The organism is Streptomyces sp. AC1-42W, assembly GCF_003248355.1.
Taxonomy (GTDB): domain Bacteria; phylum Actinomycetota; class Actinomycetes; order Streptomycetales; family Streptomycetaceae; genus Streptomyces.
The window spans coordinates 1,095,700-1,211,042 of record NZ_QKWY01000001.1 but is presented as its reverse complement, the minus strand read 5'-3'; the positions used below and the strand labels follow the sequence as shown (position 1 = coordinate 1,211,042).

The following is a 115,343-nucleotide window of genomic DNA, read 5'->3' as shown; positions in this document are numbered from 1 at the left end:
TTCATGCCGTTGACGTAGCAGATCTCGTCGCCGTAGTAGGTGGGGACGGGGATCTCCTTGATCCGCATGCCCGCGTTCAGCAGCTGGACGATGATCTGGGTGTCGAAGTCGAAGGCGTCGGTGTTCCGGTCGATCGGCAGCCGCTTCAGGGCGGCGACGCTGTAGGCGCGGTAGCCGGAGTGGAATTCGGTGAGGTCCGAGCCGAGGAGCCCGTTCTCCAGCCGGGTCAGGATGCGGTTGCCGAGCCACTTGTAGACGGGCATGCCGCCCTTGAGGGCGCTGCCGGACGTCATCATCCGTGACCCGAACACGGCTTCGCACTCGCCGCGTTCGATGGGCGCGACCATCTCGGGGAGCAGTTCGGGGGCGTACTGCCCGTCGCCGTGCAGCAGCACGATAATGTCGAGGCCGTGTTCGGCGGCGAGCGCGTAGCCGGCCTTCTGGTTGCCGCCGTAGCCGAGGTTCTTGGTGTGCCGCATGACCACGGTGCGCGGCATGCCCTCGGCCTGCGACCAGCGGCAGCCCGCCGTGAAGGTGGCGTCGTGGCTCGCGTCGTCGAGGATCAGGATCTCGTCGATCCGGGCCCGGAAGTCCTCCGGAATCCGGTCGAGGGTCTTCTCCAGCGTTGTCTCCGCGTTGTACGCGACCACCAGGATGCCGATCCTGGGGCTCGGGCTTTCCTTCACGGGGCGTTCTCCAGTTGCGCTCGGGGTGCGGTGCCGGGGTGGGGGACGGGGGGCGGGGACGTGGCGAGGAGGCGGCGCAGTCCGGTGGCGAGGCCGGCCGCGAGGACGAACCAGGCGGCGGCGCCCAGGTACAGCACGAACTCGTTCCAGCGGACGGCGGAGCGCCCGCTGTAGCCGAGTACGGCGACGAGTCCGGCGACCGCGCTGTACGCGCATCCCTCGACCGGGCCGAGGACGAACATGCCGGCGGCCGCCCAGGTCAGGTACTGGAGGCCGGAGGCGGTGGACAGCAGGAGCAGCAGCCCCAGGGTGAGGGCGACGACGCCGGGGACCCGGTCGGGCCGCAGCCACGCGAGCCACGTTCCGGCGGCCACGCAGGCCAGCACGAACAGGAAGTGGCCGCCGCCCTGCATGAAGGCGATGGCGGGTTCGGGCAGGCCCAGGACGTCCGCGAACCGGACCAGGCCCCACAGCCGGTAGCCGCCGCCCGCGTACTCCAGGACGTTGCGCTCCAGGTCCAGGGGCACGGTGAGCAGGGCGGGCCCCCAGATGAGGGCGGTGAGGCCGGTGAAGCCGGCGGCGAAGCGGACGAGGACCGGCCGGCCGCCGCGGAACGCGGCGACGAACAGGGCCGGGACGACCACGACCGGGATGAACTTGACGCTGATGGAGAGCGCCGCGGCCGTGCCCGCCGCGAGCGGCGCCCTGCGGTCGGCCAGCAGGTGGGCGGCGGCCAGGGCGAACGCGACGGCGACGGCGTCGGTGTTGCCGTGGTAGCCGGAGGTCGCGATGAGGACCGGGCTGACGGCGACGCCGATGCCGCACAGCATCGCGGTGCGCGGGGTGGCGCGGCGGCGGACGATCTCGAACACCAGGAGCGCGCAGGCGAAGTCGGCGGCCGACGCGGGGAAGCGGATCAGGGTGGCGAAGGAGAACCCGAGTCCGGTGAGGTGGTCCAGGCCCAGCAGCATCCAGCCGGCCAGCGGCGGGTGGTTGTAGACGGGCAGGCCGGGCAGCGGCTGGGCGTAGATGTGGACGGGGCCGTACCCGGTGATGGCCTTGGCGAATCCCTCGAAGATCCGTACGTCGGCGGGGCCGGGTGAGTTGGCCGCGATGATCATACGGGTGAGGAGGCCCGCGATCGCCGCGCCGAGCACGGCCACCCTGGCCCGCCGTACGTCCGGTTCGCCCCACATTCGGATACCCATGAATCCAGAACGTAGCAACTTGACGACGCTATGCGACGTACCGAATCGTCACCGTGGCGTAAACCCTGGACCGGGTCGGGCCCCGGAAACGCCGATGCCCGGCCGGTGCGGGCACCGGCCGGGCAGGGGGGCTCCCGCGTGGGCGGGGGTGTCGGCTACAGCATGCGGTCGACCACGCGGGCGGTGGCCCGGCCGTCGTCGAGGTCGCAGAAGTCGTGCCGGAACTGCTCGTACGCCTTGGCGTGTCCGGCGATGGCCTTCTCCGGGTCGCGCAGCGCGGCGATCAGGTCGTCCGATGCCGGGATCAGCGGCCCGGGGGCCCGCGACTCGAAGTCGAAGCTGAAGCCGCGCAGGGTGTCGCGGTAGTGCTCCAGGTCGTAGGTGTGGAAGAGCATCGGCCGCCCGGTCTGGGCGAAGTCGAACATCAGCGAGGAGTAGTCGGTGACCAGGGCGTCGCTGATGAGCATGAGTTCGCCGACGTCCGGGTAGCGCGAGACGTCCCTGACGAAGCCGGTGCCGCTGTCCGGCAGCCGGTCGGTGACCATGTAGTGACGGCGTACCAGGAGCACGGTGTCCTCGCCGAGTTCGCGCTCGGCGGCGGCCAGGTCGAGCTGGAGGCCCAGCGAGTAGCGCCCGCCGCCCAGGCGCTGGTCCTCGCGCCAGGTCGGCGCGTACAGGACGACGCGCTTGCCGGCCGGGATGCCCAGCTTCTCGCGTACGGCGGCGGCCACCTTGGCCCGGTCCGGGGCGTGGAAGATGTCGTTGCGCGGGTAGCCGCACTCCAGCACCTCGCCCTCGAAGCCGAAGGAGCGGCGCAGGACGGGCGTGGAGTACGTGTTCGGCGAGACCAGGAAGTTCCACTGCTTGGCCCGGTCGGCGAGGGTCGCGATGTACGCGGCGTTCGCCTGGGCGGTGCCCGCGAGTTCCAGGCCGATGCGCTTGAGCGGGGTGCCGTGCCAGGTCTGGACGACCGTCTGGTCCTCGCGGCGCGCGAACCACTCGGGCAGCTGGGTGTTGGTGACGATGTAGCGGCTGCGGGCCAGCGCCTCGTGCCAGGCGACCGAGCCGTGCTCGACGACGGTCGCGCCCTCGGGGATGATCGCCTGCTGGTCGCGGACGACCCAGATGTGCTCCACCTCGGTGCCCCGGCGCACCAGCTCCTCGTAGACCGCGCGCGGCGAGTCGGAGTACTGGCGGCCGTCGAAGGTGCTGTACAGCGCGGCGGCGCGCAGCGGCTCGGAGCGCTGGGCGGCGTACGCCTCGCTCAGCAGGCGCTTGGCGCGCGGGCCGCGCTCGGCGGCGGTGAGCACGGAGCCGGAGACGACGAGGAGCTGGTCGCCGAAGCGGCGCTCCAGGGTGTAGTCGCGGTCGCGCAGCCGGCGGGTGGCGGGCAGGGTGTGGAAGGCGGAGGCGGGGATGCGCAGCGCGCGGTCGCCGCTCTCGTCGGCGGCGCCCTTGTCCCGGAAGAAGAAGTACCAGTTGCCCTCGCCGAGCGGCAGCGCGCCGCCCGGGCCCTCGACGGCGTCGGGCCGCAGCTCGGCGCGGAAGCGGCGGGCGCCCTCGGGGCCGGTGAACTCGACCGGGAAGACCTGCTCCTCGCGGTGTCCGCTGTTCTGCGCGACCAGCTCGACCGGGTGCTCCGGGTCCTCGGGGTAGTTGCCCTCCAGGAACAGCCGGCCGTCCTCGGTCCAGCTGGCCAGCTCGACGGCGGGCTGCACGGGCCGGTCGCCGATCACCAGGTTGCCGCGCGAGCTGGTGACGAGGGCCAGTTCGCGGCGGGCGCCGTCCGGTCCGTCGGCGAGCGGGTAGCGGCCGGGGTGCACCGAACCGGGCACGTCGAGCGGGGCCTTGAGGCCCTTGCCGACGAGGTGGATGCTGTACGAGACGCTCTTGGGGGCGTCCTCGCCGGCGGGGCGGTTCTCCTCGACGGCGGCGAGCGGCAGTTCGGCGGTGAAGCGGCTCCAGCCGGCTCCGGCGCCGGAGCCCACGGTGGCGGGCACCTCGAAGGTGGTCTTGGTGCCGCCGTGCGTCAGACGCAGCGTCAGTTCGCCCTTGACCAGGCGGGTGCGGACGACGCCGGAGACGGTGACGGTGCCGGGCTTGTCGCCCGCGTGCGTCTCGAACCGGGCGTCCACGCGCTCGGCGTGCAGCACCAGCTTGTCGCCGTCGAAGGCGGGGACGATGCGGTGGTCGCCGTCGGGGCGGTGGACGGGCGGGGCGACGGAGGCTTCGCGGACCGAGGGGAAGGCACGGCGCAGCAGGCCGTTGCGGGCGATGCCGACCTCGAACTGCCAGGTGAGCTGCTTGGGTCCGCTGTCGGCCTGGATGCGGAGCTTGGCGGCGTCCACGGAGGTCTCGAAGCCGGAGCGGTGGTAGTCGTGCAGGCTCTGGCGGGAGCGGGCGGTGGCCTCGGGCTCGTCGACGCGGCGCAGCCGGAGCGGGACGACGTTGCGCCGGCCGGCCCGGAGCCAGCCCAGGCGGAACTCGCTGGGCCCGGAGGTGACCGGGAGGTTGCGCACGTACGCGTAGCCCTTGAGGAACAGCTTGCCGTCGCGCCACTGGGCGTCGCGCAGCCGGGCGGCGAGCGGCAGGTCGCGGTCGGCGACGCGCAGCACCGGGGCGGGCACGGGCCGGGTGAGCACCGGGTAGTGGGCCTGGCGTCGGCGCACGCCGCTGACCTCGAAGGCGCCGGGCTCGCTCTTCTCCCTGAGCAGCAGCGCCAGCAGCTCGTCCATGCGGTGCTCGCGGACCAGGTACCACATCACGCGCAGGCGCAGCGGCAGCCCGTCGAGGACCGCGGGGTCGACCTGGTCGATGAACTTGTTGGTGTACGTGAGGAAGGCGTCCCGGTACTCCTGGTCGCCGTCCGGCAGGACCTCCATGAAGTACCAGAGGTCGTTGGCCAGCGCGTGGGCCTCGTAGTGGTTCTTGTCGGCGGCGGTGCGCTTCGCGGCCAGGAACTCGGAGACGCCCTGGACGTGGGCGACGCGGTCGTGGATGCCGCGGACGACGGCCCGGCTGGTGGTGATGGAGCCGGGGCGGTCGCGCCAGTAGTAGACGGGGTCCTTGACGATGTCGACGGCGTCGGCCAGGAAGTGGGCGGGCAGCACGACGGGGATGTCCTCGTACAGCGCGCCGACCGGGAAGGCGAACTCGTTCCTGTCCCAGAAGGAGCGGCGGAAGACCTTGTTGCAGGCGATGCGGTCGCCGAGGAGGTCCAGGTCGCGCGAGACGTGGGTGCGCTTGCGGGTGGTGGCCATGGGCTTGCGGAACATCGGCGACTGCACGAGCTTTCCGCCGGCCCGCAGCCGCAGCACGTTGCCGGAGGCCAGGTCCGAGCCGGTCTCCTCCAGCGACTCGACGAGCAGCTCGTAGGCGTTCGGCGGGATGATGTCGTCGCTGTCGCAGAAGGCCAGGTAGCGGCTCTCGGGGTGGGAGTTGCGGAAACCGGTGTTACGGGCGTGCCCCAGCCCGCCGTTCTTCTGCCGGACCAGCTTGAAGCGGTCGTCGCCCGCGGCGAACTCCTCGGCCAGCGCGGCGCTGCCGTCGGTGGACCCGTCGTCGACCATCACCACCTCAAGGTCGGTCATGGTCTGCTCCGCGAGGGACTTCAGGCAGTCCGTCAGGAAGAGTTCCACGTTGTAGACGGGGACAACGACACTGAGCCGTGGCGGCATGTTGAGCACGTCCGTTCATCAAGGGCCTGGCTATCCATGGGGCTCAACCGCGAAGGCGGTCGCGGGTCACCGGTTACGGTCCCGAACGAGTGACTACGCCTGCACCGTGCTCGCCCCGCGCCCACACCCCGGAAGGCCCGGTGGGCGGCCCGCCCACCAGATTAACCGATCGACGGGTGCCCCCTAAAACACGCTTGCACACCCGTTCGGGCCTTCACTCGCCGGGGGTCGGGCCATGGGTGAGCGCCGTCACGGCGGAGGCGGCGAGGTCGTCCAGGTACCCCGGCGGCAGCTCGCCGCGGACCACCGCGAGCCGCCAGTAGAGCGGCCCGACGATCAGGTCCAGGGCCCGGTCGGGGTCGCTGCCGGGCGGCAGCTCGCCCCGGTCGACGGCGTCCCGGACGACCACGGCGGCGATGCCCTCCCGCGGGTCGAGCAGGGCCGCCTTGATGGCGTCGGAGATCTCCGGGTTGCGGGCCGCCTCGACCAGCAGGTCCGGGATGACCTGGGAGGCGAGCGGGTGGCGCAGGGCGTACGCGGCCAGTTCGAGCACGGCGCGCACGTCCCCGTGCAGCGAGCCGGTCGCGGGGGCGGGCAGACCCTGCGCGGCGACGGCCGAGACCAGGTCCAGCACCAGGTGCAGCTTGGACTTCCAGCGCCGGTAGACGGCCGTCTTGCCGACGCCGGCCCGGCGCGCGATGCCCTCGATGGACATCCGCGCGAAGCCGACCGCCGCCAGCTCCGCGAACACCGCGCTGCGGATGGCGTCGGTCACGTCCTCGCGCAGGACGGCGGCTCCCGCCGGGGCTCGGCGGCGGCTTCCGGGGTCGGTGGTCATGGCCGAATCATAGTCCGCGACGACGAAACGGTTGCGTTCCGACGTCGTGACGTCCTAACCTCTGCGTTGCGACGAAACGGTCCCGTCCCGTCGCTGGGCGGCACTCCCCCGCCTATACGCCGCGCCCCCGCCTGCCCGCCTCCCGTCGAAAGCGATCGTGGTGAGCCAGACAACAGCCCCGGCCCCGGTGGACACCCCGCCGCCGACCGCCCCGCCCGTGTACGGCCCCGGCGAGCTGGCCGAACTCGCCGCGCGCCACGGCCTGACCGTGAGCGGTGCGCGCCCCTCCCTGCCGGCGTACGTACGACAGCTGTGGGGGCGCCGGCACTTCATCACGGCGTTCGCCACGGCCAAGCTCACCGCCCAGTACAGCCAGGCGAAGCTCGGCCAGATCTGGCAGATCATGACCCCGCTGCTCAACGCGACGGTCTACTACTTCATCTTCGGCATCCTGATGAAGACGAAGCACGGCGTACCGGACTTCGTGCCCTTCCTGGTCACCGGCGTGTTCATCTGGACGTTCACCAGCTCCTCGATCACCGCCGGCACCCGCGCCGTCAGCGGCAACATCGGGCTCGTCCGGGCGCTCCACTTCCCGCGCGCCTCGCTGCCCATCGCGCTCGCCCTGCAACAGCTGCAGCAACTGCTCTTCTCGCTGGGCGCGCTGGTCCTGATCCTGCTGGCGTTCGGCCAGTTCCCGCAGCCGGCCTGGCTGCTCGCGGTGCCGGCGCTGGCCCTGCAGGCCGTCTTCAACACCGGCGTCTCGATGGTCATGGCCCGGCTCGCCGCCCGCACCCCGGACATCGCCCAGCTCACCCCGTTCGTCCTGCGCACCTGGATGTACGCCTCGGGCGTGATGTGGAGCATGGACACGATGCTGAGCGGGGACCGGGTCCCGCACTGGGTGAAGCTCGCCCTGGAGCTCAATCCGGCGGCCGTCTACATCGACCTGGTGCGCTTCGCGCTGATCGACAGCTTCGGCGGGAACCAGCTGCCCCCGCACGTCTGGGCCGTCGCGGCCGGCTGGGCGCTGCTGTGCGGCGCGGGCGGGTTCCTGTACTTCTGGAAGGCCGAGGAGAGTTACGGACGTGGCTGAGCGCATGGATTCCGCGGTGCCGACGGTCGTCGTGGACGACGTCCACATCACGTACCGGGTCAACGGCGCCCGCACCGGCCGGGGCAGCGCCACCTCCGCGCTGAGCCGGATCGCCTCGCGCCGGAAGGCTCCGGGCGTGCGCGAGGTGCACGCCGTCAAGGGCGTCAGCTTCGCCGCGTACAAGGGGGAGGCGATCGGGCTGATCGGCTCCAACGGCTCGGGCAAGTCCACCCTGCTCAAGGCCATCGCCGGGCTGCTGCCCGCCTCCAGGGGCCGCGTCCACACCCACGGCCAGCCCTCGCTGCTCGGCGTCAACGCGGCGCTGATGAGCGATCTGACCGGCGAGCGCAACGTCGTGCTCGGCGGCCTGGCGATGGGCATGACCCGCGCGGAGATCCGCGAGCGCTACGACGGGATCGTCGACTTCTCCGGCATCAACGACAAGGGCGACTTCATCACGCTGCCCATGCGCACGTACTCCTCCGGCATGGCGGCCCGCCTCCGCTTCTCCATCGCCGCCGCCAAGAACCACGACGTGCTGCTCATCGACGAGGCCCTGTCCACCGGCGACGCCCGCTTCCAGCAGCGCAGCAAGGACCGCATCCGGGAACTGCGCGAGCAGGCCGGCACGGTGTTCCTGGTGAGCCACCACAACAAGTCGATCACCGAGACCTGCGACCGGGCGATCTGGCTGGAGGCCGGCGTCCTGCGCATGGACGGCCCGGCCAAGGAGGTCATGCGGGAGTACGAGAAGGCCACCGCCAAACGCTGAGGTCTACCACGGTAAACGCCGGGGGCGGTCGCGGGAATGTTCCCGCGACCGCCCCTTTCGGCTTTCGGCCGTTCCCGACTAGACGTGCGTACGCAGCAGCGTCCGCATCGTCCGCATCGCCACCGACAGGTTGGCGAGGTCGAACGCGTCCGACCCCTGGATCTCCTCCAGCGTGGACCGCGACCGCGCCAGGATCGCCGCGTTCTTCTCCTCCCACGCGTCGAACCGCTCCTGCGGCGAGGACGCCCCGTTGCCCACGCTCAACACGTCGGCGGTGAGCGCCGCGTGCGCCGCGTACAGGTCCTCGCGGATGGACGCACGGGCCATGGACTGCCACCGGTCCGCGCGCGGCAGCTCGATGATCCGGTCCATCAGCTGGGTGATCCCCAGCCGGTCCGCGAGGTCGTAGTACACCTCGGCGACGGCCAGCGGCTCCTTGCCGGTGCGGTCCGCGATCGCCACGATGTCGAGCGCGGGGAAGGCCGAGGAGAACCCGGCGACGCGCTGCGCCAGCTCGTCCGGGACCCCGGCGGCGGTGAGCTCGTCCAGGATGCCCTGGTACCACTCCTGGTCGGCGCCCCTGAGCATCTTGGGCAGCGCGGCCCAGACCTGCTCGACGCCGTCGCGGAAGAAGTCGACCGTCCCGGCGATGGCCAGCGGCTGCGGCCGGTTGCCCAGCAGCCAGCGCGAACCGCGCTCGACGAGCCGCCGCGAGTGCAGCCGGATACGGGTCTGCACATCGGCGGCGACCTCGTTGTCGAGGGCCTCGACGGCGTCCCACACCTCACCGAGGCCGAAGATCTCGCGGGCCGCGACCTGCGCCCGCACGATCTCCTCGATGGAGGCGCCGGTCTCCTCCCGCAGCCGGTGCAGGAACGTCGAACCGCCGCTGTTGACGGTGTCGTTGACCAGCACCGTGGTGATGATCTCGCGCCGCAGGGCGTGCCCGTCGACCGCCTCCGGGAAGCGGGCGGTGAGCTGCTCCGGGAAGTAGGCGTGCAGCAGCTTCTGCAGGTGCGGGTCGTCCGGCAGGCTGGTCCCGATCAGCTCCTGCGCGGCGGTGATCTTCGTGTACGCGAGCAGCACGGCCAGCTCCGGCTGGGTGAGCCCCTTGCCGGCGCTCAGCAGCTCGCGGATCTGCCGGTCGCTGGGCAGGAACTCCAGCGCCCGGTCGAGGTGCCCGTCCCGGCCGAGACGGCGCATGAAGCGCTGCTGGGCGTGGAGCAGGGACGGCGCCTGGGAGATCGAGTTGGCGAGGGCGGTGTTCTGCGCGTAGTTGTTGCGCAGCACCAGGCGGCCGATCTCGTCGGTCATCTCGGCGAGCAGCGCGTTGCGCTGCTTGACGGTCATGTCACCGTCCCGCACGAGCCCGTTGAGCAGGATCTTGATGTTCACCTCGTGGTCGGAGGTGTCCACACCGGCGCTGTTGTCGATCGCGTCGGTGTTGATCCGGCCGCCGTCGCGGGCGAACTCGATGCGGCCGAGCTGGGTGCAGCCCAGGTTGCCGCCCTCGCCGACGACCTTGGCGCGCAGGTCGGCGCCGTTGACGCGGATCGGGTCGTTGGCCTTGTCGCCGACGTCCGCGTTCGACTCGGCGCCGGCCTTGATGTACGTGCCGATGCCGCCGTTCCACACGAGGTCGACGGGGGCCTTGAGGACGGCCTGCATCAGTTCGGCGGGGGTCAGCTTGCTCACGCCGGCCTCGATGCCGAGCGCCTCGCGCATATGGGCGTTGACCGGGATGGACTTGGCGCTGCGCGGGTGGACGCCGCCGCCCGCGGAGATCAGCTCCTTGTCGTAGTCGGCCCAGGAGCTGCGCGGCAGGTCGAAGAGGCGGCGCCGCTCGGCGTAGGAGGTCGCGGCGTCCGGGTTGGGGTCGATGAAGATGTGCCGGTGGTCGAAGGCGGCGACGAGCCGGATGTGCTCGGAGAGCAGCATGCCGTTGCCGAAGACGTCACCGGACATGTCACCGACGCCGACGACGGTGAAGTCCTCGGTCTGGGTGTCGTGGCCCAGCTCGCGGAAGTGCCGCTTGACGGACTCCCAGGCGCCGCGGGCGGTGATGCCCATGCCCTTGTGGTCGTACCCGGCGGAGCCGCCGGAGGCGAAGGCGTCCCCGAGCCAGAAGCCGTACGCGACGGCGACCTCGTTGGCGATGTCGGAGAACTTCGCGGTGCCCTTGTCGGCCGCGACGACGAGGTAGGTGTCGTCCTCGTCGTGCCGGACGACGTCCTTGGGCGGCACGACCTCGCCGGCCACCATGTTGTCCGTGATGTCGAGCAGCGCCGAGATGAAGGTGCGGTACGCGGCGACGCCCTCGGCCAGCCACGCGTCCCGGTCCACCGAGGGGTCGGGCAGCTGCTTGGCGACGAAGCCGCCCTTGGCGCCGACCGGCACGATGACGGTGTTCTTCACCATCTGCGCCTTGACCAGGCCGAGGATCTCGGTACGGAAGTCCTCGCGCCGGTCCGACCAGCGCAGACCGCCTCGGGCGACCTTGCCGAAGCGGAGGTGGACGCCCTCCACGCGCGGCGAGTAGACCCAGATCTCGAACGCCGGGCGGGGCGCGGGCAGGTCCGGGATGGACTGCGGGTCGAACTTCATCGACACGTACGCGTGCGGCTCGCCGCTGTCGGCGCTCTGGCCCCGTTTGTCGCTTCCCTCGCTCGCGCTCTGGAAGAAGTTGGTGCGCAGGGTCGCCTTGATGACGGTGAGGAAGGAGCGCAGGATGCGGTCCTCGTCAAGCGAGGCGACCTGGTCGAGCGCCCCGTCGAGCTCTTCGAGGAGCCCGTCGGTCAGCTCGGTGCCGGCGGCCTGGCGGCCGGGCGACATGCGGGCCTCGAAGAGCGAGACGAGCAGCCGGGTGGTGTGGACGTTGTTCTGGAGGGTGGACTCCATGTAGTCCTGGCTGAACGTGGAACCGGCCTGGCGCAAGTACTTCGCGTAGGCGCGCAGCACCACGGCCTGCCGCCAGTCGAGCCCGGCGCTCAGCACCAGCGCGTTGAAGCCGTCGTTCTCCGCCTCGCCGGTCCATACGGCGGCGAAGGCGTCCTGGAAGCGCTCGCGGGCGCCGTCCGCCAGATAGCCGTCGTTGGAGGCGGCCTGCGGCATCCGCAGCCCGAAGTCGTAGATCCAGGCGTGCGTACGGTCGGCGCAGCGCAGCTCGTACGGGCGCTCGTCGACGACCTCGACGCCGAGCCGCTGGAGGGCGGGCAGCACGGCGGACAGGGAGACCTGCTCACCGGTGCGGTAGATCTTGAAGCGGCGTTCGCCGGGGGCGGCGCCGACCGGCTCGTAGAGGCTGAGCGAGAAGTCGCGGCTGTGCTGCTTGAGCGCTTCGAGATGGATGATGTCGGCCACCGCGGCGCGCGCCGAGTGGTCGGCCTTGTAGCCCTCGGGGAAGGAGTGCCCGTACTGGCGGAGCAGTTCGGCGGCGCGCTCCTCGCCGCACTCGGCGGTCAGCGCCTCCTGGAAGCCGTCCGCCCAGGAGCGGGCGGCCTCGACGAGCCGGGCCTCGATGCGTTCGGCCTCGCCGTCCGTGAGGCCGAGCAGCTCGCTGCCGGGGGCGACGCGGACGACGAAGTGCAGCCGGGAGAGGATCGATTCGGTGTTCCAGGCGGTGAAGTCGACGCTGGTGCCGTTCAGTTCCTCCTTGAGGATGTCGATCAGCCGCAGCCGGACACCGGTGGTGTAGCGGTCGCGCGGCAGGTAGACGATCGCGGAGTAGTAGCGGCCGTACTCGTCCTGGCGCAGGTAGAGCCGCAGCCGGCGGCGCTCCTGGAGGTAGAGGACCGAGGTGACGACCGAACGCAGCTGGTCGACGGGGGTCTGGAACAGCTCGTCGCGCGGGTAGGTCTCCAGGATCTGGAGCAGGTCGCGGCCGTCGTGGCTGTTGGGGGTGAACCCGGCGCCCTCCAGGACCTCGGCGACCTTGCGGCGGATGACGGGGACCCGGCGCACGGACTCGGTGTACGCGGCGGACGAGAAGAGGCCGAGGAAGCGGCGCTCGCCGACGACGTTGCCCTCGGCGTCGAACTTCTTCACGCCGACGTAGTCGAGGTAGCTGGGGCGGTGCACGGTGGCCCGGCTGTTGGCCTTGGTCAGGACGAGGAGCTTGTGCTCGCGGGCCTTGGCGCGGGCGTCGGCGGGCAGCCGGTCGAAGGAGGGGCTGACCGGATGGGCCTCGTCCTCGGTGTGGTGCGGGTCGGAGCGCAGGATGCCGAGGCCGGTGCCGGGGACGGCGGCCAGCGCGTCGGTGTCCGTCAGCTCGTACTCGCGGTAGCCGAGGAAGGTGAAGTGGTCGGCGGCGAGCCAGCGCAGCAGCTCCCGCGCCTCGTTGACCTCGTCGTCGGCCAGGTCGTCGAGCGGTTCGCCGGGCAGGTCGTCGGCGATGCGCAGCGCCGCGTCCCGCATCTTCTCCCAGTCCTCGACGGTCTCCCGTACGTCGGACAGGACGCGCAGCAGGTCGTTCTGGATCTGCTTGAGGTCGGCGCGGTCGGTCTCGCGGTCGATCTCGACGTGGATCCAGGACTCCACGAGGGCGTCGTGCGGCAGTCCTGTCTTGTCCTTGGCGCCCTTGCCGCCGTCGCGGCCGGTGCCCTCGGTGAGGACCTCGACCAGCTTGCCGGTGACGTCGCGGCGGACGACGACCTGCGGGTGGATCACGACGTGGATGCCGCGGCCCTGGCGGGACAGCTCGTTGGTGACGGAGTCGACCAGGAAGGGCATGTCGTCGGTGACGACCTCGACGACGGAGTGGCTGCAGGTCCAGCCGTTCTCCTCGACGGTCGGGGTGTGCACCCGGACGTTCGCCTTGCCCTGCGGGCGCTCCTCGGCCAGCCGGTAGTGCGAGGAGGCGGCGCCGAACACGTCGATCGGGTCGCGGCCCACGATGTCCTCGGGGGCGGTGTGCAGGTAGTAGCGCTGGAGATAGGAGAGCAGGACGTCCTGGGGGGAGCGATCCTGTCCGGCCCCCGCGGAGCCTTCGGCGACGTGGACGCGGGGGGCCCCGCCCGGCCCGCCGACACCACCGCCCGAACTGTTGTCAGCTACCTTGGCAGCCCGTGCGAGCAGCTCGGCCTTGGCTTCGTCCAGCTTGGTCTGCATGTCCTCTGGCTCCTGTCGCGCGCCGTTGCGTGACGTAGGTGAAAAGGTCGGCGTAACGCCGCGACGCGGGGTTTCCGGTCTGGGTCGACGCTATGCCGCGGTGAGAGATCCCCGTGACCTGATCGCCCATTTTCAGCGGTCGGTCCGGGTGGGAGGGATCAGTCGAGGCAGCCCGGACGCTGTGGCGCTCCGGGCGCGGGCCGGGGGCTTCGCTGCCCCCGAGGCGTATCGCGCTGATCACGAGGTCCAGGCTATCTCGCCCGCGCCCGTGACCGTCACGATCCGGATGTGTACAAAAGAACGACGCGAAGTTTGACACTCTGGACAGGGCGGGCACGCGGGCACGACGAACCGGCCGACGGGCGGGGCAGACCGGCCGACAGGGGTGGGGCGAGCGGTCCCGATGCGGCTAGCGGGTCAGCTGTTCGGCGAGCGCGGTGGCCTCGACCAGGGTGTCCACGACGGGCACACCGGCCTTCTCCAGGCTGGCCCGGCTGTGCGAGCCGCCCGTGTACAGCACGGCCCGGGCACCGACGTGGGCGGCGGCCACGGCGTCGTCCACCGCGTCGCCTATGACGACCGTGTGCCGGGGGGATATTCCCTCCAGGGCCGCGAGATGCCGCGCCATGTACTGCGCCTTGCTGCCGCCGGACGGGCCGGTACGTCCGTCCACCCGTACGAAATGGCGCTCTATGCCGAACCCGCGGACGACGGGGAGCAGCTCGTCGTGCCGGTACATGCTCATGATCGACTGGCTGCGGCCGGTGAGCTGCCACTGGGCGAGCAGGTCGGCGGCCCCGGCGGTCAGCCCGCAGGCCCCGCGCTGCTGCGTGTAGGAGCGGTGGAAGACCCCGTCCATCCGCTCCCACTCGGCGTCGGTGGGGAGCCGGCCCATGAGGCGCTCGTAGAAGCGGGGTATCGGGATGCAGTACATCTCCCGGTACTGCTCCACCGTGATCGGGGCGAGGCCGACCTCGCCGAAGGCGGCGTTGGTCGCGCCGACGACGGCGGTGTTGTCGTCGAGCAGCGTGCCGTTCCAGTCCCAGACCAGATGTGTGCGGTGGTCCCCCGGTGCGATCCCCATGCGGAGAAAACTACTCGCCCCCACTGACAACGCGCCCGCCTACCCGATCAGGCCGGGGATCTCCTGCACCCCGAACCACAGCAGCTCATGGTCCTCGGCGCCGTCCACGGTGAACTGCGCGTCGTCGTCCCCGAGGTCGGCGGCGCCCAGCGCGGCCGCGGCGGCCGTCACGTCCTCGTCCGCCTCGTCGGAGTCGACGTGCACCGCGGCGGCCTTGGCCAGCGGGACGGCGGAGGCGATGGTGACCTCACCGAGCGAGGAGGCGTCCAGGATGCTGTCCGGGTCGGCGACCGCGGCCCCGTCCGGCACGTCCACGGCGACGACGACCCGGCGCCTGGCCGCCTCCGGGTCCCCGGCGATCAGCCGCAGCGAGGCGGAGGCGGCCCGGTTGAGCGCCGCGTACTCCAGCTCCTCGATGTCGTCCGAGACGTACCACTCGCGCAGCGCCGGGGTGACGGCGTAGGCGGTGAGCGGGCCGGGGCCCAGTTCACCGGCCCGGTGCGCGGCGGCGAGACCGGTGAGGGTCAGGGGTACGTACACGCGCATGGGCTCCGCCGCTTTCCTAGTCGGGAACGCCCTTCAGGATACGTGCGGCGTCCCCCTTTGGGGTTACGCGCACGGCCCCGCCCCCGTCCACCGCGCGCCGCCCGGTCACCCTGCGCGCCCGGCCCCCGCCGCGCTCCCCCGGCGGCCGGTCACCCGGACAGGTGAATCCGGCATCTCCCGGTGGACGGCCTCCGACACTTGCGACAATTCCGGCTCCCCCGTAGAAGATCACCAGCAGAAGTTACCGCCCGGTACGCCGGGCCTCTGGAGCACGGGGGCGACAGATGAACACGAACAGGACCAGGCCCGCCGGCCGGCACGACGCCCGCAGGCCCGAGACCGTACCGGGGCAGCGCCGCCGGGTCCCGCGGCGCATGCGGCCCCACCACTGGTTCGCGGAACGCCTCCTGGCGGTCCTCAGCGGCCAGCGCCCGGTGCACTGGATGCTCGGTCACACGATCGGCGACGCCTACGACCAGCTGGCCGCGCTGGCCCCGACCACCCCGCTCCGCACCCGGGGCACCCGCCCGGTCATCCGCATGTGCCGGGGCGCCCAGCCGGCTCCGGGGGTGGTGGAGGCGTGCGCGAGCATCGCGGCGGGCGAACAGGTCCGGGCAATGGCGTTCCGCCTGGAACAGGGCCCGGACCTGCGCTGGCGCTGCGCAGCGGTGGAACTGGGCAACACGCCCACACGATGAGGCGGGAAGAGAACCCCACACGAGCCCCACCAGGCGGCCGGGGAGGCCCTGGAGGGCTGCAACCCACCCAGGCGGCTGTAAGCCCGCCCGGGGACCCTCGGGCGGGCTTACAGCCGCCTCCCAGCCCCTCCGGGCCCCCTTCTACCTCCCCCGGCCTCCCGCGGCCTCCCCAGGCCCCCTCCAGCCCCGCCGACCCCCTCCCGCCCCTCCAGCTCCCCCGGCCTCCTCCCAGCCCCTGGCAGCCCTCCCCCGGCCCCCTTCAGCCCCGCCGGCGTTTGAGGCGCGGGGTCCGGGGCAGCGCCCCGGTTTCGGGAAGGGGCGGGGCGGGGAGCAAAAAAGACCGGCCGACCCGGGCACCCGAAGGCACCCGGCCCGACCGGCCGACAAACCCGCGAACGGCTACTTCTTGCGCCGCCGCCCACCCCCGGACTTCTGCGCCTTGCGCCGCTCCGCCCGAGTGAGCCCGTCCGACCCGGACGACTCACCGGCACCGGCGTCCCCGTTCGCGAAGTCGCCCTCGACGACCCCGCCCTCGCCGTCGACCGTGGGAGCGGAGAAGTGCAGCCGGTCCGGCCGCTGCGGAGCGTCCAGCCCCTTGGCCCGGATCTCCGGCCGCGCGGCCGGCACCGCGTCCTCCTTGGACAGCGACGTCGCCGCGCCCGCATCCTGCACCGGAACCTCCTCGACCTGCTGCTCCACCTGGACCTCCAGGTTGAACAGGTAGCCGACGGACTCCTCCTTGATGCCCTCCATCATGGCGTTGAACATGTCGAAGCCCTCGCGCTGGTACTCGACCAGCGGGTCCTTCTGGGCCATGGCCCGCAGGCCGATGCCCTCCTGGAGGTAGTCCATCTCGTAGAGGTGCTCGCGCCACTTGCGGTCCAGCACGGACAGCACCACGCGCCGCTCCAGCTCACGCATGATCTCGGAGCCGAGCGTCTTCTCGCGCTCGTCGTACTGGTCGTGGATGTCCTGCTTGACGGACTCGGCGATGAACTCCGCGGTGACCCCGGCGAGGTCCCCCGCAGCCTCCTCCAGCTCGGCGACCGTGACCTTCACCGGGTAGAGCTGCTTGAACGCGCTCCACAGCCGGTCGAGGTCCCACTCCTCGGCGAAGCCCTCCGCCGTCTCCTGGCGGATGTAGTCGTCGATGGTGTCGTCCATGAAGTGGCGGATCTGCTCCTGGAGGTCCTCGCCCTCCAGGACCCGGCGCCGCTCGCCGTAGATGACCTCACGCTGCCGGCTGAGCACCTCGTCGTACTTCAGGACGTTCTTGCGCGTCTCGAAGTTCTGCTGCTCGACCTGCGACTGCGCCGAGGCGATCGCGCGCGTGACCATCTTGTTCTCGATCGGCACGTCGTCCGGCACGTTGGCCATCGACATGACGCGCTCGACCATCTGCGCCTTGAACAGCCGCATCAGGTCGTCGCCGAGGGAGAGGTAGAAGCGGGACTCGCCGGGGTCGCCCTGACGGCCGGAACGACCGCGCAGCTGGTTGTCGATGCGGCGCGACTCGTGCCGCTCGGTGCCCAGCACGTACAGCCCGCCGAGCTCCTTGACCTCCTCGAACTCCGCGCGCACGACCTCCTCGGCCTTCTCCAGCGCGGCGGGAAGGGCGGCCGCCCACTCCTCGACGTGATCGACGGGGTCCAGACCGCGCTGGCGCAGCTCCGCCTCGGCGAGGTCGTCCGGGTTGCCGCCGAGCTTGATGTCGGTGCCTCGTCCGGCCATGTTCGTCGCGACGGTCACCGCGCCCTTGCGGCCGGCCTGGGCGACGATCGTCGCCTCCCGGTCGTGCTGCTTGGCGTTGAGGACCTCGTGCTGCACACCGCGCTTGGAGAGCTGCTGCGAGAGGTACTCCGACTTCTCGACGGAGGTCGTACCGACCAGGATCGGCTGGCCCTTCTCGTGCTTCTCGGCGATGTCGTCGACGACGGCGGCGAACTTGGCGACCTCGGTACGGTAGATGAGGTCCGACTGGTCCACGCGCTGCATCGGCCGGTTCGTCGGGATCGGCACGACGCCCAGCTTGTAGATCTGGTGGAACTCGGCGGCCTCGGTCATCGCCGTACCGGTCATGCCGGAGAGCTTGCTGTAGAGGCGGAAGAAGTTCTGCAGGGTGATCGTGGCGAGCGTCTGGTTCTCGTCCTTGATGTCCACCCCTTCCTTCGCCTCGATCGCCTGGTGCATGCCCTCGTTGTAGCGGCGGCCGGCGAGGATACGGCCGGTGTGCTCGTCGACGATCATGACTTCGCCGTCGATGACGACGTAGTCCTTGTCCTTCTTGAAGAGTTCCTTCGCCTTGATGGCGTTGTTGAGGTAACCGACGAGCGGGGTGTTCACCGACTCGTACAGGTTGTCGATGCCGAGCCAGTCCTCGACCTTGGCGACACCGGGCTCGTGGATGCCGACGGTCCGTTTCTTCTCGTCGACCTCGTAGTCGCCGGTCTCCTCGATGCCCTTGAGCGGGTTGCCCGCCTCGCCCTTGGTGAGGCGCGTGACCAGCTTGGCGAAGTCGCCGTACCACTTGGTGGCCTGGTCGGCCGGACCGGAGATGATCAGCGGCGTACGGGCCTCGTCGACGAGGATCGAGTCGACCTCGTCCACGATGGCGAAGTTGTGGCCGCGCTGGACCAGCTCGTCCTTCGACCACGCCATGTTGTCGCGGAGGTAGTCGAAGCCGAACTCGTTGTTCGTTCCGTAGGTGATGTCGCAGGCGTACTGCTCGCGCCGCTCGGCGGGCGTCATGTTCGCGATGATGCAGCCGATGGTCAGGCCGAGGAACTTGTGCACCCGGCCCATCAGCTCGGAGTCGCGCGAGGCGAGGTAGTCGTTCACCGTGATCAGGTGCACACCGTCGCCGGACAGGGCGTTGAGATACGCGGGCAGCGTACCGACGAGGGTCTTGCCCTCACCGGTCTTCATCTCCGCGACGTAGCCGAGGTGCAGCGCGGCGCCACCCATGATCTGGACGTCGTAGTGGCGCTGGCCGAGGACGCGCTTGGCCGCCTCGCGGACGGTCGCGAAGGCCTCGGGGAGCAGGTCGTCCAGGCTCTCGCCGTCCGCGTACCGTTCCTTGTACTCGTCGGTGAGCGCCCGCAGCTCGGCGTCGGAGAGGTTGACGAAGTCCTCTTCGATGGAGCTGACCTGGTCCGCGATGCGGTGCAGTTTGCGCAGGATCTTGCCTTCGCCTGCACGCATGAGCTTGTTGAAGACGGACACTGAGGCTGGTCTCCTTGCCGGTCGGGCCTGGGCACTGGGTCGTGTGATGGACTCGGGCACGGGCACGGCAGGTGGGCCCCACCGCAACGGTCATCGTAAGCGAGGACCCCGCCGCGCCGGGAGGGCTGCCACCGCGTTGTCCCCGCGGCACCCGTCCGAGTCAACGGACGAAGGGCGCCGAAGGTGCCGGTGCGGCACGAAAAGTACTCGCCCCGCTTCCCGCCCCTGAGCAGAATCCCTTCATGGAAGCGACCACTCTCACCACCGACCGACTGCGGCTGCGCCCCTTCGGCCCCGAGGACACCGAGGCCGTGTACGAGGCGTGCCAGGACCCGGACATCCTGCGCTGGGTCACCGTCCCCTCGCCGTACACGCGCTCCGACGCGGAGTTCTTCACCGAGCGGCTGTGCCCCGAGGGCTGGCGGGACGGCTCCATGTACAACTTCGCCGTGCTCGGCGAGGACGGCGCCCTCACCGGCGCGCTCGGCATCACCCGCCGCACCCTCGCCGGCACCTACGAGATCGGCTACTGGACGGTGAAGGAGCGGCGCGGCCGCGGCTACATGACCGAGGCCGTCCTGTGCGGCGCCCGCTGGGCCTTCACCTCGCTCGGCTGCGACCGGCTGGAATGGCGCGCCGAGGTCGGCAACGTGCCGTCGCGGGCCGTCGCCCTGCGCGCGGGCTTCCATATGGAGGGCGAGCAGCGCTCCGGCCTGCTGAACAAGGGCGTGCGCCGCGACACATGGGTGGGCGCGCTGCTCCCCTCCGACCTGGGCCTGCCGGGCACCGAGGTGTACGTGCCGGCGGGGGCCGCCCGGTGACGCCGCCGAGCGGTCCCGGCCGGGTTCGGGCGACCGGCCTCCGCTGTCAGTGCCGCCGCCTAGAGTGCGGAGCATGACGTCCGTGCAGCCACCCGCAGTCGAACTCTCCGCCGACCAGGCCCGCAGGATCGCGCTGCGCGCCCAGGGCTTCCTCGGCGCACCGGACCGCCGGGCGGGAGCGCCGGGCGTGCTGCGGCACCTCGGCGCCGTACAGCTGGACACGATCTCGGTGCTGGCCCGTTCGCACGAGCTGATTCCGTACGCGCGCCTGGGCGCGATCGGCCGGCGCACGGTCGAGGAGGCGTACTGGTCGGGCGGCCGCGCCTTCGAGTACTGGTCGCACGCGGCGTGCATCCTGCCCGTCGAGGAGTGGCCGCACTTCGCGTTCCGCCGCCGCGCCTACCGGAGCAGGCCGCAGTGGTCGCACGACCTGCCGGGCGGCGCGTACGAGACGGTTCTCAAGCAGCTGACCGCCGAGGGCCCGCTGACGGCGACGGAGCTGGGCGGCGCGAAGAACGGCGGGGAGTGGTGGGACTGGTCGGCCTCCAAGGTCGCCGTGGAACGGGCCCTGATGTACGGCGAGGTCGTGTGCACCGAGCGGCGCGGCTGGAAGCGGGTCTACGACCTCGCGGAGCGCGCCCTGCCCGCGGCCGTGTTCCACGACGACCTGGACGACGCGGAGTGCCTGCGCCGCCTGGTCCGGCTCGCCGGCCAGTCGCTGGGCGTGGGCACCCGTTCGGACATCGCGGACTACCACCGGCTCAGGGGCGAGCAGTTCGACGCCGTCGTGGCCGACTCCGGGCTGGTGCCGGTGACGGTGCGGGGCTGGGCGAAGCCGGCCTGGGCGGACCCGGCGGCGCTGGCCTCCGAACCGCGCGGACGCCACCGTACGACGCTGCTCTCGCCGTTCGACTCACTGGTCTGGGAACGGGCGCGCACCGAGCGGATCTTCGGCTTCACCCACCGGCTGGAGGCGTATGTGCCCAAGCAGAAGCGGATTCACGGCTACTTCGCGATGCCGCTGCTGGCCGGCGGAAGGCTCCAGGGCCGGGTGGACCCGGCCCGCGAGGGGACGACGCTGATCGCCCGGCAGGTGTCCCTGGCGGGTGCCAAGGCCGTGGAGCCGATGGCCCGAGCCCTGGTGGAGGCGGCTTCCTGGGTCGGCTGCACGGACGTCCGGCTCGAACGGGTGGAGGCGCCGGAACTGCGCGGGCCGCTCACGACGGAAATCGGCCGCCTGCTGGCCTGAGCGCGTTCGTTCCGGCGCTCCCCGCGCCGGTCAGCGGAGCCGGTCAACGGATCTCAAGGATCTTCTCCCGCATGGCATAGACGACCGCTTCCATGCGGGAGTGCAGCTGGAGCTTCTCCAGAATGTTGCGGACGTGGTTCTTCACGGTGTTCTCGGAAATGAACAGCTGCTTCGCGATATCGCGATTGTTCATGCCGGTGGCAACGAGTTTGAGGACTTCCAGTTCACGTTCGGTGAGACGGGGGGCCGGCACCAGCCGGCGTTCGTCGGTCCGCTGGATCATCGACTTGAACTCGGTGAGGAGTTTGGACGCCATGGAAGGGCTGATCTGGGACTGCCCGTCCGCGACCGCGCGAATCGCGGTGGACACCTCGTCGGTGGAGATCTCCTTGAGGAGATAGCCCGTGGCGCCGGCCTTGATCGCGTCGTAGAGGTCGGCCTCCTCGTCGCTGATCGTCAGCATGATGATCTTCGCGCTGGGGGCGACCTCCTTGATGGACGTGCACGCCTCGATGCCCCCGCGCCGGGGCATCCGCACATCCATCAGGACGATGTCCGGCAGCAGGTCGGCCGCCTTGTCGACCGCCTCGGCGCCGTCCCCGGCCTCACCAACGACCTCGATGTCCTCCTCGTGGGCGAGGACGATCTCCAGGCCCCTGCGGAAGAGGGCGTGGTCGTCCACCACCAGGACCCTGATCGGCTCCTTGCGGTAGCCGCCGTCGCGGTCCGCGCCGAGCCCGCGCGCGGCGCCCTCGCCGTCACTCGCATCGCGCACGGGCCCGAAGGTGTCCGCCATCGTTCCTCCCCCTGAAGGCCACGGCCTGAAGTTCACGAACTGTCGCCAACGGCAGTCCACAGAACACCGGTTGGCTTGGTCCGCCATGATTTCATGCCGGAGGGTCAGCGCGGGTGATCCCTTGGTGACACACGGGTGCCCCTGGGGGCGCACGGACGCTCCAGGGGCACCACCGGGTGGTGGGCGTCAGCCGCCGAGCGCTCCGCCCGCGCCGCCCGCCTCGTCGGCGGCCAGCGGGTCGGTCCTCAGATGAATGACACCGTAGTCGTAGGCGTGCCGCCGGTAGACGACACTGGGTTCCTTGGTCTCGTTGTCCACGAACAGATAGAAGTCGTGTCCGACCAGCTCCATCTCGTAGAGCGCCTGGTCGAGTGACATGGGCGCCGCCACATGCGTCTTCTCGCGCATCACCAGCGGTCCCTCGCCCTGCACCTCGAGCGAACCGACCCTGGTGGTGGGTACGGACTGTGCCGTCTCGTCGGCGATCAGCTCGCCGTCACCGTTGAAGGATGCCGCGTCCGGCACCATCTCGCCGACCTCGGCGGCGGGGATGCGCCCCGTGCCCCGGCGGCTGTAGCGCTTGTCGTGCTGCTTGCGCAGCCGGGCCTCCAGCTTGCCGGTGGCCAGGTCAAGCGCTGCGTACGGGTCGCCTGCGGCCGCCTCTGCCCTGATGACCGGTCCACGCGAGCGGAGGGTGATCTCCACCCGGTCGGAGCGGTCGGCCTGACGAGGGTTCGGCTCCTTGGACACCTCCACGTCGAGGCTGATCACCTTGCCGTCGAACTTCTGGATCTTGTCCAGCTTCAGCTTCTCGGCCACGTGCTTGCGGAACCGCTCGGGCACCTCGGTCTTGCGGCCCTTGACGACGATGTCCACGCAGAACTCCGTTCCCGGATCGCTCCGCTCGGCGGCGGAGCATCTCCCTTTTGCACCAGGCCCCGGACTTGGCCGGAGCCGCGGACTCGGTGACTTCCACCTCCTCCTCCCCCGCCGGCGGGGTTTCCACCCCACCGAATTTTCCTCTTCCGAGCTGGTGGGTCGCCTGCCCGAAACATGGTGGTGCATTCATCGAGGTCCGGCATTCACCATTCCTCACAACCGAACATAGCCTGCTCGGACGGATATCGGCACCCGCTACTCACGCGTACCTCCGTTCCGGGCTTTTCACCCACTCACTACCTGCAACGATGCAACTTCGGTTTCAGTTCCGGTTTATTTCGCGGCCCGGCTGGACATGCTGCGGCGAAGGCGAGCGGGGAAGCCGCGACCACGGCCGCGCGGCGCACCGGCGCGCCGCATTCCGTGCCCCGGCCGGCCGCGTCGAGCGCGCGCGCCGCCTCGGCCAGCGTGGCGCCCGTCGTCAGCAGGTCGTCCACCAGCACCACCGGTCCGGCGCCGAGCAGCCGCCCGCCCCCGGCGACGACGCCCAGCGCCCCGGCCAGGTTGGCCCGGCGCGCTGCTGCGGTCAGTTCCGTCTGGTCGGCCACCGGCCGCCGCTGGCGCAGCACCGCGGCGACCGTCGCCGGGACCCCGGTCCGCCGCAGACAGGCAGCCGCCGCCAGCGCGATCCGCCGCGCCGGGTCGTGCCCGCGCGCCGCCACGGCCCGGCGCGCCGACGGTACGGGTACGAGCACCAGCGGCCGTCCGTCCCGGTGCGCTCCCGCCCCGGCCAGCACCGCGCCGGCCAGCGCCCTGCCGAGGGGACGGGCCAGGGCGAGCGTTCCGCGCTCCTTGTGCGCCAGCAGCACCGCGCGAGCCGCGCCCTCGTAGCCGGTGGCGGCGTGCACCGCGGGCAGGCCGGGCGGCTCGGCCTCGGGCCGCACCCGGCGCGGGGCGCCGCCGTACAGCTGCGCGGCGCACGCCTCGCACAGCTCCGTCCGTGCCCTGCCGCAGCCGCCGCAGGACACCGGCAGAACGAGTCCGCTGAACTCCCGCCACCACCCGCGCACACTTCAACTGTGCCGCGTACGGGGCCGGCGGGCCACCCCTGTGGAAAACCGCCGCCGGGCATCGGACGGCCCGGTGCGGGCCGCCCGATGTCAGCCCGGGTAGACCAGCGCGGAGCCCTCCTTGAGGACCGTCTGCCAGTTGTCCCCGGGCAGGAGCTTCACTATCCCGTCGCCGTAGGTGTCGGCCATCAGCGGCAACTGCTCGTCGTCGGCGGCGGCGATGGCGAGCACCTGGTTCACTCCGGGCAGCACGCCCGAGGAGGGCGTCGAGCCGTCCGCCTGCACATAGCGGACCTGCTGCACACCGCCCTGTTCCTTGCCGACGACGACCAGGCGGCTGCGGCCGGACCAGGACATCGCGGTCACGTCCGCGAGCTGCGGGGCCGCCTGGCGCAGGTCGACCACGGACACCTTGGTCTCGTCCTGCGGATCACGCTCGATGCGGCCGATCCGCAGCGTCGTGTGGTCGTCCCGGGTCAGCAGCAGCGCTATGCGCACCCCGTCCGCGGACAGCCTCAGCCCCTCGATGCGGCTGCCGTTCAGGCTCGGCACGGTGACCTCCTGCGGCTTGTCCGTGCCGTGGGGCAGCCGCAGCAGCCGGGAGTTCTTCGGGTCGCGGTCGGCCACCCAGAGATCGCCCAGGCCGTCCCAGCTGGGCGCCGAGAGCCGGTTCTCGGGGTCGGCCGCCTTGCTCGTCACGGCGGGCAGGGGCAGCGCGCCGTCCGCCGCGATCGACGCCACGTAGAGCGACTCGTTGTGCTGCGAGAGCGCCGCCGCGGACTGCTCGTCCCGTGCCACGCCGACCGCGCTCACCTTGAGAGCACCGCTGCCGAACGGGCCGGTGACCGGCTCCGGCTCGCCGCTGCCCCTGGTGCTGCCGGGAATGCGCTCGACCCGGCCCTTGGCGTCGACGAAGTACTGGCTGTCGGGCCCGCCGGAGGAGCCGTCCGGGGTGTACTCGCCGGCCTGGTCCGCGTCGAGCAGGCACAGCTGGGAGCCGTCCGAGCGCTGCAACTCCACCTGCTCGACCCGCGCGGAGGTCAGGTCCCGGAGGGTGAACAGCACCTGCGAGGCCATCATCCGGCAGGAACGCTGCCCGGCGCCGTCCGCCTTCTTGTTGAGCGGCACCTTGAGGACGTTGCGGTCGTCGGGCGTCAGGGAGACGACGCCCTTGCGCAGACCGGTCCCCTTGGGGAACCGCGAGGTCACCGCGGGGCGCAGCCAGTCGGTGGGCCCGCGCAGCAGGCTGCGGACGGCCTGCGTCACCGTGTCCATACCGGTGGCGGGGTCGGTCCGGTTGCGGAGGTAGACGGGGTCGGCGACGAGCGTGGCCTGCGCGTCGGACCGTCCGGCGGCGAAGTAGAACTTGTTGACCGAGCGGTACAGGCGCTTGAAGTCGGACTGTCCGAGCACCAGCCCGTCCGACACGTTGTCGATGCGCCACTCCTTGCCGTCCGCCGTCTTCTCCCGCACCAGATGCAGCGTGCGGGAGAAGTCCGTGGGCACCAGCGGCTGGTACGCGTTCTGCTCGTCGACCGTCGCCACCATCTCACCGGTCAGCGTGTAGGTGACCTCGGTGGTGCTGCGGTCGCTGTCGCGGACCGGGCGTTCGCTGCGGTTCGGCGCCTTGGCCAGCACGGTGGTCTGCGCACTGGGCTTCCAGCGGCGCGACGCCTCCTTGGTGAGGTACTTGCGCGTCGTCCGGAAGTCGGAGTCGTCGCTGGTCATCGACTCCAGGAAGCCGTCGACCACCTCGTTGGGCGTGGCCCCGTCGCGCGGGGCCACGGCGTACACCTGCACCTGGGAGTCCCCGGGCTGCGAGGCGTCCACCGCCTTGATGTCGCCGGAGACCGGCATCGAGCCGCACGCGGACAGCACGAGCGCGCCGCACACGGTCAGCACGGCCACCCCCACCGCACGCCCGCGGCCGCCCTCACGACGCTCAGCGCTCACGAGTCGTGTCCTCCCGCCCCGGCGCGTGCCCCGGGGAGTCGTTGTGGCCGGCCTGCCGCTCCTCGGCGGGGCGCGGCACCACCCGCGCCCCGTTGCCCGGCAGGGCCGCGGGGTGCACCGACGCGGGTGCGGTCCTGGCCGACGCCGGGGCCCTGCCCGGCACGGTCAGGGGCGCGCGGCCCGTACCGGTGTGCTGGGCGGGCACGGCCAGCACATGGTGTCCGCCGCCGGTGTCGTGGGCGGTGGCGGGGGTGTCCGCCGCCCGCTCGCTGTTCTCCCGGTTGCGGCGGGAGTCCTCGGGCTCCAGCGGTATCGGCGAGCCCCGCAGCGGCTCGTCCGCCGTGCGCGGCAGCGTCAGCCGGAACTGCGAACCGCCGCCGGGCTCGCCCCAGGCCTGGAGCCAGCCGCCGTGCAGCCGTGCGTCCTCCACCGCGATGGACAGGCCGAGGCCGGTGCCACCGGTGGTCCTGGCGCGGGCCGGGTCGGCGCGCCAGAAGCGGTTGAAGACCCGGGTCGCCTCGCCGGGCTTCAGCCCGACGCCGTAGTCCCGGACCGCGACGGCGACCGCTCCGCCGGCCGCGCCCAGGCGCACCACGACATCGCGGCCCTCGCCGTGCTCCACCGCGTTGACGACGAGGTTGCGCAGGACGCGCTCGACGCGCCGGGCGTCGGCCTCGGCTATCACCGGCTGTTCGTCGCCGATCACGCGGATCGTGGTGCCCTTGCGTTCGGCGAGCGGCTCGGCGCCGCCGATCACCCGACGTACCACCTGCCGCAGGTCTATCGGCTCCGCCTCCAGGGCGGCGGCGCCCGCGTCGAAGCGGCTGATCTCCAGCAGGTCGGAGAGCAGCGACTCGAAGCGGTCGAGCTGGTCGCCCAGCAGTTCCGCGGACCGGGCGGTGACGGGGTCGAAGTCGACGCGTGCCTCGTGGATGACGTCGGCGGCCATCCGTACCGTCGTCAGCGGGGTGCGCAGCTCGTGCGAGACGTCCGAGACGAACCGCCGCTGCATCCGGGACAGCTCCTCCAGCTGCTGGATCTTGTGCTGGAGGTTCTGCGCCATCTTGTTGAAGGCTTCACCGAGCCGGGCGATGTCGTCCTCGCCGGTGACTTTCATGCGTTCCTGCAGCCGCCCGGCGGAGAGCCGCTCGGCGATGCCCGCCGCCATGCGTACGGGGGTGACGACCTGACGCACCACGAACCAGGCGATGGCGCCCAGCAGCACGACCACGAACAGTCCCGCGGTCGCCAGCGTGCCCCTGACCAGGGTCAGGGACTTCTCCTCCTGCGTCAGCGGGAAGACGTAGTACAGCTGGTACGGGTTGCGGTCGATGTCGTAGAGGCGCTTGCCGACGACGAGTCCGGGCTGGGACTCCTGCCCGTTCGCGTACTGGATCAGCACATAGGTCTGGAAGGCTCCGGGGCCCTTGTTCACCGCGTCGCGCAGGCTCTGCGGGATGCTGGCGGCCTCGACGCTGCCGGAGCCGCGTGGCGCACGGGTGCCCTCGTCGGCGCTGAGCGCCACCACGTTGAAGGCGTTCTTGCCGCCGCTGGCGAGCTGGTCGACGAGTTCGGTGCGCCAGGAGTTGTTGGCGGTCGTACCGTCGGCGTCGTCGCCGCTCTGGCCGGGGGCCGGGGTGAGAGGCGCGTTCGCCTTCTCCTGGGCGGCCGCGAACCCGCCGGCGGCCTGGGTCTGGGCGGCCTTGCCCTTCGCCTCCAGCAGGCCGTTGCGCACCTGCCCGATCACGACGAGGCCGAGCAGCAGCACCACTCCGAGCGACATCAGCAGCGTGCCGGCGACGACGCGCAGCTGGAGATTGCGCCGCCACAGCCGTACGGCGGGCAGCAGCGGACGCCGCACCCAGCGCATCAGGAGCCGCGGCAGCGGCCCGCCGGGCGCCCGGTCCTGGAGCAACCGGCCGCCCCGCAGAACGCGCTCGACGGTGGACGACGTGTGCCCTGCACCGGGAGCCCGCTCCGCACGGGCCCCCGGCTTTCCGGGCTGCGGAGCAGTGCTTCCCGGCGGCATGTCAGCTCGGTCCGGCCTTGTAACCGACGCCACGGACGGTCACCACGATCTCCGGACGCTCCGGGTCCTTCTCGACCTTGGAGCGGAGCCGCTGCACATGCACATTGACCAGACGGGTGTCCGCCGCGTGCCGGTAGCCCCACACCTGCTCCAGGAGGACCTCACGGGTGAAGACCTGCCACGGCTTGCGGGCGAGCGCGACCAGCAGGTCGAACTCCAGCGGGGTCAGGGCGATGGACTGCCCGTCCCGCTTCACCGAGTGCCCGGCGACGTCTATGACCAGGTCCCCGATGGTCAGCTGTTCCGGGGCCGGCTCTTCGGACCTGCGCAGGCGTGCCCTGATCCGGGCCACCAACTCCTTCGGTTTGAACGGCTTGACGATGTAGTCGTCGGCCCCGGACTCCAGGCCCACGACGACGTCAACCGTGTCGCTCTTGGCAGTGAGCATGACGATCGGCACACCCGACTCGGCCCTGATCAGCCTGCAGACCTCGATGCCGTCCCGTCCGGGCAGCATGAGGTCGAGCAGGACCAGGTCCGGCTTCGCCTCTCGAAATGCGGCAAGTGCCTTGTCGCCGTCCGCTACGAACGACGGCTCGAAACCCTCACCACGCAGCACAATCCCGAGCATCTCGGCCAGTGCGGTGTCGTCGTCGACGACAAGGACGCGTCCCTTCATAAACGACATCATCCCATTAGCTAATCGTTACCTGCGATGATCTGGCACACAGCTCTGCCAGCCCGGCCCCCGTGACCGGCGAGATTACGCCTTCTTCCGTGACGATCGCCGTGACCAGCTCCGGCGGCGTGATATCGAAGGCGGGGTTGTACGAGCGGGTCCCCACAGGGGCCAGCGGCACCCCGCGAGCCTCCTCGGCCCCGAGCCCGCGCGACACCGCTGTGAGCTCGGTCACCTCCCGCCCGGAACGCTGCTCCACCGTGATCGACGCCCCGTCCGCGGTGAGCAGGTCCACGGTCGTCGTCGGCGCCACGACGATGAACGGTACGTGGTGGTACTTGGCGAGCACCGCCAGCGGATAACTCCCCACCTTGTTGGCCACCGAGCCGTCCGCGGCGATGCGGTCCGCCCCGATCAGCACGGCGTCCACCTCCCCGGCCGCGAACAGCGAACCCGCCGCGTTGTCGGTCAGCAGGCTGTACGGCATGCCGTTGCGGGACGCCTCGTACGCGGTCAGCCGGGCCCCCTGGAGCAGCGGGCGGGTCTCGTCGACCCACAGCCGCTCCAGCCGGCCCTCCCGGTGCGCGCCGAGCGCCACGGCGAAGGCGGTGCCCTCACCGCCCGAGACCAGCGCCCCGGTGTTGCAGTGGGTCAGCAGCCGGTGGCCCCCGCCCGGAACCAGCTCGTCCAGCAGGGCCAGCCCGTACCGCGCCATCCGCCCGCTGGCCTCGGCGTCCTCCCGGTGCAGCGCCCTGGCCTCCGCCAGCGCGGCCGCACCCGCCCGCTCCCGGCCCGCGCCCTTGTCGAGCACCGCCCGGTACGCCGCGGCGGCCCGCCGCACGCCGTACCCGAGGTTCACCGCGGTGGGCCGCGCCTGCTCCAGCAGCCCCGCCGCCTCCGCCACGTCCTCGCCCCGTGCCGCGGCCAGGGCCACCCCGTAGGCGCCGGCGATCCCCAGCAGCGGCGCCCCGCGCACCGCGAGCGTCCGGATCGCCTCCACCAGGGCCGGCACGTCCGCGCACACCAGCTCCGTCTCCTCGACCGGCAGCCGCCGCTGGTCGAGGAGCACCAGTACGGGGCCTTCCGGAGGTTCGTCCCAGCGCAGTACGGATAGCGCGGCGGGCTCGCGTCCCACCGGTGATTGCTCGTCCTGATCAGCCATCCGCCCAGTCTGCCCGCTGACCCGCCGGGAGATGAAGGCAACGGCGGGACACGAGGCCAGGGCCGTACGTCTGCGGCGCATGGCACGATGGCTGCCAACCTGACGCCCCGAACCCCGGTCAGGACCGTGAAGGAGCGAGAATGAACGACAATCCGGGCTGGGCCTCGCCCGGACACGCCCCCTCCGACGGCCAGGACCAGGAACCGGGCGTCCCCCGGCCCTCCGAACCGGCCGACGACAGCGCCCCCTCGGGAACCTGGGCCGCCACCCAGCCGCCCGCCGGACAGTGGTCCCCGCCCGGCCCCACCGGAACCGGCCCCACCGCACCCCCCTCCCAGGGCTGGGGCTCCCCCTCGCAGGGGCCCCGCTGGGGCGGCCCGTCGCAGGGGCCGACGCGCGGGTCCGGCTGGGGCGCGCCGCCGCCCGCCGCCAAGCCCGGTGTCATCCCCCTCCGTCCGCTCGGCATCGGCGAGATCCTGGACGGCGCCGTCACCACCATGCGCACCCACTGGCGCACGGTCCTCGGTGTCACCCTCGCGGTTTCCGTGGTCGCCCAGACCGGCATCCTGCTCATCCAGCGCTATCTGCTGCCCGAGCCTCCGTCGTTCGACGCCGACGCCACCGGCGCCGAGGCCATGCGCCAGCTCACGGAGTCGTTCCGCTACACCCTCATCGACGGCGCCCCGCAGCTGCTCATCACGATGCTGGCCACGATCTTCGTCACCGCGGTCCTGACCGTCGTGATCAGCCGCTCGGTGCTGGGCCGCCCCGTCACCCTGGCCGACGCCTGGGCCGAGGCCCGGCCCAGGCTGCTGCCCCTGCTGGGCCTGACGCTGCTGATGGCCGTGCTGGCCGCGGCGATCATGACCGTCGGCATCCTCCCCGGCTTCCTGCTCGGCGACACCGCGGGCGTCGGCCTCGCTTTTCTCGGGCTGCTCGCGGCGGTGGTCGTCTTCGTCTGGCTGATGGTCCGCTTCAGCCTCGCCGGCCCGGCGCTCATGCTGGAGCGGCAGTCGATCACCGCGTCGATGAAGCGCTCCGCCAAGCTGGTCCGCAACGCCTGGTGGCGGACCTTCGGCATCCTCGCCCTGACCTGGGTGCTGACGTTCTTCGTGGCGATGGTGGTCGGCGTCCCCTTCGGCGCGGTGGCGGTGGCCCTGGAAGGCGGCGACCTCGGCTCCTTCCTCACCGAGGGGACCACCGATTTCGGCTGGTCGTTCCTGATCGTCACCGCCATCGGCGACGTGCTCGTCACCACGGTCACGTATCCGCTCTCGGCCGGCGTCATGGCCCTGCTCTACGTGGACCAGCGCATCCGCCGCGAGGCGCTCGACCTCGACCTGGCCAGGGCAGCGGGCCTGCCCGGCTTCGACGACAGGAGCTGAATCCGTGTCGGGGGCGGGCGGTACGACGGCACTACTGCTGATACGGGCGAGCGGCGGCGCCCCGGTCGACACCGAGCGCCTCCCCGCCAGGGAGGCCGCCGAGCGCGAACTCTCCAAGGGCGTGTACCACGAGAACGACCCGAACCCGCTCCAGCGCGGGCTGGACCATCTGTGGACCTGGTCCAGCGACATCGCCTCGGCGGCCGCCGTCGCCGCGCCCGGCGGCCCGGTCGGACTGGCCGTGCTGCTGCTGATCGTCGTCGCCCTGGCCGCCGCGCTCTGGTGGCGGCTGGGCTCCCCGCAGCCCCGCTCCCGGCCGGGCGGCGACGCGCTCTTCGCCCACGGCCCCCGCAGCACCGCCGAACACCGGGCCGCCGCCGAAGCCCACGCGGCGGCCGGCCTCTGGAACCAGGCCGTCCAGGAGCGGATGCGCGCGATCGTCCGCGCCCTGGAGGAACGCACCCTGCTGGAACCCCGCCCCGGACGGACCGCCGACGAAGCCGCAGCCGAGGCGGGCCGCGCCCTTCCCCCGTACGCCGTACGCCTGCGCGCGGCGGCCCGGGTCTTCGACGACGTCACATACGGGGGCCGCTTCGCCGACCGGGCGGCGTACCGGAACCTGCTCGAACTCGACCTCGCCGTCGAATCCGCCCGGCCGCAACTGACCGGCGCCTCCGAGGGGGCCGGCTCATGACCGCGGACACCTCCCCCACCAAGCCCCCCGCCCCGGCCACCGGGCACCCCACCCCCTCCACCGAGCCCCCGGCTCCGGCAGCTTCGACCTCCTCCTCCGTCACCGCGCGCCAGATCTGGCTGCGCGCCCGTGGCGTACTGCTCGCCGTCCTGCTGCTGGTTGTCGCCGCGATAGCCCTGGCGGCCGCCCGCTCGGGAGACCAGCACGGCCGCCTCGACCCCCGCTCGGCGGACCGCTACGGCAGCCGGGCCGTCGCCGAACTTCTCCGGGACCGGGGCATATCCGTCCGGGTCGTGACCACGCTCCGGGACGCCACCTCCGCGACCGGACCCGACACCACCCTCCTCGTCACCGCCCCCGATCTGCTCACGGCCCACCAGCAGGACACCCTGCGCGCGGCGACCGCCGGAACGACCGGCCGCACCGTCCTCCTCCATCCCGAATCCCCCTCTCTCGGCACTCTGGCCCCCGGCGTGGAGGCCAAGCCCTCCGTCCCCGTCGTCGCACGTCCCCCTGCGTGCGCCCTGCCCGAGGCCCGCAGAGCCGGCTCCGTCGAAACCGGCGGCATCCGCTACGACGCGAACGGCCTCGACGCCGACGCCTGCTACCCCACGACCGGCTTTCCCTCCGTCCTCCTGCTGCGGCAGCCGGCGGCAGGCGAGACCGTCCTGCTCGGCTCCCCCGATTTCCTGTACAACGAGCGCCTCGCCCACCAGGGGAACGCGTCCCTGGCCCTGCAACTCCTCGGCTCCCGCCCCCATCTGGTCTGGTACCTCCCCTCGCTCACCGATCCGTCCGCCGTCGGCGGCGCGGCCGACGACGGGGACACCTCCCCCGACGACTCATCGGACGGCGGCAGCAGCTTCCTGGAGCTGATCCCGTCCGGCTGGTTGTGGGGCACGCTGCAACTCGCCGTCGCCGCCGGGCTCGCGGCGATCTGGCGCGCCCGCCGGCTGGGCCCCCTCGTCACCGAGCGTCTGCCGGTGGCCATCCGTGCCTCCGAGTCCACCGAGGGCCGGGCCCGCCTCAACCGCAAGGCCAACGCCCGCGACCGGGCCGCCGCCTCACTCCGCCACGCCGCCCGCACCCGGCTGGCCCCACGCGTCGGCGTCTCCCCCCACGACGCCCACTCCTCCGCCGTCCTCCTTCCCGCCCTGTCCACCCGGCTGGGCCCGGCCAGCAACAACCGCCAGAGCCTGCTCTTCGGCCCGGCCCCCTCCGACGACAGGGCACTCGTCCTGCTGGCAGACCAACTCGACTCCCTCGAAAGAGAGGTCCGCACCTCATGAGCGCCCCGTCCCCCGTGCCCACCGGGACCGCCGACTCAGCCGGGACCGCCGACGCCGACGCGGCCCGCGCTTCCCTGGAAGCTCTGCGCTCCGAGATCGCCAAGGCGGTGGTCGGCCAGGACGCGGCCGTCACCGGCGTCGTCGTGGCGCTGCTCTGCCGAGGGCATGTCCTGCTCGAAGGCGTCCCCGGTGTGGCCAAGACCCTGCTGGTGCGAGCCCTGGCCGCGTCGCTCGAACTGGACACCAAGCGCGTCCAGTTCACCCCGGATCTGATGCCGGGCGATGTCACCGGATCGCTCGTCTACGACGCCCGCACCGCCGAGTTCTCCTTCCAGCCGGGCCCGGTCTTCACCAACCTCCTCCTCGCCGACGAGATCAACCGCACCCCTCCGAAGACACAGTCGTCCCTCCTGGAGGCGATGGAGGAGCGCCAGGTCACCGTCGACGGCGTCCCGCGTCCGCTGCCCGAGCCGTTCCTCGTGGCCGCGACGCAGAACCCGGTCGAGTACGAGGGCACGTACCCCCTTCCCGAAGCCCAACTGGACCGGTTCCTGCTGAAGCTGACCGTTCCGCTGCCGACCCGTGACGACGAGGTCCAGGTCCTGACCCGCCATGCCGCCGGTTTCGACCCCCGCGACCTCCAGGCCGCAGGCATCCGGCCGGTCGCCGGCGCCGCCGACCTCGAAGCCGCCCGCATCGCGGTGGCCGCGACGGCCGTCTCCCCCAAGATCGCCGGCTATGTGGTCGATATCTGCCGTGCCACGCGAGATTCCCCCTCGGTCTCCCTCGGTGTCTCCCCCCGTGGAGCCACCGCCCTGTTGTCGACCGCCCGAGCCTGGGCCTGGCTCACCGGCCGCGACTACGTGACCCCGGACGATGTGAAGGCCCTGGCCCTTCCGACGCTCCGGCACCGCATCCATCTGCGCCCCGAGGCCTCGATGGAAGGAGTCACCCCCGACTCCGTCATCTCCGCTGTGCTCGCCCATGTCCCCGTACCCAGGTGAGGCGCTGAACCGTGGCCCTCACCGGACGTACCGCCTTGCTGGCCGCCCTGGGATCACTCCCTGTAGGCATCCTGGCCCCGAGCTGGACGGGAATGCTCGCGGTCAATGCCCCGCTCTCACTGGCAATTCTGTGCGACTATGCCCTGGCCGCGCCAGTGCGAACGCTTCGGTTCACCCGATCTGGTGACACAACCGTTCGACTCGGCGACCAGGCCGAAGTGCAACTCTCCGTAGTCAATCCGTCCCGTAGGCGTCTGCGGGCCCACCTCCGCGACGCCTGGCCTCCGAGCAGTTGGCAGCCGGGTGTCGAAGCGGCCGCGTCCCGCCACGCATTGAGCGTGCCGCCCGGTGAGCGACGGCGCCTGAGCACCTTCCTCCGGCCCACGCGACGAGGCGACCGCCGAGCCGAGCGGATCACCGTCCGCTCGTACGGTCCGCTGGGACTGGCCGCGCGCCAGGGCAGCCACCAGGTGCCCTGGACAGTCCGGGTTCTGCCACCGTTCACCAGCCGCAAGCATCTCCCCTCGCGGCTTGCGCGGCTGCGCGAACTCGACGGCCGCACCAGCGTTCTCACGCGTGGCGAAGGTACGGAGTTCGACAGCCTGCGCGCCTACGTACCCGGCGACGATGTCCGCTCGATCGACTGGCGGGCGACCGCACGCCAGCCGGCGGTGGCGGTGCGGACCTGGCGTCCGGAGCGCGACCGACACGTCCTGGTCGTCCTCGACACCGGTCGGACGTCCGCGGGCCGGGTCGGCGACGTTCCCCGCCTCGACGCGGCGATGGACGCGACCCTGCTTCTCACGGTGCTGGCCACCCGAGCCGGGGATCGCGTCGATCTGCTCGCCTACGACCGCCGTGTAAGGGCCAGGGCCCAGGGACAGACGGGCGGTGATGTGCTTCCGGCCGTGATGGACGTCCTGACGCCGCTCGAACCCGAACTCGTGGAGACCGACGCGCGCGGACTGGTCGCCGCAGTGCTCGCCCACGCGCCCCGGCGCTCGCTGATCGTCCTTCTGACGGGGCTCGACGCGGCGCCCGTCGAGGAGGGGCTGCTCCCCGTACTGCCCCAGCTCACCCAGCGGCACACGGTGGTTCTGGCGGCGGTGAGCGACCCGCGCATCGATGACATGGCCGACGCGCGAGGCACAGTGGACGCGGTGTACGAGGCTGCCGCCGGGGTCGAGGCCCAGGCCCAGCGCCGCCGCACGGCGGATCAGCTCAAGCGACACGGCGTGGTCGTCGTCGACGCGACGCCGGACAACCTCGCTCCCGCCCTGGCCGACACGTACCTGGCTCTCAAGGCCGCAGGGCGTCTCTGAAACACCGGAGCGCTCCAAAACGCATTGCCTCGGGGAAAGCGGTCGCGTTGTCTGGGCAGCATGACTGAACTGCATACCGATCGCCTCACACTCCGACTCTGGCGAGACTCCGATCTTGAACCGTGGGCGGCGATGAACGCCGATCCCGAGGTCCGGGAACACTTGGGCGAGCTGCTCACCCGCGAGCAGAGCGATGCTTCCGTGGCCGGGTTCCGGGCCGATTTCGACCGGCGGGGATACGGGTGGTGGGCCGTCGAGGTTCGGGCCACGGGCGAGTTCATCGGCTTCGCGGGCCTGGACGAGGTGGACGACGACATGCCGTTCACCGGTGTGGAGATCGGCTGGCGGCTGGCCCGGCCGGCCTGGGGGCAGGGGTACGCAACCGAGGCCGCGCTGAGAGTCCTGGCCCACGGCTTCGATGTCCTTGGACTCCACGAAATCCTGGCCGTCACCACGGCCACCAACCATCGCTCCCAGGCGGTGATGCGTCGGATCGGTATGACACGAAACCCGGACGACGACTTCGACGACCTCACCGAACCCGAAGGGCCTCTGCGCCCGACCGTGCTGTACCGCATTGCCCGCAGCACGAGGAGCTGAATGCGGCAGCGGCCGGCTACTTGAAAGGCCCCGGAAACGCAGAAAAGCCCCGTGCCAGCGGCACGGGGCTTTCCCACAATGATTGTTCGGCGGCGTCCTACTCTCCCACAGGGTCCCCCCTGCAGTACCATCGGCGCTGAAAGGCTTAGCTTCCGGGTTCGGAATGTAACCGGGCGTTTCCCTAACGCAATGACCACCGAAACACTATGAAATTCTGAACAGAACCGGACATGGACACGGCTGTTCGTTATTTCAGAACCAACACAGTGGACGCGAGCAACTGAGGACAAGCCCTCGGCCTATTAGTACCAGTCAGCTCCACCCGTTACCGGGCTTCCACATCTGGCCTATCAACCCAGTCGTCTACTGGGAGCCTTAACCAATCAAGTTGGTGGGAATACTCATCTTGAAGCAGGCTTCCCGCTTAGATGCTTTCAGCGGTTATCCTTTCCGAACGTAGCCAACCAGCCATGCCCTTGGCAGAACAACTGGCACACCAGAGGTTCGTCCGTCCCGGTCCTCTCGTACTAGGGACAGCCCTTCTCAATATTCCTACGCGCACAGCGGATAGGGACCGAACTGTCTCACGACGTTCTAAACCCAGCTCGCGTACCGCTTTAATGGGCGAACAGCCCAACCCTTGGGACCGACTCCAGCCCCAGGATGCGACGAGCCGACATCGAGGTGCCAAACCATCCCGTCGATATGGACTCTTGGGGAAGATCAGCCTGTTATCCCCGGGGTACCTTTTATCCGTTGAGCGACAGCGCTTCCACAAGCCACTGCCGGATCACTAGTCCCGACTTTCGTCCCTGCTCGACCCGTCGGTCTCACAGTCAAGCTCCCTTGTGCACTTACACTCAACACCTGATTGCCAACCAGGCTGAGGGAACCTTTGGGCGCCTCCGTTACCCTTTAGGAGGCAACCGCCCCAGTTAAACTACCCATCAGACACTGTCCCTGATCCGGATCACGGACCCAGGTTAGACATCCAGCACGACCAGAGTGGTATTTCAACGACGACTCCACAACCACTGGCGTGGCCGCTTCACAGTCTCCCACCTATCCTACACAAGCCGAACCGAACACCAATATCAAACTATAGTAAAGGTCCCGGGGTCTTTCCGTCCTGCTGCGCGAAACGAGCATCTTTACTCGTAGTGCAATTTCACCGGGCCTATGGTTGAGACAGTCGAGAAGTCGTTACGCCATTCGTGCAGGTCGGAACTTACCCGACAAGGAATTTCGCTACCTTAGGATGGTTATAGTTACCACCGCCGTTTACTGGCGCTTAAGTTCTCAGCTTCGCCACCCCGAAGAGCAGCTAACCGGTCCCCTTAACGTTCCAGCACCGGGCAGGCGTCAGTCCGTATACATCGCCTTACGGCTTCGCACGGACCTGTGTTTTTAGTAAACAGTCGCTTCTCGCTGGTCTCTGCGGCCACCCCCAGCTCAAGCAGCACGTGCTATCACCAGGAATGGCCCCCCTTCTCCCGAAGTTACGGGGGCATTTTGCCGAGTTCCTTAACCATAGTTCACCCGAACGCCTCGGTATTCTCTACCTGACCACCTGAGTCGGTTTAGGGTACGGGCCGCCATGAAACTCGCTAGAGGCTTTTCTCGACAGCATAGGATCATCCACTTCACCACAATCGGCTCGGCATCAGGTCTCAGACTTATATGCACGACGGATTTGCCTACCGTGCGTCCTACACCCTTACCCCAGGACAACCACCGCCTGGGCTGGACTACCTTCCTGCGTCACCCCATCGCTTACCTACTACCACCTTGGTTCGTCGGCTCCACCACTACCCTCAACTCCGAAGAGATCGGGCCGGCTTCACGGACTTAGCATTAATGGGCTCAGTACTGGGCGTTTCAAAGCGGGTACCGGAATATCAACCGGTTGTCCATCGACTACGCCTGTCGGCCTCGCCTTAGGTCCCGACTTACCCTGGGCAGATCAGCTTGACCCAGGAACCCTTAGTCAATCGGCGCACACGTTTCTCACGTGTGTATCGCTACTCATGCCTGCATTCTCACTCGTGAACCGTCCACAACTCGCTTCCACGGCTGCTTCACCCGGCACACGACGCTCCCCTACCCATCCCAGCCCCCGTTGGGGGTACATGCTGGAATGACACGACTTCGGCGGTACGCTTGAGCCCCGCTACATTGTCGGCGCGGAATCACTTGACCAGTGAGCTATTACGCACTCTTTCAAGGGTGGCTGCTTCTAAGCCAACCTCCTGGTTGTCTCTGCGACTCCACATCCTTTCCCACTTAGCGTACGCTTAGGGGCCTTAGTCGATGCTCTGGGCTGTTTCCCTCTCGACCATGGAGCTTATCCCCCACAGTCTCACTGCCGCGCTCTCACTTACCGGCATTCGGAGTTTGGCTAAGGTCAGTAACCCGGTAGGGCCCATCGCCTATCCAGTGCTCTACCTCCGGCAAGAAACACACGACGCTGCACCTAAATGCATTTCGGGGAGAACCAGCTATCACGGAGTTTGATTGGCCTTTCACCCCTAACCACAGGTCATCCCCCAGGTTTTCAACCCTGGTGGGTTCGGTCCTCCACGAAGTCTTACCTCCGCTTCAACCTGCCCATGGCTAGATCACTCCGCTTCGGGTCTAGAGCGTGCAACTCAATCGCCCTGTTCGGACTCGCTTTCGCTACGGCTTCCCCACACGGGTTAACCTCGCTACACACCGCTAACTCGCAGGCTCATTCTTCAAAAGGCACGCAGTCACGACGCACCGAGCAAGCTCGATGCGCGACGCTCCCACGGCTTGTAGGCACACGGTTTCAGGTACTATTTCACTCCGCTCCCGCGGTACTTTTCACCATTCCCTCACGGTACTATCCGCTATCGGTCACCAGGGAATATTTAGGCTTAACGGGTGGTCCCGCCAGATTCACACGGGATTTCTCGGGCCCCGTGCTACTTGGGTGTCTCTCAAACAAGCCGCTGATGTTTCAGCTACGGGGGTCTTACCCTCTACGCCGGACCTTTCGCATGTCCTTCGCCTACACCAACGGTTTCTGACTCGTCTCACAGCCGGCAGACCGTGAAAGAGAGATCCCACAACCCCGCATGCGCAACCCCTGCCGGGTATCACACGCATACGGTTTGGCCTGATCCAGTTTCGCTCGCCACTACTCCCGGAATCACGGTTGTTTTCTCTTCCTGCGGGTACTGAGATGTTTCACTTCCCCGCGTTCCCTCCACACTGCCTATGTGTTCAGCAGCGGGTGACAGCCCATGACGACTGCCGGGTTTCCCCATTCGGACACCCCCGGATCAAAGCTCGGTTGACAGCTCCCCGGGGCCTATCGCGGCCTCCCACGTCCTTCATCGGTTCCTGGTGCCAAGGCATCCACCGTGCGCCCTTAAAAACTTGGCCACAGATGCTCGCGTCCACTGTGCAGTTCTCAAACAACGACCAGCCACCCACCACCCCATCCCAACCGGGACGAGTTCACTGGGGCCGGCAACCGAAGGACGACCATTGACGGCCGCACCTTCAGATACCCAACAGCGTGCCCGACCCGACCCGTTACTTGTTCACGTTCCACGCCGAAGCAGTACTAGTGACAACCAACTTGCCGTGCCGAGTAGTCAACGTTCCACCCATGAGCTGACCACCGTCGGACGTTTGCCGACGTAGTGGCTCTGGACCCCCGAGAGGGTCTAGATGCTCCTTAGAAAGGAGGTGATCCAGCCGCACCTTCCGGTACGGCTACCTTGTTACGACTTCGTCCCAATCGCCAGTCCCACCTTCGACAGCTCCCTCCCACAAGGGGTTGGGCCACCGGCTTCGGGTGTTACCGACTTTCGTGACGTGACGGGCGGTGTGTACAAGGCCCGGGAACGTATTCACCGCAGCAATGCTGATCTGCGATTACTAGCAACTCCGACTTCATGGGGTCGAGTTGCAGACCCCAATCCGAACTGAGACCGGCTTTTTGAGATTCGCTCCGCCTCACGGCATCGCAGCTCATTGTACCGGCCATTGTAGCACGTGTGCAGCCCAAGACATAAGGGGCATGATGACTTGACGTCGTCCCCACCTTCCTCCGAGTTGACCCCGGCAGTCTCCTGTGAGTCCCCATCACCCCGAAGGGCATGCTGGCAACACAGAACAAGGGTTGCGCTCGTTGCGGGACTTAACCCAACATCTCACGACACGAGCTGACGACAGCCATGCACCACCTGTACACCGACCACAAGGGGGGCACCATCTCTGATGCTTTCCGGTGTATGTCAAGCCTTGGTAAGGTTCTTCGCGTTGCGTCGAATTAAGCCACATGCTCCGCTGCTTGTGCGGGCCCCCGTCAATTCCTTTGAGTTTTAGCCTTGCGGCCGTACTCCCCAGGCGGGGAACTTAATGCGTTAGCTGCGGCACCGACGACGTGGAATGTCGCCAACACCTAGTTCCCAACGTTTACGGCGTGGACTACCAGGGTATCTAATCCTGTTCGCTCCCCACGCTTTCGCTCCTCAGCGTCAGTAATGGCCCAGAGATCCGCCTTCGCCACCGGTGTTCCTCCTGATATCTGCGCATTTCACCGCTACACCAGGAATTCCGATCTCCCCTACCACACTCTAGCCTGCCCGTATCGACTGCAGACCCGGAGTTAAGCTCCGGGCTTTCACAACCGACGCGACAAGCCGCCTACGAGCTCTTTACGCCCAATAATTCCGGACAACGCTTGCGCCCTACGTATTACCGCGGCTGCTGGCACGTAGTTAGCCGGCGCTTCTTCTGCAGGTACCGTCACTTTCGCTTCTTCCCTGCTGAAAGAGGTTTACAACCCGAAGGCCGTCATCCCTCACGCGGCGTCGCTGCATCAGGCTTTCGCCCATTGTGCAATATTCCCCACTGCTGCCTCCCGTAGGAGTCTGGGCCGTGTCTCAGTCCCAGTGTGGCCGGTCGCCCTCTCAGGCCGGCTACCCGTCGTCGCCTTGGTAGGCCATTACCCCACCAACTAGCTGATAGGCCGCGGGCTCATCCTTCACCGCCGGAGCTTTCAACCTTCTCCCAGGAGGGAGAAAGTGGTATCCGGTATTAGACCCCGTTTCCAGGGCTTGTCCCAGAGTGAAGGGCAGATTGCCCACGTGTTACTCACCCGTTCGCCACTAATCCACCCCGAAGGGCTTCATCGTTCGACTTGCATGTGTTAAGCACGCCGCCAGCGTTCGTCCTGAGCCAGGATCAAACTCTCCGTGAATGTTTTCCCGTAATCGGGACCACACATCACGAGAGCGGAACGAACCGGGTCGGAATATGACCCGTCGTCCACTGCGTCCTCGCTGTGTTTTTGCCTGCCCGATCCGCAAAGGGATCGCACAGGACTTTCAAAGGAACCTCCAACCTGCCGAAGCAGGCCGGGGTATCAACATATCTGGCGTTGACTTTTGGCACGCTGTTGAGTTCTCAAGGAACGGACGCTTCCTTTGTACTCACCCGCAGAACACTTTCTGGGGCTTTCCTCCGGGCGCTTCCCTTCGGTCTTGCGTTTTCGACTCTATCAGACTCTTTCGTGTCCGATTCCCGGTCGAAGCAGGTCTTGCTTTTGCTTTTCAGCGGTTCCAACCTTACCAGATCGATTTCGTCCCGTTTCCGGTTCGGATTTCAATTCTGGTGGCTGTTGAAGGGCCTTGCCTTTCGGCTGATTCGACTTTATCAGAAGCTTTTCGACCGAACCTAATCGGCTTCCATTGCTTCAGAAAGCGGGAATCCATGGCTCTGCGGAAATTCAATTTCCGGTGAGAGCAAGATAGAGATTAGCGACTGCGCCCGAACTTGTCCAGTCCCAGGCAACCGTTCAAATCTACCTCCCCCGCATCACCGTGTCAACGGGTTTTGGGGCGAACAGAACACTAGCAGGTCGGTAACGCCCCATGCACATCAGGCGGCCATCGGCAGCTCGGCACTTCGTTCGACCGCGTCCAGGTCCCCCGCTTCACCCGCTCGGGCCGCGCGCCCGCCGAGCACGTACACGTACGCAAGGAAGAGCAGCTCGGCGGTGACGCCGAGCGTGATGCGTGCCCAGGTCGGCAGGCCGGAGGGGGTCACGAACGCCTCGATGACGCCCGAGACGAACAGCACCAGCGCCAGGCCGATCGCCATGCCGATGGCCGCCCGGCCCCGTTGCGCCAGGGCCGCCCGGCGCGTCCGGGGGCCAGGGTCGATGACCGTCCAGCCGAGGCGGAGACCGGTGCCGGCGGCGACAAAGACGGCCGTCAGCTCCAGCAAGCCGTGCGGAAGGATCAGGCCGAGGAACGTGTCGAGGCGGCCCGCCGAGGACATCAGCCCGATGCCCACCGCCAGGTTGACCACGTTGACGAAGAGGACCCAGATCACCGGCACGCAGAGGAAGGCGCCCAGGACCAGGCACATGGCGGCGGCCTGCGCGTTGTTCGTCCATACCTGCGCGGCGAACGAGGCCGCCGGATGACTGGAGTAGTACGTCTCGTACTCACCGCCCGGTGCCGTCATGCGGCGGAGGTCCTCCGGGGCCGCGATGGCCGCCTGGACCTCCGGGTGCGTGCCGATCCACCACCCCATCAGCGCGGTCAGGAGCGTGGAGAGCACCGCGGTCGGTATCCACCAGTGGCGGGAGCGGTAGACCGCGGCGGGGAACCCGGCCGTGAGGAAGCGCGCGACATCGCGCCAGGACGCCCGACGCGTACCGGTCACCGTGGCTCGGGCGCGCGCCACCAGTTGCGTGAGCCGTGCGACGAGCAGCGGGTCGGGGGCGCTGGACTGGATCAGCGACAGATGGGTCGCCGTGCGCTGGTAGAGGTCCACGAGTTCGTCGGCCTCCGCGCCCGTCAGCAGGCGGCCGCGGCGCAGCAGATGGTCCAGCCGGTCCCACTCGATGCGATGGGTGTGGACGAAGACGTCGAGGTCCATGGTCGGCTGCGGCTCCAGGCAAAGGGGGTACCGGTCGTACGACTGCGTGTTGCCGGTCAGCTTGGCAGACTGTGGGGCCGCGGGGCAGGGGCCCGCTGTGAGGGGTGGGGCGATGAGTGAGCTGGTGACCGGGGACGCGGTCGTGCTGGGGCTTCGGCCGGCGAAGCTGCCGAGCCGGGCGTTGGCCACAACTATCGATCTGATCATCACGGGAGTGGTGTTCGGTGTGGTGACGCTGGGGATGGTCCTCGTGGCCGGTTCGCTGGACGACGCCGCCTTCGCCGCGGTCTCCGTCGCCACGTTCCTGCTGGTTCCGGTCGGAGGTCCGATCGCCGTCGAGACGCTCAGCCGCGGTCGTTCGCTGGGGAAGCTGGCGTGCGGGCTGCGGGTCGTACGGGACGACGGCGGGCCCATCCGGTTCCGTCATGCGCTGGTGCGCGGGGCGATGGGGCTCGTGGAGCTCCTGATGACGTTCGGGGTCGTCGCCGCGGTCGCGTCCCTGGTCTCGACGCGCGGGCGGCGGCTCGGGGACGTCTTCGCGGGGACCCTGGTCGTACGGGAACGGGTTCCGGCGGGGCGGGCCGTGGCCGTTCCCCCGCCTCCCCCGTGGCTGGTCGGGCGGTTCGCTTCGCTGGACCTGTCGGCGGTTCCGGATGATCTGTGGCTCGCGGTCCGGCAGTACCTGACGCGGATGCACCAGCTCGACGCCGACGTGGGCAGGGCCATGTCGGAGCGGCTCGGCTCGGAGGTCGCGGCGCGGACCGGGGTACCGGCCCCGGCGGGCGTTCCGGCCGCCGCGTATCTGGCCGCCGTGGTGCACGAGCGGCAGGTGCGGGACGCGCGCAGGGCGTGGCAGGCCGCGCACGCGGAGGGGCTGAGCGGTCGGCCGGCCGGGGCGCGGTTCGACGGCGCGCCTCGTCCCGGCGGGCCCGCTACCGGCATTCCGCTTCCCGGCGCCGGTGTGCCCGGACATGCCGTTCCCCGGCATCCCGTTCCTGGACCGCCCGCCACCGGGTTCGTGCCGCCCGCCTGACGGTCGGCGGCCGGTGCGGCGCGGTGCGGTCAGTGTGCCGGGGGCGGGGAGGGCGGGGAGTCCAGGTCTTCGAGCTCGATGCCGGGGGCCGACAGCACCACGTCGCCGGCGATGTGGACGGTGTGCCGTTCGCCGGTGTCCAGGGCGCTGACCTGGTATTCGTCCACGTGCAGGGGGCCGTTGTCAGTGGCGTGCGCTTCACTGTTCACCAGGGCCCAGGACTGGTCGGTCGTCCGGGGGGCGAGGACCGGGTCCGTGAAGGTGACGACCCGGACGCGGGTCTCGGGGGAAGCGGGGGTGAGACGCAGAAGGCGAGCGGTCGCGACGAGGAAGGCGGGGGACATGCCGTTGAAGGCGTGGGCGCGGACATTGCCTTCGGTGGCGTGGATGCCCGTCGGGTCGGTACGGACCCAGGTGAGGCCCTCCAGGGCGGCGCCTCGGACCTGCCAGCCGGCGGCATGGAGTTCGAGTCGGAGGGGGCGGCCGAGTGCGTCGAGGGTGAGGTCGACGGAGCCCAGGTGACTGCCGGACGGGGCGGTCGTTTGGGAGATGTAGCGCCAGCCGGACGGGCCGGGCGCGCAGTGGAAGTGTTCTTCGCCGAGGAGGGTGTGGTCGTGGACGTCGTGGAGCGAATATCGGCCGCGGGGCATGGGGTCCTTCGGGTCCTCGGGTCGTGCGGGTGCGGTACGGCGCAGGCCCCCGACACGGGGGTGCGGGGGCCTGCGTTCGTCGCTGCTGCTGAGTGCCCGGCGCCGCCGGGCCGGCCGGTCTGAGACCGGGCGGTCCGGGGGCGGGGTCGCGGGGTCAGTAGCGGTAGTGGTCCGGCTTGTACGGGCCCTCGACCTGGACACCGATGTACGCGGCCTGCTCGGGGCGGAGCGTCGTCAGCTTCACGCCGAGCGCGTCGAGGTGGAGGCGGGCGACCTTCTCGTCGAGGTGCTTGGGCAGCACGTAGACGTCGGTCGGGTACTCCTCGGGCTTGGTGAACAGCTCGATCTGGGCCAGGGTCTGGTCCGCGAACGAGTTGGACATCACGAACGAGGGGTGGCCGGTGGCGTTGCCCAGGTTCAGCAGGCGGCCCTCGGACAGCACGATGAGGACCTTGCCGTCCGGGAACGTCCAGGTGTGGACCTGCGGCTTGACCTCGTCCTTGACGATGCCGTCGATCCTGGCGAGCCCGGCCATGTCGATCTCGTTGTCGAAGTGGCCGATGTTCCCGACGATGGCCTGGTGCTTCATCCGGGCCATGTCGGAGGCCATGATGATGTCCTTGTTGCCCGTCGTGGTGACGAAGATGTCGGCCTGCTCGACGACATCGTCGAGGGTGGCGACCTGGTAGCCGTCCATCGCCGCCTGGAGGGCGCAGATGGGGTCGATCTCGGTGATGATCACGCGGGCGCCCTGGCCGCGCAGGGACTCCGCGCAGCCCTTGCCCACGTCGCCGTAGCCGCAGACGACGGCGGTCTTGCCGCCGATCAGGACGTCGGTGGCGCGGTTGATGCCGTCGATCAGCGAGTGGCGGCAGCCGTACTTGTTGTCGAACTTCGACTTGGTGACCGCGTCGTTGACGTTGATCGCCGGGAACAGGAGGGTGCCGTCGCGGTGCATCTCGTACAGCCGGTGCACACCGGTCGTGGTCTCCTCCGTGACGCCGCGGATCTCGGAGGCCAGCTGGGTCCACTTCTGGGGGGACTCACCCAGCGTGCGGTTGAGCAGCGTGAGGATGTGCGCGTACTCCTCGCTGTCCGCCGTCGCCGGGTCCGGGGCCGCGCCGGCCTTCTCGAACTCGACGCCCTTGTGCACCAGGAGGGTGGCGTCGCCGCCGTCGTCCAGGATCATGTTGGGGCCGCCGGTGGGCGTGTTCGGCCAGGTCAGGGCCTGCTCCGTGCACCACCAGTACTCTTCGAGCGTCTCGCCCTTCCAGGCGAAGACGGGGACGCCGGCGGGGACCTCGGGGGTGCCGTTCGGGCCGACCGCGATGGCGGCGGCGGCGTGGTCCTGGGTGGAGAAGATGTTGCAGGAGGCCCAGCGCACCTCGGCACCGAGGGCGACCAGCGTCTCGATGAGCACGGCCGTCTGCACGGTCATGTGCAGCGAGCCGGTGATGCGGGCGCCGGCCAGCGGCTGCGCGGCGGCGTACTCCTTGCGGATCGACATCAGGCCGGGCATCTCGTGCTCGGCGAGGGTGATCTCCTTGCGGCCGAAGGCGGCGAGGGAGAGGTCGGCGACCTTGAAGTCGGGTCGGTTGGCCGTCGTCATAACGGGCTGCTCCTCGTGATGGAGTCGAGGGTGGGTAGGGCGGCTCTGCGGCGCTGGGCACACGAATGCCCGAGCGCTCGCAGCGCAGTCCGTCGGAGGCCCTCTCTCCCTCGGCCGGTCCGGCGTACGGACCGATCGACCGCCATCAGCAGCGACGTCTGACACTGCCGTCGAATCTACACCGAACGGCGCAGCCGCTCCCAGTCCACCGGGGCGGGTCCGGGGTGGAAGCGGCTGCGACGCGCGGGCGATGGCGGGTCCGGTTCGGTCAGTGGCCGGATTCCGTCGGTCCGGTCGGGTCGGCCGGTTCGGCGGGGGCCGGGTGGCCGCCCGGTGTCTTGGCCGGGTTGGTGCCGGCCGCGGCGGCGGCCGCGTTGTAGATGTCCGGCTCCAGGTAGATCACGCGGGCGATCGGGACCGCGGCGCGGATGCGGGACTCGGCGGCGTTGATGGCGTTGGCGACCTCGTCGGCGGTGTCGTCGTGCTGGACGGCGATCTTGGCGGCGACCAGCAGCTCCTCCGGGCCGAGGTGGAGGGTGCGCATGTGGATGACGCCGGTGACGGTGTCGCCGTCCACGGCGGCGGCCTTGATCTTCTCGACCTGGTCGGTGCCGGCGGCCTCGCCGAGCAGCAGGGACTTGGTCTCGGCGGCCAGCACGATCGCGATGGTGATCAGCAGGATGCCGATGCACAGGGTGCCGATGCCGTCCCAGACGCCGTTGCCGGTGCCGAGGGCCAGGCCGACGCCGCCGAGGGCGAGGATCAGACCGATGAGCGCGCCGAAGTCCTCCAGCAGGACGACCGGCAGCTCGGGGGCCTTCGCACGGCGGATGAACTCCGTCCAGTTGAGCGAGCCGCGCGACTCGTTGGACTCCTTGATGGCCGTACGGAAGGAGAAGCCCTCGGCGATGATCGCGAAGATCAGGACGCCGACCGGCCAGTACCAGGCCTCCAGCTCGTGGGGGTGGCGGATCTTCTCGTAGCCCTCGTACACCGCGAACATGCCACCGACCGAGAACAGGACGATGGAGACGAGGAAGGCGTAGATGTAGCGCTCGCGGCCGTAGCCGAAGGGGTGCTGCGGGGTGGCCTCGCGCTGGGCGCGTTTGCCGCCGAGCAGCAGCAGCCCCTGGTTGCCGGAGTCCGCCAGCGAGTGGACGCTCTCCGCGAGCATCGACGAGGAGCCGCTGAACAGGAAGGCGACGAATTTGGCCACGGCGATCGCGAGGTTGGCGCCGAGGGCCGCCACGATCGCCTTGGTTCCGCCTGACGCACTCATGGGTGCTCGGTGTCCCTTCTTCGGTGTGCGGCTCCGGCGGCCGCGCCATGGCGGCACATTACGCAGCCGTCGTCTCGGACGCTGCGTCAGGCCACCACTGTGGCACGGAAGAGTGTGCCGGTTCCGGAGACGCTCACCTGCTCGCCGGCCGGTACGAAGACCGAATCGCCGGGGCGGAGTCCCAGGTCACCGGCCTCGGCGGTGCCCGCGGTGCAGAGCAGGATCTGCGGGGTGGCCGCGGTCAGGTCGGCGGGGGCGGCGCCGGGCGACAGGTCGAAGCGGGAGAGGCGGAACTCGTCGACCGGGGTCTCGTACACCTCCTCGCCGGACGGGGACGCCTCCGGGCGCAGGATGCCCGGATCGGTGGCCTCGAAACGGACGACGCGCAGGAGTTCGGGGACGTCGATGTGCTTGGGGGTGAGGCCGCAGCGCAGCACGTTGTCGGAGTTGGCCATGATCTCGACGCCGAGGCCATCGAGGTAGGCGTGCGGGACGCCGGCGCCGAGGAACAGCGCCTCGCCGGGCTGGAGCCGTACGTGGTTGAGCAGCATGGCCGCGGCGACGCCGGCGTCGCCGGGGAAGTGGTGGGCGATACGGGCGTACGGGGCGTAGTCGCCGCCGAGCCGTTCCGAGGCGTCCGCGACGGCGGTCACCGTGTCGGCCATCTCCTCCGGGTCCGCGGTGAGCACCGCCGTCAGCACCTCGCGCAGGGCGGCCTCCTCGGGCTGGGCGCGCAGCAGGTCCGCGTACGGCTTGAGGGAGTCGACGCCCAGGCCCTCCATCGCGGCGGCCGTCTCCAGCGGCCGGCGGAATCCGCACAGGCCCTCGAAGGGGGTGAGCGCGCAGATCAGTTCGGGCTTGTGATTGGCGTCCTTGTACGTGCGGTGGGGCGCGTCGATCGGGACGGACCGGCGCTCCTCGTCCGCGTAGCCCGCCTTCGCCCGGTCGAGGTCCGGGTGCACCTGGAGGGAGAGGGGGGCGCCCGCGGCGAGCAGCTTGAGGAGGAAGGGCAGCCGGGGGCCGAACTTGTCGACGGTCGCCGCGCCGAGTTCGCGGGCCGGGTCGGCGGCGATGACGTCGGTGAGCGGCTGCTCGGCGGGGGTGGACGTGGCGGGGACGCTGGTGTCGGTGGTGTCGGTGCGGGTGATCCGGGAGGGGGCTCCGGGGTGGGCGCCCATCCACATCTCCGCCTGCGGCTCGCCGGTGGGGGCGGTGCCGAGGAGGGCGGGGATCGCGGTCGTCGAGCCCCAGGCGTACGGGCGCACGGTGTTGGAGAGGCGGTCCATGGGTTCTGTCCTCGTGTTGCCGGGTGTGGTGCGGTGTGCGGGGCGCCGGGCGTACGGGGTCGTTCAGGCGCCCGCTCGGGAGGCGAGGGCCAGGTAGACGGCGGCGAAGTCGGTGACGGCGAGCAGTTCGGCGAGGGATTCCAGCATGCTGCCCTCTTCCGGTTCCAGTTCGCTGATCGCCGTGTCGTGGCCGAGGGCCAGTTCGCGGGCGGCCGGGGCCGCGCTCAGGCCGCCGACCGGGCGGTCCCGGAGCAGCACCACACGGGCGTGCAGTGGTTCCGGTTCCTCGACGCGGTCGCGGAAGAAGTCGTCCGGGTCGGCACCCGCCGCGAAGGCGCCGGCCAGCAGGCCGCCGTGTGCCGGGAGCGCCTCCGGGAGTGCGGCGGCCAGGGCCGGGCGGCCCGACAGCTCCGCCAGGACGGCGGCGAAGCGGCGGCCGACCGGGCCGGCCGCGTCGCCCTCGGTCCAGATCAGCGGCAGGCTGTCCGCGAGTTCGGCGGCGAGGGTCTTGGCCGGGTTGCCGTACGTGGCGACGGCCGGGCCGCAGCGTTCCGCCGTACGGTCCAGGCGGTCGGCGACGGCCTGGAGTGCTTCGGCGGGGGCGGTGACCAGGCCGACGCGGTCGAGCAGGGCGAGCAGCGGGGTGAACAGGGCCCAGAGGGTGCCGGGTCCGGCGGCCGATGTCTCGGCGTCGTACTCGCCGTGCGGGGCGGTGGCCATCGGGACGACCAGGCCGTGCACCCCGTGCACCGCCTCGCGCAGCGGGGAGCGGAGGGGGGCGACGGCGACGACCGTGCAGCCCCGGCGGTACGCCTGCTCCGCGAGGAGGGCGAGGCCCGGTTCGGAGCCGTCCGCCGTGGCGATGAGGAGCAGGTCGACGGAGCCGGCCCAGCCGGGCAGCGTCCAGCGCAGGGCTCCGGGGGCGGGGGCGACGCCGCTCGGGCGGATGCGGGTGACCGGGGCGGAGGCGCCGGCGAGTGCGGTGATCAGGTCCGCGACGCCGGTCGCGGCGGTGCCGGGGCCGGCGACGAGGACGGCGCGCGGGCGGCCCTCCGGTTTCAGCTCGGTGATCCCGGCCTCCGCCGCGTGCCGGGCGGCGCTGCGGACCCGGGCGCCGGCCTCGGCGGCGCCGCGGAGCAGGTCGCGGCGGTCGGCTCGGGCCAGTGCGTCGGGGGCGTCGAGCAACGACTCGTCGAGCATGGGGCGGTCCTCCGATCGCCGGTTCGGCGGTTGCGCGGGGGCGCTGTCGCGCCGGTGCGGGTGGGCCGTTACGCGGGGCGGCGGGCCTCGTCGACGAGGAGTACGGGGATGCCGTCGCGGACCGGGTAGGCGAGACCGCAGTCGGTGCCGGTGCAGATGAGTTCCGGGGTGTCGGCTGCCGTCCTGTCGTCCAGGGGGGCGTGGCAGGCCGGGCAGGCCAGGATCTCCAGGAGGCCGGCTTCCAGCGGCATGGGGTGTCCCTTCGGGCGGGGTGTTCTTCCGGGTGTTCTTCGGGGTGGGGCGGGGCCCCTTGGGGGCGAGGTCAGCGTACCTCCGGGGTGGGGTGGGGCGCGCGTGTGGCGGGCGCCTGCGGCGGGCCTGTTCCCCACCCCGCCCCTTCCCGAAACCGGGGCGCTGCCCCGGAGCCCCGCTCCTCAAACGCCGGAGGGGCTGGGGGTGGCGTGGCTGGGGTTCGCGGGGCTCTGCCCCGGACCCCGCGCCTCAAACGCCGGCGAGGCTGGGGTTGCGCGTTGGAGCTGGGTTACCCCCTGATCAGGCTCAGTACCTCGTCTCGGATCGTTTTCATCGTCTTCTCGTCCCTCGCCTCCACGTTCAGGCGGAGCAGGGGTTCCGTGTTGGAGGGGCGGAGGTTGAACCACCAGGTGGGGGTGGTGATCGTGAGGCCGTCGAGGGTGTCCGCGGTGGCGTCGGGGCGGGTGGCGAAGGCGGCTTCGACGTCGGCGGTGCGGGCGGTCTGGTCGTCGACCTCGGAGTTGATCTCGCCGGATGCGGCGTAGCGGTCGTACTGGGCGACCAGGGCGGAGAGGGGGCCGTCCTGGCCGCCGAGGGCGGCGAGGACGTGGAGGGCGGCGAGCATGCCCGTATCGGCGTTCCAGAAGTCGCGGAAGTAGTAGTGGGCGGAGTGCTCGCCGCCGAAGATCGCGCCGTGGGTGGCCATCTCGGCCTTCATGAAGGAGTGGCCGACGCGGGTGCGGACGGGGGTGCCGCCGTGTTCGCGGACGACCTCGGGGACGGAGAGGGAGGTGATCAGGTTGTGGATGATCGTGCCGTGTCCGCCGTTGCGGGCCAGTTCGCGGGCGGCGACCAGGGCGGTGATCGCCGAGGGGGAGACGCCTTCGCCGCGTTCGTCCACGACGAAGCAGCGGTCCGCGTCGCCGTCGAAGGCCAGGCCCAGGTCGGCGCGCTCGGCCAGCACTCGGGCCTGGAGGTCCGTGATGTTCTTCGGGTCCAGCGGGTTGGCCTCGTGGTTCGGGAAGGTGCCGTCCAGTTCGAAGTACATCGGGACCAGATCCACGGGCAGGCCGTCGAAGACGGTGGGGACCGTGTGGCCGCCCATGCCGTTGCCCGCGTCCACGACGACCTTGAGCGGGCGGATCTTCGTCAGGTCCACCAGCGAGAGCAGATGGGCGGCGTAGTCCGCGAGGGTGTCGCGTTCGGTGACCGTGCCCGGCTGGGCGACCGGCTCGGGGGCGCCCTTCTCGGACCACTCCTCGGCCAGCGTGCGGATCTCGGCCAGACCGGTGTCCTGGCCGACCGGGGCGGCGCCCGCCCGGCACATCTTGATGCCGTTGTAGCGCGCCGGATTGTGCGAGGCCGTGAACATGGCGCCGGGCAGGTCCAGTGCGCCGGAGGCGTAGTACAGCTGGTCCGTCGAGCAGAGGCCGATCATCGTGACGTCGGCGCCGCGCCCGGCCGCGCCGCGTGCGAAGGCGCCGGACAGGGCGGGGGAGGTGGGGCGCATGTCGTGGCCGATCACGATCTCGTCCGCGCCGGTCACCTCGACGAACGCCGCTCCGAAGAGGGCGGCCAGCTCCTCGTCCCACTGGTCGGGCACGACTCCGCGCACGTCGTACGCCTTCACGAGCTGCGACAGGTCTGCGGTCACGGGCCGGTCCTCCTGGGGTTTCTTCGGACCGCCAAACTACCCGGCAGCCGAAGGCCGCTCAGGAGTCGGGTGAGCGCAGGACGCGGAGGTGGCCCCTGCGGGCGACCTCCATCGGGTCCGCGGTGCGCGGGCCGCCGCGGGGGCCGTCGCCGCGCTCGGGCGGCCGGGCGGCCTCCCGTACGGCGTTGGCAAGCGCTTCCAGGTCGTCGCCGCTGGGGCGGCTGGGCGCGGAGGGGTCGGAGAGCCGGACGACTTCCCAGCCCCGTGGCGCGGTCAGCCGCTCGCTGTGCTCGGCACAGAGGTCGTAGCAGTGGGGCTCGGCGTAGGTGGCGAGCGGGCCGAGGACCGCAGTCGAGTCGGCATAGACGTACGTCAGTGTCGCGACGGCAGGGCGGCCGCACGCGGTGCGCGAACAGCGACGTACAGGGCTCACGATGTTGGACGGTACCGCACTCTTGAGCGGGCTGCGACGACTCTCCCCCGGCTCACCCCTCCGTGTCGCCCTGTGACGTCCGGCACAGGGCGCCCCCGGGCAGCTCCCCTGACCTGCGCGGAGGAGAGGTGGCGGAGGCCGGGGCGATCATGATTCCGGTCACCGTCGCGTCGTGAAGCTTTCACAAGGCGACGGTCCGGTGGTCGGGAGCGGGGCCGGAAAGGGCTCTCCTGTGGCCGGATCGCTCAAGTGCGGACAGCTGCGGACAGCTGGGACGTTCCGGAGCGGACCGGGCGTGCCGGGGCGGTTCGGCGGGCTCCGGCCGGGCGGACTCCGGCGGCGTTAGCCTCGATCTTTCGTGACGGTCCGTCGGTTCCTCCGGCGGGCCGTTTCGGCTGTTCGGGCGGGTGGCGGGCAGGCTGATGGCCCGGCTGTCGCGTCGGGTGGGCGCCGGGTTCCACGGCTCCGGTCGGGGTGGTGCTGCTCGCAGGGGCGGGGACGTGCTGGTCAGCCGGGGTTCGGGAGAGCTTCGAGTCGGGCGATGGCGTCGGTGATCAGGTCGGTCCAGGGCCAGTGGCCTGCGAATCTCAGGTGTCGGCGGCGGGCGGTGGTGACGAGCTGAGCGGCGGCGGAAAACAGTCGGAGCCTCAGCCGCCGGGGCTCCCACCTGCGGGTTTGCCCGGTGAGGGCGAGCATGGGCATCCAGGCCAGCAGGTCGAGGGCGATTTGGACGATCTCCAGCCAGATCTGGTTCTGTGCGGCGTCGTGGAGTGGCAGGTTGCGCAGGCCGGTGGCGCGGGCGTTTCGGATGCGGTCCTCGGCTCTCGCGCGTTGGCGGTGCCGGAGTTCGAGTGCGGCGATCGGAACGCCGGTGGTGTTGGTCGCGAACGCCGTGAGCCGCAGTCCGTCGGCATCGGTGAGGCGCAACTGGGCGCCGGGGTGCGGGCGTTCCTTGCGGACGATCAGCCGCATCCCCTGCGGCCAGCCCTTGAGGACGTCACCGTCGAGTTCGGCGACCCAGGCGCCGTCACGGATCTCACCTTCCGGTTCGACGGCCACTGTCCAGGCGGCGGGCGGGATCTTGAGGACGGCCTGGTGGATGGCGTCGGTGATGGTCATGCCGACCGAGTACGACAGCCACCTGCCCCGCTGGGCGAGCCAGGCGACGAACTCGTGGGTGCCACCGCCGGAGTCGGTACGAATGAGCGTCTGGCGTCCGCGCCGGTACTTGTTCGGCAGTTGGGCCAGGGCGAGTCGGGCCGTGGTGATGTGGTCGGCGGCGGTGTTGCTGCCCGCGTTCCCGGGCCGCAGCAGCGCGGCCACCGGCTCGCCGGTGCCGCCGCTTCCGTGGTCGACGAAGCCCACCAGCGGGTGATGTCCGAAGGTCTTCTTCCAGGTCGCGGCCGCGTCCTGCTTGTCGGAGTGGGCCAGTACCAGCACCCCGTCCAGGTCGACGATCACCTGCCCGGAGGCGTCCGGCGACGAGGATCCCGCCAACTTCCATATTCGTTCGCGTACTTCGGCCCGCGCGGACCGGATCGCGTTCAGAGCCTTCGGGCCGGACTCGGCCAGGGTGTCGACGAGGCGGGAGACGGTCGGGTCGGAGGCCACCGGGCCGAACACGGCCGGCTCGGCCCGCAGCATCCCGGCATCGGCCAGGCAGTCGCCGCCCAGCGCGACCGCGAGGGCCACGTCCAGCAGGATCTTGCCCGGGTCGTGCACCGCCCGAGCCTTCCGCCACGGCGCCAGCGCCGCGGATATCGCGGTGTCCAGCCCGGCCTTGCGGACCGTCTCGACCAGCAGCACGCCCCCGGCCTGGGAGACCACCGCCCGGCCGCCGCCCTCGATGCGGATACGCGGGTACGACCCGATACGCTTCTTCACCTGAGAAGTGCTTCTTTCCACGGCACGATCTGGACCTTCGACAAGTCCCATCGTTGCAGGTCAGGAGCACTTCTCACGTTTTCGATCACGCTTCGGACAGCCCACCTCATGAAAGCCCGAGGTTAGGCTGCGTCGGTGATGGACAGTCCTGTACCGCCCCCGTCCGAGCCGCGGCCGCGGCGCCGTGACCGCCACGGCCGCGGGATGCGCGGGCCCGTCGCCCCGCCGCAGGTCCCGCTGTCCATGAGCCGCGCGGACCACTTCCGCGATCTCGTCCAGGACTCCGTGGAGCGGCTGGAGCGGCGCTGGCCGCAGCTGGCCGAGGTCGATTTCGTCGTCCTGGAGGTGCCGGAGAAGGCGGAGGAGACGGTTCCGCTGGGCAGTGCGGTCTCCGCCCGGAAGGACCGGCCGGCGCAGATCGCGGTGTACCGGCGGCCGGTCGAGCTGCGGACCAAGAGCCGGGACGAGCGTGCGCTGCTGATTCACGAGATCGTCGTGGAGCAGGTCGCGGAGCTGCTGGGCCTGGCGCCCGAGTCCGTCGATCCCCGGTACGGACAGGACTGAGGCGGGGCCCGGCCGCGCTCGCGGCGGGGCCCCGCCTCCGGTCCGGTTCCTCAGTCGTCGAGGACCGTCAGGTCCTGCCGGGCGGCCGGGACCTCCACCGTGCCCCGGTCGTCGGGGAGGGTCTGCACGGTGAACATCTCGATGCCGTTCACCTTCTCCGTGAGCGTGCGGGACGCGTGGACCGGGCCGCCGGACCGGGTCTCGACGGTCAGCGCGTAGCTGCCCTTGAGGCCCGTGGGCACGGGCGGGGTGACGGCCAGGGTGGTGCCGGCGGGGATCTTGTACGTCTTGCTGACCGGCGTGCCGCCGCCGCTGCCCGCGGAGGCGGTGACCTCGACGGTGGCGGCGGCCGCGGAGGCGGTGAGGGCGAGGGCGGAGTTCTTGGCGCCGTTTCCGGCGACGGTCGCGCGGGCGCCGACCGGGCCGGTCGCCGGGATGTAGGCGACCTCGCGCTTGTCGCCCTTGCCCCGGACGATCCGCAGCGCGGCGACGACGGGGGTGGCCCTGTTCTTCTCGGCGGGCACCAGCATCAGTGAGCCGGTCTGGCCCCGGGTGAGGTCCTTGAGGTCGAGGGCCGCGGTCATGTTCGACTTGATGTGCAGTTCCTCGTGGCCGGCCGGGGTGATCGTGCCGGACTTGCCGACGAGCTTGATCCGGAGGTCGGCGTCGTCGTCGCCGGGGGCGAAGGCGACCAGCCGTACGGAGGTCGCGTCGGCCGGGATGCCGGGCAGTACGACGGTGCCGGCGGGTTCGGCGGAGGCGGCGAGCCAGTCGCTGCCGGTCTCGTCGTCGGCGGTCCGCAGGGCCGCGCCGACCCGTCCGGAGCGGGTGGTGACGTGCACGGTCACATCGTCGACGGCCTTGCTGGTGAGCGTCGAGATGAGGACCCGGACGCCGGAGCCGGCCGGGACGGTGATGCCCTCGCCCACGTCGGACTTGAGCGAGCCGTCCGGCCCGTACAGCTCGATGTCGGCGACGGCGGCGGTGTCGTCCGGGTTGGTGAGGTGGACGTAGTCCTCGCGGGTCTTGGCGGTGCTCGCCGCGGGGAACCAGAAGTCCGTGTCGGGCACGGTGCAGCTGATGCCGAGGATGCCGCGTCCGTCGCCGGCCTCGACGGTGGTGGTCTGCTGGGCGGTCCAGCCGGGGGCCAGTCGGCCGGTGGCGGTGCCGACGAGCGCGGGCGAGTCCGCGCCGGACGCCTTGCCGGTGGCCGGCTTGCCGGGCTCCTTGAGGGAGACGACCGGCTTGTCCTTGCCGGTGTCCTTCTCGCCCTTCCCCTTCTCCTTGCCCTTGCCCTTCTCGTCCTCTTCGTCCGGCTTGTGGGCCTTCTCGCCGTCCTTCGCGGACGACAGGAGTTCCGCTGTGCCCGCCGCGCCGGCGGCGCCCTTGGTCGGCGGTGTGTAGGCCGCGTACGCCGTCTCGGAGAGGTCGGAGAGGCCGGGTGCCGGGCAGAGCAGGCTGGTCCGTTCGACGGGGAGCCGCGCGGCGGTCTTCGCCTCGGCCGGGGCGCTGCCGTCCGGCACGTTGAGCGCGGCGAACCCGGTGACGGCGGCCAGGGCGACGACCCCGGCGATGAGGGACAGGCTGCTGGTGGACTTCACTCGGACTCGCCTCGCGATGCGTTACCGGTCGGCCACGGGTTCTGGCCCGTGCCGGGGTTCTCGGGGTTCTGCGGGTCGTACGGGCGCTGCTCGCCGTACTGCCCGCCGTCGGCGTCGTAGCCGTTGGGGTCGTACGGGGCCGGGTCGTACGCCTGGCCGCCGTACGGGTCCGCGTACTGACCGCCCTGGTACTGCGGGTAGCCGCCGCCCTGGTACGGGTCCTGGCCGAGCGCGCCGTACTCGCCCTGCTGCTGCGGATAGCCGTACGGGTCGTAGCCGCCGGCGTCCGGCTGCCGCTGCCCGTCCGCGTACGGCCCGTCCTGGTACTGCGGGTAGCCCGGGTCCTGGTACTGGCCCTGCTGGGCGTCCCAGTCGCCGTACTGCTGCTGCGGTACGTATGCGGCTTCCGCGTCCGGGGCACCTTCCGGGGCGCTCTCCGGGGCGGCCGGGCCGGTTTCGGCGTCCTGCTGGGCGGGAACGTACGCCGGCTGCTCGCCGGTCGCGTCGGGCTCGGGTGAACCCTCGGCGCCCTGCTGCGCGGCGGCGGCCTCGCTCTCGGCCAGGGCGGCGGCGCGCAGCCGGCGGGCCCGGCGGCCCTCTCCGGCCACCGGTTCGGCGGCGACGGCCTCGGCCTCCTCGGGCAGGTCGTCGTCGATCTCGCGGCGGCGGCCCGGCAGGGCCATGACGACCAGGACCACGGCGAGCGCGATCTGCGTCCAGATCCACACGGTGTGCGTGAAGGGTTCCTCGTACGTGAGGTCCAGGGTGCCGCCCTCGGCGGGCAGTTCGAAGCCCTGGGCCCAGCCGTCCACGGTCTTCGCGGTGAGCGCGCGGCCGTTGAGGGTGGCCTGCCAGCCGGGGTCGGCGGCGTCGGCGATCCGCAGGACCCGGCCGGCGGCGCCCGCCGGGATCTTGGTGTGTGCCTCGACCGGCCGGGAGCCCACCGGGAGCGGCTCGTCGCCGGCGGCGGACGGGACGATCATGATCCGGGAGACCTGTCGGTCCACCCGCCACAGGGCGCTGCCGTCCAGCTGGCTGAGCCGGCTGAGGCCGGGGGTGGCGTCGAGCACCCGGCTCATCTGCTTGGGCGCCCCGTCGCGCACGAGGACGTAGCGGATCGCGAAGCCGCTGAGCTGGCTGCCCTGGTCGGCGCCGGAGCCGGCGACCAGGTTGGCGACGACCTTGTCGAGGTGGCTGTTGCCGCCCTGGGCCGCGGCCAGTTCCGCGTCGCCGAGCCGGGCGCCGGAGCCCCGGACCAGGGTGTAGTCGACGGAGGCGGGCGAGGTGCCGCCCAGGACCAGGGTGCGCGGCTGGTCGCGGGTGCCGCTCTCCTCCGCGACGAACGCGGGCACCTGGACCGGGTCGCGGCGTTCCAGCGGGCCCGACGCGCCGCCGATCATCCAGCCGGCGGCGGCCAGCGCGGGGGCCAGGGCCGCCGCGAGGGCGATCAGGACGGCGACCGGCTGGCGCCAGCCGAAGCTCAGTTCGGCGACGCGGATGCGGGCGCCGTCCGCGCCGACCAGCGCGGCGGCGATGAGGGCGGCGCCGTAGACCAGCGTGGCGGGGCCGGCCCAGCCGGAGCCGTTGGCGAGGCCGGCGAAGGCGAGGGAGACCAGCGCGGCCACCCAGGCGGTCCGTACGGCGAACTGCCGCTCGCCGCGCAGCAGGGCGGCGAGCGCGGCGAGGACGATGCCCAGCAGCAGGACGCCGCCCGCCGCCTTCGGCCCGCCGGGGCTGATGCCGAGCAGGTCCAGCGCGGAGGCGGAGCCCGTACCGGTCTCCAGGCCGGCTTCCGTCAGGAACGCGGACGGGCTGGACAGCAGCGACAGCGACCAGGGCGCGAGGACGAGCAGCGGGGTGCCGACGGCGGCCAGGAAGCGCAGCGCGTACGCCGTGATGTCGCCGCGCCGCAGGACCAGGACGCCGAGGCCGAGGACCACGGCGAGCGGCCACACGATCGGGGTGAAGGCCGTCGCGAGGGTGAGGAGCAGCGTGTACGCCCAGGTGGCGCGCCAGCTGCCGCGGGCGTCGCCGGTGGCCCGCATGCCGTGCGCGGAGACGGCCGTGCGGGCGAGCAGCGGGAGCAGGACGGCCAGGACGGCGGTGCCGAGGCGGCCGGTCGCCAGGGCGCCGGTGGCGGCGGGCAGGAAGGCGTACGCGATGCTCGCCCAGGCGCGCAGCAGCCGGGAAGGCAGCAGCGGGCGGGTGGCGAAGTAGGCGGTGAGTCCGGCGAGCGGGACCGAGCAGACGAGCAGCAGGGTGAGCGCGAGGCCGGTGGAGCCGAGGAACAGCGCGGACAGGGCGGCGATCACGGCGAGGTAGGGCGGGGCGTTCTCGGTGCCGCCGGTGCCGATGGTGTGCCAGCCGTCCGCGTACTTGCCCCAGAGGTCGGAGACGTCGCCGGGGGCGGGCAGCAGGGCGCCGCCGGCCAGGGCGCCGCCGCCGATGAGGTTGCGGCAGGCGACGAGGGAGACCAGGAGCAGGACGGCGAAGAGGACCGGGCCGGGCTTGCGGCCGACCTTCTTGAGCCGGGCGAACTGGTCGATCTCCAGGTAGTCGGCGTCGTCGCCGCCGGGTCCGGATTCGACGGCGCCGTGCCGGGAGCCGCCGGAGTCGGCTTCGGAGCCGCCGCCGAAGTTTCCGGCGACCTGTTCGACGGTGGCGCGGACGGTGGCGCCGGGTGCGGGGAAGAGGCCGCGCAGTTCGGCGGGGTCCACGGCGCCCTTGCCGCGGGCGCGGCGGGCGGCCAGGATGCGGCCGGGGCGCAGCAGGGTGCTGAGGAGGCCGGTGACCTCGTCGAGTGCCTGGCCGGGGACCTTGCCGACGAGGTAGGCGAGGGTGCGCAGCAAGGTGCCGACGACGAGCCGCAGCATGACCCAGGGCAGCTTCTTGCCGCGCGCGTTGACGAGCATGGTGTAGACGGCGCCGGCCTTGTCCACGCGGTGCGGGCTGGCGACATTGCGGCCGGCGCAGTCGATGGGGCGGCGTTCGCGGGCGGACGCCTCGGCGTGCCGCAGGACGGCGTCGGGGGCGACGAGGACGCGGTGTCCGGCCAGGTGGGCGCGCCAGCACAGGTCGACGTCGTCGCGCATGAGCGGGAGCCTGCGGTCGAAGCCGCCCAGTTCCTCCCAGACGTCGCGGCGGATGAGCATGCCGGCGGTGGAGACGGACAGCACGGTGCGGACCTGGTCGTGCTGGCCCTGGTCCTGCTCGCGGCGGTCGAGGCCGGTCCAGCGGCGTCCGCTGTTGGCGATGGAGACGCCGACTTCGAGGAGCTGGCGGCGGTCGTACCAGCCGCGCAGCTTGGGGCCGACGATCGCGGCGTGCGGGTCGTGTTCGACGACGCGCAGCATCTCGGCGAGGGCGTCGGGGGCGGGCGCGCAGTCGTCGTGGAGCAGCCAGAGCCACTGCACCGGCTCGCCGTGCGGCAGCTCGGGCATCTCGTACGCCTCGTCGTGCCAGGTCCGGGTGACGGGGTCCCAGCCGCTGGGGCGCTTGAGGTAGGGCAGGTCGTCCGGGGTGAGGACGCCGGCCGTGCGGCTCGCCTCGTCGACGGCGGTGCCGAAGCCGGTGCGGCGCGCGAGGTGCAGGACCCGGTCGGCGCCGAGTGCCTCGGTGACCAGGTGCGCGGAGTCGTCGGCGCTGCCGGTGTCGGCGGCGATGACGCTCTGGACGGGGCGTTCCTGGCCGAGCAGTCCGGCGAGCGCGTCGGGCAGCCAGCGGGCGCCGTCGTGGGAGACGAGCACGGCGGTGACGACATGCCGGGGGAACTCTGGGGCGGCGGCGGCCGCGTACGGCGCCGTCGATTGGCTGTGCACGGACATCGAGGTACGGGCCCTCCGGCCGGGTCCGGGGGTGTTCCCCCGGCTGCATCGGTGTACACGCGCGCTCTGTCGGGTTGTTGGCGCGTCTCGGACGGAGCCCCACACTAACGGTACGGATAAAGGCGGAGTGCCCGGAGCGGTTGGCGGAGGGTGCGACGGGGTAGTGGGCGGGGCCGAAATCGGTCCGGTCCGGGCATGCCTGCCGCACTCGGCGGGTACGGCGGCGCCCCGCCCCGCTCGGCGGGTACGGCGACGGCCCGCCGCCTGCGGGGGCAGGCGGCGGGCCGCGGAGTGTGCGGTGGTGCGTCGGGTGTGCGGTGGTACGTGTGGGCCGGGCCCGGTCAGACCGCCGCCTTCTTGAGCCGCCGGCGCTCGCGCTCGGAGAGGCCGCCCCAGATGCCGAACCGCTCGTCGTTGGAGAGGGCGTACTCCAGGCACTCGGACCGGACTTCGCAGGCGAGGCAGACCTTCTTCGCCTCTCGGGTCGAGCCGCCCTTCTCGGGGAAGAAGGACTCGGGGTCGGTCTGGGCGCACAGTGCGCGCTCCTGCCAGCCGAGCTCCTCGTCCGCGTCCTCGACCAGCAGTTGTTGGAACAGCTCGGTCATGTGCGCCCCTCGTCCGTCTCTTGCGTCCCGTGATGCGGCCGTTACCGAATCGGCCGAACGACACGGGTGAAATTACAAGCGTGTAGCTCTGGCTGGTCAAGCCCGGATCTGCTATTGGCCTCGGTATTCACCCTGCGGCACCAACCGTATGCGTTAAGTGTTCAAATCACCAAAAACCTGACATATGCCATCGGCTCTGCCGCATCCGCACGTGCCATGGAGACAAACTCCCCTCGGCTCGGACACGTTGCGATTCGATCACCGAAGCGACCAAGATCACATTCGGGTCACGGTGCCGCGCCCAGGTTTGGCGGCGCGACTGCTGCGCCACCTGTCCCGACGGACGGGCGCTAAAACCTTTCTTCGCAGGGAGTAGCCGAAAGGGGTGAATCATTGCCGCCGAACCGTCCATCGAGTTGACAGTGGCCGCTTCTCCGGTTCTCCTTGGTGGCATGTCAGTGACCTCAGCGACGCACGCCACCCACGCCCGTGGGTTCCGTAGCGCTGTCCTGGTCCGCTGCCGCTGTTCCAGCTGTCCCGGCTGTTGATCCCGCCGGTGCCGTCGTAGCCACGCGCTCCGGCCCGGCCCCGCTCGCCCCGGACCCCCACGGACCCCGCCACCGGCCTCCGGTCCCCGTGTCCTCGCGTTTCCCCGGCGAGCCCTCGCACCGCACGACGCCGCACCCGCACTCCGCCGAGGAACCACCGCTCCCATGAACAGCAGCGACAGCGACCTCCAGATCGCCGGCGACCTCCTGGAGGTCCAGCACCTTCTCCGCCCCGCCCGCGAACACCCCGTCACCGTGGCCGAGTTCGTCGGCCTCGCCCGCACCGTCGCCGCCGACCGCGCCCGCTGGGCCCCGCTCGTCCGGTACGACGCCACCACCCGCTGGTACCACCGCCTCACGACCGGGCCCGGCTACGAGGTCTGGCTGCTCAGCTGGGTGCCCGGCCAGGGCAGCGGGCTGCACGACCACGGCCCGTCGTCCGGCGTGCTGACCGTGCTCGACGGCGTGCTGACCGAACGCACCGACCGGGGCAAGCGGACGCTGGGCGCCGGGGCGCAGCGCGTCTTCGCGCCCGGCTACCTCCACGAGGTCGTCAACGACTCGCTGGAACCGGCCGTCAGCCTGCACATCTACCACCCCGGCCTCACCGACATGCCGATGCGCTCCCCGCAGTGCGCCGCCGCCACGGTCTGAGCCCGCCCGCGGCCCATGGCCCGACGACGCGCCTGACAGACTGTTTGCATGCGCATTGTGGTTCTGGCCGGCGGTATCGGTGGTGCTCGTTTCCTGCGTGGCCTCAAGGAGGCCGCGCCCGACGCGGACATCACGGTCATCGGCAACACCGGCGACGACATCCATCTGTTCGGGCTCAAGGTCTGCCCCGACCTCGACACCGTGATGTACACCCTCGGGGGAGGCATCGACGAGGAGCGGGGCTGGGGGCGCTCGGACGAGACGTTCCAGGTCAAGGGGGAACTGGCCGCGTACGGCGTGGGCCCCGAGTGGTTCGGCCTCGGCGACCGCGACTTCGCCACCCACATCGTCCGTACGCAGATGCTCGGCGCGGGCTACCCGCTCAGTGCCGTCACCGAGGCGCTCTGCGCGCGCTGGAAGCCGGGCGTGCGGCTGCTGCCGATGTCCGACGATCGCGTCGAGACGCATGTGGCGATCGACGAGGACGGCGAGAGCCGGGCCGTGCACTTCCAGGAGTACTGGGTGAAGCTGCGGGCCTCCGTGCCGGCGCGGGCGATCGTGCCCGTGGGAGCCGAGCAGGCCGCACCGGCGCCCGGCGTCCTGGAGGCGATCGCGGCGGCCGACGTCGTCCTCTTCCCGCCGTCCAACCCGGTCGTCTCGGTGGGCACCATCCTCGCCGTGCCCGGTATCCGCGAGGCCATCGCCGAGGCCGGGGTGCCGGTCGTCGGCCTCTCCCCCATCGTCGGTGACGCGCCGGTGCGCGGGATGGCCGACAAGGTCCTGGCGGCGGTGGGCGTCGAGTCCACGGCCGCCGCGGTCGCCCGGCACTACGGCTCCGGGCTGCTCGACGGCTGGCTGGTGGACACGGTGGACGCGGGCACGGTGGACGAGGTGGAGGCCGCGGGCATCCGCTGCCGTGCCGTACCGCTGATGATGACCGATGTGCCCGCCACCGCCGAGATGGCCCGGCAGGCGCTGGCCCTGGCCGAGGAGGTGCGCGCGTGAGCACCGCCGACGCGCCCTCCTACCGGGTGTGGGCGCTGCCCGGCCTGCCCGAGGTGCGGGCCGGGGACGACCTCGCCAAGCTGATCGCGGCCGCCGAGCCGGGACTCGCCGACGGCGATGTGCTGCTCGTCACCTCGAAGATCGTCTCCAAGGCGGAGGGCCGGATCGTCCAGGCCACCGACCGGGAGGCGGCCATAGACGCCGAGACGGTACGGGTGGTGGCGCGGCGCGGTCCGCTGCGGATCGTGGAGAACCGGCAGGGCCTGGTCATGGCCGCCGCCGGTGTCGACGCGTCGAACACCCCCGCCGGGACGGTCCTGCTGCTTCCCGAGGACTCCGACGTCTCGGCCCGGACGATCCGGGAAGGGCTGCGCGCCGCGCTCGGCGTCGACGTCGGCGTCCTCGTCACGGACACCTTCGGCCGGCCCTGGCGCAACGGGCTGACCGATGTCGCCATCGGCGCGGCCGGCGTGCGGGTCCTCGACGACCTGCGGGGCGGGCACGACACGTACGGCAATCCGCTGAGCGCGACCGTCGTCGCCATCGCCGACGAGCTGGCCGCCGCGGGCGAGCTGGTCAAGGGCAAGGCGGACGGGCTGCCCGTCGCCGTGGTGCGCGGGCTCGGGCATCTGGTGGACGCGGCGGACGAGCAGGGCGCCCGTGCGATGGTGCGGGTCGCCGCCGACGACATGTTCCGGCTGGGGACCTCGGAGGCGGTCCGGGAGGCGGTGACCCTGCGGCGCACGGTGCGCGAGTTCACCGACGAGGCGGTGGACCCGGAGGCGGTGCGGCGCGCGGTGGCCGCCGCGGTGACCGCGCCCGCACCCCATCACACGACGCCGTGGCGGTTCGTCCTGCTGGAGTCCCCGGAGTCCAGGACCGGGCTGCTCGACGCCATGCGGGACGCGTGGATCGCCGATCTGCGGCGCGACGGCAAGAGCGAGGAGTCGATCGCCAAGCGGGTGCGGCGGGGCGACGTGCTGCGCCGGGCGCCGTATCTGGTGGTGCCGTGCATGGTGATGGACGGTTCGCACACGTACGGGGACGAGCGGCGGGACGGCGCGGAGCGCGAGATGTTCGTGGTCGCCGCCGGGGCGGGCATCCAGAACTTCCTGGTCGCGCTGGCCGGGGAGCGGCTGGGGTCGGCGTGGGTGTCCTCGACGATGTTCTGCCGTGCCGTGGTGCGCGAGGTGCTGGGCCTGCCGGGGGGCTGGGACCCGCTGGGGGCGGTCGCGGTGGGGCACCCCGTGGCGCTGCCGGGGGCGCGGGTGGGGCGCGACGCGGAGGACTTCGTCGTCGTGCGGTAGCGCCTGGCGGCACCGGGCGGGCGCGGCGCGCTCACAGCCTCGCGATGTCCCTCGGCTGGAACCTCGGCGCCCTGCGCGGCGGGGTCTCGCCCGAGAGCAGGATCAGACGCGTCGCCCGGTGCCGCTGGCCCTCGTACGGGGTGAGCAGCGCGAGCATCTCCTCGTCGTCCGCGTCGCGGTTGCCGGCCAGGGCGTGGCCGACGATGCCGGGCAGGTGGAAGTCCCCGACCGTCACCGCGTCCGGCGCGCCGTTGGAGCGCTGGAGGGTCTCCGCCGCCGTCCACGGGCCGATCCCCGGCACGGCCTGGAGCCGGGCCAGCGCGTCCGGGAGGTCCATCGCGGCGGCCTCCTCCATGCGCCGGGCAACCCGGACCGCGCGCAGGATCGTCGCGGAGCGCTTGCTGTCCACGCCCGCGCGGTGCCAGTCCCAGGACGGGATCAGCGACCAGGTGCGGGCGTCCGGCATGACGTAGAGGCCGTACTCCTGCGGGCCGGGCGCGGGCTCCCCGTACATCCGGACCAGGAGGCGCCAGGCGCGGTACGCCTCGTCCGTGGTGACCTTCTGCTCCAGGATCGACGGGATCAGCGACTCCAGGACCAGGCCCGTGCGCAGCAGCCGGAGTCCGGGGCGGCGGTGCTGGGCCTGGGCGAGCAGGCGGTGGCGCGGGGTGAAGGCGGCCGGGTCGTCGCCCGCGCCGAGCAGGGTGGGCAGCTCGTCCAGCAGCCAGGACGCGCCGGGCCCCCACGCGGACGCCTCGACGCGGCCGTCGCGCTCGACGACGTGGAGCGTGCCGGGACCGGCCGGGGTGCGGCTGGAGCGGCGTACGGAACCGTCGGCGACCATCCGGAACGTGGGGTCGGCGGGGCCCCGGCGCAGCGGGCCGAGGACGAGCCGCAGGTCGAGCGGGCCGGGCGGGGTCCAGACACGGGTCTGCGCCGCCGCCGCGGGCGTGGCCGCCGCCTGGTGCGGGACGGGCGCGCGCCGGGCGTTGCGGGGAGCGAATCGTCCTGCCACGGATGAGGTCCTCGGTCGTCGGGGCTGCCTGTCGAGGGTACGGCGGATTTCGGCCACCGGGGGCCCAACGGGCCGGGGGGCCGGGCGCTCACTCGTCCGAGGAGAACCGTACCGAGGCGTCCGGCAGGCGGGCCCCGCACCAGACGCGTACACCTTCGCGGAGTTCGTTGTCGGCGCCCACCTCGGCGTTGTCGCCGACGACGACGCCGGTCAGCTCCGTACGGGCGCCGATCCTGGCGCCTTCGCCGACCAGGGAGTCCGTGATCACCGCGCCGGGTTCGACGACCGCGCCCGCGAGCACGGTGGAGCCGTCGATCCGGGCGCCCGCGCCGACGACCGCGCCGGCGCCGATGACCGTACCGCCGGAGAGCTTGGCGTCCGGGGCGACGGAGGCGGTGGGCAGGGTGAGGCTGTCGCCGCACCGGCCCGGCACGGCCGGGGACGGGGCGCGGCCGAGCACCAGGTCGGCGGAGCCCCGGACGAACGCCTGCGGGGTGCCGAGGTCCAGCCAGTACGTGGAGTCGACCATGCCCTGGAGGTGGGCGCCTTCGGCGAGAAGGCCGGGGAAGGTCTCGCGCTCGACGGAGACGGGCCGGCCGGCCGGGATGGTGTCGATGACCGAGCGGCGGAAGATGTACGCGCCGGCGTTGATCTGGTCGGTGACGATCTCCTCGGGCGTCTGCGGCTTCTCCAGGAAGGCGGTGACGCGGCCGGTTTGGTCGGTCGGCACGAGGCCGAAGGCGCGTGGGTCCTCGACGCGGGTCAGATGCAGGGAGACGTCGGCGCCGGAGCGTGCGTGCGAGGCGACCAGGGCGCGGATGTCGAGCCCGGTGAGGATGTCGCCGTTGAAGATGAGGACCGGTTCGTCCGGGCCGGAGGCGAGGCGGTGGGCGACGTTGCGGATGGCGCCGCCGGTGCCGAGCGGTTCGCGCTCGGTGACGTACTCGATGTGCAGGCCGAGCGAGGAGCCGTCGCCGAAGTACGGCTCGAAGACCTCCGCGAGGTAGGAGGTGGCGAGGACGATGTGCTCGACCCCCGCCGCGCGGGCCCGCGCCAGCTGGTGCGTGAGGAAGGGGACGCCCGCCGCCGGGACCATGGGCTTGGGCGTGTACACCGTGAGCGGGCGCAGCCGGGTGCCCTTGCCACCGACCAGGAGGATCGCTTCTTTTGCCTCCGTCACCTTGATTCTCCCAGGATGCCCCGTCCTTCAGGACGGGGAGGAACGGGCCCTCGGTGCGGAGCCGCGAAGCGGCGGAGTTCGCTGCACATTGGTTCTGACCTGCGCTCTCTTTCGTTGTCAGTGGGGGCTGTTAGGTTGCGGATCATGGCGACGGCAGCAACGGCCGAGCAGGGTTCCGGGCTTGCCCGGTACACCTTCCGGCTGCGTGTGTCGTCGACGGCGCTCGCCCGGCTGGAGGCGGAGTGGGCGCGGTGTCGGTGGGTGTGGAACGAGTGCGTGGCGATGTCCCGCAAGGTCCACGCCGCGAACCGGGACGCGGCTGAGAAGACGACGTGTGGTCCGGTGCGGCTCGACAGGTTGCTGACGGAGGCGCGGCAGTCGATGTCCTGGCTGCGCGCGGGTGCTTCGGTGCCGCAGCAGCAGGCCATCCGTGACTTCGCCACGTCCCGTGCCAAGGCGGTCAAGGACATCGAGGCCAGGGTGCCGGTGCGGCGGCGGGCCGGGATGCCCCGGATGAAGCGCAAGCGGGACGCACGGCCCACGCTGAACTACACCCGGCGCGGATTCCGCCTCAAGAAGGGCCGTCTCCACCTTGCGGGCGGCATCGCCCTGACGGTCGTGTGGTCTCGCGAGCTGCCGTCCGTGCCGTCCTCGGTGCGGGTGTACCGGGAAAGTCTGGGCCACTGGTACGCGTCGTTCGTCGTCGCCACCGAACCCGAGCCGCTGCCCGCCACAGGGCGCGTGCTCGGCGTGGACTGGGGCGTGAAGGAGACCGCCACCACCACATCCGACGTCCACGACCTGCCCCACCCCGAACACGGCAGGAGCGCGGCGCAAAGGCTTGGGCGTTATCAGCGGATGATGGCCCGCCGCCGCCCCGCCAGGGGCAAGGCAGTGTCCAAGGGCTACCGCCACGCCCGGCGGCAGGCCGCGAAGGTGTACAAGAAGGTGGTCCGGCAGCGGCAGGACACCGCCCGCAAGTGGGCCAAGGCGGTGGTCCGCGACCACGACGCCATCGCGGTCGAGGACTTCCGGCCGAAGTTCCTGGCGAAGACCAGCATGGCCCGCAAGGCCGCCGACGCCGCGATCGGCGCCACCAAGACCGCCCTCATCGAGATGGGCCGCAAACACGCACGTGACATCCGTCTCGTGCATCCCGCGCACACCACCATGGACTGCGCGTCGTGCGGAGCGAGAACCAAGCACGCACTACCTCTCTCGGAACGTACCTACACCTGCACCGCGTGCGGAGCCGTGTCCCCCAGGGACAAGAACTCCGCCCGCGTAATGCTGGTCCGGGCTGGTCTCAACCCGGCTGGTGCCGATCGTGTAAGAGCCGGCGGACCGCAGGTCCCCAGCCAACGTGAGCCAGAAATCCTCGCCCTTTCCTAGGGCGGGGAGGATGTCAAAGCACTGTCTTCGCTTCCTGCTGGGGCCGGGCCTGGTTGTGACTGGTCAGTCTATGCAGACCGCTCGAACGCCTGGGCTAGGGCGGGTCCGGCGGACGGGCCGCGGGCGGGCTGCGGCGGGTGTGCCGCGGCGGCGGTCGGCGCCGGCCCGGCCGCGTACGCTTCCGCCCATGAACGCCAGCGACCGCACCCCTGCCGACCTGCTGCGTTCCGCGCTCGCCGCGGACCCGGCCCGTCCTCTGGTCACCTTCTACGACGACGCGACCGGGGAGCGCGTCGAGTTGTCGGTGGCCACCTTCGCCAACTGGGTGGCCAAGACCGCCAATCTGCTCCAGGGCGATCTGGCCGCCGAGCCCGGTGACCGGCTCGCGCTGCTGCTGCCCGCGCACTGGCAGTCCGCGGTCTGGCTGCTGGCCTGCGCCTCGGTCGGGGTGGTGGCCGATGTGCAGGGCGATCCGGCCGCCGCCGACCTCGTCGTCTCCGGCCCGGACACGCTGGAGGCGGCGCGGGCCTGCCGGGGCGAGCGGATCGCGCTGGCGCTGCGCCCGTTGGGCGGGCGGTTCCCGCAGGCGCCCGAGGGGTTCGCGGACTACGCGGTGGAGGTGCCGGGGCAGGGTGACCGGTTCGCGCCGTTCGCCCCGGTGGACCCGGACGCGTCGGCCCTGACGGTGGGCGGGGTGTCGTTCACGGCGGCGGAGCTGGTGGCGCGGGCGCGCGAGGACGGGGCGGCGCTGGGCCTGGGGGCCGGGGCGCGGCTGCTGTCGGGGCGTACGTACGACACCTGGGACGGGCTGAGCGCCGGGCTCTACGCGCCGCTGGCGACCGGGGGTTCCGTGGTCCTGTGCCGCCATCGGGACCGGCTGGGCGCGGAGGCGCTGGCGCAGCGGGTGGAGAGCGAGCGGGTCACGCTGACGGTGTGACGGGGAGCGATGGGCTCCGCTCCGCAGCCGGTACGACAAGCGGTCCGTGGGGCCACTCGTCCGGCTCATCGTGGGCCGAGCCCTCCGCCCTGGCGCTCAACTCCGGTACATGATCTGGCGTACAGGCTCCCGAGGCACAACCAAGCGTGAGGTTCAGCCGTCTACTTCTGCGACCGGCGGCCCAGCGCGCCGCCGAACGTGAAGGATGGACGCAGACGTGACCGAAAGCGCCGGCACTCCGGGCGGCCCCGACGACGCGGCGGGCGAGGACCGGACGCCGGACGCACCGCCCGGCGGGGCACCCGACGAGGCACCCGACGAGGCACCCCGTGAGAAGAACGCCGCGCCCGGCGGGGAGACGCGCAGCGGGTCCGGCAGCGGACCGGGACCGGCGCCGGAGCCCGACGCGGACGGCAGCGGGGACGCGGGCGGCAGCGGGGACGCGGGCGGCAGCGGGGACGCGGGCGGGGGCGGGACCCTCGACATCACCGTCAAGCGGAAGCGTCACTGGCTGCGCTGGACCGCCCTCGGCGCCTCGTTCGTCGTGCTCGTCGCGGCGGGCGTCGGCTGGTGGCTGTACAAGAAGCTCGACGGCAACATCCGGACGGACACCTCGGCGGCGGCGGAGCTGAAGGCATACGAGAAGGAGCGGCCGGTCTCCGTCGTCCACGACGCGGAGAACATCCTGCTCATCGGCTCGGACAGCCGGGCGGGCGACAACCGGAAGTACGGCCGCGACGACGGCGGCAGCCAGCGCTCGGACACGACGATCCTGCTGCACCTGGCGGCGGACCGGAAGAGCGCCACCGCCATGTCGATCCCGCGCGACCTGATGGTGGACATCCCCGCCTGCCACAAGGCAGACAAAACCGCCACCAGGCCGCAATTCGCCCAGTTCAACTGGGCGTTCGAGATGGGCGGGACCGCCTGCACCATCCGGACCGTCGAGAAGATGACCGGCATCCGCATCGACCACTACATGATCATCGACTTCAACGGCTTCAAGGACATGGTCGACGCGGTGGACGGGGTCGACGTCTGCCTCAAGGAGCCGATCGACGACAAGGACGCCCACCTCAAGCTCACGGCGGGCCGCCACAAGCTCAACGGGGAGCAGGCGCTCGGCTACGTACGGGCCCGCAAGTCGCTCGGCGACGGGAGCGACACCGATCGCATGGACCGCCAGCAGCAGTTCCTCGGCGCGCTGGTCAACAAGGTGCAGAGCAACGGCGTCCTGCTCAACCCGACGCGGCTCTATCCGGTCCTGGACGCGGCCACGAAGGCGCTCACCACCGATCCGGGCCTGGACAGCCTCAAGGACCTCTACGACCTGGTGCGGGGGATGCGGGACATCCCCACCGAGAAGGTGCAGTTCCTGACGGTCCCCCGGCAGCCGTACCACCTGAACCGCAACCGGGACGAACTGGTACAGCCCGACGCCGACAAGCTGTTCAAGCAGTTGCGCGACGACAAGCCGGTCGCCGTGGTGCCCGCCGGCGAGACCGACGACGGCGGTACGAACGGCGACGACGGTACGAACAACGACGGTGCGAACGGTGATGGGAACGCGAGCGCCGCTGACGCCTCGGGGTCGTCCCCCACACCCACCTATTCGGGGAACAATGCCGCGACCGACCTGTGCAAGCAGTAAAGCAATGGCCAAACAGACGCCAACATTCGGCGTGCAATGGGAAGAATGCCCGGTTGTAAGGGGCGTGGAATGTGTCACGCGCGTCGCTGCGCGCCGGATGAGACAGATATCGTGACGCGATCCGGTGCTTCCGGCCGTCCGGCCGCGCACTTCTGGACAGAGGAACTGGGCGCCTTTTCGGGGGAGGCGCCCCGCGTGGCACCGACGGAGGACTCGAACAACCGTGGATGCGCAGAGTCGTGGGCGGGCGGAAGACATGAATGATCCCGCAGACCAGTGGGTTCTCAACCCGGTCACCGGCGATTACGAACTGCGACTGAACCATTCCGGAGGGAATACACCCCGGTCCACGGTTCCCCCGGCGCAGCGCGGCCCGTCCGACGCCCCCCGCCGCTCCCCTTCGGAAAGCTCCTCGCGGAACTCCTCCGAGGGCACCCCCCGCCGCAGCGCCGAGGTGCCGCGCCAGGGCGGGCGCCGGTCGGCGAATGGTTCACGCGGCCAGCAGCGCCCGGCGCCGGGCGACACCGGCCACGGCCGCCGCAAGCGCAAGGCCCCCAAGTCGCGCGGCAAGAAGGCGCTGCTGTGGACGGGAGGCGTGATGGCCTTCGTGCTCGTCGGCGTCTCGGCCGGCGGCTACTGGCTGTACCAGCGGCTCAACGGCAACATCAGCACGGTCGACATCGGTGACGCCGGCAACAAGGACGTCATCACGGCCAACGCCCCGCTCAACATATTGATCATCGGTACGGACAAGCGGACCGGTAAGGGCAACGGCGGCTACGGCGACAAGAACAGCGTCGGCCACGCGGACACCAACATCCTCTTCCACCTCTCCGAGGACCGCACCAACGCCACGGCGATGAGCATCCCGCGCGACCTCATCACCAACATCCCGGAGTGCACCGCCAAGCAGGAGGACGGCTCGGACAAGACGATTCCGGGGTTGAAGCACGTCCGGTTCAACAGGAGCCTCGGCGAGGCCGGCCGCAACCCCGGCTGCACGATGAAGACGGTCGAGGAGCTGACCGGCGTCAAGGTGGACCACTTCATGATGGTCGACTTCAACGCGGTGAAGACGCTCTCCACGGCGGTCGGCGGGGTCAAGATCTGCCTCGATCACGCCGTGGACGACCCCAAGTCACACCTCAAGCTGCCCGCCGGTGAGAACACGGTCATGGGCGAGGACGCCCTCGCGTACGTACGCACCCGGCACGCCTACGCCAACGAGAGCGACCTGGACCGCATCAAGGGGCAGCAGCAGTTCCTCGGCTCGATGATCCGCCAGGCCAAGTCGGACGACACGCTGACCAGCCCCACCAAGCTGTTCAAGCTGGCCGACGCGGCCACGAAGGCCCTGACGGTCGACGAGCCCATCGGTGACGTGAAGAAGCTCAGCACGCTCGCCAAGGAGATCACCAAGACGGACACGAAGAACATCACGTTCGTCACGATGCCGGTGATTGACAACCCGGACGAGCCCACCCCCGTCACGGTCGTTCCGCACCCGACCAAGGCGGAGGAGCTGTTCCAGATGCTGCGCGAGGACACCTCGCTGACCGAGGTGGCCGCGCAGAAGAAGAAGGCGAAGAGCAAGCAGGACGCCCTCCTCAAGGGAACCAAGGCGGCGCCCGCCGACGTCCGGGTCGATGTGTACAACGGCGGCGAGGTCGCCGGCGGCGCCCAGCAGACGGTCGTCTGGCTGCAGAACACCAAGGGCATCCTGAAGTCCACGAACAAGGCCAACGCACCGAAGAAGATCGCCAGGACGACCCTCGAGTACGCCCCGAACCAGGCGGACCAGGCCCGCGCCCTCGCCGAGATGATGGGGCTGCCCGGCTCCGCGATGAAGCCGGGCACCACCGACGCCGAGGGGCTGGAGGCGATGGTGCTGACGCTGGGGGCGGACTTCAAGGAAGCCGGGAAGTCGATCACGGGCCCGAAGAAGATCGACATTCCGAAGTCCAGCGCCGAATCGGCGGGCTGCTCCAAGTGACGCGGCACCGCCGCACCATACGAATCTGAACAGCAGGGGGGTCTGGTGGGACGGAGCAGCACGCCTGGGGAGGGGACGCGCCCGCGGACCCCGCACGGCCGCAGGGCGGAGCGCCACGAGGACGGTGGCGGTACGGCGACCGGCTCCTCGACCGCCCGTGACGCGGAGCGCGGCACGGGCGGCGGGCACCGGGCCGCGAGACGCGGCGGGCGCCGAAAACAGAAGAAGAAGCACCGTGTGCTGCGCTGGATAGCCTTCTCGGCCGCCTTCCTCATACTCGGGACCGCCGCGGCCGGTTACCTGTACTACGAGCACCTCAACAGCAAGCTGCAGAAGGGCGCGCGCAGCGCCGGCAACAGCGGGGCGAAGAAGACCGCGCCGAACGCGGCCGGGCAGACCCCGATCAACCTCCTGCTGATCGGCTCCGACGACCGCAACAGCGCGGAGAATCTCAAGCTCGGCGGTTCCAAGAAGAGCGTCGGGGCGGAGCCGCTCGCCGATGTGCAGATGCTGCTGCACGTCTCGGCCGACCGGAGGAACGCCTCGGTCGTGAGCATCCCCCGCGACACCCGCGTGGACATACCCGCCTGCGAGAACCCCGACACGCACAAGAAGTACCCGGCGACCAACGACCTCATCAACGTGTCGCTGCGCGGCGGGGCCGGCTGCACCCTGGACACCTGGGAGAAGCTCACCGGCATCTACATCGACCACTGGATGATGGTCGACTTCGCGGGCGTGGTGGACATGGCGGACGCGGTGGGCGGCGCCGAGGTGTGCGTGAAGCAGGACGTCTACGACCTGCCCAAGCCCAGGGTCCCCGGCGGCTCGTTCCTGCGGATGAAGGCGGGCACGCACAAGATCAAGGGCGAGCAGGCGCTGAAGTGGCTGCGCACCCGGCACGCCTTCGGCAGCGACATCGGCCGCTCCAAGGCCCAGCACATGTACCTGAACTCGGTGATGCGCGAGCTGAAGAGCCAGAACGCGTTCACGGACACGGGCAGGCTGATGAACCTGGCCGAGACCGCCGTCGAGTCGCTCACGGTCTCGGAGGAGATCGGCACCGTCAAGAAGCTGTTCGACCTCGGCATGCAGCTCAAGGACGTGCCGCTGGACAAGATGAACATGCTGACGATGCCGCGCATCCCCGACCCCGAGAACCCCGACGCCCACGTGCTGCCGAAGCCCGGCGCCGCCGACAAGCTGTGGGCGCTGCTGCGCGAGGACCAGTCGCTGGACCCGAAGGACCGGGCCAAGGCGAAGAAGAAGGCCGCCCAGGGCCCGAAGGCCGGTCCCCCGGCGTCGATCGGGATCACCGTGGTCAACGGCACCGGCGGGGACGGGCAGCAGCCCGCCGAGGGCCGCGCCGCCGCCGTACGCGATCTGCTCAAGGCCAAGGGCTTCACCGAGGCGGACACCACCAACGATCCCGGTTCCGCGCTGACGACCGAGGTGTCGTACCCGCGCAGCGCCGGGGCGCAGGGCAAGTCGGACGCGCTGTCCGTGGCCAAGGCGCTGGGGCTGCCGACCAGCGCGGTCAAGGACACCCCGGACGGGGCCGGGCTGACGGTGACCGTCGGCTCCGACTGGCGTACGGGCACCCGGGCGCCGAAGACGCCCGACGACGACAGTGACCCGCTGGAGGGCACCGAAGCGGTGAACAGCGCCAAGAAGGACGACTGCATGGACGTCTACTGGCCGTACCGCACGCCGTAGGCGACGCGGTAGCAATAACGGGGCGCCCGGCCCGGCCGGGCGCCCCGTTACCGCGAATGGGGGACGGCGGTGCGCGCCGCCGAGTGGCCTACCGGGATGAGGATCGTATGGGCCTACTGTGCTAACGGTCCCCCTCGCACCGCGGAGGTGTCCCCATGCCCACGCCGCACCGCTCCCCCCGTCCCGTCCGGCCCCGGACCGCGCCCCCGCGACCCCGGCGGCGGTGCAAGCGGGGCGGGCGGCCACGCTGGGGGACGCGGATGGCGACCGGGCTCTCGGTCCTCGTGCTCGGGGCGGGCGGAATCGGGCACGCGGTGGTGACGAACCTGGAGAGCGGGATCGACCGCATCGACCCGTTCAAGGACATGAAGAACCGGCCCACCGGCGGGCGCGGCACGAACCTGCTGCTCGTCGGCACCGACGGCCGGGACAAAATCACCGAGGACGAGAAGCGGAAGTACCGGCTGGGCGGTGCGCCCTGCCACTGCACGGACACGATCATGCTGGTGCATCTGTCGGCCGACGAGGAGCGCGCCAGCGTCGTCAGTCTGCCGCGCGACAGTTACGCGGAGATCCCCGCGCACCGCGACCGCACCACCGGCAAGGAGCACGCGGCGCACCCGGTGAAGCTGAACGCGGCGTACGCGGAGGGCGGGCCGGCCCTCACCGTGCGGACGGTCGAGCACATGACCGGCGTCAAGATCGACCACTACCTGGAGGTCGACTTCACCAGCTTCATGACCACGGTGGACGCCGTCGGCGGGGTGGAGATCTGCACCGCCCGCCCGCTGAAGGACTCCTACACCGGCCTGGACCTCGCCCCCGGCACCCACCGGCTCGACGGCGGCCAGGCCCTCCAGTACGTGCGCTCCCGGCACATCGGCGGGGACGCCGACCTGGGCCGGATGCAGCGCCAGCAGAAGTTCATGGCTTCGCTCATCGAGCAGGCGACGAGCAGCGGGGTGCTGCTGAACCCGGTGAAGTTCCGCGAGGTCGTCTCGACGACGCTGAGGTCGGTACGGGCCGACCGGGGGCTGGACACGGAGCGGATGCTCTCCCTGGGCCGGGCGCTGCGCGGCTTCACCGCCGCGTCGTCGGAGTTCGCCTCGGTGCCGATGGGCGATGTCGCGTACCAGGTCAAGGGCATCGGCTCCACGGTCAAGTGGGACCCGGTGAAGTCGAAGCGGCTCTTCACCGCGCTGCGCGAGGACAAACCCCTGACCACCGCCCGGCCCGCCGAGAAGACCCCGGCGAAGAAGGTGGACGTGCCGCCGGAGCGGGTGCGGGTCCAGGTCTACAACGGCACCGCGCAGGACGGCCTCGGCTCCGCCGTGGACGCCGCGCTGCACGCCACCGGCTTCGACACCACCCGCGCCCCGCTCACCGCGCCGCAGCACGACCTGAAGCGGACCCTGGTGACGTACGACCCCCGCTGGGACCGGTCCGCGAAGACCCTGGCGGCGGCGCTGCCGGGGGCGGAGCTGCGGGCGGTCACGGGGCAGGGGGCGACGATGCGGGTGACGGCGGGCGAGGACTCCCACACGGTGCGCCGGGTGGACGCGGAGCAGCCGGACGGGGGGAGGTTCGGGGCGGTGAAGGGGAACGAGGTGGTGTGCCCGTAGACGGGTGCCCGTGGGGCGGACGGGGAAGGCGGCGGGCGGACGGGAAGGCGGCGGGCCGCCGTCAGTCCTCGATGCCCTCCGCGAGCCGCTTCTCGCGCAGCTCCCGGATCGCGCGGCGCCGGGCCAGCCGGTGGGTGCGGCGGATCTGTGCCTCCTGGTAGCGCCGCTTGTCCCGCTCCGTCTCGGGGACGACCTGCGGTACGGGCCGGGGCCGGCCGTCCGCGTCGACCGCCGCGAAGACCAGGTACGCGCTGCCGACCTGGGTGGCCGGCGTCGACTCGTTCCAGCGCTCGGCCATGACCCGTACGCCGACCTCCATGGAGGACCGGCCGGTCCAGTTGACCTGGGCGCGTACGTGGACGAGGTCGCCGACGCGGACCGGCTCCAGGAAGACCATCTCGTCCATCGAGGCGGTGACCGCGGGCCCGCCGGAGTGCCGGCCGGCGACGGCGCCCGCCGCGTCGTCCACCAGTTTCATGATCACGCCGCCGTGCACGGTACCCAGGAGGTTGGTGTCGCTGCCGGTCATGATGTGGCTGAGGGTGGTGCGGGAGGCCGCGGTGGGCTTGGCCGGAATGTCGCTCTCCGGGCGCGGAGCCTGATCTGTCATACCGTCCACCTTATGCGGGGGCCCGGAATGCGTCGCAATGCATCAGCTTCGCTACAGCCGTGGCCCGATTTTCCGTACTCCCTGTAAGAGGGGTGTCCCCGACCGGCACACTGGTCCGTATGAACGATTGGCCCGAGGGCTGGACCGGCGACAACCGCAGCGGTGACCGCTACGGGCGGGGAAGTGCGAGCGAGCGCCCCGAGAGCGCGCGCTCGATGCCGCACGTGCGGCGCCGCCCCGCCCCGCCCCAGCAGCGCCCCGCGCCGCCGAGGCAGCGCCCGGTGCCGCAGCAGCCCGCCGGTTACGACGACGGGCAGCCGCAGTACGGCGAGGGCTACGACAGCGGCTACAACACGGGCCAGGTCTACGGGGCACCGGGCGGCGGCCGTGGCGCGGGTCACAGCGCAGGTCATGGCTCGGGTGCCGGCGGCGGTGACCGGGGTCACCTCCAGGGCCGGTCCCGCCCGGCGCCGAACTGGGGCCGCCGGATCAGGATCGGCGCGCTGGTCCTGGTCGTGGCGCTGCTCGGGGTGTCCATCGGCACGTACTTCTGGGCCGACTCGAAGCTGAACCGCGCGGTGGACCTGTCCAAGGTCATCGAGCGGCCGGAGGCGGGCAAGGGGACGAACTACCTGATCGTGGGCTCGGACAGCCGCGCGGGCATGACGGCGGAGGACAAGAAGCGCCTCCACACGGGTTCGGCCGAGGGCAAGCGGACCGACTCGATGATGATCCTGCACACCGGCGACAACGGCCCCACGCTGGTCTCGCTGCCGCGTGACTCCAACGTGGAGATCCCGTCGTTCATCGGCTCGGAGTCCGGCAAGAAGTACCCGGCCACCGGCCGTACGACGAAGCTGAACGCCGCGTACGCGACGGACGGCCCCGAGCTGCTGGTGCGGACCGTGGAGTTCAACACCGGCCTGCGCATCGACCACTACGTCGAGATCGGCTTCGGCGGCTTCGCCAAGATCGTGGACGCGATCGGCGGGGTGGAGCTGGACATTCCGAAGGCGTTCAAGGACAAGTACTCGGGCGCCGACTTCCAGGCCGGCAAGCAGACGCTCAACGGCCAGGAGGCGCTGGCCTTCGTCCGCACCCGCCACGCCTTCACCTCGGACCTGGACCGTACGAAGAACCAGCAGAAGTTCCTCGCGGCGCTGGCCAGTCAGACGGCGACGTTCTCCACGATCATCAACCCGTTCAAGCTGTACCCGACGATGGGCGCCGGCCTGGACACACTGGTCGTGGACAAGGACATGTCCCTGTGGTCGCTCGGCAGGATGTTCTTCGCGATGAAGGGCGTCACGGGCGGCGACGGCACCTCGATGAACATGCCGATCGCGGGCTCGGTGGGCGGCAACCTGGCCTGGGACAAGGCGAAGGTGAAGCAGCTGGTCGAGCAGCTCAAGAACGACGAGAAGGTCACGGTCACCGAGAACTGAGGCGCGTCCCGCGCCTCTTCCCCGCCGCGGAGCCGCCATGCCCGTCCGGATCGTGTACGAGTCGCACGCCACGACCACCGACAACGAGGCCGGCATCGCCACGGGGTGGCTGCCGGGGCGGCTCTCGGAGACCGGGCGCCGCCAGGCCGCCGAACTGGGCGACCGGCGGCGCGGCACCGGACTCGACGCCGTCTACACCTCGGACCTGGCCCGCGCCGTGGAAACGGCCCGCATCGCCTTCGCCGGGACGGACACCCCGGTGCTCCTCCGGGACGCCCGCCTGCGCGAGTGCGACTACGGGGACCTGAACGGCGCCCCGACCTCGGTCCTGCATCCGCTGCGCACCCGCCACATCGACCGCCCCTGGCCCGGCGGCGGCCAGAGCTACCGGGACGTGGTCGAGGCGACGGCCGCGTTCCTGCGCGACCTCGGGGCCGCGTGGGACGGGGGCCGGGTCCTCCTGATCGCCCACTCGGCGAACCGCTGGGCGCTGGACTGCCTGCTCGCCGGTGCCCGGCTGGAGAGCCTCGTCGCGCACCCGCCGCCGTGGCAGCCGGGCGTCTCCTACACGCTGCCCTGAACGAGCACCGCCGCGTGCGGCAGGGCCAGCAGCCCGTCGTCCGTGAGGAACTCGCGGCACAGCGCGTCGTACTCCCGCTTGGCCGCCGCGGCGCCCTCGGGCCCGGCGGCGGTGACCATCCCGCCGACCGCCCCGATCCCGGCGGCGGGGCCCGCCCACCACTCCTCCGGATCGACGCGGTGGTCCCAGGCGTACGTGTCGCCCCGGACGTCCGCGAACCCGGCGGCCTTGAGCAGTGCGGCCAGCCCGTCCGGGGTGCGCGGGAAGTTGAGTTCCTCGTCGACCGTGGCCAGCCAGTCGGGCCGGGTGAGCCCGGCCGCCTTGGCGGCCCGCCCGACCAGCGTCTGCCCCGGGGTGCCGGGCAGCTGCCACACCGTGACGGCGATCCGGCCGCCGGGGCGAGCGACCCGGCGCATCTCGACGAGGGCGTCCAGGGGGCGGCCGACGTGGTTGAGCACGAAGTTGCCCACGACCGCGTCGAACTCGGCGTCCTCGTACGGCAGTCGGGGCAGGGTCCCGGCGCGCACCTCGGCCGCGGGCGCGGACCGCCGGGTGGCGGCGACCATGTCGGGCTCGGCGTCCACGGCCCGGACGGCGGCGCCCCGCGCGAGGGCCGCCGCGGTCACGCTGCCGGTGCCGCACCCCACGTCGAGCAGGCGCGTCCCGGCCGTGACACCGGCGGCGTCCAGCAGGGCGGGCACGGTACGGACGCAGAGCGGGGCGGCGGTGCGGGCGTAGCTCGCGGCCTGCCCGTCCCAGATCCGCCGCTCCATCACGTCGAACGCGGTCATGTGTCGTCCCCTCAGTAGTCTCAGCCGCGGATGCTGCGGGCCATCCAGGGAGAGAGCTGTATGCGGGGCACCAGCTCCTTGTACGTCTCGTCCCCCGGCAACGGCACGACGAGCCACTCCCCCGACAGGAGGAACCGCCCCCGCTTCACGTGGGCCATCCCTCCGTACACCGACCGCAGGAACGCCGGCACCGAGTCGCGGGGCACGTCGTCGAACACCACCCCGTCCACGGTGATCCGCGCGTCGTCCTCCGGAAACACCTGCACGGTCACGGCAGGCGCCCCGCCCAGCTCGATGAACGCCTCGTGCGGCAGCGAGCCGTCCGCGTCCACCACGGCGAACGCCCCCGCCGAGGCGCGCCGCGAGGTCCGATCGGCCCCGATGTCGTCCGTGACGGCGACCTCCAGGTTGTACTCCCGCGCGACCTCCCGCACAGCGGTGACGACGGCCTCGGTGGAAGCCAGATGTACATGCTGCCCGCCCACGACGCTCCTTGTGCCCGCCCGCCCGGTTTCCCGTCCATTCTGCCGGACGGCGCGCCGGCCCGGTCGGGGAGGCTAGGGCCTGTCCTGGCCGAGCAGGAGTTCCACCGCGTGGATCATCCGTCGAAACGACCGGCTGCGGTCGGCGGCCAGCCGGAGATCCATGACTCCGGAGAACCTCGCCTGGTGCAGCGTCTCCTTGTACGACTCCGTCATCAGCCCTTCCAGCCGGCTCTTGGCCCCGCGCCTGGCTTCCGGGTCATCCGGGAAGACCGCATCGTCCCTCACCGCGGAGTGCCCTCGCAGCGATTCGGCAGCCGCCAGGAACCATGCCTCGTATTCATGACGCGCGATCACGATCTCGACTGGAACGGTGACCAGCCCCACGTCGGGTGCCAGCATGCGGGCCAGCTCGACCGGGCAGGTGACGTCGCTGTCGTCACCGTCCCGGAGGACCAGCACGCCGCCACCACCTCGCACCCGCGCGGCCTGGAAGCGGATCGCCTTGCCCAGTTCGTCCGGCTTCCGCATCTTCCCCGAGTCGAGCCGAAAAGGCTGAGCCACCTCCGCATACGTGTCATGGAATTCAGCGGCGATGCGGCTGACGAGCTCCCGCACCGCCGCCACTTCTCCGTGCCCTTCCACGATCGGGGCGATCACCGGCACGGTCACCGAGCGGCCTCCGGCAGCAACTGGTCCGTCCGGAGCAGTTCCCCCGGCGTGTAGAGCTGTTCCCGCATGGCCAAGGACCCCGCCTCGTCCAGTGGGCCGATCCTCGTCTCACCGGCTATCGAACGAACCGCGCGCAGCTGGGAAAGCTCGAAGTCGTGCCGGTCCAGCAGGTCGGGGCTGTGGCTCGTCACGATCACCTGGCGCCGCTCGCTCGCATCGCGCAGCGCGTCCAGCAGGACACCCGCCGCCGCAGGGTGCAGCGCGCTTTCCGGCTCCTCGATCCCGACCGTGCTGAGTGTGGGGCCGGTCCCCGCGAACAGCGCCACCAGCACGCCGAGGGCACGCAGGGTGCCGTCCGAGACCGACTGGGCCGGGAAGCGCCACGGATTCTTCGCGCCGGGAACGTCCTGGGCGAACTCCAGCGTCTCCCAGTTGCCCAGCTCGGTCCGGGACACCTCGTGCATGCCGGGGACGATCTGCTGCAAGTACTCCTCGATCCTCCGCTTGTCGGCCGGTTCGAGCCGGTGCAGCACGCTGGCGATGTTGGCACCGTCACGATGCAGGAACTCGCCCGTGTCGGGCGTCTGTGGTTGGCGCATCACATCCGGGTTGAGACTGAACACGCTGATGCCGGCGAGGCCGTCGAAGACCGGGCGAAAGGCGTCGAGTCCCGCCGCGGACACGAGATACAGGCGCTGCCCGCTCACCGGTGGCATCACCGGCTCGGAAGCGTCCGTCAGCGCCCCCTTGTCGATGCGGAAGTGGGCGTCCGCGCGGCGTTCTCCTTCGGAGCCTTCCGCGTCGGTACGTACCGCGCAGTTCTCCCTGGACACCCGGAAGCCCCCGCCGCGCACCGCTGCGACCTCGAACCCGTACGCGCCCTCGAATCCGGGCCCCCGGAACTCCAGGTCGATGGAGAAGTGCGTCGGATGCCCGGTCGACCGCCTGCGGACCTCCGCCACTCCGCCCCGGGTCCGCAGCGCCTGGTCGAGCGAGGTCTGCAACGCGTCGGAGAGCAGCCTCAACGCGTCGAGGAAGTTGCTCTTGCCCGACCCGTTGGGCCCTACGAGCAGCAGCAGCCGCCCCAGGTCGACGTCGGCCTCCGCGATACTGCGGTAGTGCCTGAGCCGCACCCTCGTCAGCGAGAAGTGGTTGATGTCCTGCATCCAGCCAGTCTGACAGCTTGCGCCCCCGGCCATGGGGCGCACGGCCCGGGCAGGCCGGGCGCCGTCGCGGACATGAACATGCCGTCGCGGTCGCCCGGCGCAGGAACGCGGTGCGGTCCCCTCAGCCCTTCGAGGTGTGCGCGACGAAGGCCGCCCAGGCGTGCGGGGCGTGGGTGAGGTGGGGGCGGTGGATGTCCTTGGAGTCCCGTACGAGGACGAGGCCGGGGGTGGCGGCGACCTCGACGCAGTCGTTCCCGTCGCCACTGCTGCTGTAGCTGCTCCGGAACCAAGTGGCCTCTGCGGCCTTCCCGTCGGAGGGCTTGTCGATCATGTCTCTCCCAGCAATTGCTCGATGAAGACCAGTGACTCCCTTGGGGAGAGGGCCTGGGCCCGGATCATCCCATAGCGCAGCTCCAGGATTCTGAGCTGCTTCGGATCGGAAACCGGGCGGCCGCCGAAAGCCCCCTCGGAGCGTCCTACCGCGCTGCCGTCAGGAAACTTCAGGACTTCGATAAGACCACCGGTCCCAGGGTGCTCCTCACGTTGGGTCGGCACCACCTGAATCGACACGTTCCGCAACTGCGCCAGCTCCAGGAGCCGTTCCAGTTGCTCACGCCATACCGTCGTGCCCCCGACAGGACGGCGCAGCGTCACCTCTTCCTGTACGAAGCTGAGCGCGGGGCCCGGCTCGCGGTCGAAAATCGCTCGCCGAGCCAGTCGCGCGGCAACTACTCGTTCCAGTTCGTCCCGTGTGTACGCGGGCAGCCACCCCGCGAAGAGGGCCCGCATATGCGCCTCGGTCTGCAGCAGACCGTTGATGTTGTGGTGGTGGTAGGCGGCCAGCTCCACCGCCTGGGCCTCCATCTTGGCCAGGTCCCGGATCTTCTTCGGGTACCGGACCACCGCCAGGTCCTGCTTCATCACGGCGATCTTGCCGTTCGCGCCCAGAGCGTCGTCGGCCTTGTCCATGTACTCCGGGCGGGGAATCCGCCGGCCGCCCTCGACCTTGTAGACCAGGTCCTCCCCGTACCCGATCACCGCCCCGAACTCGGCGGCCCGCAGGCCCGCCGCCTCGCGCCAGGCCTTGAGTTGCCGACCCACGGCGGCGACCACGGCCACGCCCGATTCGTCCTCGGGGTCGACGTCCCAACCGTGTTCGGCCGTGTCGTTGTCGGCGTTCCGGTCCTTGCCGACCTCATCCACACTCATCCGTACCCCACTTCCGACGTGCGTGCCGTTCTTCTTCAACCGCTGACGTCCCCCCGCGTCACGCGGGACAGCCGGGACAACGCCGGACAAGCGCTGGACAGTCACCGTCACCGTACGCACCGGCCGTGCACCGGGTCGCGGGTTTCCGCGACCCGGAGTCGTACGTCGCGGACGGCCGCGACCCGGTGCGTCACGACGTCTCCTGCTTGAAAGAACTTCCGGGAAAGAACCCCACCCCACCCCACCCGAACCCGGTACGAACGCTGATCACTCGCGCGGGTGACAAATGGCAACTGAGCTGGATTTGGGGTCGGTTGTCGGGCATATGCTCGCCGCGACAACCCCAGACACAAGTCGGCCCCGACCGGGACGGTAACCCCGGGCAGGGCCTGACCACCGAGGAAGAAAGCCCCACTTCCTGATGACTGCCCAGCAGGTTATCGCGCCCCCGTGCGCCCCGCCCGGTTCCCCCGGCGACGTCACACCGACTTCCGGTGTCATCCACGTCAACTCCCGCCACACGTCCGGCTTCACGGTCATCGGCAACCACCTCGCGCAGCACAGCGAGCTGTCCCTGCTGGCGATCGGGATCGCCGTCCACATCCAGTCGCTGCCCGAGGGCGCGAGCGTCGGCATCAAGACCCTGACCGCCCGCTTCCCGGAGAGCGAGATGCGGATCGCCGCCGCCCTGCGGGAGTTGGAGGCGGCGGGCTATCTGCGCCGCCTCCGCGTACGCCTGCCGGACGGCCGCGTACGCACCCGGACGGAGTCCCACAACCGGCCGCACGCCACGACTCCGGTCCCCCCGGCTTCGTACGCCCCACCGCGCCCCGCCCCCGCGACGCCCCCGCCCTCTCCTCCGGCCCGGAAGCCGGAACCCGGGCCGAAGCCCAGCGCGCCGCCCGCCCCCAGCGCCCGGCCCGTCTCCCTCCCCCACGCCCGCACCGCCGCCGCGCTCCTGGCGGACCTGCGCCGCCACACCCCCGTCCTCACGCTGTCCGGGGCGGACATCACCGCCCTCGTACCGGAGGTCGCCGCCTGGCTGGAGCGCGACGCGGACCCGGACACCATCCGCCGGGCCCTCAGCACGGACCTCCCGGCACCCCTCACCCACCCCGCGCGCCTCCTGCGCCACCGCCTCCGAGCCCTCCTACCGCCCCCGCTTCCCGACCCGGCGGACCTCGTCCGGCAACGCCCGGCCCCCACCGTCATCCCGCTCCAGAACTGCGACGACTGCAACCGCGCCTTCCGCGCCCCGGAGCCGGGCCGGTGCCGCGACTGCCGGGCCGGGGGGCACCAGCCCGGATGACCGGCGCCCGCAGCGGCTGGGGCGGGAGCCGGGCCCTGTGCAGGGCGGGGGGCTCGTGTCAGCATGGCGCCGTGACAGAGATCAGCAAGGGGGAGGGTCCGGCGGCTTCCGGGCAGCCGGGGCAGGGCGGTCCGGTTCCGCCGGAGATTCCGCACGGAGTCGTCGGGAAGTCGTCGGGGCCGGGCGCGGGCTCCGTCTCCACGGGCGGGGCGCGGGCAGAGGTCCCCGCGCGGCCGCCGCGCCGGATCGGCCTCGCGGACGGCGGACGGTGGGCCGGGCTGATCGCGCCGTCGCCCGCCCCGTCCGCCGAGACGGCCGCAGCCGCGCGCGTCCTCGGCGGGGAGTTCGAGGACATCGTGTACGCGGGTGGGGGCGACGCCGTGTTCGCCATGGAGGAGACGCCTCCGGCCGGTTACGTCCTGGTCGACGTCGCCCGGACGGGCTCGGGCCTCTTCCTGCTGGACTCCCTCGACTGGAACGGCAGGGAGGCCGTCCACTTCGGCGGCGGCCACCCGCCCCTCCGGTTCGGCCGGCGGGTGATGTGGTGCGACAACCTGTACCCCCTGCGCTTCCGCGTCCAGTGCGACAGCCGGGACGAGTGGGTGATCGTGATCCGGTCCCTCGGCGCGGTGCGTGCGCTCGGCGAGGGGGCCACCGGGCGGGGCGCCGACGTCCTGCTCCACACCGGGCCCGCGGGCGAGCTGGTCCTGCGGGCGCACTCGGCGTCGGGGAGCGGGTCGCTGCGCGTCGAGGGCCACAGGCCGCGTCGTCCCGGCGGCGCCACCACGTACCCGCAGACGCTGGTGAGCGAGGCGGACCGGCGCCCGGAGGCCGCGGGGGCGCTCCCCGAAGGGCCGCTGGTGCTGGGGGTCGTCGAAGGGGACGGGGACTGGTCGCTCGACGTCCGGCCGGCCCGTCCTGCGGAAACGGGGAAGCCGGGGTTCTGGAACCGCCTGCGCGGGCGCTAGACCGCTCCTCGCCAGACCGTGATGTCGCCCAGGAGGAAGGCGCTCGCGGGGACCGCGGTCGACTTCGTCGCGATCACGAACAGCGCGATATCCCCCGAGGGGTTCTTGATGCAGATCTCGCTTCCGTTGGCGACGACGGCGGTGGGAAGCCGGTGCGCCTTCTCGTAGGTGAACCGCCGGCGGCAGTAGTCGAGCGTGGTGCCCGGCTTGTCGCTCGGCTGGGCGAATACGCTCTCGTCGCTCATCAGCGCGCAGCCGTTCGTCCCGCAGCCGAAGCGGACCTCGCCCTTGCTGTTCGTCAGCGGCACGTCCGGGTCCGCGAGGTTCAGTGAGCGCTGCGCGCTGAGCATGACCATCGGGTACGGCTCGGGGAGCGGCTCGCTGGGCGAGGGGGACGGGGTCGGCGTCGGGGATGCCTTTCGCGTGGCGCCCCCGGTGTCCGTGTCCTTGCTCGGGGCGGCCGGGGTTCCCGCGGTGTCCCGGTGTGCGTCACCGCCGCCGGGGCCCACGGTCTGCCAGGCCAGGACCGCGGCCAGCAGCGCGCTCACCGCGCCGACCGCCGACACCAGCGCCGCGCGCCGTCTGCGGGCGCGGCGCCCGTCCGGCGCCGGTCCGGGCGTCGCGGGCCCGGCCGGTGGCTCCGGCTGCGCCGGGGTCGCCTCGGGCACCGGGGGCGGGACCTCGCTCTCCGGTCCGCCGATCTCCCGCCACACGGCGGGCACCCCGTCCGCCCCGGTGGCCGCCCCCAGCCGTTGCCTGCACCACTCCACGATCTCCGCCGGAGCGGGCCGCTCCGCCGGGTCGGCGGCCAGACACCGGGCGAACAGGGGCCGCAACGACTCGGGGAGCAGGGCCAGTTCGGGCTCGGAGTGGACGATCCGGTACAGCACGTCGACGCCGGGGCCGTCCCCGTAGAGCGGCCTGCCCAACGCCGCGAACGCGGCGGTCTGGGCGAGGGCGAAGACATCGGTCGCCGCCGTGATCCGCTGTACGGACGCCTGTTCCGGGGCCATGTACGCGGGCGTGCCGAGCGGGTGTCCCGTCGCCGTGTACGCCGTCGCGTCGGCGGCGAGGGCGATGCCGAAGTCGATCACGCGCGGCCCGTCCGAGGCCAGCAGCACATTCGACGGCTTCAGGTCGCGGTGGACGATGCCCTCGGCGTGGATGGCCCGGAGCGCCTCGGCCGTGCCCGCCATCAGCCACAGCAGGGCGGGCACCGGCAGGGGGCCCCGCCGGGCCACGGCCTGGGAGAGGGAGGGGCCGGGCACGTACAGCGTGGCCAGCCAGGGTTGCGCGCAGTCCGGGTCGGCGTCCAGCAGTTCGGCCGTGTACGCGCCGCGTACCCGGCGGGCCGCCCGGACCTCCCGGCGGAACCGCTTCCTGAAGTCCGGGTCGTCGGCCAGTTCCGGGCGTACGACCTTGATCGCCACCGGCCGGCCGCCCTCGGTGTGCGAGAGGTAGACGCGGCCCATGCCGCCCGCGCCCAGCCGGGCGGCGAGCCGGTAGCCGCCCACCACCACCGGGTCGGTCTCCTGAAGTGGCTGGAATGTCTCCGTCACCTGGTCCCGCCCCGCTCCCCCGCCGTGCCGCACCGACCCGCGACAGCAGCCTAACAACGGCGCGAACCCGGGCCGCCGGGGCCGGGGACCTGGTTGGTGCCCTCGTAGATCTGGGTGCGGCATGCCGCACGCGTGCCGAGTTTCCTGTTCTCTCAACTGGGCCACCTTGACCCGTCTGTCACGGCGTCGCGAGGATCGAACGGGACACCAGCCTACGCAGGGGGTCAGCCAGTGAAGCTCAATCAGCTCGTAAGCGAGTGCGACGAGGGACCGTGCCCGACCGTGTGGGCGATAGAGGGGACGGGGAGCGTCTTGGTACAGGGCTTCAAGGTGGATGACGAGGAAGCGCTCACCACCATGCAGCTACCGAACAACGAAACCGCCGTGCGTGTCCCTATGTCGCTGATTCTGAGGGTGGCCCGTGAACATCTCGCCTGACGAATTCGGAAAGCTCTTCACTGAGTTTCAGCGGGAAGCATTCCGGCTTGAGACCCTGGACGATTACAGCAAATCGGGCGGAGTCGACGCCTACCACGTATTCTTGGCCGGTAGGCCGCAGCCGGAAGAGTACAAGTCAGCCGGTTGGGTCACGACCGTACGAGATGCCACGCAAGCCGGTAAGCGCATGTACCGCGTGCACATCCTGGCTCGCCCCCTGAGTGATTACCTGCGGTTCGAGCTCGGTTGGGGTTATCTCCGGAACCAAGAAGCCGGGGAAGAGTTCTTCATCCTCGACACCACCGAACAGCCGAACCCGCTGGAGGGTGTGCCGGACTTCTGGGCCTTCGATGAAAGCTCGGTCGTGACCATGCAGTACGGCGATGGCGGGGAGTTCCTAGGCGCAGAACTGATCCCCGAGGAGCAGGCGGGGGAATGGCTGGAGCGTCGAGACGCAGCCCTGAGTAACGCTGTGCCGTTCCGCGACTGGTGGGAGCAGCACAAGCCGGCGTGAACAACATCAATATCGGTCGGGCGCTACGGGAACTGCGAGAGGCCGGCGGAAGGCAGGCCAAGGTGGTCGCCCGTAGCGCTGTCATGTCTCCGAGCAAGCTCAGCAAGATCGAGAACGAAGCGCTTGCGCCGAGTGTGATGGACGTGGAGCGCATCCTCACGGCCTTGGAGGTCTCGGAGGAGGTCAAGGCCCGACTCACCGAAGCTGCCCGCAAGGCAGCCACGGAGGCGACGGCTTGGCGCATCTTGCGGCGTACCGGGCTCCACAAGCACCAGGACGAGATCCGGGCGATAGAAGCCCAAACGAGCCTCATGCGGCTGTTTCAGCCGTCGTGCTTTCCCGGCCTGCTCCAGACCCCCGAGTATGCCCGCGCCATCCTTGGCAGACACGGTTACACGCAAGGCGCCCTGGAGAAGATGATGGGCGCACGTCTGCTCCGGCAAGAGGTCTTGCACGACACCGCCCGAACCTTTCGGTTCGTGATCACCGAGTCCGTACTCAGATGGAAAATCGTTCGCCCTTCGATGCTGGCAGCGCAGCTGGACAAGCTCATCACCATGTCGAGAATGCCGAACGTGAGCATCGGGGTGCTTCCCCTGTCGGCACCCATGACCGACTTGCCCAGTTCCTCGTTCGTTCTCTTCGACACCAACCTGGCCATTATCGAGATCCCGCACGCCGAGATCACCACTACCGAAGCCAGGGACGTCGAGCTGTACGTGAACAAGTTCGCCGGCTTCGAGGGCGCGGCCGTCACGGGCGAGGAAATGAGGCGCTTTGTCGCAGGGCTCCGGGACGACTTCTTGAGGCAACAGGAAACGGGCTAGAGGTTCCTCGGTGATGGCCCGAGGATGTACTCGTGCCGACCGAAAGGACGGCGGCATGGGGCGGACACGGAAATTCTCTCCCCCCAGCACTGATCTCACAGGAAGGAACACCCATGCCCGGAACCGACCTGTACAGCCTGCCCATCGACGGCGCCACGTTCTACAAGGCGTGCGGGGGCAGCACGCATCCGGATGGCGAGTCCTGCGCCACGCTGGCGAAGATCGGCCCCCACGCGTGGGCGATGGGCGACAGCAAGCGCCCCGGTGCGGAGCCTTTGCGCTTCAGCACCGAGGAACTGAACGCGGCCGGTATCGACCCGGCCCGCTTCGGCCTGTCCGCCTGACGGCCGTCCATGGCGCCCCCGGTCCTGACTCCCCCCGAGAGGCAGGACCGGTTGGGCGCCCCTCTTCTTCTTGCACTGAACGGGACGACAGTTGCACCACCACGGCTACCTGTGGACCGGCTCCAAGCAACGGTTCGATGACGAGGCGCTGAGGCGGCCGCCGCACCCTGATCCACCACCGGCCGATAAGCCGGAGCTTGCCCAGCGGTACAGGGAAGTGAAGGCGGAGTTCCCAACCGTGGACCTGCCACCGCTGGAAGCGGTCCACTGGCTGATCAAACCCGCGAAGCTCGTGCGGGGCACCTGGGAGGAGCCGAAGGAAGCGGCGGAATGGCTCGGGCATCGACTGGCGGAGTATGCGCCCCGGTTCTCCTCCGAGTCGGACCGCGACAGTACCCGGCTGGCGCTGCTGGTCCGCTCCGCTGCCGATCGGCTGGGCTGGGGTGGAGACGTGTCCCACGGCTTCTACCTGGAGAGGCCGGCATTTCTCTCCGTAGCTCTGGTGACGTGCACTCCGAACCGTGCCGCACCGCGCCTGGCCTGCCCGGCCCCCGGCGTCGCGCCGGGGGCCGCGTTGTCTGTGCAGGTCACTGGCTATAACCCTGCTAGGGAAGGTTCCTTGCCATGACGATGCGCTGGACCTGGTTGGTGCCCTCGTAGATCTGGGTGATCTTGGCGTCGCGCATCATGCGCTCCACCGGGTAGTCGCGGGTGTAGCCGTAGCCGCCGAGGAGCTGGACCGCGTCGGTGGTGATCTCCATGGCGGCGTCGGAGGCGAAGCACTTGGCGGCGGCGCCGAAGAACGTCAGGTCGCCGTCGACACGCTCGGACTTGGCGGCAGCCGCGTAGGTGAGCTGGCGGGCGGCCTCCAGCTTCATGGCCATGTCGGCGAGCATGAACTGGACGCCCTGGAAGTCGGCGATCGGCTTGCCGAACTGCTTGCGCTCCTTGACGTAGCCCTTGGCGTAGTCGAGGGCGCCCTGCGCGATGCCGAGGGCCTGGGCCGCGATGGTGATGCGGGTGTGGTCCAGGGTCTTCATCGCGGTGGCGAAGCCGGTGCCCTCCTCGCCGATCATGCGGTCGGCGGGGATGCGGACGTTGTCGAAGTAGACCTCGCGGGTCGGGGAGCCCTTGATGCCGAGCTTCTTCTCGGGGGCGCCGAAGGAGACGCCCTCGTCGGACTTCTCGACGACGAAGGCCGAGATGCCCTTGGAGCGCTTCTCCGGGTCGGTGACGGCCATGACCGTGTAGTACTCGGAGACGCCCGCGTTGGTGATCCAGCGCTTCACGCCGTTGAGGACCCAGAAGTCGCCGTCGCGCACGGCGCGGGTCTTCATGCCGGCCGCGTCGGAGCCCGCGTCCGGCTCGGAGAGGCAGTACGAGAACATGCCGTCGCCCTTGGCCAGCGGGCCCAGGTACTTCTTCTTCAGGGCCTCGGAGCCGGACAGGACGACCGGGAGCGAGCCGAGCTTGTTCACGGCCGGGATCAGCGAGGAGGAGGCACAGGCACGGGCCACCTCCTCGATCACGATGACCGTGGCGAGCGCGTCGGCGCCGGCGCCGCCGTACTCCTCCGGTACGTGCACCGCGTGCAGATCGGCGGCGGTCAGGGCGTCCAGCGCCTCCTGCGGGAAGCGGGCCTCCTCATCGACCGCGGCCGCGTGCGGGGCGATCTTCGCCTCGGCGAGCGCACGCACCGTCTCACGGAGCAGCTCGTGCTCCTCGGCCGGACGGTACAGGTCGAAATCGGTCGAACCCGCCAAGACGCTCACTCCCCAGGGTGCTAACTACCGTTAAGTAACCCAATTTTAGGCGTTCGACCCGCCCCCGGCATACGCGCTCGGGCCGTGAGCTGCGCGACAGCCGGAAAACAGGGGTTCCGCGGCCCGGACTATGCTCATTCCCCGCGTGCCCGTCCGCATGCCCGTCCGCCCGTCCGTCCGCGTCTCACAGGAGCACCTCATGGCCCTCACCAGGATCACCGTGATCGGCACCGGCTACCTGGGGGCCACCCACGCCGCGGCCATGGCGGAGCTGGGCTTCGAGGTCCTGGGGCTCGACGTGGTGCCCGAGAAGATCGAGATGCTGTCCGCCGGCCGGGTGCCGATGTACGAACCCGATCTTGAGGAGATGCTGCGGCGGCATGTCGTGGGCGTCGAGGGGGCCAGCGGGCGGCTGCGGTTCACCACCTCCTGGGAGGAGGCCGCCGAGTTCGGCGACGTCCACTTCGTCTGCGTGAACACCCCGCAGAAGCACGGCGAGTACGCCTGCGACATGACGTACGTGGAGAGCGCCTTCGACTCGCTGGCGCCGCTGCTGACCCGGCCCGCCCTGGTCGTCGGCAAGTCCACCGTGCCCGTCGGCTCCGCCGCCCGCCTCGCCGCCCGGCTCGCGGAGCTGGCTCCGGTGGGCGCCGGCGCGGAGCTGGCCTGGAACCCGGAGTTCCTGCGCGAGGGCTTCGCCGTCCAGGACACCCTGCACCCGGACCGGATCGTCGTCGGCGTGACCAGCGAGCGGGCCGAGAAGCTGCTGCGCGAGGTGTACGCCGTTCCGGTCGCGGAGGGCTCCCCGTTCGTCGTGACGGACTACCCGACCGCCGAGCTGGTGAAGACGGCCGCCAACTCCTTCCTGGCCACCAAGATCTCGTTCATCAACGCCATGGCGGAGGTCTGCGAGGCCGCCGACGGCGATGTGGCCAAGCTCGCCGAGGCCATCGGGCACGACGACCGCATCGGGAAGAAGTTCCTGCGGGCCGGGATCGGCTTCGGCGGCGGCTGCCTACCCAAGGACATCCGCGCGTTCATGGCCCGCGCCGGTGAGCTGGGCGCCGACCAGGCGCTGACCTTCCTGCGCGAGGTCGACTCGATCAACATGCGCCGCCGGGGCCACATGGTGGAGCTGGCCCGCGAGGCCGTGGGCGGCGGCTCCTTCCTCGGCCGGCGGGTCGCCGTGCTCGGCGCCACGTTCAAGCCGGACTCGGACGACGTACGGGACTCGCCCGCGCTCAACGTCGCGGGGCAGGTCCACCTCCAGGGCGGCCAGGTCACCGTCTACGACCCCAAGGGCATGGACAACGCCCGCCGGCTCTTCCCGACCCTCGGCTACGCGGAGAGCGCGCTCGACGCGGTGCGCGGCGCCGACGTCGTCCTGCATCTGACGGAGTGGCGGGAGTTCCGCGAGCTGGACCCGGAGGCGCTGGGCGCGGTCGCGGGCCGCCGGATCATCCTCGACGGGCGCAACGCGCTGGACCCGGCCGTGTGGCGCGCGGCCGGCTGGACGTTCCGCGCGATGGGCCGCCCCACCGCCTGACCGCGCCCGGTCCCCCTTCTCAGCCGCGACGCGCCCGGTACGTACGCATCTTCGCGCGCGCCCCGCACACCGACATCGAGCACCAGCGGCGGCGCCCCGCCGGGCTGCGGTCGTAGTAGGCCCAGCGGCAGTCCGCCGCCTCGCACGCCTTGAGCCTGGCCCAGGTGCCGTCCGCCGCGGCGGCGGCGACCGCGGCGGCGATCCGCGCCATCAGCCCCGGCGGCTCCTGCACCGGGCGCAGCGCCGCCACGCCCGCCGCGTCCACCGTGACCCGAAGCGGCGCCTCGGCGAGCAGCCGGTCCAGTACGCACAGCGGGCTGTCGTCCGAGCAGTGGCCGGCGTGCGCCAGGCAGGCGGCGCGCAGGGCCTCGCGCAGCGCGCGGGCCGCCGGGAGGTCGGGCTCCGCGAGGGCGAAGGGGGCGCGCCCCTCCGCCGTGTCGAGGCTGTCCGCGCCGGTCTCGATGTCCAGGGTGTTGACCAGCGCCTCGACCAGCGCGAGTCCACCGGGCGCGGAATCCCTCTCATTCATGGTTGCGACGTTACCGCCCATGGGGGAGCATGCAGTAACGGTTACCGGTTGATCGGTTCAAGCGGTAACCACCTGTCCGTAGTCTGCCCGAGGAGGAAGCAACATGGCTCTGGCCACAGTGGGTGCCGTCGTCCTGGACTGTCCCGACCCCGTCGCCCTGGCGGACTTCTACGCCGCGCTGCTCGGCGGCGAGGTCCGGCGGCAGGAGGACTGGGTGGACCTCGAAGGAAGCGCCGGCGCCCCACTCGCCTTCCAGGCCGCGCCCGGCTTCGTACCGCCGAAGTGGCCGCGCGCGGACGCCTCGCAGCAGGTCCATCTGGACCTGACCGCGGCGGATCTGGACGCGGCGGAGCGCGAGGTGCTGGCGCTGGGCGCGACGGTGCTGGACGCGGCGGACCGGGAGCGCTCCTTCCGGGTGTACGCCGACCCGGCGGGGCACCCGTTCTGCCTCTGCGCCTGCTGAAACCGCCCCTAGGCCGCCGGGGCGTCCAGCTGTTCGATCCTCGCGTGCGACGGGCCGCGCAGCGCCCGCTGCTCGCGGGCCACGTCCTCGGCGGCGCGCAGCACCCGTACGGCGTTGCGCCAGGTGAGCTTGGCCAGGTCGGCGGCGGACCAGTTGCGGCGCAGCAGCTCCGCGACCAGGTTCGGGTAGCCGGCGACGCTCTCCAGGCCGTGCGGGAGGAAGGCGGTGCCGTCGTAGTCGCCGCCGATGCCGACATGGTCGATGCCGGCGACGTCGCGCATGTGGTCGAGGTGGTCGGCGATGGTGGCCACCGTGGCGACCGGGCGGGGCTGGGCCGCCTCGAACGCGGCGTGCAGCTCCATGGCGCGCGCGGTGGTGTCCAGGTGGTGCAGCCCGTGGGCGCGCAGGTTCTCGTCGGCGGCCTGCGTCCAGGCGACGGCCTCGGGCAGGACGAACGTGGGGACGAAGGTGGCCATGGCGATGCCGCCGTTGGCCGGGAGCAGCGCCAGCACGTCGTCCGGGATGTTGCGCGGGTGGTCGCAGACGGCGCGCGACGAGGAGTGCGAGAACATCACCGGCGCGACGGAGGTGGCCAGCGCGTCCCGCATGGTCGTCGCGGCGACGTGCGAGAGGTCCACCAGCATGCCGGTGCGGTTCATCTCGCGGACGACCTCGTGGCCGAAGGGCGAGAGGCCGCCGACGCCGGGCTCGTCGGTCGCGGAGTCGGCCCAGGCGATGTTGTCGTTGTGGGTGAGCGTCATGTAGCGGACGCCCAGGGCGTACAGGCCGCGCAGGGTGCCCAGCGAGTTCGCGATGGAGTGGCCGCCCTCGGCGCCCATCAGGGAGGCGATCCGGCCCTCGGCGCGGGCGGCCTCCATGTCGTCGGCGGTCAGGGCGCGCCGCAGGTCGGCCGGGTAGCGGTCGAGCAGTTCGGCGACGGCGTCGATCTGTTCCAGGGTCGCGCTGACGGCGGCGTCGCCCGCGAGGTCGGAGCGTACGTAGACGGACCAGAACTGGGCGCCGACGCCCCCGGCGCGCAGCCGGGGGATGTCGGTGTGCAGGTGGGCCGACTGGTCGGTGGCGATGTCCCGTGCGGCCAGGTCGTAGCCGACCTGCTCGCGCAGCGCCCACGGCAGGTCGTTGTGGCCGTCGACCACGGGGTACTCGGCGAGGAGTTCCCGCGCCCGGTCCAGTCGGTCCGTCACGGCGCCTACTTCCCGAAGCCGAAGGACTCCGTGCCGGCCACCTTCTGGCGCAGCCGCTTGCCCTTCTCGGTGGCCTGGTCGTTCAGGTCGCCCAGGAACTCCGTCATCCGGCCCCGGAGCTCGGGGTCGGCGGCGGCCAGGATGCGGACGGCCAGCAGGCCGGCGTTGCGCGCGCCGGCGACGGAGACCGTGGCGACGGGGATGCCGGCGGGCATCTGGACGATGGACAGGAGGCTGTCCATGCCGTCCAGGTACTTCAGCGGGACCGGGACGCCGATGACCGGCAGCGGGGTGACCGAGGCGAGCATGCCGGGCAGGTGGGCGGCGCCGCCCGCGCCCGCGATGATCGCCTTGAGGCCGCGGTCGGCCGCGTTCTCGCCGTACGCGATCATCTCGCGGGGCATGCGGTGGGCGGAGACGACGTCGACCTCGTACGGGATCGCGAACTCGTCCAGCGCCTTGGCCGCCGCTTCCATGACGGGCCAGTCGGAGTCCGAGCCCATGACGATGCCGACGACCGGTGCGGTGGAGGCGGGGGAAGTCATTCGGTGATCGTTCCTCGCAGGTAGTCGGCCGCGTGCCGGGCGCGCTCGCGCACGTCCGCCAGGTCGTCGCCGTAGGTGTTGACGTGGCCGACCTTGCGGCCCGGCTTCACGTCCTTTCCGTACATGTGGATCTTGAGCTGCGGGTCGCGCGCCATGCAGTGCAGATAGCCCTGGTACATGTCCGGGTAGTCGCCGCCCAGGACGTTGCACATGACCGTCCAGGGGGCGCGGGGGCGCGGGTCGCCGAGCGGGAGGTCGAGGACCGCCCGGACGTGGTTGGCGAACTGCGAGGTGATCGCGCCGTCCATGGTCCAGTGGCCGGAGTTGTGCGGGCGCATGGCCAGCTCGTTGACGAGGATGCGCCCGTCCCGGGTCTCGAACAGCTCCACCGCGAGGTGGCCGACGACGCCCAGCTCGGCGGCGATGCGCAGCGCGAGCTGCTGGGCCTCGCCCGCCAGCTCCTCGTCCAGGTCGGGGGCGGGGGCGATGACCGTGTCGCAGACGCCGTTCACCTGGATGGACTCGACGACCGGGTAGGCGACGGCCTGGCCGTGCGGCGAGCGGACGATGTCGGCCGCCAGCTCCCGTACGAAGTCGACCTTCTCCTCGGCGAGCACCGGGACACCGGCCCGGAACGGCTCGGCCGCGTCCGCCTCGGAGCGGACCACCCAGACGCCCTTGCCGTCGTAGCCGCCGCGCACGGTCTTCAGGACGACGGGGAAGCCCCCGCCCTCCTCGGCGAAGACCGCGACGTCGGCCGGGTCGGCCACGATGCGGTGGCGGGGGCAGGGCGCGCCGATCTCGGTGAGCTTCGCGCGCATCACCCCCTTGTCCTGGGCGTGCACCAGGGCGTCGGGGCCGGGGCGGACGGGGATGCCGTCCGCCTCCAGGGCCCGCAGATGCTCGGTGGGCACGTGCTCGTGATCGAAGGTGATCACGTCACAGCCGCGCGCGAAGGCCCGCAGCGTCTCCAGGTCGCGATAGTCGCCGACGACGACCTCGCCCACCACCTGGGCCGCTGAGTCCTGAGCGGTGTCGCTGAGGAGCTTGAACTTGATGCCGAGGGGGATGCCCGCCTCGTGGGTCATTCGGGCGAGCTGACCGCCACCGACCATGCCGACTACCGGGAACGTCACGCTTCCAGGGTATCCGCACCGCCGGGCGGCGGCTCCGGGCAGGGGGCGGGGCCGGCCGCACGCGTTCCCGTACGCACAGGCGTACGGCGGGTGTCCTGGTTAGCATGGCCGGGTTGACGGAGCATGGAGCGGGACCTACGGACGGACTGAGCGATCACATGAGCGAGCGAGGCGCACTGCGGGCCCGGCTGGAGTCGCTGGCCCGGGAGGTCGCCAAGTTCGGCGTGGTCGGTGCCGTCGGCCTGGTGGTCAACATGGTCGTGTCGAACCTGCTGTGGCGCTACACGGAGATCCCGACCGTGCGGGCCGGGCTGCTCGCCACGTTCGTCGCGATCCTCTGCAATTACGTGGGCTTCCGCCACTGGACGTACCGCGACCGCGACAAGACCGGCCGCACCCGCGAGCTGACCCTGTTCCTGCTGTTCAGCGCGGCGGGCGCGGTGATCGAGACCGGTGTGCTGTACGTGGCGACGTACGGGTTCGGCTGGGACACCCCGGTGCAGAGCAACGTCTTCAAGATCGTCGGGATCGGTGTCGCGACGCTGTTCCGCTTCTGGTCCTACCGGACGTGGGTCTTCAAGGCGCTGCCCGAGCCGGAGGCGGCTGCCGACGAGCCGGAGGCGGCTGCCGACAAAGGAGCCCTGGTGACCGTGCCCGCCCCGGCGGTGCGCGAGGCGGATGCGGCACGGCGGTAGGGCGGTAGGGCGGTAGGGCAGCACGGCGGCAGGGCTACCTCACCGGACGTTCCGTTTCCGCTTCCGTCCGGCTCTGGGCCATGCGGCTCAGGAAGAGGGCGAAGACCGGGGGCTGCTGCTGGAGGAGTTCCAGCCGGCCGCCGTCCGCCTCGGCGAGGTCGCGGGCGACGGCGAGGCCGATGCCCGTGGAGTTGCGGCCGCTGATGGTCCGCTCGAAGATCCGCGCCCCCAGGTCGGCCGGGACGCCGGGGCCCTCGTCCGTCACCTCGATCACCGCCTGATTGCCGGTGACCCGCGTGCGCAGGGCGACCGTGCCCCGCCCGTGCATCAGGGAGTTCTCGATCAGCGCGGCCAGGACCTGGGCGACCGCGCCCGGCGTGCCCACGGCGCTGAGCCCCTGCTTGCCCGAGCACACGATGGCGCGGCCCTCGCCCCGGTAGGCCGGGCGCCACTCCTCGATCTGCTGCTTGACGACCTCGTCCAGGTCGAAGTCGACCGCCGAGCCGGTCCGGGGGTCGCGGGCGTTGGTGAGCAGCCGCTGCACCACGTCCGTGAGCCGTTCGACCTGGGCGAGCGCGATGTGCGCCTCCTCCTTCACGGTCTCCGGGTCGTCGGTGAGCGAGATCTCCTCGATGCGCATGGACAGCGCGGTGAGCGGGGTCCGCAGCTGGTGGGAGGCGTCGGCGGCGAGCCGGCGCTCCGCGGTGAGCATGCGGGCGATCCGTTCGGCGGAGGCGTCGAGGACGTCGGCGACACGGTCCAGCTCGGGCACCCCGTACCGCTTGTGGCGCGGGCGGGGGTCGCCGGAGCCCAGGCGTTCGGCGGTCTCGGCGAGGTCGGTGAGCGGCGAGGCGAGCTTGTTGGCCTGGCGCACGGCGAGGAGGACGGCGGAGACGATGGCCAGCAGCGCCACCGCGCCGATGATCATCAGGGTGCGGCCGACCTCGCGGGTGACGGCGGAGCGGGACTCCTCGACGGTGACCCGCTCGCCGTGCTCGCCCGTCTCGGTGGCGGTGATCACGCTGCCGGTGGGGCGCTCGCCGACCTCGATGGGGGCCCGGCCCGCCATCTTGACCAGGGCGTAGCGCTTGTCGTCGATCTGCTCGGCGAGCACTTCGGGGTTGATCCGCTCCTCGCCGAGGAGCCGGCTCTCGATGACGCTGATCAGCCGGAGCGCCTCGGAGTCGACGCTCTCCTGGGCGCTGCTGCTGATGGTGCGGGTCTCGACGATGACGAGGGAGACGCCGAAGACGGCGATCACCACGAGCACGACGGCGAGGGTGGAGTTGATCAGTCGTCGGCGCATGCCTGCTTCTGTACGTCGTCGGCTCGGGCTGCTGGCGCGGGGGCGTCAGCTCGTACGGCTCGCCGGTCGTCAGCTCTTCTCGAAGCGGAAGCCGACGCCCCGGACGGTGGCGATGTAGCGCGGGTTGGCCGCGTCGTCGCCGAGTTTCTTGCGGAGCCAGGAGATGTGCATGTCGAGGGTCTTGGTGGAGGACCACCAGGTGGTGTCCCAGACCTCGCGCATCAGCTGGTCGCGGGTGACGACCCGGCCGGCGTCCCGTACGAGGACGCGCAGGAGGTCGAACTCCTTGGCGGTGAGCTGCAGTTCCTCCTCGCCCATCCAGGCCCGGTGCGATTCGACGTCGATGCGGACGCCGTGCGTGGCGGGCTGGGGGGCGGGCTCGGCGGCGCCGCGCCGCAGCAGGGCCCGGACGCGGGCGAGCAGTTCGGCGAGGCGGAACGGCTTGGTGACGTAGTCGTCGGCGCCGGCGTCGAGCCCGACGACCGTGTCCACCTCGTCGGCGCGGGCGGTCAGCACCAGGACCGGCACGGTGTGACCCTCGGCACGGAGCCGGCGGGCGACTTCGAGGCCGTCCATGCCGGGCAGCCCCAGGTCGAGCACGACCAGGTCGATGCCGCCCTGGAGACCGGCGTCGAGGGCGGTCGGGCCGTCTTCCCGCACCTCGACCTCGTAACCCTCCCGCCGCAGGGCGCGGGCCAGCGGTTCCGAGATGGATGCGTCGTCCTCGGCGAGCAGTACACGGGTCATGCACTGATGGTAGTCCGCGCGGGGCAGGAGGCGGGAGGCGATCCGCAAGCCCTGCGGATCACCTACCGGAGCGGGGGCAGACCTTGGAATATGCGAGCGCGATCATGTCAGCACCTGTGATCCATCTCTCAAGTCCTTCCATATCGCCCTCTGTCATGCCGTATGGTGGCCCAACGCCTATTGCACTACTCAAGGACCTTTGGGCTGCTCTGAGCGCCAAAGGTCTCTTTTGTGTGCGGGGCCGGTACCCGCCGGCCCGGAAGTACCAGTGAATGACCTGTGGGCCGGGCCCGGATCGCCGATGACGGCGCCTCCGGGCGTGGATCCCGTCGCGGAGGGCGTGCCCGCGGCGGTGCCGGCCTCCCCCCACCGGGCGCGGACCCGCCTCCATGCGGCGCCGCGTCCCGAGCACACAAGGATCGATCATGGCGTCCAGCCTGACGAAGGACCCGTCGAGCACCGCCGGTGGCGACAAGGCCTTCTTCGGCCACCCCCGGGGCCTGGCCACGCTCTTCATGACGGAGATGTGGGAGCGATACAGCTTCTACGGCATGAAGGCGCTGCTCCCGCTGTACCTGATCGCGCCCGGCGGCATGCACATGAACGCCGCCACCGCGACGACCATCTACTCCGCCTACATGGCGATGGTCTACCTGCTCGCCATGCCCGGCGGCTGGATGGCCGACCGGTTCTGGGGTCCGCGCCGGACGGTCGCCATCGGCGGCGCCGTCGTCATCCTCGGCCACATCACGCTCGCGGTGCCCAACTCGGCGACCTTCTTCGCGGGGCTGGCGCTGGTCGCGCTCGGTTCCGGGCTGCTGAAGGCCAACATCTCCACGATGGTCGGCCACCTCTACAACGGCCCCGAGGACCCGCGCCGCGACGGCGGCTTCACGCTCTTCTACATCGGGATCAACGTCGGCGCCTTCCTCGCCCCGCTGACCATCGGCACCGTCGGCGAGAAGGTCAACTGGCACTTCGGCTTCGCGCTGGCCGCGCTCGGCATGGCCCTGGGTCTCGCCCAGTTCATGCTCGGCACCCGCCACCTGAGCCCGCGCAGCGACATCGTCACCACCCCGGCGACGGCGCGGGAGAAGCAGTCCGCGCTGCGCAAGGGCATGATCTGGCTGATCGTCGCGGTCGTCTTCTACGGCCTGCTCGGCATCACCGGCAACTTCGTCGACTGGGGCGTCCTGCCGATCACCCTGGCCGGGCTGATCATCCCGGTCGCCGTCCTGGCCCGCATGAAGCGCGACAAGGAGCTGACCGACACCGAGCAGTCCAAGCTGTCGGGCTACATCTGGTTCTTCGTGGTCGCGGCCGTCTTCTGGATGATCTACGACCAGAACGGCTCGACGCTGTCGATCTTCGGTAAGAACTCGACGACGAACAGCCTGTTCGGGTTCGACTTCCCGACCTCCTGGTACCAGTCGCTGAACCCGATCTTCGTGATGGCGATGGCCCCCGTGCTCGCCTCGGCGTGGCTGTGGCTGAACAAGCGCGGCAAGGAGCCGAGCACCGCGGTCAAGTTCGCCTCCAGCCTCGTGCTGATCGGCGTCTCCTTCGCGGTCTTCCTGATCCCGCTGATCGACACCGCCGCCAACGGGGGCAAGGTCAGCCCGATGTGGCTGGTCTCGGTCTACTTCATCCAGACCGTCGCGGAGCTGTGCCTGTCGCCGGTCGGCCTGTCGGTGACCACGAAGATGGCGCCGGCGAAGTACAGCTCGCAGATGATGGGCGTCTGGTTCCTCGCCGTCACCGCCGGCGACTCGGTGACCGGTCTGCTCACCTCCAAGCAGCTCGGCGTGAACCTGGACACCACCGGGGCGGTCGCCTTCGAGGTGGTACTCGCCGTCGTCGCCGGTGTGGGCATCTGGATGTACCGCAAGAAGGTCGCCCAGCACATGGGCGACGTGCGCTGACCGGACGGTCCCCGTACGCGAAAGAGGGGCCGCCGCACCGGAATGGTGCGGCGGCCCCTCTTTCGCGTTACGGCCGGTGCGGTGGCGGGGTCACGCCGGGGCGGCCAGCTCCGCCCAGACGATCTTGCCGGGCTCACCCGGCACCCGTACGACGCCCCAGTCCAGGCAGAGCCGCTGGACGATGAACATGCCGTGTCCGCCGGGCCGCCCGGCCCGGTGCGGCGTACGCGGCGCGGGCTGGCCCGCGCCGCCGTCCGCGACCTCCACGCGCAGCACCTTGGGGCTGCGGGCGATCCGGATCTCGTCGGGGCCGCCCGCGTGCAGGCAGGCGTTGGTGACCAGCTCGGAGACGACGAGCAGGACGTCCTCCGCGGCGGCGCGGCGGTCGGCGCTGGACGCGGGGAGCCAGCCCCAGTCGTGCAGCGCCTGGCGGGCGAAATCACGGGCCGTCGGCACGATGCCGGTGGCCTCCCGCAACGACAGCGTGCGCCACTGCCGGTCGGCGGCCCCGTCCGGCCGAACGGGCTCGGCGGAGGAAACGCCCGCGCCCTCCGGCTCGCGGCCGAGGTCGCCCGGCGGATGCTGCCGGGTGGTGCTCATCAGCGCTTCACCTCACCGATTCACCATGTCGCCATTGGACAGATACGAACGATTGAAACGATTGAACAGATACGAGTACGCATACCGATACGGACACTGATACAGGAACCGCACGGGCACGGAAGGCCGGACCGAACGGGCTCGCCGGAAGATCTCCTGCCCGGCCGAACGGCGACGACACCCCCCGGCCCTTCGCCGATCGCGTAACTCGCGCGACCGGACCCGTGCGGCCGGGGAGGAGTCCGGTCAGGTCTCCAGGGCCTCGGCGAGCGAGGCATGGACGGTGAACACCGCCTCGGCGCCCGTGATCTCGAAGACCCGAGCCACCACCGGCTGCATCGCGGCCAAATGAACCCCTCCCCCGGCTGCCTCCGCCTTGAGGCGCGCACCGAGCAGCACGTTCAGCCCGGTGGAATCACAGAAGTCGAGTCGCGAGCAGTCGACCACCAGGCGCGCGCGCCCCTGCTCGACCGCGCTCTCCAGCGGCTCGCGCAGCAGATCCGCCGTGTGGTGGTCGAGCTCACCGACCGGCGTCACCACCTCGCTGGGCCCCTCGGTCCGGGCCTCGACCTGAAGCCGACCCCGGTTCGCACTGCCGACCGTCCCGCGGTCCATGCCCGTCCCTCTTCATCGCTCGTCACTGTCCGCATCACCACATCCACGGATGCGTGCCAGTTGTCACTGATGTTCTTGGAACAGTACGCGTTCCCTGCGCCACGCGGTAGCGGAAGACCTCAACAAACCGGACATATAGCGTCAATTGGCGGTTGTACCGGGCGGTGGCGAGCGGGTAAGGGTAGAGGGACCCCCAAAACGACACGACCGGCTTCGGAGGCGCCGCTTCACCGCAGGAACACGTATGGGCATCGGCAGCCATATGCCGAGAACGATGGAGGAGACCACATGTCGCCCCGGCTCGACGTACCGCGTACCCACGACGCGCCGTCAGCATGTCCCCAGGGACACACCGCATCAGACACCGAAGCGCCCGACGGGCTCGACGGCCTTGAGGGGCTGCCCGAGATCCCGCCCTACACCGAGGTGGGGGCGCTGGACGCCAGGGCCCTGTCGAAGACGCTCTTCGCCCGGCTCGAAGCCCTCGACGAGGGCACGCCGGAGTACTCGTACGTACGCAACACCCTCGTCGAGCTGAACCTGGCCCTGGTCAAGTTCGCCGCGTCCCGGTTCCGCTCCCGCAGCGAGCCGATGGAGGACATCGTCCAGGTCGGCACGATCGGCCTCATCAAGGCGATCGACCGCTTCGAGCTCAGCCGCGGGGTCGAGTTCCCGACCTTCGCGATGCCGACCATCATCGGCGAGATCAAGCGCTTCTTCCGCGACACCAGCTGGTCCGTGCGCGTCCCGCGCCGCCTGCAGGAGCTGCGGCTCGACCTGGCCAAGGCGGGCGACGAGCTCGCCCAGCAGCTCGACAGGGCGCCCACCGTGGGCGAGCTCGCCGACCGCCTTGGCCTCGGCCACGACGAGGTCGTGGAGGGCATGGCCGCGAGCAACGCGTACACCGCCAGCTCGCTGGACGCCACGCCCGACGAGGACGAGCACGAGGGCGCGCTGGCCGACCGGATCGGTTACGAGGACCACGGCCTCGAAGGCATCGAGTACGTCGAGTCCCTCAAGCCGCTCATCGCCGCGCTGCCGGGCCGGGACCGCAAGATCCTCTCGCTCCGGTTCGTCGCCAACATGACGCAGTCGGAGATCGGCGAGGAGCTGGGCATCTCGCAGATGCACGTGTCCAGACTGCTCTCGCGCACGCTGGTCAAGCTGCGCAAGGGTCTGACGCTGGACGAGTGAGGCTCCTCCACCGACGGGAAGGGCCCGCCCCCTCGGGGCGGGCCCTTCCCGTCCGTCGCGTCAGCCGCCGTACGGGGCCACCACGCGCTCCCCGGCCCGCCACACGCCGCGCACCAGCGGCACGCCCGGCCGGTACGCGAGGTGGACGTGGCTCGGCGCGTCCAGCAGGACCAGGTCGGCGCGGGCGCCCGGAGCGAGCCGGCCGACGTCGTCGCGGCGCAGGGCCGCCGCGCCGCCCGCCGTGGCGGACCAGACGGCCTCGTCCGGGGTCATACCCATGTCCCGCACCGCCAGGGCGACGCAGAACGGCATCGACGAGGTGAACGAGGAGCCCGGGTTGCAGTCCGTGGAGAGCGCGACGGTGGCGCCCGCGTCGAGCAGCCTGCGGGCGTCCGGCCAGGTGGCGCGGGTGGAGAACTCGGCGCCCGGCAGCAGGGTGGCGACGGTGTCCGACTGGGCGAGGGCGTCCACGTCCGCGTCGGTCAGGTGGGTGCAGTGGTCGGCCGAGGCGGCGCCGAGCTCCACCGCGAGCCGGACGCCTGGGCCGTGGCCGAGCTGGTTGGCGTGGACGCGGGCGCGCAGGCCGCGCGCGAGGCCCGCGGTGAGGATGGCGCGCGCCTGGTCGCCGTCGAACGCGCCGCGCTCGCAGAAGACGTCGATCCAGCGGGCGTGCGGGGCGCAGGCGTCGAGCATCGGGCCGGTGACCAGGTCCACGTAGCCGGCCGGGTCGTCGGCGTAGTCCGGGGAGACGATGTGGGCGCCGAGGAAGGTGACCTCGTCGGTGTGGCGGGCGGCGATGCGCAGGGCGCGGGCCTCGTCCTCGACGGTCAGGCCGTAGCCGGACTTGGTCTCCAGGACGGTGGTGCCCTGGCGCAGCGCCTCGGCGAGGTAGCGGGCGACGTTGGCGGAGAGCTGTTCGTCGGTGGCGGCGCGGGTGGCGGCGACGGTGGTGCGGATGCCGCCCGCGCTGTAGGCGCGGCCGGACATGCGGGCGTTGAACTCCTGGGTGCGGTCGCCCGCGAAGACCAGGTGGGAGTGGGAGTCGACGAAGCCGGGGATCACGGCCCGGCCGCCCGCGTCGACGGCGTTGTCGGTGGCGGGTGCTTTGCCGGACGCACCGGTCCAGACGACGCGGTCGCCCTCGATGACGACGGCCGCGTCCTGGATCAGCCCGAGGGGGGAGCCGTCACCGAGGGAGGGGTCGTTGGTGACCAGGGCGGAGATGTGGGTGAGGGCGGTCGTCGTCATCGGGGGGCTGCTCTCCTTGCGTGGGGGAGGCCGGGGGCTGTCGTCCGCCGGGCCGGCTGCTCGGGGGATGTGCCGGACGGCTTCTACGGGCGCAGCGCGCCGATGGCCTGGGCCAGTGCTCGGGGGACGTCGTCGACCAGTGTGTGCCGGCCGTCGCGTACGAGGTGGCGGCCCGCCACCACGGTGTGGCGGACATCGGCCGCGGAGGCTGCGAATACGGCGGTCTCCGCTGCCAGCCGGGGCACGGGTCCGGCTGTCCTGACGGAGTCGAGGGCGACGGTCACCAGATCGGCCGGGGCGCCCGCTTCGAGGACGCCCGCGCCGGGCCGGCCGAGCGCGGCGTGGCCGTCGGCGGAGGCGGCGCGGAGCAGGGCGGCGGCGGTCCAGTGGCCGCGCCGGCGGGTGCGCAGCCGTTCGTTCAACTCCATGGCGCGGGCCTCCTCGAAGAGGTCGATCACCGCGTGGCTGTCGCTGCCGAGGGAGAGCGGGGAGCCGGCGTGCTGGAGGGCGGCGGCGGGTCCGATGCCGTCGGCGAGGTCGCGTTCGGTGGTGGGGCACATGCAGGTGCCGGTGGAGGTGGCGCCGATGAGGGCGATGTCCTCGTCGGTGAGGTGGGTGTTGTGGACGCCGGTGGTGCGCGGTCCGAGGACGCCGTGGTCGGCGAGGAGCCGGGTGGGGGTGCGTCCGTGGGTGGCGAGGCAGGCGTCGTTCTCGGCGGTCTGCTCGGAGAGGTGGACGTGCAGGGGGGCTCGCCGTTCCTCGGCCCAGCGGGCGACGGTGGCGAGCTGGGCGGCCGGGACCGCTCGGACGGAGTGGACGGCGGCGCCGATGAGGGCGTGGTCGTCGCCCCTGAGTCCGGCGGCGCGTTCGGCCCAGGCGTCGGCGGTGCCGTCGCTGAAGCGTGCCTGGTGGTGGTCGGGGGCGCGGTGGTCGTCGGGGCCGGTGCCGAATCCGGCGGAGAGGTAGGCGGTGTCGAGGAGGGTGATCCGGATGCCGGCGGCGCGGGCGGCCTCGATCAGGGCCTCGCCCATGGCGTTGGGGTTGTCGTAGGGGGTGCCGCCGGGGCCGTGGTGCAGGTAGTGGAATTCGCCGACGGCGGTGATGCCGGCGAGCGCCATCTCTGCGTACACGGCGCGGGCGAGCGCGTAGTAGCTGTCGGGGTCGAGCCGGGAGGAGACCTGGTACATGGTCTCGCGCCAGGTCCAGAAGGTGCCCGAGCCGACCTGGACGGTGGAGCGCAGGGCGCGGTGGAAGGCGTGCGAGTGGGTGTTGGCCAGGCCCGGCAGGGTGAGGCCGCGCAGCGCGGTGGCGCCGGGCGGCGCGGTGTCGACGCCGGTGCGGACGCGGGCGATCCGCCCGTCGGCCACGTCCAGGGCGACGCCCGGCTCGACATGGGTGCCGAGCCAGGCGTGGGAGAGCCAGTACGTCTCGGTGACGGGCGCGCCCGTCGCCTCCGTCGTCAGCGGCACGCGAGACCTTCCAGTACGTCGGCGAGTGCGGTGACCCCGGCGGCGCAGTCGTCCTCGGCGGCGTGTTCGGCCGGTGAGTGCGAGACCCCGGTCGGGTTCCGTACGAACAGCATGGCGGTCGGCACGGAGGCGGACAAAATACCCGCGTCGTGTCCGGCGCCGGTGCCGAGCACGGGGACCGGGCGGCCGGTGCCGCGGGCGGACTTCTCCAGCAGGGTGCCCAGCTCGTCGCGCAGGGCGTGCCGGAACTCGACGACGGGCGTGAACGACTCGCGGACGACGTCGAGGTCGATGCCGGCCCGGTCGGCGTGTTCCCGGGCGGCCCGTTCGACGGCGGCGACGACGGTGTCCAGGGTGTCCTGGTCGGCGGCGCGGGAGTCGAGCCAGCCGCGTACGAGGGAGGGGATGGCGTTGACCCCGTTGGGCTCGACGGCGACCTTGCCGAAGGTGGCGAGGGCGCCGGCGAGTTCGGCCTCGCGGCGGGCGGCGAGGACGGTCTCGGCGTAGGTGAGCATCGGGTCGCGGCGGTCGGTGAGCCGGGTGGTGCCCGCGTGGTTGGCCTCGCCCCGGAAGTCGAACCGCCAGCGTCCGTGCGGCCAGATGGCGGAGGCGATGCCGACCGGGTCGCCGGAGAGGTCCAGGGCGCGGCCCTGCTCGACGTGGAGTTCGACGAAGGCGCCGATCCGGGCGAGCCGTTCGGGGTCGGGGCCGATGGCGTCGGGGTCGTGTCCGGCGGCGGACATGGCCTGCGGGAGGGTGACGCCGTCCGCGTCGCGCAGCCGGTGCGCGGCCTCGGCGGTCAGCTGTCCGGCGGCGAGCCGGGAGCCGACGCAGGCGAGGCCGAAGCGGGCGCCCTCCTCGTCGCCGAAGTTGGTGATGGCCAGCGGCCTGGTGAACGTGGCGCCCCGGCGGCGCAGTTCGTCGAGCGCGGCGAACGAGGAGACGACGCCGAGCGGCCCGTCGAAGGCGCCGCCGTCCGGTACGGAGTCCAGGTGGGAGCCGGTGACGACGGCGTCCCCGGCGAGGGGGTCGCCGAGCCAGGCCCACTGGTTGCCGTTGCGGTCGGTCTCGACGGTCAGCCCGCGTGCCTCGCCCTGTTCGCGGAACCAGGCCCGGCAGTCGGTGTCGGCCCCGGTCCAGGCGTAGCGCCGGTATCCTCCGCTGCCGGCGTGCAGGCCGATGGGGGCCAGTTCGGCCCACATGGTCCGGAAGCCGGAGGGTGCGGGTGTCACGCGTCCTCCCGCATCGGGACGCGCACGCCCTTGTCCTCGGCGACGGAGTCGGCGATGTCGTAGCCCGCGTCCACGTGCCGGATGACGCCCATGCCCGGGTCGTTGGTGAGGACCCGGCGGATCTTCTCGCCGGCCAGCTCCGTGCCGTCCGCGACGGTCACCTGTCCGGCGTGGACGGAGCGGCCCATGCCGACGCCGCCGCCGTGGTGCAGGGAGACCCAGGACGCCCCGGACGCCACGTTGACCATGGCGTTCAGCAGCGGCCAGTCGGCGATCGCGTCGGAGCCGTCGAGCATGGCCTCGGTCTCGCGGTACGGGGAGGCGACGGAGCCGCAGTCCAGGTGGTCGCGTCCGATCGCCAGCGGGGCCGCCAGCTCGCCGCTCGCCACCATGTCGTTGAAGCGCTCGCCGGCCCGGTCGCGTTCGCCGTAGCCGAGCCAGCAGATGCGGGCGGGCAGGCCCTGGAAGTGGACGCGCTCGCCGGCCATCCTGATCCAGCGGTGCAGGGACTCGTTCTCCGGGAAGAGTTCGAGCAGCGCCTTGTCCGTCTTGTGGATGTCGGACGCCTCGCCGGACAGCGCCGCCCAGCGGAACGGGCCCTTGCCCTCGCAGAACAGCGGCCGGATGTAGGCCGGTACGAAGCCGGGGAAGTCGAAGGCGCGCTCGTATCCGGCGAGTTGGGCCTCGCCCCGGATGGAGTTGCCGTAGTCGAAGACCTCCGCGCCGGCGTCCATGAAGCCGACCATGGCCTCGACGTGCCGGGCCATCGACTCGCGGGCCCGCAGGGTGAAGTCGGCGGGCTTCTCGGCCGCGTAGGAGGCCATGTCGTCGAAGTCGACGCCGGCCGGGAGGTAGGAGAGCGGGTCGTGCGCGCTGGTCTGGTCGGTGACGATGTCGATGGGGGCGCCCTCGGCGAGCAGCCGGGGCAGCAGTTCGGCAGCGTTGCCGAGGAGGCCGATGGAGAGCGGGCGGCGGGCGTCGCGGGCCTCGACGGCGAGCTGGAGGGCGTGCTCCGGGGAGTCGGCCTTCACGTCCAGGTAGCGGTGCTCGATGCGGCGTTCGATGGCGCGCGGGTCGCAGTCGATACAGATGGCGACGCCGTCGTTCATGGTCACGGCGAGCGGCTGGGCGCCGCCCATGCCGCCGAGTCCGGCGGTCAGGGTGATGGTGCCGGCCAGGGTGCCGCCGACCCCTTTACCCATTGAACTCAGCTTCGCGGCGACGGCGGCGAAGGTCTCGTAGGTGCCCTGGAGGATGCCCTGGGTGCCGATGTAGATCCAGGAACCGGCGGTCATCTGGCCGTACATGGTGAGTCCGAGCGCCTCCAGGCGGCGGAACTCCTCCCAGTTCGCCCAGTCGCCGACCAGGTTGGAGTTGGCGATCAGCACCCGGGGCGCCCACTCGTGGGTCTGCATGACGCCGACCGGGCGGCCGGACTGGACGAGCATCGTCTCGTCCTGCTTGAGCGTGCGCAGCGTACGGACCATCGCGTCGAAGGAGCGCCAGTCGCGGGCCGCCTTGCCGGTGCCGCCGTAGACGACGAGCTTGTCGGGGTGCTCGGCGACCTCGGGGTCGAGGTTGTTCTGGAGCATCCGCAGGGCGGCTTCCTGCTGCCAGCCCAGGGCGCTCAGTTCCGTACCGCGCGGCGCCCGTACGGGGCGGGGTCCTGACATGGCGGATGCCTCCTCGCGACTGCGACGGTCGTGCCGTCGTGCCGTCCGTACCGACTGTGAACTTTCTATTCACATCTTGGGCGGCTGAATACCTCCAGTCAACAGGCCCGGCCGCAGACCCCTTGGAGCCGTTCCGTCCGTTTCGCGGCGGCGCATTCTCCGGCAACCGCCCGCATGTACCGATGGAAAATGCCAGAACCCCCACCCGGAGCGAGCACGATGCGTAACCTCTGGGTCACAGCCGAACACCGTGCCGGAGGGGAATACGCGTGCCCGGAATCGACGAGTGCCTGCTCGACGTCATGCGACTGCCCGGTGCCAGGGGCGCCGCGGTCGTCGACTGGACCAGCGGTCTCGCCCTCGGCACCATCGGCGAATCGCCCAACGGCGACCACGAGGCGACCGCCGCCGAGACGGCCGAGGTGGCCCGGATGGCGGCCGAACAGCCCGCGTTCGCCGAGGGGTTACCCGAGGCCGGGAGCGCTCCCCCGGTCGAGGACGTCCTCGTCACCACGCGCACCGGCTACCACGTCCTGCGCTTCGTGGCGACGGAGTTCGACAGCAGCGTCTTCCTCCACCTCTGGCTCGACCGCGCGGAGGGCAATCTGGCGCTGGCCCGGATACGCCTGGGCGAGATCGCCGAACGGCTGGTCCTCGCGTGACCGCCGCCCTCGCGGACGACACCGCCACCGTCCTCTCCCCCATGCTCCAGCGCCTCGCCGCCGAACGCGCCACCGGCGCCCTGATGCGGGACCGGGGCACGCTGTACCTCGCGGACGGCGAGGTCGTCCACGCCGAGAGCCCGGCGACCCCCGGCATCGACGTCCTGCTCACCCGCAGCGGCGCGCTGCGCCACGAGGGCTGGTGGGACGCGGTCGCCGAGGCGGGGGCCGGGCAGCGGGTCGGGCGGTATCTCGTGGACAGCGGCCGGGTGCCGGGCGGCGCGCTGGAGCTGTGCCATCTGGGTGCCCTGTACGACGCCGCCTTCTTCGCCCTCGCCCCGACCAGGACCCCGGCGCGCTTCCGCTACGGCGTGGCGCACTGGATCGGCCCGGTGCGCCCGGTCCCGGTGGACGCCGTGCAGCGCGAGACGCTGCGGCGCCGGGAGCTGCTGGACCGGATCTGGCCGGACCCGGCCGTGGACACGGCGCCGCTGCGCCGGACGGGCCGCCCGGCCGACGCGCCCGTGCCGGTGGGCCGGCGCCGCGTCCTGGAGTGCGTGGACGAAGTGCGTACGGCCACCGGCATCGCACAGGAGCTGGGCAGGTCCGCGTTCCACATCCTGGTGGACCTGCGGCGCCTCACGGCCGCCGGACTGGTCGAACCGGTCCCGGAACGGGCGCCGGAGGCGAACCGGATCGCGCTTCCCGAGGTCACGGCCGACCCCGACGTCGCCCTGCTGCGCCGGCTCCGAGACGCATTGGAGGCCCTGTGATACGCGCGCTCAGAACGCGTGCCGGAAGGAGACAGCTGATGGTGTCCGAGGCCGAAACGCAGGACGTCCTGGCCGAGCTCCAGCGGTTACGGGCCCGGGTTCCGCTTCTCTCCGGCGCGCTGGCGGCCAGCACGGACGGCCTGGTCCTGGCCCATGACACGCCGGGGGTGGAGGCCGAGGGCGTCGCCGCGCTGACCGCCGCCGCGCTCGGCGTCGCCGTCCGGATGACCGCGGCCACCGGCCGCGACGGCTTCCGGGAACTGCTCGTACGCGGCGAGTCCGGCTACATCGCGACGTACGCGGCCGGCTCACAGGCCGTCCTCACCCTGCTGGCCGAGGACCGGATCAACGTCGGCCGGCTCCATCTGGAGGGCCGCCGGGCCGGCTCCCGGATCGGCGAACTCGTCGACCGGGCCCTCGCACGGGCCCCGCGGCCCACCCCCGCGCCCCACCCCCCGCAGCAGCCGGGCGCCCTCCCGCACCGCCCGGTCTGAGCCGCGCCCGCGCACCGGCCGGGCGCCCTCGACACCACCCCACCACGCAACGGAACCGGCCCCAGTCGGCCGGTCAGAGAAAGGGAGCACCACTCATGGCGAACACCGAAGCGTCACTGAAGGAAGCGATGTCGTCCATCGAGGGCACCACCGGTGTCGCCCTCGTCGACTTCACGAGCGGCATGGCCCTGGGCACCCTCGGCGGCGGCAAGGACTTCAACCTGGAGGTCGCGGCCGCCGGCAACACCGATGTCGTACGCGCCAAGCTCCGCACGATGGAGCACCTCGGGATCAAGGACGAGATCGAGGACATCCTGATCACGCTGGGCAGCCAGTACCACCTGATCCGGCTGCTCAAGTCCCGCGGCAACACGGGCCTGTTCCTCTACCTCGTGCTGGACTCCGGGCGCGCCAACCTGGCCATGGCCCGCCACCAGCTGAAGAAGATCGAGGCGGACCTGGAGGTCTGAGGCGACCGGGTACGGGCCGCTCACCGGGCCCGTACCCGCTCACTCCACGAACAGGGGACGGGTCGGCGAGGAGTCCGGTCGGCTCCGCCGGCTCGACGCCGGACAGGAAGGGCGCAGTCTCACCCGATAGCGCGAGATTCCGCCCCGCCGATTCGACCGAGCCGGATTTTCCTTCGGCAAGGATCCCAATCGGCAAGGCCCTATGCTCTTTCCACGCCGATTCACCCAACGAGAGGCCTCCGCACCATGCTCGACATCGAACTCATCAGGTCGGACCCCGAGGCGGTACGGGCGGCGCTCCTCACCCGTATCGACTCCGTGGACCTCTCCCCGATCCTGAAGGCGGACGAGTCGCGCAGGGCCAAGGCCTCCGAGGTCGAACAGGCCCGGAGCGAGCTCAAGAAGCGCTCGCGTGAGGTCGGCGAGCTCAGGAGGAGCGGCGAGGACGCCACGGAACAGCAGGAGGCCGCCGCCCAACTGGGCGACAGGATCGCCGTGTTGCAGGCGGACCTGCGGGAGACCGAGAACCGGCTGCGGCTTCTGCTGATGGAACTGCCGAACCTGCCCGACCCCGAGGTCAAGGCGGGCGGCAAGGAGGCGAACGAGGTCGTGAGGGTCTGGGGCGAGGCCCCCGATCTGGGCAGCTCGCCCCGGGATCACGTCGAGCTCTGCACCGACCTGGGCCTGGTCGACTTTCAGCGCGGCGTAAAACTCGGAGGAAGCGGTCACTGGCTCTACCGGGGCCACGGAGCCGCGCTCGAATGGGCGTTGCTCGACTTCTTCGCCCGTGAGCACTACCGGGCCGGATACGAGTTCATGCTTCCTCCGCACCTGCTGACGGAGGAGAGCGGATTCGCTGCCGGACAGTTCCCGAAATTCCACGACGACGTCTTCCATCTGGCCGGTGACGAAGGGGAGCGAACCTCCTTCCTCCTTCCGACGGCGGAGACGGCGATCCTGAACACGTACCGGGACGAGATCATCCCGGTTGCCGAACTGCCCAAGAAGCTCTTCGCGTACACGCCGTGCTACCGGAAGGAATCCGGCGGGTACCGGACGGAGGAGCGCGGAACGATTCGCGGCCACCAGTTCAACAAGGTGGAGATGTTCCAGTTCGTCGCGCCCGAGGACGCGGAGGCGGCCTTCACCGAACTGCTGGGCCGTTCGCAGTCGCTGGTGGAGCAGTTGGGCCTGCACTACCGCACGTCCAAGCTCGCCTCGCGCGATGTCAGCGCGACCATGGCCAAGACGTACGACGTCGAGGTGTGGCTCCCCAGCCTGGGAACGTACAAGGAAGTCTCGTCGGTCTCCTGGGCCGGTGACTACCAGGCTCGCCGGGCGGCGATCCGCTACCGCGCCGAGGGCGACAAGAAGACCCGGTTCGTCCACACCCTCAACGCCTCGGGCCTCGCGACCAGCCGCCTCCTGCCCGCCATCCTGGAGCAGAACCAGCAGCCGGACGGATCCGTCCGCGTCCCGGAGCCGCTGCGTCCGTGGGTCGGCACGGATGTGCTGAGCCCCGTGAGGTAGACCTCGTCCGTGCGGTGGGGCGTCGGCCTGCCCGCGCCCCACCGCACGGCACGCCCGTCAGTTCCCCGCGCTCTGGTAGTGCCGCAACTGGGACCGCCAGACCGCACCCGCCGCGAGGAACAGCACCACCCCGACGGGGAGCGTGAGATGCGCGACCCAGAGGGGGACGAAGAGCTCGTCCTGCCTGCCCAGCGCCAGGGCTGCCGGGAAGTAGGCGACGAACGATACCGGCAGCACGGTCAGCGTCACCCGCATGAGCTTCGGGAAGATGATCACCGGGTAGCTGCCGGCGACGCTGAACACCAAGTCGGCGAGCATGCGCAGCGACATCGTGTTCAGGGTGCGGATGGCGAACGCGGCCGCGGCCACCTGGATGGACCCTTCGATGAGCGCCCCGCCGATGACGGCCGCACCGAGAAGGAGAAGCGTCCACGGGTCGAAGTCGGCGTCGACGAGCGTGAGGGAGTAGCCCAGGATCAGGACCGCCACGCAGGCGTCGCCGAGGGCGTTCATCTGGAACTTGCTGGTGACGAACTGGACGAACGGACTCAAGGGACGCAGGAGGTACCGGTCGAACTCCGCCTCCCTCGCCATCTGGTCCAGCATCCACAGATGGCTCAGCGGGACGATCCACAAGGCATGGGCGAGCATGCGCAGTCCGTAGAGGAACGCGATGTCGCCGAGGGGCCATCCGGCGATCAGGTCCACGTTGTGCATGACGACGAGGACGAACGCGAAGCCGCTGCCCTGGTAGACGATCCCGAGCACGATCATCGAGAGGAAGTTGGCGCGGTACTGCACCTGCGCCCGTACCGCCGCGCGTTCGAGCGTCCACGCGATCCGCGCCGACCGGACGAACTCCTCAACCACCCTGCACCACCACCTTTCGTACCGCGCGGGACCAGGTGAACCGGAGCGCCAGCGCCAGCACCGCCACCCAGGCCGCCTGGAGTGCGCACTGCCGGAGCACACCCGCCCCCGTGACCTCGCCGATGTAGATGGCCACCGGTACGTAAGTCGTCGCCTGAAAGGGGAGCAGCTGCGTCACCGTCGCCAGCCAGCCGGGAAGGAGCGCGAGCGGGGCGAAGGCTCCGGAGAAGAACTGGCTGATGACGCGGAAGAGCAGGTTCGCGCTGTCGACCTGCATCATCCAGAAGACGCTCATGCCCACCAGGAGGGAGAGCAGCGTGTGAATGAGGAGCCCCAGGGCCAGGCTCACGACGTAGGCGAGCCCGGCCGCCATGCCGGCGGGCGGGGCGAGCGATCCGACGAGGAACGCCACCGGAAGCGCCGGGACCATGAACAGCAGCACACCGGCGACGTATCCGACCTGATGGGCCGCCATCTGAGGGAGGAAGCCAACCGGCCGCAGGAGGTCGAAGAGATGGTGGCCCTGGCTGACCCGGCGCTGCATGAACTGGAGGATGGGCCCGGTGAACAGCCAGGCGTGGATGCCCGCCAGCGTCACATACAGCAGGAGCCTGTCGAGGGGCATGTCGGGCCCGGCGCCCGCACCGTAGGCGGCGGCCCATACGGCGTTGGTGAGCATGATCTGCACCAGGGCACCGACGGCCAGGATCAGGGAGTTGGAGCGGTAGACCATCGCCTCCTTGACCCGTCTGGTGACGATGGCTCCGAACGTCGCGGTGAGCACGGTCATTCGGCTGCCCCGCTCGCCGGGTAGAGCTGCTTGACCACCGTCTCCAGGCTGATGCCGGCGATGGAGAGGTCGACCACACGGCAGTGCTCCTCCAGCGCGGTGAGCACGGCCGGGACGGAGCCCTCGGGCGGCATCCGTACTACGGCCTCGTTCGGGGTGCACCGGACGACGGTTCCCCCGGCCAGGCGCCGGCCGGCGGCGAAGGGGGCGCGGGGTCCGGATTCGTACCGGACCGTGAGAGTGCGTTCCGGGAGGTAGCTGTCCTTGAGCGCGTCCACCGTCCCGTCGAACACGACGGTTCCGTGGTCGATGAGCACCACCCGGTGGCAGAGCCGTTCCACATCAGCGAGGTCGTGGGTGGTCAGCACGATCGTGGTGCCCCGGCGGGAGCTGATGTCGGCGATGAAGTCGCAGACCCGGTCCTTCGTGTAGACGTCCAGACCGATGGTGGGTTCGTCGAGGTAGAGGACGGTCGGGTCGTGCAGCACCGCGGCCGCCAGGTCGCCGCGCATCCGCTGGCCGAGGCTGAGCTGGCGCACCGGGGTGTCGAGGAAGTCGCGCAGCCCCAGGACCCGGTCGACGCGGGCCAGGTTGTCGCGGTACCGGCCGGGTTCGATCCGGTAGAGCGCCGCGAGAAGCCGCATCGACTCGACGAGGGGCAGGTCCCACCAGAGCTGACTGCGCTGTCCGAAGACGGCGCCCACTCGCAGGGCGTTCTGTTTGCGGTTGCGGCTGGGGGCGACCCCGTTCACCCGGACGGTGCCGGAGGTGGGTTCGAGGACTCCGGTGAGCATCTTGATGGTGGTGCTCTTCCCCGCCCCGTTGGGTCCGAGATAGCCGATCACCTGGCCCCGGGGGACGGAGAAGGTGACCCCGTCCACGGCGCGGACGAGCTCGTACCGCCCCGCCAGCAGCTGGCGCAGGGCGCCGAACCGGCGCTGGTCCACCACCGGCCTGCGGAACTCCTTCACCAGGTCCCGCACCTCGATGACCGGCGGCTCGTCCGCGGTGCCGGCCGGCGTCTGCCGGGCCGTCGTCCCGGGCAGCGTCATCGCGCGTCCTCCCGTACTCCGTCGGCGAGCAGCCGGGCCACGGCCTCTGCGGTCACGCGGGCGGCGCCGAAGGTGTGGATACGGCCGCTGAGCCCCTGGATGTCCTCGCCGCCGGACCAGCCCATCTCGACCAGCGTGACGTCCGTCCGAGCGGCCAGGTCCTGGATCAGGCGCTGCACGGCCGGGAAGCGGTGGGTGTCCCGGGAGACGAAGACGA

At 71.1% G+C, this 115,343-nt stretch carries 95 protein-coding genes, 3 rRNA genes and 1 pseudogene (2 of these 99 only partly in view); 41 read left to right on the top strand and 58 right to left on the bottom strand.

What is annotated here, in order from left to right:
- From DNK56_RS05505 to DNK56_RS05490, 4 genes are all read right to left on the bottom strand, one after another.
- Positions 1-686: the start of a bifunctional glycosyltransferase/class I SAM-dependent methyltransferase gene (locus tag DNK56_RS05505; RefSeq protein ID WP_111330973.1), read on the bottom strand. The gene continues 832 nt to the left of window position 1, outside the view; 686 of the gene's 1,518 nt are visible here — the first part of the coding sequence; its start codon is at positions 684-686; its stop codon lies beyond the left edge, outside the window.
- Positions 683-1,882, bottom strand: a complete 1,200-nt coding sequence (locus DNK56_RS05500; RefSeq protein WP_111330972.1) for a glycosyltransferase family 39 protein — start codon at positions 1,880-1,882, stop codon at positions 683-685. The genes DNK56_RS05505 and DNK56_RS05500 overlap by 4 nt, the downstream gene beginning before the upstream one ends.
- Before the next feature lie 167 nt (positions 1,883-2,049).
- A complete protein-coding gene (locus DNK56_RS05495) occupies positions 2,050-5,580 on the bottom strand; it encodes a bifunctional glycosyltransferase/CDP-glycerol:glycerophosphate glycerophosphotransferase (protein WP_111330971.1) in 3,531 nt (1,176 codons plus the stop codon).
- A 205-nt stretch (positions 5,581-5,785) separates the two neighbouring features.
- The gene (locus tag DNK56_RS05490; RefSeq protein WP_111330970.1) at positions 5,786-6,409 is read right to left on the bottom strand and encodes a TetR/AcrR family transcriptional regulator; all 624 of its coding nucleotides are present in this window, start codon (positions 6,407-6,409) and stop codon (positions 5,786-5,788) included.
- Between the two features lie 157 nt (positions 6,410-6,566).
- Here DNK56_RS05490 and DNK56_RS05485 point away from each other — a divergent pair, with 157 nt between their 5' ends.
- The gene (locus DNK56_RS05485) at positions 6,567-7,505 is read left to right on the top strand and encodes an ABC transporter permease (protein ID WP_111330969.1); all 939 of its coding nucleotides are present in this window, start codon (positions 6,567-6,569) and stop codon (positions 7,503-7,505) included.
- Between the two features lie 4 nt (positions 7,506-7,509).
- Complete coding sequence (locus DNK56_RS05480) at positions 7,510-8,277, top strand: ABC transporter ATP-binding protein (RefSeq protein WP_111330968.1); 768 nt, start codon at positions 7,510-7,512, stop codon at positions 8,275-8,277.
- A gap of 78 nt (positions 8,278-8,355) precedes the next feature.
- Here the strand turns inward: DNK56_RS05480 and DNK56_RS05475 are convergent, their stop codons facing one another.
- The 3 genes from DNK56_RS05475 to DNK56_RS05465 form a co-directional block, all read right to left on the bottom strand.
- Complete coding sequence (locus DNK56_RS05475) at positions 8,356-13,383, bottom strand: NAD-glutamate dehydrogenase (RefSeq protein ID WP_111330967.1); 5,028 nt, start codon at positions 13,381-13,383, stop codon at positions 8,356-8,358.
- 409 nt (positions 13,384-13,792) lie between these two features.
- The gene (locus DNK56_RS05470) at positions 13,793-14,467 is read right to left on the bottom strand and encodes an HAD family hydrolase (RefSeq protein ID WP_111330966.1); all 675 of its coding nucleotides are present in this window, start codon (positions 14,465-14,467) and stop codon (positions 13,793-13,795) included.
- Positions 14,468-14,506: 39 nt separating this feature from the next.
- Entirely contained in the window at positions 14,507-15,013 is a 507-nt protein-coding gene (locus DNK56_RS05465; RefSeq protein WP_111330965.1) for a DUF6912 family protein, read from the bottom strand.
- 284 nt (positions 15,014-15,297) lie between these two features.
- On the opposite strand from DNK56_RS05465, the gene DNK56_RS05460 reads away from it, so the two are divergent.
- Positions 15,298-15,711, top strand: coding sequence for an Rv3235 family protein (locus DNK56_RS05460; protein ID WP_111330964.1), 414 nt, complete (start codon positions 15,298-15,300; stop codon positions 15,709-15,711).
- Between the two features lie 399 nt (positions 15,712-16,110).
- On the opposite strand, the gene secA is transcribed toward DNK56_RS05460, so the two are convergent.
- The gene (gene secA / locus DNK56_RS05455) at positions 16,111-18,933 is read right to left on the bottom strand and encodes a preprotein translocase subunit SecA (RefSeq protein ID WP_111330963.1); all 2,823 of its coding nucleotides are present in this window, start codon (positions 18,931-18,933) and stop codon (positions 16,111-16,113) included.
- 242 nt (positions 18,934-19,175) lie between these two features.
- Here secA and DNK56_RS05450 point away from each other — a divergent pair, with 242 nt between their 5' ends.
- Complete coding sequence (locus DNK56_RS05450; RefSeq protein ID WP_111330962.1) at positions 19,176-19,754, top strand: GNAT family N-acetyltransferase; 579 nt, start codon at positions 19,176-19,178, stop codon at positions 19,752-19,754.
- 73 nt (positions 19,755-19,827) lie between these two features.
- Positions 19,828-21,003, top strand: a complete 1,176-nt coding sequence (locus DNK56_RS05445) for a winged helix-turn-helix domain-containing protein (RefSeq protein ID WP_111330961.1) — start codon at positions 19,828-19,830, stop codon at positions 21,001-21,003.
- 43 nt (positions 21,004-21,046) lie between these two features.
- Here DNK56_RS05445 and DNK56_RS05440 read toward each other — a convergent pair whose 3' ends face one another.
- The 7 genes from DNK56_RS05440 to mtnA form a co-directional block, all read right to left on the bottom strand.
- Positions 21,047-21,799: a response regulator gene (locus DNK56_RS05440; protein WP_111330960.1), complete on the bottom strand. Its 753-nt coding sequence runs from the start codon at positions 21,797-21,799 to the stop codon at positions 21,047-21,049.
- A 186-nt stretch (positions 21,800-21,985) separates the two neighbouring features.
- A complete protein-coding gene (gene hpf / locus DNK56_RS05435; protein WP_111330959.1) occupies positions 21,986-22,675 on the bottom strand; it encodes a ribosome hibernation-promoting factor, HPF/YfiA family in 690 nt (229 codons plus the stop codon).
- Positions 22,676-22,974: 299 nt separating this feature from the next.
- Positions 22,975-23,748, bottom strand: coding sequence for a ComF family protein (locus DNK56_RS05430; protein ID WP_241989767.1), 774 nt, complete (start codon positions 23,746-23,748; stop codon positions 22,975-22,977).
- Between the two features lie 90 nt (positions 23,749-23,838).
- The gene (locus DNK56_RS05425) at positions 23,839-25,605 is read right to left on the bottom strand and encodes an LpqB family beta-propeller domain-containing protein (RefSeq protein WP_241989942.1); all 1,767 of its coding nucleotides are present in this window, start codon (positions 25,603-25,605) and stop codon (positions 23,839-23,841) included.
- Positions 25,606-25,690: 85 nt separating this feature from the next.
- Positions 25,691-27,730, bottom strand: a complete 2,040-nt coding sequence (mtrB, locus tag DNK56_RS05420; RefSeq protein WP_199563872.1) for an MtrAB system histidine kinase MtrB — start codon at positions 27,728-27,730, stop codon at positions 25,691-25,693.
- Position 27,731: 1 nt separating this feature from the next.
- Positions 27,732-28,421: a two-component system response regulator MtrA gene (gene mtrA, locus DNK56_RS05415; protein WP_005316841.1), complete on the bottom strand. Its 690-nt coding sequence runs from the start codon at positions 28,419-28,421 to the stop codon at positions 27,732-27,734.
- Between the two features lie 4 nt (positions 28,422-28,425).
- Complete coding sequence (mtnA, locus tag DNK56_RS05410; RefSeq protein WP_111330957.1) at positions 28,426-29,571, bottom strand: S-methyl-5-thioribose-1-phosphate isomerase; 1,146 nt, start codon at positions 29,569-29,571, stop codon at positions 28,426-28,428.
- Between the two features lie 140 nt (positions 29,572-29,711).
- Between mtnA and DNK56_RS05405 the strand changes: the two genes are divergently transcribed.
- The 6 genes from DNK56_RS05405 to DNK56_RS05380 are packed head-to-tail and all read left to right on the top strand — an operon-like array spanning position 29,712 to position 35,865.
- Positions 29,712-30,956 (top strand): DUF7544 domain-containing protein, encoded by a 1,245-nt coding sequence (locus DNK56_RS05405; protein ID WP_111330956.1) that lies wholly within the window; start codon positions 29,712-29,714, stop codon positions 30,954-30,956.
- Between the two features lie 4 nt (positions 30,957-30,960).
- Positions 30,961-31,650 carry a DUF4129 domain-containing protein gene (locus DNK56_RS05400; protein WP_111330955.1) on the top strand — a complete coding sequence of 230 codons (690 nt, stop codon included), beginning with the start codon at positions 30,961-30,963 and terminating at the stop codon, positions 31,648-31,650.
- Complete coding sequence (locus DNK56_RS05395; protein ID WP_111330954.1) at positions 31,647-32,939, top strand: DUF4350 domain-containing protein; 1,293 nt, start codon at positions 31,647-31,649, stop codon at positions 32,937-32,939. The genes DNK56_RS05400 and DNK56_RS05395 overlap by 4 nt, the downstream gene beginning before the upstream one ends.
- Positions 32,936-33,943, top strand: coding sequence for an AAA family ATPase (locus tag DNK56_RS05390; protein ID WP_241989766.1), 1,008 nt, complete (start codon positions 32,936-32,938; stop codon positions 33,941-33,943). The genes DNK56_RS05395 and DNK56_RS05390 overlap by 4 nt, the downstream gene beginning before the upstream one ends.
- Positions 33,944-33,954: 11 nt before the next feature.
- Positions 33,955-35,265, top strand: a complete 1,311-nt coding sequence (locus DNK56_RS05385) for a DUF58 domain-containing protein (RefSeq protein WP_111330952.1) — start codon at positions 33,955-33,957, stop codon at positions 35,263-35,265.
- 60 nt (positions 35,266-35,325) lie between these two features.
- Positions 35,326-35,865 carry a GNAT family N-acetyltransferase gene (locus DNK56_RS05380; RefSeq protein ID WP_111330951.1) on the top strand — a complete coding sequence of 180 codons (540 nt, stop codon included), beginning with the start codon at positions 35,326-35,328 and terminating at the stop codon, positions 35,863-35,865.
- Between the two features lie 84 nt (positions 35,866-35,949).
- On the opposite strand, the gene rrf is transcribed toward DNK56_RS05380, so the two are convergent.
- The 4 genes from rrf to DNK56_RS05355 form a co-directional block, all read right to left on the bottom strand.
- Positions 35,950-36,066: ribosomal RNA gene (gene rrf, locus DNK56_RS05375) — 5S ribosomal RNA — on the bottom strand.
- An 81-nt stretch (positions 36,067-36,147) separates the two neighbouring features.
- Positions 36,148-39,273: ribosomal RNA gene (locus tag DNK56_RS05370) — 23S ribosomal RNA — on the bottom strand.
- A 302-nt stretch (positions 39,274-39,575) separates the two neighbouring features.
- Positions 39,576-41,101 (bottom strand): 16S ribosomal RNA (locus DNK56_RS05365).
- The 16S, 23S and 5S rRNA genes sit together here, the layout of an rRNA operon.
- Positions 41,102-41,781: 680 nt before the next feature.
- A complete protein-coding gene (locus tag DNK56_RS05355) occupies positions 41,782-42,789 on the bottom strand; it encodes a stage II sporulation protein M (RefSeq protein WP_111330950.1) in 1,008 nt (335 codons plus the stop codon).
- A 112-nt stretch (positions 42,790-42,901) separates the two neighbouring features.
- Here DNK56_RS05355 and DNK56_RS05350 point away from each other — a divergent pair, with 112 nt between their 5' ends.
- Positions 42,902-43,822, top strand: a complete 921-nt coding sequence (locus tag DNK56_RS05350; RefSeq protein WP_111330949.1) for an RDD family protein — start codon at positions 42,902-42,904, stop codon at positions 43,820-43,822.
- 29 nt (positions 43,823-43,851) lie between these two features.
- Here the strand turns inward: DNK56_RS05350 and DNK56_RS05345 are convergent, their stop codons facing one another.
- From DNK56_RS05345 to DNK56_RS05305, 9 genes are all read right to left on the bottom strand, one after another.
- On the bottom strand, positions 43,852-44,472 hold the full coding sequence (locus tag DNK56_RS05345) for a hypothetical protein (RefSeq protein WP_111330948.1): 621 nt from the start codon (positions 44,470-44,472) through the stop codon (positions 43,852-43,854).
- 154 nt (positions 44,473-44,626) lie between these two features.
- Complete coding sequence (ahcY, locus tag DNK56_RS05340; protein WP_111330947.1) at positions 44,627-46,081, bottom strand: adenosylhomocysteinase; 1,455 nt, start codon at positions 46,079-46,081, stop codon at positions 44,627-44,629.
- Between the two features lie 268 nt (positions 46,082-46,349).
- On the bottom strand, positions 46,350-47,360 hold the full coding sequence (locus DNK56_RS05335; protein WP_111330946.1) for a cation diffusion facilitator family transporter: 1,011 nt from the start codon (positions 47,358-47,360) through the stop codon (positions 46,350-46,352).
- Positions 47,361-47,446: 86 nt separating this feature from the next.
- Positions 47,447-48,646 carry a mannose-6-phosphate isomerase, class I gene (gene manA, locus DNK56_RS05330; protein WP_111330945.1) on the bottom strand — a complete coding sequence of 400 codons (1,200 nt, stop codon included), beginning with the start codon at positions 48,644-48,646 and terminating at the stop codon, positions 47,447-47,449.
- Positions 48,647-48,709: 63 nt separating this feature from the next.
- A complete protein-coding gene (locus DNK56_RS05325; RefSeq protein ID WP_111330944.1) occupies positions 48,710-49,846 on the bottom strand; it encodes an SIS domain-containing protein in 1,137 nt (378 codons plus the stop codon).
- 68 nt (positions 49,847-49,914) lie between these two features.
- Entirely contained in the window at positions 49,915-50,097 is a 183-nt protein-coding gene (locus DNK56_RS05320) for a Trm112 family protein (RefSeq protein ID WP_111330943.1), read from the bottom strand.
- A 290-nt stretch (positions 50,098-50,387) separates the two neighbouring features.
- Entirely contained in the window at positions 50,388-51,752 is a 1,365-nt protein-coding gene (locus DNK56_RS05315) for a phosphomannomutase/phosphoglucomutase (RefSeq protein ID WP_111330942.1), read from the bottom strand.
- Positions 51,753-51,810: 58 nt separating this feature from the next.
- Positions 51,811-52,185 (bottom strand): DUF3499 domain-containing protein, encoded by a 375-nt coding sequence (locus DNK56_RS05310; RefSeq protein WP_199563873.1) that lies wholly within the window; start codon positions 52,183-52,185, stop codon positions 51,811-51,813.
- Positions 52,186-52,692: 507 nt separating this feature from the next.
- Positions 52,693-54,069, bottom strand: coding sequence for an IS1380 family transposase (locus DNK56_RS05305; RefSeq protein WP_111329981.1), 1,377 nt, complete (start codon positions 54,067-54,069; stop codon positions 52,693-52,695).
- Positions 54,070-54,207: 138 nt separating this feature from the next.
- On the opposite strand from DNK56_RS05305, the gene DNK56_RS05300 reads away from it, so the two are divergent.
- Positions 54,208-54,633, top strand: coding sequence for a metallopeptidase family protein (locus DNK56_RS05300; RefSeq protein ID WP_111330940.1), 426 nt, complete (start codon positions 54,208-54,210; stop codon positions 54,631-54,633).
- A 50-nt stretch (positions 54,634-54,683) separates the two neighbouring features.
- On the opposite strand, the gene DNK56_RS05295 is transcribed toward DNK56_RS05300, so the two are convergent.
- From DNK56_RS05295 to DNK56_RS05285, 3 genes are all read right to left on the bottom strand, one after another.
- Positions 54,684-56,234 (bottom strand): DUF5719 family protein, encoded by a 1,551-nt coding sequence (locus DNK56_RS05295; protein ID WP_111330939.1) that lies wholly within the window; start codon positions 56,232-56,234, stop codon positions 54,684-54,686.
- Positions 56,231-60,058, bottom strand: a complete 3,828-nt coding sequence (locus tag DNK56_RS05290) for a glycosyltransferase family 2 protein (protein WP_111330938.1) — start codon at positions 60,056-60,058, stop codon at positions 56,231-56,233. Before DNK56_RS05290 ends, DNK56_RS05295 begins: the two co-directional genes overlap by 4 nt.
- A gap of 341 nt (positions 60,059-60,399) precedes the next feature.
- Complete coding sequence (locus tag DNK56_RS05285; RefSeq protein WP_030927001.1) at positions 60,400-60,663, bottom strand: WhiB family transcriptional regulator; 264 nt, start codon at positions 60,661-60,663, stop codon at positions 60,400-60,402.
- Positions 60,664-61,376: 713 nt separating this feature from the next.
- On the opposite strand from DNK56_RS05285, the gene DNK56_RS05280 reads away from it, so the two are divergent.
- From DNK56_RS05280 to DNK56_RS05270, 3 genes are read left to right on the top strand one after another with little or no spacing between them, the layout of a single operon-like run.
- Positions 61,377-61,865, top strand: coding sequence for a cysteine dioxygenase (locus DNK56_RS05280; RefSeq protein ID WP_111330937.1), 489 nt, complete (start codon positions 61,377-61,379; stop codon positions 61,863-61,865).
- Between the two features lie 48 nt (positions 61,866-61,913).
- A complete protein-coding gene (gene cofD, locus DNK56_RS05275) occupies positions 61,914-62,870 on the top strand; it encodes a 2-phospho-L-lactate transferase (RefSeq protein WP_111330936.1) in 957 nt (318 codons plus the stop codon).
- A complete protein-coding gene (locus DNK56_RS05270; RefSeq protein ID WP_111330935.1) occupies positions 62,867-64,177 on the top strand; it encodes a coenzyme F420-0:L-glutamate ligase in 1,311 nt (436 codons plus the stop codon). The genes cofD and DNK56_RS05270 overlap by 4 nt, the downstream gene beginning before the upstream one ends.
- A 31-nt stretch (positions 64,178-64,208) precedes the next feature.
- Here the strand turns inward: DNK56_RS05270 and DNK56_RS05265 are convergent, their stop codons facing one another.
- Both DNK56_RS05265 and DNK56_RS05260 read right to left on the bottom strand, forming a co-directional pair.
- Positions 64,209-65,192, bottom strand: a complete 984-nt coding sequence (locus DNK56_RS05265; RefSeq protein ID WP_111330934.1) for a DNA-3-methyladenine glycosylase family protein — start codon at positions 65,190-65,192, stop codon at positions 64,209-64,211.
- An 88-nt stretch (positions 65,193-65,280) separates the two neighbouring features.
- Positions 65,281-66,372: a sugar phosphate nucleotidyltransferase gene (locus DNK56_RS05260; protein WP_111330933.1), complete on the bottom strand. Its 1,092-nt coding sequence runs from the start codon at positions 66,370-66,372 to the stop codon at positions 65,281-65,283.
- A gap of 144 nt (positions 66,373-66,516) precedes the next feature.
- On the opposite strand from DNK56_RS05260, the gene DNK56_RS05255 reads away from it, so the two are divergent.
- The 6 genes from DNK56_RS05255 to DNK56_RS05230 all read left to right on the top strand — a co-directional run bounded on the left by DNK56_RS05255 (position 66,517) and on the right by DNK56_RS05230 (position 75,683).
- Positions 66,517-67,764 carry an RNA-guided endonuclease InsQ/TnpB family protein gene (locus DNK56_RS05255; protein ID WP_199563874.1) on the top strand — a complete coding sequence of 416 codons (1,248 nt, stop codon included), beginning with the start codon at positions 66,517-66,519 and terminating at the stop codon, positions 67,762-67,764.
- Between the two features lie 187 nt (positions 67,765-67,951).
- Positions 67,952-68,701: a TIGR03089 family protein gene (locus DNK56_RS05250; RefSeq protein WP_111330931.1), complete on the top strand. Its 750-nt coding sequence runs from the start codon at positions 67,952-67,954 to the stop codon at positions 68,699-68,701.
- A gap of 217 nt (positions 68,702-68,918) precedes the next feature.
- Positions 68,919-70,352, top strand: coding sequence for an LCP family protein (locus DNK56_RS05245; RefSeq protein WP_111330930.1), 1,434 nt, complete (start codon positions 68,919-68,921; stop codon positions 70,350-70,352).
- 256 nt (positions 70,353-70,608) lie between these two features.
- Complete coding sequence (locus tag DNK56_RS05240) at positions 70,609-72,345, top strand: LCP family protein (RefSeq protein ID WP_111330929.1); 1,737 nt, start codon at positions 70,609-70,611, stop codon at positions 72,343-72,345.
- A gap of 45 nt (positions 72,346-72,390) precedes the next feature.
- The gene (locus DNK56_RS05235; protein ID WP_199563876.1) at positions 72,391-74,061 is read left to right on the top strand and encodes an LCP family protein; all 1,671 of its coding nucleotides are present in this window, start codon (positions 72,391-72,393) and stop codon (positions 74,059-74,061) included.
- Between the two features lie 155 nt (positions 74,062-74,216).
- Positions 74,217-75,683 carry an LCP family protein gene (locus DNK56_RS05230; protein ID WP_111330927.1) on the top strand — a complete coding sequence of 489 codons (1,467 nt, stop codon included), beginning with the start codon at positions 74,217-74,219 and terminating at the stop codon, positions 75,681-75,683.
- Between the two features lie 61 nt (positions 75,684-75,744).
- Here the strand turns inward: DNK56_RS05230 and DNK56_RS05225 are convergent, their stop codons facing one another.
- Positions 75,745-76,293, bottom strand: coding sequence for an acyl-CoA thioesterase (locus DNK56_RS05225; RefSeq protein ID WP_111330925.1), 549 nt, complete (start codon positions 76,291-76,293; stop codon positions 75,745-75,747).
- Positions 76,294-76,412: 119 nt separating this feature from the next.
- On the opposite strand from DNK56_RS05225, the gene DNK56_RS05220 reads away from it, so the two are divergent.
- Together DNK56_RS05220 and DNK56_RS05215 are read left to right on the top strand one after the other, a co-directional pair.
- The gene (locus tag DNK56_RS05220) at positions 76,413-77,738 is read left to right on the top strand and encodes an LCP family protein (RefSeq protein WP_111335485.1); all 1,326 of its coding nucleotides are present in this window, start codon (positions 76,413-76,415) and stop codon (positions 77,736-77,738) included.
- Positions 77,739-77,775: 37 nt separating this feature from the next.
- Positions 77,776-78,318: a histidine phosphatase family protein gene (locus DNK56_RS05215; RefSeq protein WP_111330923.1), complete on the top strand. Its 543-nt coding sequence runs from the start codon at positions 77,776-77,778 to the stop codon at positions 78,316-78,318.
- Here the strand turns inward: DNK56_RS05215 and DNK56_RS05210 are convergent.
- The 6 genes from DNK56_RS05210 to DNK56_RS05185 all read right to left on the bottom strand — a co-directional run bounded on the left by DNK56_RS05210 (position 78,303) and on the right by DNK56_RS05185 (position 82,638).
- Positions 78,303-79,109 carry a class I SAM-dependent methyltransferase gene (locus DNK56_RS05210; RefSeq protein ID WP_111330921.1) on the bottom strand — a complete coding sequence of 269 codons (807 nt, stop codon included), beginning with the start codon at positions 79,107-79,109 and terminating at the stop codon, positions 78,303-78,305. The two genes, DNK56_RS05215 and DNK56_RS05210, sit on opposite strands and share 16 nt — an antisense overlap.
- A gap of 20 nt (positions 79,110-79,129) precedes the next feature.
- On the bottom strand, positions 79,130-79,594 hold the full coding sequence (locus DNK56_RS05205; RefSeq protein WP_111330918.1) for a hypothetical protein: 465 nt from the start codon (positions 79,592-79,594) through the stop codon (positions 79,130-79,132).
- Positions 79,595-79,666: 72 nt separating this feature from the next.
- Positions 79,667-80,263, bottom strand: a complete 597-nt coding sequence (locus DNK56_RS05200; RefSeq protein WP_111330916.1) for a DUF4276 family protein — start codon at positions 80,261-80,263, stop codon at positions 79,667-79,669.
- Positions 80,260-81,429, bottom strand: coding sequence for an AAA family ATPase (locus DNK56_RS05195; protein ID WP_111330913.1), 1,170 nt, complete (start codon positions 81,427-81,429; stop codon positions 80,260-80,262). The genes DNK56_RS05200 and DNK56_RS05195 overlap by 4 nt, the downstream gene beginning before the upstream one ends.
- A gap of 121 nt (positions 81,430-81,550) precedes the next feature.
- The gene (locus tag DNK56_RS05190) at positions 81,551-81,760 is read right to left on the bottom strand and encodes a DUF397 domain-containing protein (protein ID WP_111330911.1); all 210 of its coding nucleotides are present in this window, start codon (positions 81,758-81,760) and stop codon (positions 81,551-81,553) included.
- Positions 81,757-82,638, bottom strand: coding sequence for a helix-turn-helix domain-containing protein (locus DNK56_RS05185; RefSeq protein WP_111330908.1), 882 nt, complete (start codon positions 82,636-82,638; stop codon positions 81,757-81,759). The genes DNK56_RS05190 and DNK56_RS05185 overlap by 4 nt, the downstream gene beginning before the upstream one ends.
- A 421-nt stretch (positions 82,639-83,059) precedes the next feature.
- On the opposite strand from DNK56_RS05185, the gene DNK56_RS05180 reads away from it, so the two are divergent.
- Both DNK56_RS05180 and DNK56_RS05175 read left to right on the top strand, forming a co-directional pair.
- The gene (locus tag DNK56_RS05180) at positions 83,060-83,947 is read left to right on the top strand and encodes a helix-turn-helix domain-containing protein (protein WP_111330906.1); all 888 of its coding nucleotides are present in this window, start codon (positions 83,060-83,062) and stop codon (positions 83,945-83,947) included.
- Positions 83,948-84,018: 71 nt separating this feature from the next.
- Positions 84,019-84,915 (top strand): hypothetical protein, encoded by an 897-nt coding sequence (locus DNK56_RS05175; RefSeq protein ID WP_111330903.1) that lies wholly within the window; start codon positions 84,019-84,021, stop codon positions 84,913-84,915.
- On the opposite strand, the gene DNK56_RS05170 is transcribed toward DNK56_RS05175, so the two are convergent.
- Positions 84,912-86,387 (bottom strand): serine/threonine-protein kinase, encoded by a 1,476-nt coding sequence (locus tag DNK56_RS05170; RefSeq protein ID WP_241989941.1) that lies wholly within the window; start codon positions 86,385-86,387, stop codon positions 84,912-84,914. The genes DNK56_RS05175 and DNK56_RS05170 overlap by 4 nt on opposite strands.
- 318 nt (positions 86,388-86,705) lie before the next feature.
- Here DNK56_RS05170 and DNK56_RS05165 point away from each other — a divergent pair, with 318 nt between their 5' ends.
- The 5 genes and pseudogenes from DNK56_RS05165 to DNK56_RS05145 all read left to right on the top strand — a co-directional run.
- Positions 86,706-86,912 (top strand): hypothetical protein, encoded by a 207-nt coding sequence (locus tag DNK56_RS05165; protein ID WP_111330897.1) that lies wholly within the window; start codon positions 86,706-86,708, stop codon positions 86,910-86,912.
- On the top strand, positions 86,896-87,426 hold the full coding sequence (locus DNK56_RS05160) for a DUF6879 family protein (RefSeq protein WP_111330895.1): 531 nt from the start codon (positions 86,896-86,898) through the stop codon (positions 87,424-87,426). The genes DNK56_RS05165 and DNK56_RS05160 overlap by 17 nt, the downstream gene beginning before the upstream one ends.
- Positions 87,423-88,253, top strand: a complete 831-nt coding sequence (locus DNK56_RS05155; RefSeq protein WP_111330892.1) for a helix-turn-helix domain-containing protein — start codon at positions 87,423-87,425, stop codon at positions 88,251-88,253. The genes DNK56_RS05160 and DNK56_RS05155 overlap by 4 nt, the downstream gene beginning before the upstream one ends.
- Positions 88,254-88,366: 113 nt before the next feature.
- On the top strand, positions 88,367-88,597 hold the full coding sequence (locus tag DNK56_RS05150; protein WP_111330889.1) for a DUF397 domain-containing protein: 231 nt from the start codon (positions 88,367-88,369) through the stop codon (positions 88,595-88,597).
- A 91-nt stretch (positions 88,598-88,688) separates the two neighbouring features.
- Positions 88,689-89,144, top strand: a pseudogene (locus DNK56_RS05145) (hypothetical protein); the annotation flags it as partial.
- Between the two features lie 58 nt (positions 89,145-89,202).
- Here DNK56_RS05145 and DNK56_RS05140 read toward each other — a convergent pair.
- A complete protein-coding gene (locus DNK56_RS05140; RefSeq protein ID WP_111330887.1) occupies positions 89,203-90,360 on the bottom strand; it encodes an acyl-CoA dehydrogenase family protein in 1,158 nt (385 codons plus the stop codon).
- A gap of 199 nt (positions 90,361-90,559) precedes the next feature.
- Between DNK56_RS05140 and DNK56_RS05135 the strand changes: the two genes are divergently transcribed.
- Positions 90,560-91,906, top strand: a complete 1,347-nt coding sequence (locus DNK56_RS05135; RefSeq protein WP_111335483.1) for a UDP-glucose dehydrogenase family protein — start codon at positions 90,560-90,562, stop codon at positions 91,904-91,906.
- A 19-nt stretch (positions 91,907-91,925) separates the two neighbouring features.
- Here the strand turns inward: DNK56_RS05135 and DNK56_RS05130 are convergent, their stop codons facing one another.
- The gene (locus DNK56_RS05130; protein ID WP_111330884.1) at positions 91,926-92,435 is read right to left on the bottom strand and encodes a CGNR zinc finger domain-containing protein; all 510 of its coding nucleotides are present in this window, start codon (positions 92,433-92,435) and stop codon (positions 91,926-91,928) included.
- 103 nt (positions 92,436-92,538) lie between these two features.
- Here DNK56_RS05130 and DNK56_RS05125 point away from each other — a divergent pair, with 103 nt between their 5' ends.
- Positions 92,539-92,898 (top strand): VOC family protein, encoded by a 360-nt coding sequence (locus DNK56_RS05125; protein ID WP_111330881.1) that lies wholly within the window; start codon positions 92,539-92,541, stop codon positions 92,896-92,898.
- An 8-nt stretch (positions 92,899-92,906) separates the two neighbouring features.
- Here the strand turns inward: DNK56_RS05125 and DNK56_RS05120 are convergent, their stop codons facing one another.
- The 3 genes from DNK56_RS05120 to DNK56_RS05110 are packed head-to-tail and all read right to left on the bottom strand — an operon-like array spanning position 92,907 to position 95,784.
- Positions 92,907-94,103 (bottom strand): dipeptidase, encoded by a 1,197-nt coding sequence (locus DNK56_RS05120; RefSeq protein WP_111330879.1) that lies wholly within the window; start codon positions 94,101-94,103, stop codon positions 92,907-92,909.
- Positions 94,104-94,108: 5 nt separating this feature from the next.
- Positions 94,109-94,648: a 5-(carboxyamino)imidazole ribonucleotide mutase gene (gene purE, locus DNK56_RS05115; protein WP_111330877.1), complete on the bottom strand. Its 540-nt coding sequence runs from the start codon at positions 94,646-94,648 to the stop codon at positions 94,109-94,111.
- A complete protein-coding gene (locus tag DNK56_RS05110) occupies positions 94,645-95,784 on the bottom strand; it encodes a 5-(carboxyamino)imidazole ribonucleotide synthase (protein WP_111330874.1) in 1,140 nt (379 codons plus the stop codon). The genes purE and DNK56_RS05110 overlap by 4 nt, the downstream gene beginning before the upstream one ends.
- A 158-nt stretch (positions 95,785-95,942) precedes the next feature.
- Here DNK56_RS05110 and DNK56_RS05105 point away from each other — a divergent pair, with 158 nt between their 5' ends.
- Positions 95,943-96,479, top strand: a complete 537-nt coding sequence (locus DNK56_RS05105; protein WP_111330872.1) for a GtrA family protein — start codon at positions 95,943-95,945, stop codon at positions 96,477-96,479.
- A gap of 34 nt (positions 96,480-96,513) precedes the next feature.
- Here the strand turns inward: DNK56_RS05105 and DNK56_RS05100 are convergent, their stop codons facing one another.
- Positions 96,514-97,785: an ATP-binding protein gene (locus tag DNK56_RS05100; RefSeq protein ID WP_111330871.1), complete on the bottom strand. Its 1,272-nt coding sequence runs from the start codon at positions 97,783-97,785 to the stop codon at positions 96,514-96,516.
- A 69-nt stretch (positions 97,786-97,854) separates the two neighbouring features.
- On the bottom strand, positions 97,855-98,532 hold the full coding sequence (locus DNK56_RS05095; protein WP_111335481.1) for a response regulator transcription factor: 678 nt from the start codon (positions 98,530-98,532) through the stop codon (positions 97,855-97,857).
- Positions 98,533-98,957: 425 nt separating this feature from the next.
- Between DNK56_RS05095 and DNK56_RS05090 the strand changes: the two genes are divergently transcribed.
- Positions 98,958-100,454: a peptide MFS transporter gene (locus tag DNK56_RS05090; protein WP_111330870.1), complete on the top strand. Its 1,497-nt coding sequence runs from the start codon at positions 98,958-98,960 to the stop codon at positions 100,452-100,454.
- Between the two features lie 90 nt (positions 100,455-100,544).
- On the opposite strand, the gene DNK56_RS05085 is transcribed toward DNK56_RS05090, so the two are convergent.
- Together DNK56_RS05085 and DNK56_RS05080 are read right to left on the bottom strand one after the other, a co-directional pair.
- Positions 100,545-101,054, bottom strand: a complete 510-nt coding sequence (locus tag DNK56_RS05085; RefSeq protein ID WP_111330869.1) for an ATP-binding protein — start codon at positions 101,052-101,054, stop codon at positions 100,545-100,547.
- A 246-nt stretch (positions 101,055-101,300) separates the two neighbouring features.
- The gene (locus DNK56_RS05080; RefSeq protein ID WP_111330868.1) at positions 101,301-101,669 is read right to left on the bottom strand and encodes an STAS domain-containing protein; all 369 of its coding nucleotides are present in this window, start codon (positions 101,667-101,669) and stop codon (positions 101,301-101,303) included.
- Positions 101,670-101,957: 288 nt separating this feature from the next.
- Here DNK56_RS05080 and DNK56_RS05075 point away from each other — a divergent pair, with 288 nt between their 5' ends.
- Positions 101,958-102,863 (top strand): RNA polymerase sigma factor SigF, encoded by a 906-nt coding sequence (locus tag DNK56_RS05075; RefSeq protein ID WP_111330867.1) that lies wholly within the window; start codon positions 101,958-101,960, stop codon positions 102,861-102,863.
- A gap of 60 nt (positions 102,864-102,923) precedes the next feature.
- Here DNK56_RS05075 and hutI read toward each other — a convergent pair whose 3' ends face one another.
- From hutI to hutU, 4 genes are all read right to left on the bottom strand, one after another.
- Positions 102,924-104,111 carry an imidazolonepropionase gene (hutI, locus tag DNK56_RS05070; protein WP_111330866.1) on the bottom strand — a complete coding sequence of 396 codons (1,188 nt, stop codon included), beginning with the start codon at positions 104,109-104,111 and terminating at the stop codon, positions 102,924-102,926.
- A gap of 83 nt (positions 104,112-104,194) precedes the next feature.
- Entirely contained in the window at positions 104,195-105,580 is a 1,386-nt protein-coding gene (locus tag DNK56_RS05065; RefSeq protein ID WP_111330864.1) for a formimidoylglutamate deiminase, read from the bottom strand.
- Positions 105,571-106,782: an allantoate amidohydrolase gene (locus tag DNK56_RS05060; RefSeq protein WP_111335479.1), complete on the bottom strand. Its 1,212-nt coding sequence runs from the start codon at positions 106,780-106,782 to the stop codon at positions 105,571-105,573. Before DNK56_RS05060 ends, DNK56_RS05065 begins: the two co-directional genes overlap by 10 nt.
- A 26-nt stretch (positions 106,783-106,808) precedes the next feature.
- Positions 106,809-108,485 (bottom strand): urocanate hydratase, encoded by a 1,677-nt coding sequence (gene hutU / locus DNK56_RS05055; RefSeq protein WP_111330862.1) that lies wholly within the window; start codon positions 108,483-108,485, stop codon positions 106,809-106,811.
- Positions 108,486-108,754: 269 nt separating this feature from the next.
- Here hutU and DNK56_RS05050 point away from each other — a divergent pair, with 269 nt between their 5' ends.
- From DNK56_RS05050 to serS, 5 genes are all read left to right on the top strand, one after another.
- Positions 108,755-109,147, top strand: coding sequence for a hypothetical protein (locus tag DNK56_RS05050; protein ID WP_111330859.1), 393 nt, complete (start codon positions 108,755-108,757; stop codon positions 109,145-109,147).
- Positions 109,148-109,188: 41 nt separating this feature from the next.
- Positions 109,189-109,920, top strand: a complete 732-nt coding sequence (locus DNK56_RS05045) for a transcriptional regulator (protein WP_241989939.1) — start codon at positions 109,189-109,191, stop codon at positions 109,918-109,920.
- A 38-nt stretch (positions 109,921-109,958) separates the two neighbouring features.
- Positions 109,959-110,414, top strand: a complete 456-nt coding sequence (locus DNK56_RS05040) for a roadblock/LC7 domain-containing protein (RefSeq protein WP_111330853.1) — start codon at positions 109,959-109,961, stop codon at positions 110,412-110,414.
- Between the two features lie 95 nt (positions 110,415-110,509).
- A complete protein-coding gene (locus DNK56_RS05035) occupies positions 110,510-110,884 on the top strand; it encodes a hypothetical protein (protein ID WP_111330851.1) in 375 nt (124 codons plus the stop codon).
- A gap of 246 nt (positions 110,885-111,130) precedes the next feature.
- Positions 111,131-112,414: a serine--tRNA ligase gene (gene serS, locus DNK56_RS05030; protein ID WP_111330849.1), complete on the top strand. Its 1,284-nt coding sequence runs from the start codon at positions 111,131-111,133 to the stop codon at positions 112,412-112,414.
- Between the two features lie 57 nt (positions 112,415-112,471).
- Here the strand turns inward: serS and DNK56_RS05025 are convergent, their stop codons facing one another.
- The 4 genes in view from DNK56_RS05025 to DNK56_RS05010 are tightly spaced (each overlapping or abutting the next) and all read right to left on the bottom strand, a layout consistent with a single transcriptional unit that may run on beyond the window.
- A complete protein-coding gene (locus tag DNK56_RS05025) occupies positions 112,472-113,284 on the bottom strand; it encodes an ABC transporter permease (protein WP_241989764.1) in 813 nt (270 codons plus the stop codon).
- Positions 113,277-114,074, bottom strand: a complete 798-nt coding sequence (locus tag DNK56_RS05020) for an ABC transporter permease (RefSeq protein WP_111330846.1) — start codon at positions 114,072-114,074, stop codon at positions 113,277-113,279. Before DNK56_RS05020 ends, DNK56_RS05025 begins: the two co-directional genes overlap by 8 nt.
- The gene (locus tag DNK56_RS05015; protein ID WP_111330844.1) at positions 114,071-115,126 is read right to left on the bottom strand and encodes an ABC transporter ATP-binding protein; all 1,056 of its coding nucleotides are present in this window, start codon (positions 115,124-115,126) and stop codon (positions 114,071-114,073) included. The genes DNK56_RS05020 and DNK56_RS05015 overlap by 4 nt, the downstream gene beginning before the upstream one ends.
- A protein-coding gene (locus DNK56_RS05010) for a glycoside hydrolase family 3 protein (RefSeq protein WP_111330841.1) crosses the window boundary here: on the bottom strand, positions 115,123-115,343 show its 3' end. It continues 1,288 nt past the right edge of the window; 221 of the gene's 1,509 nt are visible here — the last part of the coding sequence; the start codon falls outside the window, past its right edge — the gene reads right to left on this strand; it ends in the stop codon at positions 115,123-115,125. The genes DNK56_RS05015 and DNK56_RS05010 overlap by 4 nt, the downstream gene beginning before the upstream one ends.

Coding starts and splice junctions, on each gene's coding strand:
- DNK56_RS05100 (WP_111330871.1), bottom strand. CDS start 97,785: ATGCGCCGACGACTGATCAACTCCACCCTCGCCGTCGTGCTCGTGGTG.
- DNK56_RS05325 (WP_111330944.1), bottom strand. CDS start 49,846: ATGCTCGACGAGTCGTTGCTCGACGCCCCCGACGCACTGGCCCGAGCC.
- DNK56_RS05465 (WP_111330965.1), bottom strand. CDS start 15,013: ATGCGCGTGTACGTACCCCTGACCCTCACCGGTCTCGCCGCCGCGCAC.
- hutU (WP_111330862.1), bottom strand. CDS start 108,485: ATGTCAGGACCCCGCCCCGTACGGGCGCCGCGCGGTACGGAACTGAGC.
- DNK56_RS05220 (WP_111335485.1), top strand. CDS start 76,413: ATGAACGATTGGCCCGAGGGCTGGACCGGCGACAACCGCAGCGGTGAC.
- DNK56_RS05320 (WP_111330943.1), bottom strand. CDS start 50,097: ATGCCGCTGGAAGCCGGCCTCCTGGAGATCCTGGCCTGCCCGGCCTGC.
- DNK56_RS05090 (WP_111330870.1), top strand. CDS start 98,958: ATGGCGTCCAGCCTGACGAAGGACCCGTCGAGCACCGCCGGTGGCGAC.
- DNK56_RS05060 (WP_111335479.1), bottom strand. CDS start 106,782: ATGTGGGCCGAACTGGCCCCCATCGGCCTGCACGCCGGCAGCGGAGGA.
- DNK56_RS05130 (WP_111330884.1), bottom strand. CDS start 92,435: ATGAATGAGAGGGATTCCGCGCCCGGTGGACTCGCGCTGGTCGAGGCG.
- DNK56_RS05095 (WP_111335481.1), bottom strand. CDS start 98,532: ATGACCCGTGTACTGCTCGCCGAGGACGACGCATCCATCTCGGAACCG.
- DNK56_RS05290 (WP_111330938.1), bottom strand. CDS start 60,058: ATGTCCGTGCACAGCCAATCGACGGCGCCGTACGCGGCCGCCGCCGCC.
- DNK56_RS05185 (WP_111330908.1), bottom strand. CDS start 82,638: ATGAGTGTGGATGAGGTCGGCAAGGACCGGAACGCCGACAACGACACG.
- DNK56_RS05405 (WP_111330956.1), top strand. CDS start 29,712: ATGAACGACAATCCGGGCTGGGCCTCGCCCGGACACGCCCCCTCCGAC.
- DNK56_RS05080 (WP_111330868.1), bottom strand. CDS start 101,669: ATGGACCGCGGGACGGTCGGCAGTGCGAACCGGGGTCGGCTTCAGGTC.
- DNK56_RS05105 (WP_111330872.1), top strand. CDS start 95,943: ATGAGCGAGCGAGGCGCACTGCGGGCCCGGCTGGAGTCGCTGGCCCGG.
- DNK56_RS05125 (WP_111330881.1), top strand. CDS start 92,539: ATGGCTCTGGCCACAGTGGGTGCCGTCGTCCTGGACTGTCCCGACCCC.
- DNK56_RS05285 (WP_030927001.1), bottom strand. CDS start 60,663: ATGACCGAGCTGTTCCAACAACTGCTGGTCGAGGACGCGGACGAGGAG.
- DNK56_RS05215 (WP_111330923.1), top strand. CDS start 77,776: ATGCCCGTCCGGATCGTGTACGAGTCGCACGCCACGACCACCGACAAC.
- DNK56_RS05150 (WP_111330889.1), top strand. CDS start 88,367: ATGCCCGGAACCGACCTGTACAGCCTGCCCATCGACGGCGCCACGTTC.
- DNK56_RS05390 (WP_241989766.1), top strand. CDS start 32,936: ATGAGCGCCCCGTCCCCCGTGCCCACCGGGACCGCCGACTCAGCCGGG.
- DNK56_RS05135 (WP_111335483.1), top strand. CDS start 90,560: ATGGCCCTCACCAGGATCACCGTGATCGGCACCGGCTACCTGGGGGCC.
- DNK56_RS05345 (WP_111330948.1), bottom strand. CDS start 44,472: ATGCCCCGCGGCCGATATTCGCTCCACGACGTCCACGACCACACCCTC.
- DNK56_RS05250 (WP_111330931.1), top strand. CDS start 67,952: ATGAACGCCAGCGACCGCACCCCTGCCGACCTGCTGCGTTCCGCGCTC.
- DNK56_RS05450 (WP_111330962.1), top strand. CDS start 19,176: ATGGAAGCGACCACTCTCACCACCGACCGACTGCGGCTGCGCCCCTTC.
- DNK56_RS05280 (WP_111330937.1), top strand. CDS start 61,377: ATGAACAGCAGCGACAGCGACCTCCAGATCGCCGGCGACCTCCTGGAG.
- DNK56_RS05240 (WP_111330929.1), top strand. CDS start 70,609: ATGAATGATCCCGCAGACCAGTGGGTTCTCAACCCGGTCACCGGCGAT.
- hutI (WP_111330866.1), bottom strand. CDS start 104,111: ATGACGACGACCGCCCTCACCCACATCTCCGCCCTGGTCACCAACGAC.
- DNK56_RS05445 (WP_111330961.1), top strand. CDS start 19,828: ATGACGTCCGTGCAGCCACCCGCAGTCGAACTCTCCGCCGACCAGGCC.
- DNK56_RS05395 (WP_111330954.1), top strand. CDS start 31,647: ATGACCGCGGACACCTCCCCCACCAAGCCCCCCGCCCCGGCCACCGGG.
- purE (WP_111330877.1), bottom strand. CDS start 94,648: ATGACTTCCCCCGCCTCCACCGCACCGGTCGTCGGCATCGTCATGGGC.
- DNK56_RS05040 (WP_111330853.1), top strand. CDS start 109,959: ATGGTGTCCGAGGCCGAAACGCAGGACGTCCTGGCCGAGCTCCAGCGG.
- manA (WP_111330945.1), bottom strand. CDS start 48,646: ATGGACCGCCTCTCCAACACCGTGCGCCCGTACGCCTGGGGCTCGACG.
- DNK56_RS05190 (WP_111330911.1), bottom strand. CDS start 81,760: ATGATCGACAAGCCCTCCGACGGGAAGGCCGCAGAGGCCACTTGGTTC.
- DNK56_RS05045 (WP_241989939.1), top strand. CDS start 109,189: ATGCTCCAGCGCCTCGCCGCCGAACGCGCCACCGGCGCCCTGATGCGG.
- DNK56_RS05425 (WP_241989942.1), bottom strand. CDS start 25,605: ATGCCGGTCTCCGGCGACATCAAGGCGGTGGACGCCTCGCAGCCCGGG.
- DNK56_RS05355 (WP_111330950.1), bottom strand. CDS start 42,789: ATGGACCTCGACGTCTTCGTCCACACCCATCGCATCGAGTGGGACCGG.
- ahcY (WP_111330947.1), bottom strand. CDS start 46,081: ATGACGACGGCCAACCGACCCGACTTCAAGGTCGCCGACCTCTCCCTC.
- DNK56_RS05210 (WP_111330921.1), bottom strand. CDS start 79,109: ATGACCGCGTTCGACGTGATGGAGCGGCGGATCTGGGACGGGCAGGCC.
- DNK56_RS05230 (WP_111330927.1), top strand. CDS start 74,217: ATGCCCACGCCGCACCGCTCCCCCCGTCCCGTCCGGCCCCGGACCGCG.
- DNK56_RS05035 (WP_111330851.1), top strand. CDS start 110,510: ATGGCGAACACCGAAGCGTCACTGAAGGAAGCGATGTCGTCCATCGAG.
- DNK56_RS05440 (WP_111330960.1), bottom strand. CDS start 21,799: ATGGCGGACACCTTCGGGCCCGTGCGCGATGCGAGTGACGGCGAGGGC.
- DNK56_RS05490 (WP_111330970.1), bottom strand. CDS start 6,409: ATGACCACCGACCCCGGAAGCCGCCGCCGAGCCCCGGCGGGAGCCGCC.
- DNK56_RS05380 (WP_111330951.1), top strand. CDS start 35,326: ATGACTGAACTGCATACCGATCGCCTCACACTCCGACTCTGGCGAGAC.
- DNK56_RS05075 (WP_111330867.1), top strand. CDS start 101,958: ATGTCGCCCCGGCTCGACGTACCGCGTACCCACGACGCGCCGTCAGCA.
- DNK56_RS05470 (WP_111330966.1), bottom strand. CDS start 14,467: ATGGGGATCGCACCGGGGGACCACCGCACACATCTGGTCTGGGACTGG.
- mtnA (WP_111330957.1), bottom strand. CDS start 29,571: ATGGCTGATCAGGACGAGCAATCACCGGTGGGACGCGAGCCCGCCGCG.
- DNK56_RS05480 (WP_111330968.1), top strand. CDS start 7,510: ATGGATTCCGCGGTGCCGACGGTCGTCGTGGACGACGTCCACATCACG.
- serS (WP_111330849.1), top strand. CDS start 111,131: ATGCTCGACATCGAACTCATCAGGTCGGACCCCGAGGCGGTACGGGCG.
- cofD (WP_111330936.1), top strand. CDS start 61,914: ATGCGCATTGTGGTTCTGGCCGGCGGTATCGGTGGTGCTCGTTTCCTG.
- DNK56_RS05180 (WP_111330906.1), top strand. CDS start 83,060: ATGACTGCCCAGCAGGTTATCGCGCCCCCGTGCGCCCCGCCCGGTTCC.
- DNK56_RS05475 (WP_111330967.1), bottom strand. CDS start 13,383: ATGCAGACCAAGCTGGACGAAGCCAAGGCCGAGCTGCTCGCACGGGCT.
- mtrA (WP_005316841.1), bottom strand. CDS start 28,421: ATGATGTCGTTTATGAAGGGACGCGTCCTTGTCGTCGACGACGACACC.
- DNK56_RS05460 (WP_111330964.1), top strand. CDS start 15,298: ATGAACACGAACAGGACCAGGCCCGCCGGCCGGCACGACGCCCGCAGG.
- DNK56_RS05015 (WP_111330844.1), bottom strand. CDS start 115,126: ATGACGCTGCCCGGGACGACGGCCCGGCAGACGCCGGCCGGCACCGCG.
- DNK56_RS05255 (WP_199563874.1), top strand. CDS start 66,517: ATGGCGACGGCAGCAACGGCCGAGCAGGGTTCCGGGCTTGCCCGGTAC.
- DNK56_RS05195 (WP_111330913.1), bottom strand. CDS start 81,429: ATGCAGGACATCAACCACTTCTCGCTGACGAGGGTGCGGCTCAGGCAC.
- DNK56_RS05020 (WP_111330846.1), bottom strand. CDS start 114,074: ATGACCGTGCTCACCGCGACGTTCGGAGCCATCGTCACCAGACGGGTC.
- DNK56_RS05300 (WP_111330940.1), top strand. CDS start 54,208: ATGGACAGTCCTGTACCGCCCCCGTCCGAGCCGCGGCCGCGGCGCCGT.
- DNK56_RS05225 (WP_111330925.1), bottom strand. CDS start 76,293: ATGACAGATCAGGCTCCGCGCCCGGAGAGCGACATTCCGGCCAAGCCC.
- DNK56_RS05350 (WP_111330949.1), top strand. CDS start 42,902: ATGAGTGAGCTGGTGACCGGGGACGCGGTCGTGCTGGGGCTTCGGCCG.
- DNK56_RS05085 (WP_111330869.1), bottom strand. CDS start 101,054: ATGAGCACCACCCGGCAGCATCCGCCGGGCGACCTCGGCCGCGAGCCG.
- DNK56_RS05170 (WP_241989941.1), bottom strand. CDS start 86,387: ATGGGCCGCGTCTACCTCTCGCACACCGAGGGCGGCCGGCCGGTGGCG.
- mtrB (WP_199563872.1), bottom strand. CDS start 27,730: ATGCCGCCGGGAAGCACTGCTCCGCAGCCCGGAAAGCCGGGGGCCCGT.
- DNK56_RS05335 (WP_111330946.1), bottom strand. CDS start 47,360: ATGAGTGCGTCAGGCGGAACCAAGGCGATCGTGGCGGCCCTCGGCGCC.
- DNK56_RS05500 (WP_111330972.1), bottom strand. CDS start 1,882: ATGTGGGGCGAACCGGACGTACGGCGGGCCAGGGTGGCCGTGCTCGGC.